Annotated in this window: 84 protein-coding genes, 10 tRNA genes and 10 pseudogenes (2 of these 104 cut by a window edge); 54 read left to right on the plus strand and 50 right to left on the minus strand. The window is 61.9% G+C overall.

All coding sequences use genetic code 11. From position 1 onward, the window contains the following. From ACPDZI_RS11300 to cmoM, 6 genes are all read right to left on the minus strand, one after another. A protein-coding gene (locus ACPDZI_RS11300) for a putative quinol monooxygenase (protein WP_241416188.1) crosses the window boundary here: on the minus strand, positions 1–283 show its 5' portion. Its footprint begins 38 nt before the window's first position; only the first 283 of its 321 coding nucleotides appear in the window; its start codon is at positions 281–283; the stop codon falls past the left edge of the window. A 133-nt stretch (positions 284–416) separates the two neighbouring features. Then, the gene (locus tag ACPDZI_RS11305; RefSeq protein ID WP_438833133.1) at positions 417–815 is read right to left on the minus strand and encodes a septal ring lytic transglycosylase RlpA family protein; all 399 of its coding nucleotides are present in this window, start codon (positions 813–815) and stop codon (positions 417–419) included. 171 nt (positions 816–986) lie between these two features. Further along, positions 987–5414 (minus strand): chromosome partition protein MukB, encoded by a 4428-nt coding sequence (mukB, locus tag ACPDZI_RS11310; RefSeq protein ID WP_438833134.1) that lies wholly within the window; start codon positions 5412–5414, stop codon positions 987–989. Between the two features lie 27 nt (positions 5415–5441). Beyond that, positions 5442–6179, minus strand: a complete 738-nt coding sequence (gene mukE / locus ACPDZI_RS11315; RefSeq protein ID WP_011706220.1) for a chromosome partition protein MukE — start codon at positions 6177–6179, stop codon at positions 5442–5444. Next, the gene (gene mukF, locus ACPDZI_RS11320) at positions 6160–7479 is read right to left on the minus strand and encodes a chromosome partition protein MukF (protein WP_017410171.1); all 1320 of its coding nucleotides are present in this window, start codon (positions 7477–7479) and stop codon (positions 6160–6162) included. The genes mukE and mukF overlap by 20 nt, the downstream gene beginning before the upstream one ends. A gap of 77 nt (positions 7480–7556) precedes the next feature. Continuing rightward, positions 7557–8333, minus strand: coding sequence for a tRNA uridine 5-oxyacetic acid(34) methyltransferase CmoM (cmoM, locus tag ACPDZI_RS11325; RefSeq protein WP_029303111.1), 777 nt, complete (start codon positions 8331–8333; stop codon positions 7557–7559). A gap of 299 nt (positions 8334–8632) precedes the next feature. Here cmoM and elyC point away from each other — a divergent pair, with 299 nt between their 5' ends. From elyC to ACPDZI_RS11345, 4 genes are all read left to right on the plus strand, one after another. Then, on the plus strand, positions 8633–9403 hold the full coding sequence (elyC, locus tag ACPDZI_RS11330; RefSeq protein ID WP_194760483.1) for an envelope biogenesis factor ElyC: 771 nt from the start codon (positions 8633–8635) through the stop codon (positions 9401–9403). Between the two features lie 135 nt (positions 9404–9538). Next, positions 9539–10294, plus strand: a complete 756-nt coding sequence (gene tpiA / locus ACPDZI_RS11335; RefSeq protein ID WP_011706224.1) for a triose-phosphate isomerase — start codon at positions 9539–9541, stop codon at positions 10292–10294. 147 nt (positions 10295–10441) lie between these two features. Next, entirely contained in the window at positions 10442–11413 is a 972-nt protein-coding gene (pfkA, locus tag ACPDZI_RS11340) for a 6-phosphofructokinase (RefSeq protein ID WP_011706225.1), read from the plus strand. 1178 nt (positions 11414–12591) lie between these two features. After that, the gene (locus ACPDZI_RS11345; protein WP_043122694.1) at positions 12592–13848 is read left to right on the plus strand and encodes a M20 family metallo-hydrolase; all 1257 of its coding nucleotides are present in this window, start codon (positions 12592–12594) and stop codon (positions 13846–13848) included. Between the two features lie 81 nt (positions 13849–13929). Here ACPDZI_RS11345 and yjjG read toward each other — a convergent pair. The 11 genes and pseudogenes from yjjG to ACPDZI_RS11400 form a co-directional block, all read right to left on the minus strand. Next, positions 13930–14609 (minus strand): annotated as a pseudogene (yjjG, locus tag ACPDZI_RS11350) (pyrimidine 5'-nucleotidase). 8 nt (positions 14610–14617) lie between these two features. Continuing rightward, entirely contained in the window at positions 14618–16114 is a 1497-nt protein-coding gene (locus ACPDZI_RS11355; protein WP_408755002.1) for a M17 family metallopeptidase, read from the minus strand. Between the two features lie 172 nt (positions 16115–16286). Then, positions 16287–16363, minus strand: a tRNA-Met gene (locus ACPDZI_RS11360). Between the two features lie 96 nt (positions 16364–16459). Continuing rightward, positions 16460–16536 (minus strand) — tRNA-Met (locus ACPDZI_RS11365). 96 nt (positions 16537–16632) lie between these two features. Continuing rightward, positions 16633–16709, minus strand: a tRNA-Met gene (locus ACPDZI_RS11370). Positions 16710–16805: 96 nt separating this feature from the next. After that, positions 16806–16882: transfer RNA gene (locus ACPDZI_RS11375), tRNA-Met, on the minus strand. Positions 16883–16978: 96 nt separating this feature from the next. Continuing rightward, positions 16979–17055 (minus strand) — tRNA-Met (locus ACPDZI_RS11380). A 96-nt stretch (positions 17056–17151) separates the two neighbouring features. Then, positions 17152–17228 (minus strand) — tRNA-Met (locus tag ACPDZI_RS11385). 96 nt (positions 17229–17324) lie between these two features. Next, positions 17325–17401: transfer RNA gene (locus ACPDZI_RS11390), tRNA-Met, on the minus strand. A gap of 96 nt (positions 17402–17497) precedes the next feature. Continuing rightward, positions 17498–17574, minus strand: a tRNA-Met gene (locus tag ACPDZI_RS11395). Between the two features lie 92 nt (positions 17575–17666). Next, positions 17667–17743, minus strand: a tRNA-Met gene (locus tag ACPDZI_RS11400). 196 nt (positions 17744–17939) lie between these two features. Between ACPDZI_RS11400 and glgX the strand changes: the two genes are divergently transcribed. After that, positions 17940–20003 carry a glycogen debranching protein GlgX gene (glgX, locus tag ACPDZI_RS11405; protein ID WP_438833135.1) on the plus strand — a complete coding sequence of 688 codons (2064 nt, stop codon included), beginning with the start codon at positions 17940–17942 and terminating at the stop codon, positions 20001–20003. A gap of 69 nt (positions 20004–20072) precedes the next feature. Here glgX and ACPDZI_RS11410 read toward each other — a convergent pair whose 3' ends face one another. The 4 genes and pseudogenes from ACPDZI_RS11410 to ACPDZI_RS11425 form a co-directional block, all read right to left on the minus strand. Next, complete coding sequence (locus tag ACPDZI_RS11410; protein WP_438833136.1) at positions 20073–20792, minus strand: hypothetical protein; 720 nt, start codon at positions 20790–20792, stop codon at positions 20073–20075. A 209-nt stretch (positions 20793–21001) separates the two neighbouring features. After that, a pseudogene (locus ACPDZI_RS11415) lies at positions 21002–22638 on the minus strand (ATP-dependent endonuclease). 77 nt (positions 22639–22715) lie between these two features. After that, the gene (locus tag ACPDZI_RS11420; RefSeq protein WP_254902163.1) at positions 22716–22838 is read right to left on the minus strand and encodes a hypothetical protein; all 123 of its coding nucleotides are present in this window, start codon (positions 22836–22838) and stop codon (positions 22716–22718) included. 61 nt (positions 22839–22899) lie between these two features. Beyond that, on the minus strand, positions 22900–23787 hold the full coding sequence (locus tag ACPDZI_RS11425) for a helix-turn-helix domain-containing protein (RefSeq protein WP_438833137.1): 888 nt from the start codon (positions 23785–23787) through the stop codon (positions 22900–22902). A gap of 172 nt (positions 23788–23959) precedes the next feature. Between ACPDZI_RS11425 and ACPDZI_RS11430 the strand changes: the two genes are divergently transcribed. Together ACPDZI_RS11430 and ACPDZI_RS11435 are read left to right on the plus strand one after the other, a co-directional pair. After that, positions 23960–24871 (plus strand): DMT family transporter, encoded by a 912-nt coding sequence (locus tag ACPDZI_RS11430; protein ID WP_438833138.1) that lies wholly within the window; start codon positions 23960–23962, stop codon positions 24869–24871. 57 nt (positions 24872–24928) lie between these two features. Next, positions 24929–25783, plus strand: a complete 855-nt coding sequence (locus ACPDZI_RS11435) for a LysR family transcriptional regulator (protein WP_438833139.1) — start codon at positions 24929–24931, stop codon at positions 25781–25783. Between the two features lie 82 nt (positions 25784–25865). Here the strand turns inward: ACPDZI_RS11435 and ACPDZI_RS11440 are convergent, their stop codons facing one another. Together ACPDZI_RS11440 and ACPDZI_RS11445 are read right to left on the minus strand one after the other, a co-directional pair. Beyond that, positions 25866–26645: a TSUP family transporter gene (locus tag ACPDZI_RS11440; protein WP_011706235.1), complete on the minus strand. Its 780-nt coding sequence runs from the start codon at positions 26643–26645 to the stop codon at positions 25866–25868. A gap of 206 nt (positions 26646–26851) precedes the next feature. Continuing rightward, the gene (locus ACPDZI_RS11445) at positions 26852–27613 is read right to left on the minus strand and encodes a tRNA-uridine aminocarboxypropyltransferase (RefSeq protein ID WP_252450771.1); all 762 of its coding nucleotides are present in this window, start codon (positions 27611–27613) and stop codon (positions 26852–26854) included. Positions 27614–27779: 166 nt separating this feature from the next. Between ACPDZI_RS11445 and ACPDZI_RS11450 the strand changes: the two genes are divergently transcribed. Beyond that, entirely contained in the window at positions 27780–28193 is a 414-nt protein-coding gene (locus ACPDZI_RS11450; RefSeq protein WP_270800827.1) for a VOC family protein, read from the plus strand. A gap of 78 nt (positions 28194–28271) precedes the next feature. Here ACPDZI_RS11450 and ACPDZI_RS11455 read toward each other — a convergent pair whose 3' ends face one another. Next, on the minus strand, positions 28272–29261 hold the full coding sequence (locus ACPDZI_RS11455; protein WP_017409536.1) for a D-alanine--D-alanine ligase: 990 nt from the start codon (positions 29259–29261) through the stop codon (positions 28272–28274). Positions 29262–29461: 200 nt separating this feature from the next. After that, positions 29462–30070, minus strand: coding sequence for a 2OG-Fe(II) oxygenase (locus ACPDZI_RS11460; RefSeq protein ID WP_016350596.1), 609 nt, complete (start codon positions 30068–30070; stop codon positions 29462–29464). Between the two features lie 287 nt (positions 30071–30357). Between ACPDZI_RS11460 and ACPDZI_RS11465 the strand changes: the two genes are divergently transcribed. After that, positions 30358–30834, plus strand: coding sequence for a glutathione peroxidase (locus tag ACPDZI_RS11465; RefSeq protein WP_103826822.1), 477 nt, complete (start codon positions 30358–30360; stop codon positions 30832–30834). Positions 30835–30993: 159 nt separating this feature from the next. Next, entirely contained in the window at positions 30994–32379 is a 1386-nt protein-coding gene (locus tag ACPDZI_RS11470) for a DEAD/DEAH box helicase (RefSeq protein WP_029301011.1), read from the plus strand. Positions 32380–32442: 63 nt separating this feature from the next. Here the strand turns inward: ACPDZI_RS11470 and ACPDZI_RS11475 are convergent, their stop codons facing one another. The 4 genes from ACPDZI_RS11475 to ACPDZI_RS11490 all read right to left on the minus strand — a co-directional run bounded on the left by ACPDZI_RS11475 (position 32443) and on the right by ACPDZI_RS11490 (position 34752). Continuing rightward, positions 32443–32880, minus strand: a complete 438-nt coding sequence (locus ACPDZI_RS11475; RefSeq protein ID WP_270826270.1) for an acetyltransferase — start codon at positions 32878–32880, stop codon at positions 32443–32445. 7 nt (positions 32881–32887) lie between these two features. Continuing rightward, a complete protein-coding gene (locus ACPDZI_RS11480) occupies positions 32888–33346 on the minus strand; it encodes a GNAT family N-acetyltransferase (protein WP_438833140.1) in 459 nt (152 codons plus the stop codon). Positions 33347–33412: 66 nt separating this feature from the next. Further along, positions 33413–33745: a YnfA family protein gene (locus ACPDZI_RS11485; RefSeq protein WP_011706244.1), complete on the minus strand. Its 333-nt coding sequence runs from the start codon at positions 33743–33745 to the stop codon at positions 33413–33415. Between the two features lie 161 nt (positions 33746–33906). Further along, positions 33907–34752 carry a DUF5718 family protein gene (locus ACPDZI_RS11490; protein WP_438833141.1) on the minus strand — a complete coding sequence of 282 codons (846 nt, stop codon included), beginning with the start codon at positions 34750–34752 and terminating at the stop codon, positions 33907–33909. Positions 34753–35108: 356 nt separating this feature from the next. Here ACPDZI_RS11490 and cyaB point away from each other — a divergent pair, with 356 nt between their 5' ends. From cyaB to ACPDZI_RS11515, 5 genes are all read left to right on the plus strand, one after another. Beyond that, the gene (gene cyaB / locus ACPDZI_RS11495; protein WP_270826273.1) at positions 35109–35681 is read left to right on the plus strand and encodes a class IV adenylate cyclase; all 573 of its coding nucleotides are present in this window, start codon (positions 35109–35111) and stop codon (positions 35679–35681) included. Then, complete coding sequence (locus ACPDZI_RS11500; RefSeq protein WP_190284239.1) at positions 35678–36070, plus strand: NUDIX hydrolase; 393 nt, start codon at positions 35678–35680, stop codon at positions 36068–36070. The genes cyaB and ACPDZI_RS11500 overlap by 4 nt, the downstream gene beginning before the upstream one ends. Positions 36071–36239: 169 nt before the next feature. Next, positions 36240–36746: a GNAT family N-acetyltransferase gene (locus ACPDZI_RS11505; protein ID WP_041217453.1), complete on the plus strand. Its 507-nt coding sequence runs from the start codon at positions 36240–36242 to the stop codon at positions 36744–36746. 267 nt (positions 36747–37013) lie between these two features. After that, positions 37014–38132 (plus strand): glycerol dehydrogenase, encoded by a 1119-nt coding sequence (locus tag ACPDZI_RS11510; RefSeq protein ID WP_270826274.1) that lies wholly within the window; start codon positions 37014–37016, stop codon positions 38130–38132. A gap of 116 nt (positions 38133–38248) precedes the next feature. Further along, complete coding sequence (locus tag ACPDZI_RS11515; RefSeq protein WP_438833142.1) at positions 38249–38581, plus strand: antibiotic biosynthesis monooxygenase family protein; 333 nt, start codon at positions 38249–38251, stop codon at positions 38579–38581. A gap of 175 nt (positions 38582–38756) precedes the next feature. On the opposite strand, the gene pdxY is transcribed toward ACPDZI_RS11515, so the two are convergent. The 3 genes from pdxY to ACPDZI_RS11530 form a co-directional block, all read right to left on the minus strand. Next, entirely contained in the window at positions 38757–39620 is an 864-nt protein-coding gene (gene pdxY, locus ACPDZI_RS11520) for a pyridoxal kinase PdxY (RefSeq protein ID WP_438833143.1), read from the minus strand. 463 nt (positions 39621–40083) lie between these two features. Next, positions 40084–40839, minus strand: coding sequence for a DUF429 domain-containing protein (locus ACPDZI_RS11525; protein WP_341670881.1), 756 nt, complete (start codon positions 40837–40839; stop codon positions 40084–40086). 78 nt (positions 40840–40917) lie between these two features. Continuing rightward, positions 40918–41484 carry a VC2662 family protein gene (locus tag ACPDZI_RS11530; RefSeq protein WP_268031049.1) on the minus strand — a complete coding sequence of 189 codons (567 nt, stop codon included), beginning with the start codon at positions 41482–41484 and terminating at the stop codon, positions 40918–40920. A 318-nt stretch (positions 41485–41802) separates the two neighbouring features. Here ACPDZI_RS11530 and ACPDZI_RS11535 point away from each other — a divergent pair, with 318 nt between their 5' ends. The 4 genes and pseudogenes from ACPDZI_RS11535 to ybcJ all read left to right on the plus strand — a co-directional run bounded on the left by ACPDZI_RS11535 (position 41803) and on the right by ybcJ (position 44854). Next, positions 41803–42153: a phasin family protein gene (locus ACPDZI_RS11535; protein ID WP_438833144.1), complete on the plus strand. Its 351-nt coding sequence runs from the start codon at positions 41803–41805 to the stop codon at positions 42151–42153. 93 nt (positions 42154–42246) lie between these two features. Further along, positions 42247–44030: pseudogene (locus tag ACPDZI_RS11540) on the plus strand (class I poly(R)-hydroxyalkanoic acid synthase). Further along, positions 44027–44431 (plus strand): MaoC family dehydratase, encoded by a 405-nt coding sequence (locus ACPDZI_RS11545; RefSeq protein ID WP_146061762.1) that lies wholly within the window; start codon positions 44027–44029, stop codon positions 44429–44431. Before ACPDZI_RS11540 ends, ACPDZI_RS11545 begins: the two are co-directional and overlap by 4 nt. Before the next feature lie 189 nt (positions 44432–44620). Continuing rightward, complete coding sequence (gene ybcJ, locus ACPDZI_RS11550; protein WP_194759638.1) at positions 44621–44854, plus strand: ribosome-associated protein YbcJ; 234 nt, start codon at positions 44621–44623, stop codon at positions 44852–44854. 38 nt (positions 44855–44892) lie between these two features. On the opposite strand, the gene ACPDZI_RS11555 is transcribed toward ybcJ, so the two are convergent. The 4 genes and pseudogenes from ACPDZI_RS11555 to ACPDZI_RS11570 all read right to left on the minus strand — a co-directional run bounded on the left by ACPDZI_RS11555 (position 44893) and on the right by ACPDZI_RS11570 (position 52055). Next, positions 44893–45366: a DUF4442 domain-containing protein gene (locus tag ACPDZI_RS11555; RefSeq protein ID WP_438833145.1), complete on the minus strand. Its 474-nt coding sequence runs from the start codon at positions 45364–45366 to the stop codon at positions 44893–44895. Between the two features lie 149 nt (positions 45367–45515). Beyond that, positions 45516–47266 (minus strand): annotated as a pseudogene (locus ACPDZI_RS11560) (ABC transporter transmembrane domain-containing protein). Positions 47267–47375: 109 nt separating this feature from the next. Continuing rightward, entirely contained in the window at positions 47376–49112 is a 1737-nt protein-coding gene (locus ACPDZI_RS11565; protein WP_438833146.1) for an ABC transporter transmembrane domain-containing protein, read from the minus strand. Positions 49113–49253: 141 nt separating this feature from the next. Then, positions 49254–52055 (minus strand): response regulator, encoded by a 2802-nt coding sequence (locus tag ACPDZI_RS11570; protein WP_168965302.1) that lies wholly within the window; start codon positions 52053–52055, stop codon positions 49254–49256. Between the two features lie 154 nt (positions 52056–52209). Between ACPDZI_RS11570 and trxC the strand changes: the two genes are divergently transcribed. Beyond that, the gene (gene trxC / locus ACPDZI_RS11575) at positions 52210–52638 is read left to right on the plus strand and encodes a thioredoxin TrxC (protein WP_438833147.1); all 429 of its coding nucleotides are present in this window, start codon (positions 52210–52212) and stop codon (positions 52636–52638) included. Positions 52639–52803: 165 nt separating this feature from the next. Further along, positions 52804–54192: an SLC13 family permease gene (locus ACPDZI_RS11580; RefSeq protein WP_076360861.1), complete on the plus strand. Its 1389-nt coding sequence runs from the start codon at positions 52804–52806 to the stop codon at positions 54190–54192. 240 nt (positions 54193–54432) lie between these two features. On the opposite strand, the pseudogene ACPDZI_RS11585 reads toward ACPDZI_RS11580, so the two are convergent. Beyond that, positions 54433–56906, minus strand: a pseudogene (locus ACPDZI_RS11585) (glycogen/starch/alpha-glucan phosphorylase). 385 nt (positions 56907–57291) lie between these two features. Then, positions 57292–57489: a DUF4250 domain-containing protein gene (locus tag ACPDZI_RS11590; protein WP_005300391.1), complete on the minus strand. Its 198-nt coding sequence runs from the start codon at positions 57487–57489 to the stop codon at positions 57292–57294. A 233-nt stretch (positions 57490–57722) separates the two neighbouring features. Between ACPDZI_RS11590 and ACPDZI_RS11595 the strand changes: the two genes are divergently transcribed. After that, positions 57723–58211 (plus strand): cell division inhibitor, encoded by a 489-nt coding sequence (locus ACPDZI_RS11595; RefSeq protein ID WP_438833148.1) that lies wholly within the window; start codon positions 57723–57725, stop codon positions 58209–58211. 501 nt (positions 58212–58712) lie between these two features. Here the strand turns inward: ACPDZI_RS11595 and ACPDZI_RS11600 are convergent. After that, entirely contained in the window at positions 58713–60236 is a 1524-nt protein-coding gene (locus ACPDZI_RS11600) for a fumarate hydratase (RefSeq protein ID WP_438833149.1), read from the minus strand. 296 nt (positions 60237–60532) lie between these two features. Between ACPDZI_RS11600 and pabB the strand changes: the two genes are divergently transcribed. The 3 genes from pabB to ACPDZI_RS11615 all read left to right on the plus strand — a co-directional run bounded on the left by pabB (position 60533) and on the right by ACPDZI_RS11615 (position 63947). Beyond that, a complete protein-coding gene (gene pabB / locus ACPDZI_RS11605; protein WP_438834569.1) occupies positions 60533–61819 on the plus strand; it encodes an aminodeoxychorismate synthase component I in 1287 nt (428 codons plus the stop codon). A gap of 47 nt (positions 61820–61866) precedes the next feature. Beyond that, positions 61867–62433 (plus strand): CoA pyrophosphatase, encoded by a 567-nt coding sequence (locus tag ACPDZI_RS11610; protein ID WP_438833150.1) that lies wholly within the window; start codon positions 61867–61869, stop codon positions 62431–62433. A 215-nt stretch (positions 62434–62648) separates the two neighbouring features. Further along, positions 62649–63947 (plus strand): serine/threonine transporter, encoded by a 1299-nt coding sequence (locus ACPDZI_RS11615; protein ID WP_438833151.1) that lies wholly within the window; start codon positions 62649–62651, stop codon positions 63945–63947. Between the two features lie 415 nt (positions 63948–64362). On the opposite strand, the gene sstT is transcribed toward ACPDZI_RS11615, so the two are convergent. Continuing rightward, the gene (gene sstT / locus ACPDZI_RS11620) at positions 64363–65613 is read right to left on the minus strand and encodes a serine/threonine transporter SstT (protein ID WP_106552688.1); all 1251 of its coding nucleotides are present in this window, start codon (positions 65611–65613) and stop codon (positions 64363–64365) included. Between the two features lie 337 nt (positions 65614–65950). Between sstT and ACPDZI_RS11625 the strand changes: the two are divergent. The 4 genes and pseudogenes from ACPDZI_RS11625 (at position 65951) to ACPDZI_RS11640 (ending at position 73191) form a co-directional block, all read left to right on the plus strand. After that, a pseudogene (locus ACPDZI_RS11625) lies at positions 65951–67880 on the plus strand (RecQ family ATP-dependent DNA helicase). Between the two features lie 565 nt (positions 67881–68445). Continuing rightward, complete coding sequence (locus ACPDZI_RS11630) at positions 68446–70368, plus strand: PrkA family serine protein kinase (RefSeq protein WP_011706273.1); 1923 nt, start codon at positions 68446–68448, stop codon at positions 70366–70368. Between the two features lie 23 nt (positions 70369–70391). Further along, positions 70392–71663, plus strand: a complete 1272-nt coding sequence (locus tag ACPDZI_RS11635) for a YeaH/YhbH family protein (protein WP_016350566.1) — start codon at positions 70392–70394, stop codon at positions 71661–71663. A 10-nt stretch (positions 71664–71673) separates the two neighbouring features. Further along, positions 71674–73191, plus strand: a complete 1518-nt coding sequence (locus ACPDZI_RS11640) for a SpoVR family protein (protein ID WP_011706275.1) — start codon at positions 71674–71676, stop codon at positions 73189–73191. A gap of 64 nt (positions 73192–73255) precedes the next feature. On the opposite strand, the gene fadR is transcribed toward ACPDZI_RS11640, so the two are convergent. Further along, positions 73256–73969, minus strand: a complete 714-nt coding sequence (gene fadR, locus ACPDZI_RS11645; RefSeq protein ID WP_016350565.1) for a fatty acid metabolism transcriptional regulator FadR — start codon at positions 73967–73969, stop codon at positions 73256–73258. A 333-nt stretch (positions 73970–74302) separates the two neighbouring features. On the opposite strand from fadR, the gene nhaB reads away from it, so the two are divergent. Then, positions 74303–75883, plus strand: coding sequence for a sodium/proton antiporter NhaB (gene nhaB / locus ACPDZI_RS11650; protein WP_029301037.1), 1581 nt, complete (start codon positions 74303–74305; stop codon positions 75881–75883). Positions 75884–75968: 85 nt separating this feature from the next. Next, the gene (gene dsbB / locus ACPDZI_RS11655; protein WP_438833152.1) at positions 75969–76490 is read left to right on the plus strand and encodes a disulfide bond formation protein DsbB; all 522 of its coding nucleotides are present in this window, start codon (positions 75969–75971) and stop codon (positions 76488–76490) included. Positions 76491–76578: 88 nt separating this feature from the next. Here the strand turns inward: dsbB and ACPDZI_RS11660 are convergent, their stop codons facing one another. From ACPDZI_RS11660 to uvrB, 3 genes are all read right to left on the minus strand, one after another. Beyond that, on the minus strand, positions 76579–77232 hold the full coding sequence (locus ACPDZI_RS11660) for a DedA family protein (protein ID WP_011706279.1): 654 nt from the start codon (positions 77230–77232) through the stop codon (positions 76579–76581). 179 nt (positions 77233–77411) lie between these two features. Beyond that, positions 77412–77681, minus strand: a complete 270-nt coding sequence (locus ACPDZI_RS11665) for a YkvA family protein (RefSeq protein WP_076360870.1) — start codon at positions 77679–77681, stop codon at positions 77412–77414. Next, a complete protein-coding gene (uvrB, locus tag ACPDZI_RS11670) occupies positions 77678–79690 on the minus strand; it encodes an excinuclease ABC subunit UvrB (protein WP_438833153.1) in 2013 nt (670 codons plus the stop codon). The genes ACPDZI_RS11665 and uvrB overlap by 4 nt, the downstream gene beginning before the upstream one ends. 135 nt (positions 79691–79825) lie before the next feature. Here uvrB and ACPDZI_RS11675 point away from each other — a divergent pair. The 6 genes from ACPDZI_RS11675 to ACPDZI_RS11700 all read left to right on the plus strand — a co-directional run bounded on the left by ACPDZI_RS11675 (position 79826) and on the right by ACPDZI_RS11700 (position 87346). Then, a tRNA-Asn gene (locus ACPDZI_RS11675) sits at positions 79826–79901 on the plus strand. Positions 79902–80675: 774 nt separating this feature from the next. Then, the gene (locus tag ACPDZI_RS11680; protein WP_011706282.1) at positions 80676–82361 is read left to right on the plus strand and encodes an aspartate:alanine antiporter; all 1686 of its coding nucleotides are present in this window, start codon (positions 80676–80678) and stop codon (positions 82359–82361) included. 212 nt (positions 82362–82573) lie between these two features. Further along, a complete protein-coding gene (locus tag ACPDZI_RS11685; RefSeq protein WP_438833154.1) occupies positions 82574–84106 on the plus strand; it encodes a transglycosylase SLT domain-containing protein in 1533 nt (510 codons plus the stop codon). Positions 84107–84334: 228 nt separating this feature from the next. Next, positions 84335–85300, plus strand: coding sequence for a tripartite tricarboxylate transporter substrate binding protein (locus ACPDZI_RS11690; RefSeq protein WP_438833155.1), 966 nt, complete (start codon positions 84335–84337; stop codon positions 85298–85300). Positions 85301–85342: 42 nt separating this feature from the next. Continuing rightward, entirely contained in the window at positions 85343–85804 is a 462-nt protein-coding gene (locus tag ACPDZI_RS11695) for a tripartite tricarboxylate transporter TctB family protein (RefSeq protein ID WP_076360873.1), read from the plus strand. A gap of 9 nt (positions 85805–85813) precedes the next feature. After that, on the plus strand, positions 85814–87346 hold the full coding sequence (locus tag ACPDZI_RS11700) for a tripartite tricarboxylate transporter permease (RefSeq protein ID WP_438833156.1): 1533 nt from the start codon (positions 85814–85816) through the stop codon (positions 87344–87346). A 78-nt stretch (positions 87347–87424) separates the two neighbouring features. Here the strand turns inward: ACPDZI_RS11700 and ACPDZI_RS11705 are convergent, their stop codons facing one another. The 4 genes and pseudogenes from ACPDZI_RS11705 to ACPDZI_RS11720 form a co-directional block, all read right to left on the minus strand. Beyond that, on the minus strand, positions 87425–88090 hold the full coding sequence (locus tag ACPDZI_RS11705; protein WP_017409571.1) for a response regulator: 666 nt from the start codon (positions 88088–88090) through the stop codon (positions 87425–87427). Next, positions 88091–89673 (minus strand): annotated as a pseudogene (locus ACPDZI_RS11710) (ATP-binding protein). It abuts the gene before it with no gap. Next, a pseudogene (locus tag ACPDZI_RS11715) lies at positions 89670–90882 on the minus strand (ROK family protein). The pseudogenes ACPDZI_RS11710 and ACPDZI_RS11715 overlap by 4 nt, the downstream one beginning before the upstream one ends. Before the next feature lie 131 nt (positions 90883–91013). Continuing rightward, positions 91014–92681, minus strand: a complete 1668-nt coding sequence (locus ACPDZI_RS11720; protein WP_187268548.1) for a methyl-accepting chemotaxis protein — start codon at positions 92679–92681, stop codon at positions 91014–91016. A gap of 131 nt (positions 92682–92812) precedes the next feature. On the opposite strand from ACPDZI_RS11720, the gene ACPDZI_RS11725 reads away from it, so the two are divergent. The 13 genes and pseudogenes from ACPDZI_RS11725 to pbpG all read left to right on the plus strand — a co-directional run bounded on the left by ACPDZI_RS11725 (position 92813) and on the right by pbpG (position 108081). Further along, complete coding sequence (locus ACPDZI_RS11725; protein ID WP_438833157.1) at positions 92813–93268, plus strand: YchJ family protein; 456 nt, start codon at positions 92813–92815, stop codon at positions 93266–93268. A 193-nt stretch (positions 93269–93461) separates the two neighbouring features. Next, positions 93462–95141 carry an anaerobic glycerol-3-phosphate dehydrogenase subunit A gene (glpA, locus tag ACPDZI_RS11730; RefSeq protein ID WP_438833158.1) on the plus strand — a complete coding sequence of 560 codons (1680 nt, stop codon included), beginning with the start codon at positions 93462–93464 and terminating at the stop codon, positions 95139–95141. After that, complete coding sequence (gene glpB / locus ACPDZI_RS11735) at positions 95131–96411, plus strand: glycerol-3-phosphate dehydrogenase subunit GlpB (RefSeq protein ID WP_011706292.1); 1281 nt, start codon at positions 95131–95133, stop codon at positions 96409–96411. The genes glpA and glpB overlap by 11 nt, the downstream gene beginning before the upstream one ends. A gap of 51 nt (positions 96412–96462) precedes the next feature. Continuing rightward, positions 96463–97665, plus strand: a complete 1203-nt coding sequence (gene glpC, locus ACPDZI_RS11740) for an anaerobic glycerol-3-phosphate dehydrogenase subunit GlpC (RefSeq protein ID WP_438833159.1) — start codon at positions 96463–96465, stop codon at positions 97663–97665. Positions 97666–98270: 605 nt separating this feature from the next. Next, a pseudogene (gene nrfA / locus ACPDZI_RS11745) lies at positions 98271–99717 on the plus strand (ammonia-forming nitrite reductase cytochrome c552 subunit). Positions 99718–99768: 51 nt separating this feature from the next. Beyond that, on the plus strand, positions 99769–100383 hold the full coding sequence (nrfB, locus tag ACPDZI_RS11750; protein WP_139707263.1) for a cytochrome c nitrite reductase pentaheme subunit: 615 nt from the start codon (positions 99769–99771) through the stop codon (positions 100381–100383). Continuing rightward, positions 100380–101072 carry a cytochrome c nitrite reductase Fe-S protein gene (gene nrfC, locus ACPDZI_RS11755; RefSeq protein ID WP_016350544.1) on the plus strand — a complete coding sequence of 231 codons (693 nt, stop codon included), beginning with the start codon at positions 100380–100382 and terminating at the stop codon, positions 101070–101072. The genes nrfB and nrfC overlap by 4 nt, the downstream gene beginning before the upstream one ends. A gap of 87 nt (positions 101073–101159) precedes the next feature. After that, on the plus strand, positions 101160–102113 hold the full coding sequence (nrfD, locus tag ACPDZI_RS11760) for a cytochrome c nitrite reductase subunit NrfD (protein WP_017409582.1): 954 nt from the start codon (positions 101160–101162) through the stop codon (positions 102111–102113). A gap of 307 nt (positions 102114–102420) precedes the next feature. Next, positions 102421–104382 (plus strand): heme lyase NrfEFG subunit NrfE, encoded by a 1962-nt coding sequence (gene nrfE / locus ACPDZI_RS11765; protein ID WP_438833160.1) that lies wholly within the window; start codon positions 102421–102423, stop codon positions 104380–104382. Further along, positions 104379–104978, plus strand: coding sequence for a DsbE family thiol:disulfide interchange protein (locus ACPDZI_RS11770; protein WP_438833161.1), 600 nt, complete (start codon positions 104379–104381; stop codon positions 104976–104978). The genes nrfE and ACPDZI_RS11770 overlap by 4 nt, the downstream gene beginning before the upstream one ends. Next, a pseudogene (gene nrfF, locus ACPDZI_RS11775) lies at positions 104975–106166 on the plus strand (heme lyase NrfEFG subunit NrfF). Before ACPDZI_RS11770 ends, nrfF begins: the two are co-directional and overlap by 4 nt. A 136-nt stretch (positions 106167–106302) precedes the next feature. After that, on the plus strand, positions 106303–106758 hold the full coding sequence (locus ACPDZI_RS11780) for an NUDIX hydrolase (protein WP_201886234.1): 456 nt from the start codon (positions 106303–106305) through the stop codon (positions 106756–106758). Between the two features lie 402 nt (positions 106759–107160). After that, a complete protein-coding gene (gene pbpG / locus ACPDZI_RS11785) occupies positions 107161–108081 on the plus strand; it encodes a D-alanyl-D-alanine endopeptidase (protein WP_005300287.1) in 921 nt (306 codons plus the stop codon). 107 nt (positions 108082–108188) lie between these two features. Here pbpG and ACPDZI_RS11790 read toward each other — a convergent pair whose 3' ends face one another. Next, entirely contained in the window at positions 108189–109574 is a 1386-nt protein-coding gene (locus tag ACPDZI_RS11790) for a tryptophanase (protein WP_438833162.1), read from the minus strand. Between the two features lie 470 nt (positions 109575–110044). On the opposite strand from ACPDZI_RS11790, the gene ACPDZI_RS11795 reads away from it, so the two are divergent. The 3 genes from ACPDZI_RS11795 to ACPDZI_RS11805 all read left to right on the plus strand — a co-directional run bounded on the left by ACPDZI_RS11795 (position 110045) and on the right by ACPDZI_RS11805 (position 113134). After that, the gene (locus ACPDZI_RS11795; RefSeq protein WP_146061788.1) at positions 110045–110209 is read left to right on the plus strand and encodes a DUF2256 domain-containing protein; all 165 of its coding nucleotides are present in this window, start codon (positions 110045–110047) and stop codon (positions 110207–110209) included. Then, positions 110209–111729, plus strand: a complete 1521-nt coding sequence (locus tag ACPDZI_RS11800) for a cryptochrome/photolyase family protein (protein ID WP_438833163.1) — start codon at positions 110209–110211, stop codon at positions 111727–111729. Before ACPDZI_RS11795 ends, ACPDZI_RS11800 begins: the two co-directional genes overlap by 1 nt. A gap of 151 nt (positions 111730–111880) precedes the next feature. After that, the gene (locus ACPDZI_RS11805; RefSeq protein ID WP_011705831.1) at positions 111881–113134 is read left to right on the plus strand and encodes a D-amino acid dehydrogenase; all 1254 of its coding nucleotides are present in this window, start codon (positions 111881–111883) and stop codon (positions 113132–113134) included. Positions 113135–113245: 111 nt separating this feature from the next. On the opposite strand, the gene ACPDZI_RS11810 is transcribed toward ACPDZI_RS11805, so the two are convergent. Continuing rightward, complete coding sequence (locus ACPDZI_RS11810) at positions 113246–113938, minus strand: TetR/AcrR family transcriptional regulator (protein WP_203091581.1); 693 nt, start codon at positions 113936–113938, stop codon at positions 113246–113248. A 166-nt stretch (positions 113939–114104) separates the two neighbouring features. On the opposite strand from ACPDZI_RS11810, the gene ACPDZI_RS11815 reads away from it, so the two are divergent. Further along, positions 114105–115343, plus strand: partial view of an amidohydrolase gene (locus ACPDZI_RS11815; RefSeq protein WP_438833164.1) — the 5' portion only. 696 nt of this gene lie beyond the right edge of the window; 1239 of the gene's 1935 nt are visible here — the first part of the coding sequence; its start codon is at positions 114105–114107; the stop codon falls past the right edge of the window.

The raw sequence follows: 115343 nt of genomic DNA on the forward strand, positions 1-115343 counted from the left end.
GCGGCTCTGCCAGCAGCGCCTTAGCCTCTGCGGCAAAGGCCTGGAAATAGTCAGTCTGGCAGTGACTGTCCAGCGCGGCCTGATTGATGAACGCCTCACGCATGTAGAAGGTGCCCGGCTCGTCCTGCAATTCAAACAGCACGTAATCCAGGTTGCCCGGCTCACGCCGCGTCGGCGCAATGAGCTTGAGCAGCTCGCGGCGCAGCGGCTCTCTCATGCCGGCGCGGGCTTTCAGCACGGCGATGGATACCAGTTTCTCTTCACTCATCTTGGTCTGCTCCATTTTCTCAAGGGTAAACAAAGGGGCCCAAAACCGGGCGCGGCCTTCGCGTCGAGCAGCAGTGTAAGAGGGCGGCCTGACAGGATATAGCCGGGCAGGATGGACACTCTGTTCAAGCCACTGAACGAATCAGCGCCTAGAGCACCTCTATCTTCACCTTGATAAGCCCGGCGCGAGGATTGCCGATGGCGCTGAAGGCCGCTTTGGAAAGGTCGATGATGCGCCCGCGCGGGAAATTACCCCTGTCGTTGACCCTGACCACCACGCTCTTGCCGTTGGCGAGGTTGGTGACCCGCACCATGGCACCGAAAGGCAACTCCATGTGGGCGGCGGTGTTGGCATGACGCTGATAAGGCTCACCGCTGGCGGTGCGCTTGTTGTGGTAGCGATCGGCGTAGTAGGAGGCGAGCCCCGTCTCGCTATAGCCGCGCCAGCTGCCGCCATGGCTCTCGTCATAGCGACTGCTGCAGGCGGCCAGCAGCACGGTGAGCGACAGCAGCAGCCCCTTTCGCCAAAATTGCCCCTTTTCAACCATGTGCCTTGTCCTTGCTCCCCTGCGGGGTTGTCGATGCCAATGAAGCGGTAGCGGGCGTGAGCGAACCGGCGTGGTGCCAGCCTGCCATGGCCGCGCCGCTACTTTGCCACAGTTTCCAAACAAAACGGGAGGCCAAGCCTCCCGTTTTCATACCTTATCCGTCAGCCTCTGTCAGGCGATGAGCTTGTCGTCGGCGAAGCCAAAACCGCGCAGGCCCACTACATGCACATGCTCGTGCTTGCCCTGTACCTTGCGGATGAGCTTGTAGGTGGTGCCCTTCTCGGGGCTGATGTTCTCGGGCGCGGCAATAAGCAGCTGCATGTCCTGGCGCTCGCACAGCTCGAACAGGGTGGCGATGGATTTGCCATCCAGACGGGCCGCTTCGTCGAGGAACAACAGGCGGCAGGGGGCGATGTCCTTGCCGCGCAGCCGGCGGGACTCCTCCTCCCAGCTGATCAGCACCATCAAGAGGATGGCCTGACCGGTACCGATCGCCTCGCCGGTGGAGAGCGCGCCGCTCTCGGCACGCAGCCAGCCATCGGCCCCGCGCTGCACCTCGATCTCCAGCTCCAGATAGTTGCGATAGTCGAGCAGCACGTCGCCCATCACCTGATAGCTGCGATCCCCCTGCTCTACTTGCGGGTTCAGGCGCTGGAACAGCTTGGCCATCGCCTCGGAGAAGCTGAGCTCCTTGTCGGCGAACAGATCGTTGTGCATGGCGGTTTGATCGGCCAGCGCCGTCAGCAGACGGGTGTGGGCCTCGCGGATATTGACGTTGAGGCGCACCCCGCGCACCAGACCGAAGGCGATGTTCTGCAAGCCCTGGTTGAGCACCCGGATGCGGTTTTGCTCGCGGCGGATGATGTTGGTGATCTTGGCCGCCACCTCGTGAGAGGAGAGCGACAGATGGGTTTCCCGCTGCTTGAGCTCGTCAGCCAGACGGGCCAGCTCGATCTCCATCTCCTCGATCGCCTCAACCGGATCATCGGAGCGGATGATGTCGTTGCGGATGCGATCCTTGAGGTAACGGTAGACCTGCACATAGAAGGCGACTTTCTGCTCGGTGCTGCGGTTGCCCTCGGAGAGACGCAGCGCATCGCGCAGGGCCTCATCGTGTGCCACCGCCACCCGCAGGGCGCCGAGGGCCTTGTCCGACATGGAGCGCAGCTCGTCGCTGTCAAGATAAGCCAGCTCGCGCTTGTTGAGGCGCTTCTCGACATCGGTCTCCCGCGCCAGCCGCACCACCCGCGACCAGCTCGCTTTGTGACCCACCAGGGATTTACGGGCGCTGTAGTAATCCTTGCCTTCGAGCTTGAGACGACCACCGAGGGATTCAATCTCGCGCTTGGTCACCTGCAACTGGGCCTCGGCGCTGGTGCGACGGGAACGGGTGCGGATCAGCAGCTCTTCAATCTCTTTCTTGTGGGCGCGCGCCTTCTCTTCCATATCGTCGGAGAGGGTCAGCCCCATGGCCGCCAGCTCCTGCTCGAACTCGGTCAGGGTCTGGCGCTTAGCCTCGACGCTGGAGTTGAGGGCGGTGCGCAGCTGCAACGCCTCGGTGTGGCGCTGGGCAATCTGCTTGTGCTGCTCGCCAGCGGTGCGGGCCGCCAGCTCGGCCGCCTTGAGCTTCTCTTTGAGTCGCTCGCTCATCTCGGAGGCCTTGCCCAGCAGGTCTTGTGCATCCTGATAGGCAAAGTGCGGCAGGCGGGCCACCAGCTGATCGAGGGCGTAGCAACGGCGCTTCTGCTCGGCCAGCAAGTCGCTCACCTCATCATAGGCAGCCTGCAGTGCGGCCAGATCCTGCGGATCCTGACGCAGTACCTGCACCTGGATCTCCAGCTTCTCGAGCGCCTTGCCGTGTTTGGCGATAAAGGCTTCGGCCTGTTTCAGCGCTTCCACATCGGCGTGAGCCGCCTCGAGGCGGGCCGCCAGATCAGTCTCGGCAAACAGGTGGGCAAAGGGCAGCATCCCCTGCACCAGCTGGATATGGCGGGTCAGCTGGGCGGCCGCCGCTTTGGCATCACTCAGCTGCTTGTCGCACTCGCCGATGGCTCCTTGCAGCGCGCGCAGCTCGGCCTGCTTGGCCTGCACTTCGGCTTCGGGGTCGGGGCGGAAGGCGATATCCAGATGCTGACCGATAAAGTCGCGGAAGTGACCGTAGAGACGGTGATACTTCTGCTGCTCGAAGGCCGCCTTGGCGTAACCCTCGATGAGCCCTTCGCGCTCAAGGTCGAGCTGCTCGATGCGTTTTTCCCGGGCAGCGCGACCAAACAGCGGCAGCTCAGGGTAGCGGGAGAAGCGCACCTGACGCTTGCTGGTGCGCACCAGCACGGCATCGCCCAGCTCGTCCGCTTCCACCAGATCCTCGTCAAAGGAGTCGGGGTTGCCCTGAATCAGGTAGATATCTTCGGGGCAATCTTCCAGCTTTTTCAGCCGCTCGATGGCACCCTCAAGGTCAAGCACCACCAAAGCGCTGCGAGCCGGGCCGTAGAGCGCCGAGTAGTAAGGGGCATCGTCGATGGAGATGTCGTCGTAGACGTCGGAGAGCAGCACGCCCCCCACTTGCTCGGCGATGCGGGCAAGACGGGGATCCGCCTCGCCTGCCCCCAGCTGCAGGTTGCGAATTTGCAGCTCCAGCGCCTGTTTCTGCGCCGCGATGCGGTTGCTCTCCTGCTCGAACTCGCGCTCCTTGTCGAGCACTGTCTGCATACCGGCCGAAAGCTCTTCGGCGGTGGCGAGCTGCAAGCCGCTCTGCTCGCGCAGCTGCTCGAGCTTCTCGAACGATTTCAACCAGCGCGGAGCCAGCTTGGTGAGATCGCTGATATCGCGACCCAGCTGGGTGCCCTGATGCTCAAGGCTGGCGCGGCGCTGGTTCACCTCCGCCTGTTGCTCGGAGAGCTCCTCCTGACGAGTGCGTTGGGCTTCGAGGAAGATCTCCAGCTCATCGCTGCTGGCAATCAGCTGGCCAGAGGCCTGCTGCAGCTCGTCACGCAACTTGAAGAGATTCTTCTGGCTTTCACTCTCTTTCTCGAGGCGAGCCAGCGCAGCGCGCAGCCCCTGTCCCTGGGCAATGCGAGCCTTGTCTTCGATGTGACGCTTGAGCAGCGCCTGCGCGGTGGGCCAGGCGGCCTCGCGCACTGTCTCGGGGGCGATGCTCAAAAGCAGCGCCAGCGCCGCTTCGTGCTCGGCCACCGCCGCCTTGGCCAGCGCCAGCTGCTGCTCGGCCCCCAGCACCCGGCTGGTGAGGCTCTGCTCGGCTGCGCGGAACTGGTGCAGGGTGTCGCTCGCCTGTTCGGCGATCAGCCCCGGCAGCTCGCACTGCTCGCGGGCAGCCTCCAGCGCCTGCACCGCCTGACGGTACTGGATGGCGCGGGTCTGCTGGATATCGAGCGCCTGCTGGTAGTCGGCCAGCTGGGTCTTGAGGCTGTCTACCTCGGCCTGCGCCAGCTCCTTGCGCTCTTCCACCTCCAGCAGCTGGCCGTGGATCTCCTCCACCACCGCCTGCTGCTGCTCGAGTTTGTCAGAGAGATCCGCCAGATCGGCGCGGTACATCTCGATCTTCTTCTGCAAGCTGACGGCCGCCATCACCTTGGCCAGATGTTCGGCGGCGGACTCCAGCTCGTCGGTCAGCAGCTTCTCGCGGTTGGTGAGCTGCTCCACCTCGTCGGCCAGATAGATGGCGCGCTGCTTCTCCTCGGCCAGCAGGCGACGCTTGCCTGCCAGCTCCTGGCGGGCCTTGAGGGCCAGCTCGGAGAGGCGATTCTTCTCGGCGGCGTTGCGCACATAGTCGGCCGCCACATAGTGGGTGGTCTCGGTAATGAGGTTCTTGAACAGATCCCGCTGACCCTGCGTCTCCTTGATCGCTTCCAGGGTGCGGCGGTTCTCGTAGATGGCCGCCTCCATGTCCTGGAACGCCTTGCGCACCCCGGAGTTCTCCGGCAGCAGGTATTCACGCAAGGAGCGGCTGATGGACGAAGAGATGCCGCCGTAGAGGGAGGCTTCGATCAGGCGATAGAACTTGCCGCGATCCTTTTGATCACGCAGCTTCTTCGGGGTGATGCCGAACTCGAACATGAAGTTGTGATAGTCGGTCACCGTATTGAACTTGGCGACCTTGAGCGCCCCCAGCTCGGCGGCGGCTCCTTTCAGATCGGCGAAGGCACGTACCCGCCCCTTGCCGTCATCGAGCTTCTCCAGCAACAGATCGGTGGGTTGCAACTGCTCGGGCACATCCACCAGCGCGAACGGGGTGATGTTGACCTTGTTGTCGCGGTTGGCCACCTGCTCCAGGTGAACGCCGACCCAGATCCGCTGCTCGCGGCTGTTCATCACTTCCAGAAGTGAATAGCAGTGGCCGCGCTGCAGCTTGCCGTAGAGCCCCTTGTCGCGGGACGCGCTGGAGGAGCCCGCTTCCGTGGTGTTACGGAAGTGAAGCAGGGACTGGTCGGGAATGAGCGCCGCGATAAAGGCCGCCATGGTGGTGGACTTGCCCGCGCCGTTGCCGCCGGACAGGGTAGTGACCAGCTGGTCGAGATCGAAGGTGCGGGCGAAGAAGCCGTTCCAGTTGACCATGGTCAGGGATTTGAATTTGCCTCTCACGACTTTGCCTCCATCTGGGCCTTGGATTTAACGCTGCAGGTCATCTTCCACCTCCAGTTCAAGCTGCTCTTCATCGAGATCCGCCTCGATATCCTCAAACAGCGAATCGCTGCTCGGCATCTCGTCGTCGTGGAAGATGGCTTCCCCTTCCTGGATCATCCGCAGCTGAACGGCGCGCGGATCTTCGTCAGAACGCACGTCGGCGGCAAAGCGGAACACCGACTCGTTGACCCGGAATTTGTCGCTGTTGCCAAGGGCGGTGATCATGCCAAGGCGGCGCAGGCGGCGCATGGAGGTACGGATCTTCTCCAAGAGCTTTTTCTTGTCCAGATCGGTGCCGCCGGAGCGGCTGTTGACCATCCGCAGCAGCTGCTTTTCATCGGCCAGGCTCAGCACCTCTTCCTGCAGTTCGCCCATGGCGAACACCCCTTCCGAGGCGAGCCTGTCCGGACTCAGGTAGAGGTAACAGAGTACCTTGCCCACCAGCATGTCGAGCTCGGAGAGGACGGTGGTGCCAATGTCGGCGCTCGGGCGCGGGCGCAGATAGAAGAAACCTTCCGGCGCCTTGATCAGTTCCACCTGATAGCGGCCGTAGAAGATCTCCAGCTCCTGATGGTACTCCACCAGCGCCGAGTGCTGTTCGAACTCGTCGGCACTGATGTGGCGGCCGGAGCGCAAGGCGGTGTCAATGCGCGGAAACAAGGGGTTGGCAATCGCCTCTGCGAGCCGCAGCGGCAAGGGAAACTCAGTATTGATCAATGACATAGGCCTGAACCTTGGATCCAGCTTGGTTAATGGGTTTCCATGCGGGCTGACGATGCAGCTGGTGCTCGCCGCTGGCATGGCCCAGGCGCACGGCCTGGTCGATCAGAAGACGCGCCACGTCGAAGTGGGCATGGGCCGGGTAGTCCAGCAGGTACTCGCGCAGCACATCGGCGAGATCCAGCTGCTGGCCCTGCTCCGGGTAGCGGGCCAGGTAGCGCTCGATGCGCTCGGCCAGCTCCTGGTTGATGTCCACCATCTCCATGTACTCCATCTCGAGGGGCACCTCGCCGGTCACCTCCTCGTCGTGGATGGCGATGGTTTCGTCGCGCAGCTCCAGCAGGCGCGGCTCTTCGGCCACTCGCAGCAACCAGTTGTGCTGCTCGAAATTGCGGATGGAGTCGCGCAGCCGCTGGCTGAAGGCGCGGTTCTTGTCCATGTCGATGGCGTTGCGGATGAACTTGTGGACGTGCCTGTCATAGCGGGCCCACAGCTCGATGCATTGCTGGCCCCAGCTGGTGATGACATCCAGCCGCCCCTGCAGGGCGTGAGTCAGCTCCTCGACGTGGAACAGATCCTCGCGCCCCTGCGCCGCTTCCTGGATGTTCAGCAGGCCCGCCTGCAGGCGGTGGCCGGCGGCGTCCAGGGTATCTTGCAGCTCGCGCAGGGTCTGGCCGGTCTCGTGCAGCAGTTTTTCGCAGCTGTGGATGGCATCGACCCAGTTCTGGGTCAGCAGGGCCGCAATTTCGTTTTTGACCTGATTCTGCTGCTCGTCCATGGCGCGCTGGGTGAGATCGATGCGCCCCAGCGTCTCTTCCAGCGAGAAGGTGAGCCGTGGCAGCACCTCGGCATCCCACTGCTCGCGGGTATTGGTCTCGAGCGCCGCCTTGCGGGCGGTGTCGAGCTCGGCCGCCAGGTGTTCGAGCAGGATGGAGAGCTTGATGGAGTCAACCTGGCGCTGATCCATGAAGAAATCGACGATGCTCATGCCAAGGCGCGACAGGCGATAGAGGCTCTCCCCCGCCACCATGTCGGTGTTGAAGCGCGACAGCAGCTGCTGGCGAATGAGATCGTTGATGGCGTTGTTGGCGCGACCGGTGAGGGTCTCGTCCATCTGGCCGAAGGCGTTGCTGACGTAACCAAAGGCATCGTGCAGCGCCGCTTCCGACAGATCCGATTCATCTTCGGACAGCGTCTTGATTGCAATCAGAAAGGCCAGCCGATCGGTGGGCAGGTTCAACGCCAACCCCTCCTGCCTGACCCATCCCACCATTTCGGGCAGGGTACGGGATGTACTCATCATGATGTTGTCATCTCGTTGTTGTATTGGGCGCAAAGCCTTGCGCGCGGCTACATCCGGTAGCATCAAAAAAGGGGGCCTCAGCCGGTGGGTTTTTGCGCCATCACGTGGATATAGCGCCCCAGGGAGATAAACGGCTCTTGCCGGCAATATTGCAGCTCCATGGCCAGCAGATCATCGAACTTTTCCCGCTGATCCTGCTTGTGGCGCATGTAGTCGTGGATCACCCGCACCCCGGTCTTGCCGATGATCTTGAGCCCGCCCCGGCCAATCCAGTCGTAGACCTGCTCCGGCAGTTGGGGATTGGTGGGGGTCAGCGCAGTCTGGCGCTTCTTGTTGAGCCCCTGGCGCACGTAGTCAAAATTGCCCACCACCAGGCTCTGGAACAGCAGACCGTGACGGTTGTAAAAAAGCAGCGACAGTATGCCCCCGGCATTGACGAAAGGGAACAGACCGAGCAAGGTCTGGCGCGGCTCGGCGAGCCACTCCAGCACCGCGTGACAGAGCACCAGATCGAAGGTGCCGGTCACGTGTGCTTTAAGATCCTGAATGGGGCAATGGATGAGACGAATTCTGTCTTCAAGCCCCTTCTCGGCGATCTGGCTGCGCGCCAGCGCCAGCATTTCAGCCGACAGATCGCACAGCTCCACCTGATGGCCCATGGCCGCCAGCTTCTGGGCGAAATAGCCAAAGCCGCCCCCCGCATCCAGTATGCGCAGCGGCCGGTTGCCAAGGCGGGCCAGGCAGGCTTCGATGTCGCTCCACACCACTGTGGTGCGGATGCGCCCCTTGGTGGAGTCATAAATGTTGCGGGCGAACTTGTCGGCGCGCCCGTCAAAACTCTGATCTTGCTTCAAGACGAACTCAACTCTGTGGCCACGGGAAACGGGCCTGACGAAAAAGAGGGTATTCTGTCACATCCCGAATTTGCTGAAAACTCAAGGCGCAGCTCCCTCCCCCAGGTGATGGAAAAAACATCGTTTGGCGCCCACTTTGCCCCCGTTTCGCGCTTTTCGAGGTTGTGCGGGCAGGCACTGCACAACCTGTGTGCCTGGATGGCGCCATGCAGCCTTGGGAAGAGGCGCCTATACAAGGGCGCCAAAATCCTTAATAATTTTTTAATTCATTGTTATATAAGGAATAACAAGTGGACGCCCTGTTTGACCTCAAAAAGTGGCTGGGCCAGCTGCTGATGCCGCTCCCCTTCTCCCTCAGCCTGCTGCTGCTGGCGCTTTTGCTGCTCTGGTTCACCCGTTTCCAAAAGACCGGCAAGCTGCTGGCGACCCTCTCGCTGCTGCTGGTCACCCTGATGGGGATGCGCCCGGTGAGCTACGAGCTGGCCCGCGGCCTGGAGCAGACCTTCCCTCCCTTCGAAGTTAGCCAGCATCCGGACATCGAGGCCATCGTGGTGCTCGGTAACGGCCATGTCAGCGACCCGGCGGTGCCCGAGCGATCCTGGCAGAACAATATTGCACTGGCCCGCACCCTGGAGGGAGTACGGCTGGCCCAGGCTTATCCGCAGGCGGAGCTGATTTTTTCAGGCTATGTATCGGGAGATCCCCTGTCGAACGCCGAGGTCAACGCCCGCATGGCGGTGAGTCTCGGCATTCCCCGCTTGCGGATGACGTTGTTTGAAAACAACAAAGACACCCACGACGAGGCGGTCAGCATCAGCCGTCATCTCAAGGGCAAGCGGGTGGCATTGGTGAGCTCGGCAACCCATCTGCCGCGGGCCATGGCGCTCTATCAGGGTCAGGGACTGAACGCCGTGCCCGCTCCCACCGACTACACCGCCAAGCAGAGTCAGGTGGCCCAACCCCTCTACAGCTACCTGCCAAAAGGGCGTTATCTGATGTATTCCGAAGCTGCCATTCACGAATGGATTGGGGTATGGTGGGCCCGTTTGCGGGGGCAGGTTAACGATTGAGCAATCGAGCCTTTCATTCCTGATTTGGATCAGGAAAGCGAAAAAAAATTACGTCATTTGCCGCCGGGTCAGCTATCTTGGGCTCGGTTCAATTCATATAATGTCGCGCAATCAAATGCCTAGGAGATATACAAGATGAGACAGCACCTGGTAATGGGTAACTGGAAACTGAACGGCACCAAAGCTTCCGTCGAAGCTCTGATCAAAGGACTGACCCCGGCTGCTGCCGCTCATCCTTCTGTGCAAGTCGCCGTCTGCCCGCCGGTTATCTTTTTGGGTCTGGTTGAGCAACTGACCGCCGGCAGCAAGATTGCCTACGGAGCCCAGAACGCCGACGTTCACGAGTCCGGCGCCTTCACCGGCGAAAACGCTCCGTCCATGCTCAAAGCCTTCGGTTGCACCTACTCCCTGGTCGGCCACAGCGAGCGTCGTACCCTGCACGCAGAGACCGACGACGTGGTTGCTGCCAAGTACGAAGCCATCCAGAAAGGCGGTCTGATCCCCGTGCTGTGCATCGGTGAGACTCTGGCTCAGTTCGAAGCCGGCACCACCAACTCCGTGGTCGAAACCCAGCTCAAAGCCGTGATCGACCGTTGCGGTATCGCCTCCTTCGAGAACGCCGTCGTGGCTTACGAGCCGGTATGGGCCATCGGTACCGGCAAGACTGCCACCCCGGAAATCGCTCAGGCCGTTCACGCTCACATCCGTCAGTACCTGGCCGGCTTCGACGCCGCCGTGGCTGCCAAGGTACAGATCCTGTACGGTGGTTCCGTCACCGGTGCCACCGCTGCCGACCTGTTCGGTCAGCCGGACATCGACGGCGGCCTGGTGGGTGGTGCGTCCCTGAAAGTGGACGACTTCTCCCAGATCATCGCTGGCGCGGCCAAGTAATCGGCTGCCATGGAGGGGGCGCTTGCCCCCTCCTGCATATCGCTTTTCCTATGGCAGCCGCCGCATCCCATAGGAAAGCCGATATAGTAAAAGTGGCTTGTCTCATTCAACCATTTCGTATTCGACAACTCAGATCCAGAGGCACTCATGACCAAACAAATCAAACGTATTGGTGTTTTGACCAGTGGTGGTGACGCACCGGGTATGAACGCAGCCATCCGCGCCGTAGTGCGCGCCGGTCTGCATCATGGCCTGGAAGTCTACGGCATCTATGATGGCTACCTCGGTCTGCACCAGGACCGTATCGTCAAGCTGGAGCGTCACAGCGTCTCCGACGTGGTCAACCGTGGTGGTACCTTCCTCGGTTCCGCCCGTTTCCCCGCCTTCAAAGATCCGAAAGTACGCGCCGAAGCGATCGAAAATCTGAAAAAGCACGGCATCGACGCCCTGGTGGTGATCGGTGGTGACGGCTCCTACATGGGTGCCAAGAAGCTGACCGAAGAGGGTTTCCCCTGCATCGGCCTGCCGGGCACCATCGACAACGACATCGCCGGTACCGACTTCACCATCGGCTTTGATACCGCGCTGAACGTGGTGGTAGACGCCATCGACCGTCTGCGCGATACCTGCAGCTCCCACCATCGCATCTCCGTGGTCGAGATCATGGGCCGTCACTGTGGTGATCTGGCCATGTCCGCCGCCGTTGCCGGCGGTGCCGAGTACGTGATCGTGCCGGAAGTGGCGTTCGACAAGGACAAGCTGCTGCAACAGATCAAGGAAGGCGAAGCCAAGGGCAAGAAGCACGCCATCATCACCATCTGTGAGCACGTCACCGACGTGAACGCCCTGGCCAAGGATATCGAAGCCCTGACCGGCCGCGAAACCCGCGCCACCATCCTGGGCCACATCCAGCGTGGCGGCACCCCCACCGCGCGTGACCGCATCATGTCCAGCCGCATGGGCGCCTACGCCGTCGAGCAGCTGCTGGCCGGCCACGGTGGCCGCTGCGTCGGCATCCAGCGCAACGAGATGGTGCACCACGACATCATCGACTGCATCGAGAACCTCAAGCGCCCGTTCGATCAGGAGCTCTACGATCTCTCCACCACCCTGTTCTAAGCCCCGCTTTCAGGTTGCTGTGACAAAAGCCCTCCACTGGAGGGCTTTTTCATTGGGCTATGACGCCACCTCGTTACAACCATCCTTACGCTCATCACAGCTTTTCCTCTATTTATCGCCAGCTCATCACCCCCTTCTTCGGGGCTCCTTGACCCGTTAACCGATTCAAGTGGCATTGCGTCGGTTCAGGGCTGAAACAAGGCGGTACACGGCCCTCTGCAGCCCGGATTCTGCCAAGAACAGCACCACCTCTCTGCATACTCTTCTTGTCCTGCACCTTGGCGTTGCCGACAGCAGGTGTTCCATCGGACCGCCAACATGCCTGAAAAAGATCCGAACAGAGACGAAAAGTGGGCCGACAGAGCACCATCAGCAGAGGGAATTTTGCAAAAAAACAGGAAGAGACATGTCAGAAGGTGGCGTCACGACAGGGAAAAACCGTTCGACTACGACAAAAACATGTTGGAGACGGAAAATGACGCTGACAGCAGCCCAAACCATGGCAGGGTCATCACTCTCCTCTAAAAACCGTCATTTTTTGCCGACATAATTTTAAAAAAACAAAAAAGCCTCATATAAAACCCATTATCTGCATCGTAATGAAATTAACTAATGCATTGTTTTAATTGATATAACTAAATATTCAACTTCTCTCCATCGAACAGAATGACCATCGAGATGATAAAGTGAGCTTAAAATTGCAAAAATGAAGCTTTCGATGACCACAAGCCACATCTCAACCAATAAATGCAGTTTGCTATTGTTTTACCGCACAATTGTGGTATCTTGGTTCCATCAACAGTCAGCCAAGGGAGACAAAAATATGAAAGAGTTTGTGGTTACTGCAGTTTTTACTGTGTTTTTCACTCTGGTTGCCGTCTCTCTGCCGTCACTGTCACAGCTTTGAGGCGGTTAGTTGCCCACTCAATGACCCTGATGGGCAACGACAGGCATCGCCACGCTGGTTAATTCACCGCTTAATGTCATTTTTTTGTAGTTCATCGAAAACAACGACAAATACGGCCATTAGCACGACCAAGCGAACATAATTGCAGCTGCCTGCCAGAGGCAGCCTGTAAACAGGGGGAGCCAGTGGCTCCCCCTGTTGCGTCTGTGGGATTTACTCTTACCCCCCTGCCCGTCACAATGTCCGCTGGATTCGCCATGCAGGAATTACCATGACACAAGATGCGCTAAGCCATTGGCGTCGTGATCTTCATCGTCTGCCCGAAGCGGCCTGGTGTGAATTTCGTACCAGCTCCCTCATCGCCCACCACCTCAGTGAACTCGGTTTCTCCATCATGCTGGGCGACAAGCTGCTGGCCAGCAACCTCATCATGGGACGCAACATCGACGTGCAGGCCCAGAAGGAGCGAGCCCTGCGCCAGGGTGCCCATCCGGACTGGCTGGGCAGGATCGAAGAGATAACGGGCGTAATGGGGCTGTGGGACAGCGGTCGTCCGGGCCCGACACTGGCCTTTCGCTTCGACATCGATGCGGTAGAGGTCGAAGAGAGCCAGGATGAGCTGCATCCCCCCAGCCAGGAGGGGTGGCACTCGCGCAACGCCGGCTGGATGCACGCCTGCGCCCATGACGGCCATACCGCCATCGGGCTGGTACTGGCCGAGCGGATCGCCGCCCTCGCCGATCGGTTGAATGGCCGCATCAAGCTCTTCTTCCAGCCAGCCGAAGAGGGCTGTCGCGGCGGCAAGGCACTGGCCGCCGGAGGTCAACTCGACGACGTGGATGCCCTGCTGGCGCTGCACATCGGCATTCATGCCAACAGCGGCGAGCTGGTGGTCAATCCCACCGAGTTTCTCTGCTCCACCAAGTTCGACGTGGAATTCATGGGGCGTGCCGCCCACGCGGGGCTTGAGCCCAACGCCGGCAGCAATGCGCTGGCGGCGGCCTGCATGGCCACCACAGCCATGCTCGGCATCGCCCGCCACCGCGATGGCATGACCCGCATCAACGTGGGCCAGCTCCATGGCGGCAGCGGCCGCAACGTGATCCCGGGTCACGCCCTGTTGCAGGGGGAGACCCGGGGCGCCACGCCGGCCCTCAACGACTACATGTTCAGCCAGGTGCAGCAGATGGTGGAAGGGGCTGCGATGATGCAGGGCGCCACCTACCTCATTCGCAAGCAGGGTGAAGCCATCGGCATCGACAACAGTCCGGCCCTGCTCGAAGAGATCATTCCGCTCGCCCAGGCGCTCAAGCTGGAAACCATCCATACCCGCCGTTTCGGCGCCAGCGAGGATGCGGGCTTTCTCATCGAGCGAGTGCAGCGAAGCGGTGGCGAGGCGGCCTACCTGATCCTGGGGGCCAATCTGGCGGCACCCCATCATCACCCGGAGTTCGACTTCGACGAGGCCGTGCTTGCCCCAGGTGTAGCACTGCTGGAGTCCTGGTTGCTGGCCCGCCTCGGCCGCTAGCAAACAGCCGGAAACAAACAAGGCAGCCCGCGGGCTGCCTTGTTTGTTTCACCCCTTGTCTGGCAAGGGGGTCTGTTGCACCTACTGTCCCAGCACGATAGCCGAGAGGTGGGCGAAGTGGTGGATCTCGTGGGTCGCCTCACACGGACCATCCTGGCGAGCCGGGTTGTACCAGCAAGTTGCCAGCCCCTGCGCCGCAGCGCCGGCGATATCGGTCTTGGGGTTGTCTCCCACCATCAGCACCCGCGCCGGATCCGGGCGCTGCATCAACTCGAGGGCATGCTGGAAAATGGCCGCCGCCGGCTTGGTCACCTGTACCTCGTCCGAGATCACCAACGGCTCGAACCACTCGTTCCAGCCCAGCTTGTCGAGGCGCCGCGCTGCGGAAGGCTGAAACCGTTGGTGATGATCCCCATCTTCACCTTGCTCTTCAACGCCTGCAGCGTCTCTACCACCCCCTCCAGCGGCATGCTCAGGGCGATGATCTGCTGCAGGAAGGTGTCATTCATCGCCATCGGCGCCACGTCCACCTGTTCAGCAAACAGGGAGAAACGGGTCTGCTGCAGGTGGGCGGCATCGATCTCGCCGGAGTTGTACTGCTGCCAGAGCCGGTGGTTGAGGGCGTGATACTCCGCCATCTTGGGCGGGGTCGGCGTCACGCCGTAAATGTGCAGCGTCTGTTCCAGCGCCTTGGCGACCGGGAAATCGAGCAGTGTTTCGTCCAGATCGAACAACACCCAGTCATAACTTGGTACTTTCACGGGATCCCTTACTGTTCTGGTTGATCAAATTCATTGCGCCGCCCCAGTGGGCCGGCCAGCAGATCCAGTGTCAATCTGACCCCGAATCCGGTCACCTCGCTGCTGACCACGCCATTGCCGCCCTTGTTGCGAAAACCGCTCAAGTCGAGATGCAGCCAGGGGGTCTGGGCAGGCACGAAGCGGCTGAGGAAGCGGGCCGCATCGATGTGATCCGGCGACGAACCCGGCGCACACTGTAACAGATCGGCCCACTCGCTATCGAGGTTGTCGTCGTAGTCCTCATCCAGCGGGAAGGGCCAGATCCGCTCGCCGCTGCGCTGGCCAAGATTGATAAGCTCCCCCAACCACTGGGGGCGGTTGGTGAAGGCGCCGCTGTAACGGCTGCCGAGCGCCCGCTTGCAGGCCCCGGTCAGGGTGGCATAGTCGATCAGCAGATCCGGGTTGTCCTGCACCGCCATGCAGAGGGTATCCGCCAGCACCATGCGCCCCTCGGCATCGGTGTCCACCACTTCGATGGTGGTGCCGTTGAGGGCGGTCACCACCTCCCCCGGCCGGTAGGCGAGCGGGCCTATGTGGTTCTCGGCAATGGCGAGCCAGCAGTGCACCTCATAGGGCAACCTGGCGCGACTGATGGCGTGGAGCGTCCCCAGCGCCACCGCGCTGCCCCCCATGTCCAGGTGCATGCCATACATGCTGCCGGAGATCTTGAGGTTGTAGCCGCCCGAATCGTGGCAAATCCCCTTGCCCACCAGTGCCAGCCGCCGCACCGCATTGGGCGGGCAGTAGCTCAGCTTGACCATAGCGGCCTGGTTGTCTTCCGAGCCGCGCGCCACCGCGATGAAAGCGCCAGCCCCCCGCTCGGCGAGCTGGGCCTGATCGTACTCATGCCACTGCCACCCCTCGCGCTGGGCGAGCTGGCGTACCCACTCCCGGTAGCTGCGGGCGGTCAGATCGGAGGCCGGCGACACCGCCAGATGGCGCGCCATACCGTTGCCTTCCGCCTCGGCATAGATCCGCGCCAGATCCAGCACGCAATTGGGGGACACCGAAATCTGCTGATAACGCCAGGGATCTTCGCTGCGATGCTTGTGACTGGGCAGCGGCACGTTGGCTGCCAGCAAAGTGGCCAGTACCAGTTCGGCCAACAGCGTGGTATCGGCCTCGTCAAAGCCTTCCAGGTGCAGCCCCAACCGCTCGATCTTGAGCCCGGCCAGCGGCGCAACCCAGCCGCGCACCTGTTTGTAGAGGGCATGATCGCGCGCGGGGTGTGCCGGCAGAAAGATCAGCAGTTGCAGGGTATTGTGCAGCACCAGGCTGTAGGGCGCCTTCTGCCCCAGTGCGATCTGGGCGCCGACGGCGGCAAACTCGGGCAGGGCCAGCAGGCTTTCGCGCCGATCTTCGGCGCAGATCAGCAGATTGGCGGCCAGGCCGTTGGTGAGGACGGCAGCGAGGCCGGCGTCGTGAATGTCGATCTGCGGCGGCAGATAGGTAAATGGTTGCATCATTGGGCAAGGCCCTCGTCCATGAAGAGATACCAGAGATGATACCCAACAAAGCGGGGTCACAGCCAGATTTGCACTTGAAAATCAATATCAAGCGTGAAGGCAGCACAAAGCAGAACGACCGCGAAGGCGGCTGGATGACAAGCTGAGGATTAGCGTAATAGAGATAGGAAGTTGGTTGCGGGGGCCGGATTTGAACCGACGACCTTCGGGTTATGAGCCCGACGAGCTACCGAGCTGCTCCACCCCGCGTCCGAATTGTACTGCCACCACAAGAGACAGAGCAGTTGTCCCTTGCTGTCTTCGTTTCCACCGCGGGCACTAGCGCTCGCCATGGATACAAATAGTTGGTTGCGGGGGCCGGATTTGAACCGACGACCTTCGGGTTATGAGCCCGACGAGCTACCGAGCTGCTCCACCCCGCGTCCGAATTGTACTGCCACCACAAGAGACAGAGCAGTTGCCCCTTGCTGTCTTCGTCTCCACCGCGGGCACTAGCGCTCGCCATGGATACAAATAGTTGGTTGCGGGGGCCGGATTTGAACCGACGACCTTCGGGTTATGAGCCCGACGAGCTACCGAGCTGCTCCACCCCGCGTCCGAATTGTACTGCCACCACAAGAGACAGAGCAGTTGCCTCTTGCTGTCTTCGTCTCCACCGCGGGCACTAGCGCTCGCCATGGATACAAATAGTTGGTTGCGGGGGCCGGATTTGAACCGACGACCTTCGGGTTATGAGCCCGACGAGCTACCGAGCTGCTCCACCCCGCGTCCGAATTGTACTGCCACCACAAGAGACAGAGCAGTTGTCCCTTGCTGTCTTCGTTTCCACCGCGGGCACTAGCGCTCGCCATGGATACAAATAGTTGGTTGCGGGGGCCGGATTTGAACCGACGACCTTCGGGTTATGAGCCCGACGAGCTACCGAGCTGCTCCACCCCGCGTCCGAATTGTACTGCCACCACAAGAGACAGAGCAGTTGCCCCTTGCTGTCTTCGTCTCCACCGCGGGCACTAGCGCTCGCCATGGATACAAATAGTTGGTTGCGGGGGCCGGATTTGAACCGACGACCTTCGGGTTATGAGCCCGACGAGCTACCGAGCTGCTCCACCCCGCGTCCGAATTGTACTGCCACCACAAGAGACAGAGCAGTTGCCTCTTGCTCTCTTCGTCTCCACCGCAGCGCGATGCGCTTGCCATGGATACAAATAGTTGGTTGCGGGGGCCGGATTTGAACCGACGACCTTCGGGTTATGAGCCCGACGAGCTACCGAGCTGCTCCACCCCGCGTCCGAATTGTACTGCCACCACAAGAGACAGAGCAGTTGCCCCTTGCTGTCTTCGTCTCCACCGCAGCGTGATGCGCTTGCCATGAACACAAATAGTTGGTTGCGGGGGCCGGATTTGAACCGACGACCTTCGGGTTATGAGCCCGACGAGCTACCGAGCTGCTCCACCCCGCGTCCGTATTTTTTCGTTCAGGCTGAGCAGTAGCCTGTTCGAATTCTCTTGTTTATCAAGCTGTTGTAAGGCAATCCTGATACAAGAACTCAGATGGTTGCGGGGGCCAGATTTGAACTGACGACCTTCGGGTTATGAGCCCGACGAGCTACCGGGCTGCTCCACCCCGCGTCTGAGGTCGCCAATAATAGGCGCCGGCGCTCAGATTGCAAGTAAATATCCTAAAAAAACTTCATTCGAAGATTAAACCGGCACAAATCGCAGGAATTTGCAACAGAGCGCCGATTTTTCAGACAAGCAGGTTTGGGGCCAGCTTGGCGCACTACACTCAGATGGTTTGTAACTCCTCGTTTTGGGTAGGTTTATCATGCGCATCTCCGCCGGTCATTGCCGTCAATTGGGGGCCACCCCCGAGCACGATGGCGTCAACTTCGCCATCTGGGCTCGCCTCGCCAGCCGGGTCGAACTGCTGCTGTTCGCCAGTGCCGACGATACCACCCCTGAGGTGATCCCTTTGTCACCCCGTCTCAATCGCACTGCCTACTACTGGCACATCCATATAGAGGGCATCGAGCTCGGTCAACGCTATGCCTATCGCATCCAGGGCCCCTGGCGTCCCTACTACGGCACCCGCTTCGATGCGGACAAGGTGCTGCTGGACCCTTATGGCCGCAGCATCGAGCTGGGTGCCAACTACGATCGCTGGGCGGCGGCCCGCCCCGGCAGCAACCTGGCGGAGTGTGCCAAGAACCGGGTGGTGGACACCCGCCACTACGACTGGGAGGGGGACAAGCTGCCCGCCCACTCCCTCTCCCGCTCGGTGATCTACGAGCTGCATCTGGGGGGCTTTACCAAGTCGCCGAGTTCAGGGGTCGACCCCGCCCTGCGCGGCACCTACCTCGGCCTCATCGAGAAGATCCCCTACCTGCAATCCCTCGGCGTCACCGCGGTCGAGCTGCTGCCGGTGTTCCAGTTCGATCCCCAGGACTCCCCCAGGGGGCTCTCCAACTACTGGGGTTACAGCCCCATGTCGTTCTTTGCCCCCCACGCCCAGTACGCCAGCGGCGAGGATCCCCTCACCGAGTTTCGCGACATGGTCAAGGCACTGCACCGGGCCAACATCGAGGTGATCCTGGACGTGGTCTACAACCACACCGCCGAGGGGGGCGACGATGGCCCCACCTTCTCGTTTCGCGGCATCGACAACGAGGCCTACTACATCCTCGACGCCAATCAGAAGGACACCAACTATTCGGGCTGCGGCAACACCTTCAACGGCGCCCACCCGGTGGTGCTGCGCATGATCATGGACAGCCTCCACTTCTGGCGCCAGGAGATGCACGTGGACGGCTTTCGTTTCGACCTGGCGGCCATTCTGTCGCGGGACGAGTCGGGCCAGCCCCAGGCCAATGCGCCGACCCTGCGCACCATCGATACCGATCCTCGCATCGCCGACATCAAGCTCATTGCCGAGGCCTGGGATGCGGGGGGCCTCTATCAGGTGGGCAGCCTGGCCGGCGCCCGCTGGCGCGAGTGGAACGGCCAGTTCAGAGACGACGTGCGCCGCTTTCTGCGCGGGGATGACAATGCGGTGATGCCCTTCGTGGAGCGGCTGTGCGGCAGCCCGGACATCTACCACTACCATCACGCCGATCCGGAGAAGAGCATCAACTTCGTCACCTGCCACGACGGCTTCACCCTGTGGGACTGGGCCGGCTACAACGGCAAGCACAACGACGCCAATGGCGAGCAGAACCGGGACGGCTGCGATCACAACTTCAGCTGGAATCATGGTGAGGAGGGGCCGAGCGAGGATCCCCAGATCAACGCCCTGCGGCTGCGACAGGCCAAGAACATGATGGTGGCCACCCTGCTCTCGGTGGGCTCCCCCATGCTGCTGATGGGGGACGAGGTGCTGCGCACCCAGCACGGCAACAACAACGGCTACTGCCAGGACAACGACACCTGCTGGATGCAGTGGCAGCCCGATGCCATGGGCCAGGAGATGTTCCGCTTCATGAAGGAGCTGATCCAGTATCGCAAGCACCTGTTCCAGCGCCCGGAGCAGGAGAGCATGCCGCTGTCGCTGACCGAGATCCTGCGCCACAGCGAGATCTGCTGGCACGGGGTCAACGCCGCCCAGCCAGACTTCAGCCCTCACTCCCACGCCATCGCCATGTCAGCCCTGTCGAGCGAAACCCGGCTGGCCCTCTACGTGCTGTTCAACGCCTACTGGGAGCCGCTCACCTTCAATCTGCCAAGCCCCCCCAAAGGGGTCGGTGGCTACTGGCGCCGGATCCTGGACACCGCCCTGCCCTCGCCCGAGGACATCAGCACCTTCGGTATGCCGCTGGAGGGGCTGACCCGGGAGTACCTGGCCCAACCGCGCAGCAGTTGCCTCTTCATCTGCGGCGCCGACGACTTTTACTAGGGGCTGCTTGCGGCCAGCAAAAAGCCCACCCCGGGCAACCGGGGTGGGCTTTTTCATGACGCCAGTCTGTCAGGCCAGCTGGTGTAGCACGTTGGTCGCCGCAAGCTGGGCGATGATGAGACCGCACAGGGCGGTGGAGACCACAACCGGAGCCGTCTCCTGCTGGCGATAGAGCGGGCTGAACCAGAGCAGCAAGGCCGCGATCAGCAGGGCAGCCTGGGTCAGTACAGCGGGGATCAGGGCATCGAGACCGGCACTGCTTCCCTGCCAGCCCACCAGCACCGCCAGCCAGAGCAGACTCAGGATGGCGGCCACCAGCCCGGCCAGCGGCAACAGGGTATTGAACGCCTGCAGGCGGTGACGGGCCCGCAGCAGCATCAAATGGGCGAAGGCCGCCCCCAGCAATACCATCTGCAGCAGGCCGCCAAGCCAGCCCTGGATCTGCAGCAAGCCGATGCCATAGACCAGCAGCGGCATGGCTGGCAGCCAGAACAGCGTGGCGGGAATGGCGCGCTTGCCCTCCAGCCTGGATTGGGCCAGCGACAGCACCACCCCCAGGATCAGGGCGGCAGCTCCACTCCAGATCAGCCAGTCGGCCGCCTTGGCCTCCACCGCCAGCATCAGGGAGAGGCCGGTGATCACCCAGACCGAGAAGAGCTGGGTGATGATCCGCGAGCGCTGGCCCGGGCAGAGATCACCGCGCCAGAGCACCAGGCCCAGAGCGATGAGGGCCCCCAGCGCCATCAGGCCGGTCAGGGGAAAGAGCCAAAAAGGGAGTTGGACAAACATGACGCCTCCAGCAGCAAGGATTCAGAACGCGCCGATGGGCGCCGGATGAAGGGGCCGAGTATACCCAAAGCCGCCGCCATCCCCAATCCCTGCCGGGAGCACGGCCGTCATTGACCACTAGCGATCAGACATCGGCAACGGGAGCCGGCCGCCTTGCCAGCCAAGAATGCCGGGCCCTCGCCATCCGCTGCGGCCCGAGCTGGCAGCGGTCAGCCCTGGCCGCGGGCCAGCGCCACCACCCGGGCGAACATCTGACGCAGCACCGGCGGGATGTGCTCGCCGCCGAGCCGCTCCGCCTCCTCCACCACCGCCAGCGCCATGCCCGGCTTGCTGCGGTGGTGAATCGCCTTGTTGATGATGCGCCCGGCGTTGAGGGTCGAGCGCCCCCCACACCGGCTTCACGCCGGAACACCGCCTCGAAGCCGTTGTGATAGAGGTAGTGCTCTATGTCCGCCGCCGGCAACTGGGTCAAGCGATCCCGCTCCCGTTCGCCCTTGAGCAGGGAGCGGGCCGAAGTGGCGTACTTGACCCCCGCCTCGTCGCCGTCGGTGAGCAGATGCCACTCGATGCCGAAATCTCGCGCCACCTTGATGAGCGGAGACTGGCCGCACTGGGCGAACTCGATGATCCGCACCCCCTCCGCTCGCAGGCTGTAGCCGCAGATCTGGGCGAGTTCGGAGAGCAGCCAGATCTCGGTCTCCCCCTCCACCAGCAACCAGCAGCGGGCAAACATCGACATGGGGCGGTTGATGCGCACATGGAAGGCAATCTTGCGCAGATCGTCGCTGCTGTAGCGCTCGCCCCCCAGCTGATGGCAGACGATGTCCTGCTGGCGGCGCACCAGCCGGCGGATCTGGTTGAGAGGCAGCGAAGATAGCAGGTCCCCCGAATTGGTGGTGAGCAGCTTCTGCCCCGGCAACTGCTCCAGCAGCCCCCAGGCCAGCGCCAGCATGGTGGGGTGCAGACGGCTCTCCGGGTCTTCCAGGATCATGATGGGGCGCGCGCCCTGCTCCAGCTCCCGGTTGCCCCGTGCCTGCAGCAGGGTGGCCGCCATGCCCGCCATCGCCAGCTGCAGCGCCCGGTTGTCGGCATTGCGCAGCAGCGCCTGCAGATTGCCGGGGTTGCGCAGGGTCATGGGGCGATTGACGATCTCCCGCTGGCTGCGCGGCTTGTTCTTGATGGGGGCCAGCGCATTGAAGTAGTGATCCATCAGCTGGCGCACCGCCTGCAGCGCCTCCTTGAGCTCGGGCTCGCCGATGCGCTGGGGCTCGTCGATCAGCTTGTCGGCCAGCTCGCTCAGCCGGTGCTCGGAGAGATCCCCCCACTGCAGGGTCTCCACCCCGTTGCGGGCGGTGCGGGCATCCCGCAGCCGGAACACCGGGTTCATGGTGATGAGCAGGCAGACCAGCTCATGGGCATCGTCGATGGGCAGGCTCTTACCGATGCCGTCGAGAAAGTCGTGGGTGGTGGTGACGCTGCCGTCGCTCTGCAGTTCGGCGCTGGCGCGGTAGTGAATGCGGTGAAACTTGTCCTTGTGCTTGACCCAGGCCGCGCCAAGTCTAGCCAGCCGACGGGAGTGCAGGCACATCTGGGGCCTGTGCTCGCTGAAGGTGAGCACCAGTTGCAGGTGGCGAGCCGGCTCGAGTTCGGGATCTTCGGGCTGGTGGAAATCATCGCTGCTGAACTGATAGGGCTCGGCATCCTGACCCAAAAGACACCAGAGGGCGCGCAGCAGGCTGGACTTGCCCCAGGCGTTTTCGCCGATGAGCACTGTGGTGTTGTCCAGCCCGAGCGAGAGGCGATTTATTCCGCGAAAACCTTTGACTTCAATGCGTTCCAGAAACATGCGGCCATATCCAGTCCATCCTGATGGCGCAATAGTGGCAAAGTTGTCGGGAAAATCCTATCGGGTCGTGGCGATTTTCAGCGGGAACTGTGAGGAACGAGCGGTTCAGGCGGGGTCGGCATGCCAAGGCGGCCCTGAGGGGCATTCCAGTGGCTGAACCAGAGGTGGCGGGTGCGGGTCTGACGTTTGCGATGATTCAAGGGCAACTCCTGTGCAGGTTGAAGGAACGAGGCTCCTCCTCGTTGCCAACCAATCTGCCGCCTATCTGTGACAGGAGGATGACAGCTGGCTGCGCCACTGGCCTGGCGTCAGACCAAACGCCTCCCGGAAGCGGTTGCCAAGGTGGGCCTGGGACGAGAAGCCGCACTGGATGGCGATGCTGGCCAGGGAGTCGGCGCCGGCCAGCAGCTGCTTGGCCCGCTTGAGCCGCAGCCCCAGCAGGTAGCGATGGGGCGGGCAGCCGAGGCTCTGGCCGAACATGCGGGCGAAGTGGTATTCGCTCAGGCCCGCCTCCTGCGCCAGCTCGGCCAGGGTGACGGGCTCGGCCAGATGGGCCAGCAGGTACTCCTGCACCCGCCGGATCACCGCCGGCGCCAGGCCGCCACGCACCTCGGGCAGAGGCGGCGCCTCCCGGGTGTGGTGGCGATAGGCGTGCAACATCAGCATCCAGGCGCCGTGGGAGAGCGCCATCCGGTCCACCTGGTGCTGCCAGTCCAGCTGCATCAGCTGGCCCTGCACCAGGGTGGCGGCCTTGGGATCGTCGATGAAGGTCTTGTCTTCCAGCAGCAGGTGGCGCCCCTCCTTGTCGCACACATCTTCGGCGATGCGGGTCAGGTGGGCCGGGGTGAAGTAGAGGTGGAAGAAGCGAAACTCCTCGCGCACCAGCCACTCGGATCTGTGGTGATCCGGCATGATGCACACCTTGCCGGTGCCGCCGTGGCCGCCCGGGCCGTCCAGCCGCTCGGTCTGCTCGCCCCCTTGCAGGTAGACGCTCAGGGTATGGTGGCCCGGCTTGTGGTAGCGGGTCTGATCGTAACAGTTGCGCCAGCTGGCAACGCCAAGGCCGGGCTCCAGCCAGCAGGCGTTCTCCAGTCGCGCGCCCGTGCTGACCAGTGCATCGAATACTCCCGCCGGCTTAGTCTGCAGCACCCGCTCTGTTCCTCTTCTCTTGTTGTTTGCCTGATGGCCCTTGTGCGCCATCTTAACGCGGCGCGGCGGCAAAGGCTGCGGCTGCCCGCAAAAAACCGCAAGATGGTGTAAGCCCGCCGCCACCGCCCGCTGCATGCTGATCCCATGTCGTTGTCATCTCACCGGATACCCCATGAATCTGATGCTCTATCTTGCCACCGTCCTTATCTGGGGCAGCACCTGGATCGCCATCGCCTGGCAGCTCGGCCCCATTCCCATCGAGGTCTCGGTGCTCTATCGCTTCGCCCTGGCGGCGCTGGCGCTGTTTGCCCTGCTCACCGCCAGCGGCCGTTTCCCGCACCTGCCCTGGGCGGGTCAGCGTTATGCCGCCCTGCTCGGCGGCCTGCTCTTTTCTACCAACTTCCTCTGCTTCTATCACGCCACCCTCTGTATTCCGAGCGGCCTGTCGGCGGTGATCTTCGCCAGTGCCAGCATCTTCAACGGCCTCAACCTCTGGCTGTTCGAGGGGAAGAGACCCGGCCTGCGCTGGCTGCAAGGATCCTTGCTGGGACTCCTCGGCACCCTCTTGCTGTTCTGGCCGGTGCTGGCGGATGCGCAACTGGGTGCAAACGGCTGGAAGGGGTTGCTGCTCGCCTGTGGCGGCACCCTCTGCTTCTCGCTCGGCAACCTGGTCTCGGCCCGCGGCCAGCGCCAGGGCTACCATGTGCTGCAACTGGTGCCCTGGGGCATGGTCTACGGGGTGGTGTTGCTGCTGGGCTGGGTCACCCTGCTCGGCCAGCAGCTGGTGATCCCGACCGACGGTCACTACCTGGCGGCCATGGTCTATCTCGCCCTGTTCGGTTCGGTCATCGCCTTCACGGCCTACCTCACCCTGGTGGGGCGGATCGGCGCCAGCAAGGCCTCCTACGCCACCGTCTTGTTCCCTCTGGTGGCGCTGACGCTATCCACCTTCTACGAAGGGTTCGTCTGGCAGCCGGTGTCGGTGGTGGGGGTCATGATCAGCCTGCTTGGCAACCTGGTGATCTTCGCACCGCCCCTGCGGGAGTGGCGCCTGCGCCCCGTCAGGACAGCGAAGGATGCTTGATCCCAACCCCGCCAGCCCCTAAGGTAACGCCTTCCTACGAAGATGACGGGAGGCGACATGTTACTGGAAGGGCTGGAGACACTCTGCCTGCTGGCCAGCGAAGGCACCATGGCCAAGGTGGCCAGCCGGCTCTATATCAGCCAGTCGGCGGTGAGCAAGCGCATCGCCCAGCTGGAGCAGCGCCTCGGCAAGAAACTGGTCGAGCCGGACGGACGCCAGATAAGGCTCACCCCCCAGGCACAAGAGCTGCTGGCCAGAGTCGCTCCCAGCCTCGCCGAGATGAAGGGGGTGCTGGCCGACAGCCAGACCCTCACCGACCTGACTCCCCTACCCGTTGCCTGCTCCGAGACCCTGCTGGCGGGCTACCTCGCCCGTTTCATGCACGACTACCTGCGACAAGATCCCCACCTTGCCCTCTCCACCCACCACACTCCGGTCATTCTGGCGCGGGTGCGCAGCGGCGATGCCCTGCTCGGCATCTGCGCCGGGCGCCTGCCCCCCGGCCACGGCCTGGAGGCCAGGCTGCTGCTGGAGGAGCCCTTCTATCTGGTGGAGGGCGATCAGCGCGAGGGGAAAAACGCCGATCAAGGGCTGCGCCAGATCCTCACCATGGATCTGGACAACCCCTCCAACCGCTACCTGCGCGAACCGCTGGCGGCCCTTGGCCTGACCCCCGCCATGGAGCTCGACTCCTACCTGGCACTGATCGAGCTGGCCAAGGCCGGGATCGGCCCTGTGCTGCTGCCGGCCGGCCTGCTGGCGCTGGTCGGCGCACAGGGGACCCAGGCTCGCCCCCTCGCCGGGCTCGCCCGCCCGCTACACCTGGTCTATCGGCCAAACAGCCTCAAGCGTGCGCGCATCGCCCAGCTGGTGCAGGCCCTGCAAGCCCACTTCCAGCCGCTGGCCGGCTGAACGCCACAACACAAGGGGCCCGATCTTGCGGATCGGGCCCCTTGTGTTGACAGCCGTGACTGCCGCTGTCGGCGAAAAACGCTTACCCCAGCCAGGCAAACAGCTCGGGGTACTGGCTCCACACCAGCTTGGCGGACATCAGCAAGGAGACGGTCACCAGCAGCGGCTTGATCAGCTTGACCCCTTGCTTGAGCACCATTTTCGAGCCGAAACGGGCGCCAATGAACTGGCCCAGCGCCATGCAGAAGCCGACGCTCCACACCACCTTGCCTCCCAGCGCGAAAAACAGCAGCGAGGCGATGTTGGAGGTGAAGTTGAGCAGCTTGGTGTGAGCGGTAGCCCGCGCCATGCCAAAGCCCGCCAGCGCCACGAAACCGATGGCAAAAAACGATCCTGTGCCCGGCCCGAAGAAGCCGTCATAGAAGCCCACCCCACCGCCCACCAGCAGGGCGAACGCCATGGGAGCGAGGCGGCGGGAGCTCTCGGCATCGCTCACCCGGGGAGAGAAGAAGAAGTAACAGGCGAAGGCCATCAGCAGGAAGGGCAGCAACCGCTCCAGGATGGCGGCGTCGATGGTCTGCACCGCCAGGGTGCCGAGCGCCGCGCCGATAAAGGTGCAGATCACCGCCGGCCAGATGATGTGCCACTCCAGCAGCCCCTTGCGGGCATAGAACCAGGTGGCGGAGAAGGAGCCAAAACTGCTCTGCAGCTTGTTGGTACCGAGCACCAGCGCCGGCGGCATGCCGGTGGCGAGCAGGGCGGGCACCGTCAGCAGGCCGCCCCCACCGGCAATGGCATCGATAAAGCCGGCCACCAGGGCCACGCCAAACAGGGCAAGCAGGGTAAACAGTTCCAATTCCATCCATAGCCTCACAACATTGACGGGGCCGGCAAGGGCCCGCACGGCACAGGCTCGCCATGAGCCTGATGAACAACGCTGGTCGCTATCCTAATGGGGCTTGGCTCATGAAGCTAACGAAACAGTGGCAGGCAATTGATTCCTGATTTTCATCAATGCCCCCCCTGTGAAGCGGCTGGCAAGCATGCCGACCCCCTCACCCACCTTGTTCAGGCAGCATCGGGCGCGCAGGTTGCCTCATTGCCCTTGATGTCGGCCAGTGCCTGCTGCAGGTGAGCTTCATCCTCGCCGGGGGCCCGGCTGACCCGGCCTGCCATGTAGCGGCTGCTGAAGAGATTGAACCAGAGCTGCAGTGCCTGTCCCGCCGCCAGCTCGCCGGCCACCTCCAGCACGCAGGCCGCCACCTCGGCGGTGCACAGGTGCTCGTCGCAGTGGGCTACCCGCATGCCATAAGTGGAGAGCGCATCGGGCTTGATGGAGAGCACCGGCAAGCCGTCCAGATAGGGGCTCTTGTTGAACATCTTGCGCGCCTCGGGCCAGGTGCCGTCCAGCAGGATGAACAGCGGCTTCTTGCCAGGGAGCGGGGTCACCACCGAGGTGAGCCGGGCCGGCGCCTTCTCGCAGGCGGGAAACACCACATAGGGCTGCCAGGCGGGATCCGCCAGCAGGGCCAGCAGCTCGGGATGTGGCTTGGTGCGCGACCAGAGAAACGCCCAGGTGGTATCCGGCAGCACATCGGCGATGAGACGGCCGGTGTTGGAGGGCTTCATCGGCTCGCTGTCGTACATCAGCAGGCAGAAGCCGGCCTCGGCCTTGAGCTCGGGGCGCCATTCGCAGGCACACCAGTCGTGGCGCAGCTGACAGGCTTCGCAGCGCGGCACGCTGCCGCCACGGGCGAGAAAGGGTCGGGTCGAGACGCTCTTGCGCCAGATGCGCAGGCGATTGACGGCGTGATCGGGAATTGGCTTCATGGAACGCGGCTCTGGCGATGCCTGTGGCAGGACAAAAAGGGGGCAGATTGTAACGAGCCGTCCACCGCGCAGCAAGGCCCCCCATCCGGGGCAAGCCGGGAGGCCACGCCTCTCTATACTTGGTCGTCAACCCATGCACCCACGCATGGGACACAGGAGGACGACGATGGCAGAACAAGATATTGCCCGCGAGCACGCTCTGGCCGAAGGCACTACCTTCACCTGGCACGAGCTCTATCTGCCCGATGCCGAGGCCGGGATCCGTTTCTACACCGAGGTGCTCGGCTGGGAGAGCCAGACCATGGCGATGGAAGGCGGCGACTACCCCATGCTGGTTGCCAATGGCAGGCCGATCGCCGGCGTGCAGGCCACCCGGGGCAATCCCGAGATGGCCGGCGTACCACCCCACTGGGCAACCTATATCGCGGTGGATGACGTCGATACCAGGGTGCTCAGGGTCAACCAGCACGGTGGCAGCGTGGTGGTGCCCGCCATGAATATCCCGGGGGTCGGGCGCATGGCCCTGATTGCAGATCCACAAGGGGCGCACATCTGGCTGTTCACCCCTGACCCCATGTGACATCGCCTACCGCAACAACGACAGAGGGGCCCGCAGGCCCCTCTTCATCATTCAGCTAGCCCTGCTCGGGCGCCGGCCTCAGACCGCCTTGCGCAGGATCTGCTCAAGGTAATCGGCGAAGCGGTGACCGTGATGCTCCAGCAGTTTCGGGAACATGGAGATGGAGGTCATGCCCGGGAAGGTGTTGATTTCGTTCAGCAGGATCTCGCCCTCTTCGGTCAGGAAGAAGTCGATGCGCGACAGGTGGGTCAGTTTGAGCTGACGGAACGCCTTGAGCGCGTACTCGTGAATGGCGTCAGCCTGCGCCTGGGTCAGCCCCTCGGCACGCAGTGCGGTCTCGGTGTGACTGGCGCTGCTGTACTTCTCTTCATAGGTGTAGAACTTGTCCTGCGGCACGCAGATCTCGCCCGGGTAGGTGGCCACCAGCTCGTCACCGTACTGGTAAACAGCCACTTCCAGCTCGCGCGGCTTGACCGCTTTTTCGATCAGGACCTGCTCGGAGTAACCGAAAGCATCGGCAATGCCCTTCACCAGATCCGCTTCGTTGCTGGCGGAGTAGCAGCCGACGGAAGAGCCCTGGGAGGCCGCCTTGATGAAGACCTTGCCCCACTTGGCCAGCGCGGCTTTCGCCTCGTTCAGCGCCGCGTCGTTCTGCTCGGTCAGGAACAGATAAGGGGTGTTGGGGATGCCGATGGCGGAGAGCCACAGCTTGGTGCTGATCTTGTTGAAGCAGATCTTGCTCGCCTCGGCGTCGCAGCCCAGATAAGGCAGGCCCGCCAGCTCGAGGAAGGATTGCAGGTCACCGGTCTCGCCAGGGTAGCCGTGGATGCAGGGCACCACGTAGTCCACCGGACGGGCCACGCTGTCAAACGACAGCAGCTTGTCCAGCCCCAGCTTGCATTCGCGGCCGTCGGCGCTGAGCCAGCGGTCGGCAAACATCTCGACCCGGGTCACGTCGACCCCAGGCAAAAGACCGAGCTGTTGCTCGAGAAAATTTGCGCTTCGCAGAGAGACTTCGTGCTCGGAGCCACCGCCGCCACACAGCAGCAAGACATGCATGTTCTTCATTAGATGTGATCCCTTGGGAAAAGCGGCTTCGCCATCACCATTTAAAACCCAACCGCATTAAAACCGGACGAAGCCAGATACGAAGATAAGTGCGGGCCAGTGTAGCAAGGGAGATCGAGCCTTGTCAGCCGATGGGAGCCCCATCCGCCGACAACGGCCATAAAAATTCCCGCCTGTGTCAGAAATTGGATGAAAAGAGCTCAGCGCGGCGGATCGAGCCGGCCGTTGCCGCTGCCGTTGACCCGAAACCAGCCGGCGATGCTGTAGCGCTCCTGGTTGGCGGGCAACACCTCGTGGGGGAACTCTTCGGATAAAAACAGCACCAGTCGCCCGCCTCGGGGCGAGACATCCATCAAAAACTGCTCGTCGTCATCGTACATCCGCAGCACCCCGCCCGCCTGGGGTTGCCAGTCGTTGTTGAGGTAGAACACCGAGGTGAGGCGGCGGTTGGAGCGCCCGGCGAAGGCATCGCGATGGGTGGCATAGAAGTCACCGCTGCGATAGCGGGCAAAGTGGGCCTCGTAGTCGAACAGCCCCAGCATCAGCATCCGGTTGGCGGCCAGCCGCAGTGCCTCCATGCGGGCCAGATAGTCGGCCACCGGCGCACCGAGGGAGGGTTCTAGCCAGTGGATCTGATCCCGGCGAATGGCGCGGTTGTCCTGGTGCAGGGCATCGCGGCCGATCCCCGCCGGCCGCCACGCATCCGGCAGACACGCCTTGAGGGCATCCACCTCGGCGGCGGTTAAAAAATCATCCACTATCACCCATCCCCGGGTGTAAATGGCATCCATGACGGCTTGATAGTCCAAGATTGACTCGCAACAAGTGGAGAGAGGGCGCTTTTTAGCGACTTCCAGGGCAAGACACAAACCGGTTTGCTTATCCTCAGAAGTCCCACCATCAATACGCTATCCGGGCGCACAAGGCCCCCATTATCTGGTCGCCCTCGCCAACCAGTGATCCGGCGCACTCAAATGGCCTCAGTCCGCGCCAGATCTTGCATGGTAAAGGGGAAAGCGGCGCTTGCTCCGCGCCGTCGCGCCCGTTACCGTGGAGCGATACGCCCTGAATGGGCCCCATGCAACAGGAGTGCTTCATGTCATTGCCCGACCTTATCCTGCAACGCCTTGACGGTACCGAACTGTCCTTGTCCACCCTGCAAGGCCAGGTCGTGCTGGTGGTCAACGTCGCCAGCCGCTGCGGTTTTACCCCCCAATACACCGGACTGGAGGCGCTCTATCAGGAGCTGGGCCCCGAGGGATTGATGATCCTGGGCTTCCCCTGCGATCAGTTTGGCCACCAGGAGCCGGGAGATGCAGAGGAGATCGCCCGCTTCTGCTCCCTCGACTATCCGGTCAGCTTCCCCATCATGGCCAAGTGCGAGGTCAATGGCGAACAGGCCCACCCCTTCTATCAATGGCTCAAGAAGGAGCAACCGGGTCTGCTGGGGCTGGAGAACGTCAAGTGGAACTTCACCAAGTTCCTGATCGACCGGGACGGCAAGGTAGTGGCCCGCTTTGCCCCCACCAGCAAACCCGAGAGCCTGCGAGACGATATCCAGGCCCTGCTCTGAGGCCGCTGCACGCGGCGGCCGGACAACGCGACACGGCTGCTGCGTGCAGGGCGCGCATCTGCTATATTACGCCCCCGTTATCATTTCCATCTTGTGGCGGGTGCCAGCGCACCTGCCATCCGCTGAGCCCAAGGCTCACCAGAGGAGTCTCTCTCGAACATGTCATTCAACGAACTGGGTCTGTCTCCGCACATCCTGCGGGCCGTCAAGGAGCTGGGTTACGAACAGCCAACCCCCATCCAGCAACAAGCCATCCCCGCCATTCTGGCCGGACAGGATGTGCTCGGCGGCGCCCAGACAGGCACAGGCAAAACGGCCGGTTTCACCCTGCCCATGCTGCAGCGCCTGCTGGCCAACCATGGCCGTGGCCGCCGTCAGGTGCGGGCCTTGGTGCTGACCCCGACCCGCGAACTGGCTGCCCAGGTGGGTGAGAGCATCATCAAATATGCCCACCACCTGCCGTTTCGCACCCTGATCGCCTACGGCGGCGTCAGCATCAAGCCCAATCTGGATGCCATCAAGCTCGGCATCGACATCCTGGTGGCCACTCCGGGCCGTCTGCTGGATCTGCTGACCCAGGGGGCGCTGACCCTGTCCGAGCTGGAAGTGCTGGTGCTGGACGAAGCGGATCGCATGCTCGACATGGGCTTCATCGTCGACATTCGCCGCATCATGAAGGCGCTGCCGGCCGAACGGCAGACCCTGCTGTTCTCCGCCACCTTCTCAAGCGAGATCAAGGCGCTGGCGGATGATCTGCTCAACGACCCCACCCTGATCGAGGTGGATCCCAGCAACACCGCTGCCGAGCAGGTGACCCAGCGCATCATCCAGGTCGACCGGGAACGTCGCCGCGAGCTACTCTCCCACATGATCGGCCGCGGCAACTGGCAGCGGGTGCTGGTGTTCGTGCGCACCAAGCAGATTGCCGATCGCCTGGCCCAGCAGATGCAAAAAGACGGGCTCGATACCGTCGCCATCCACGGCGACAAGAGCCAGGGTGCCCGCAACCGGGCGCTGGCGGATTTTCGGGAAGGCAAGGTGCGGGTGCTGGTGGCAACCGACATCGCCGCTCGCGGCCTCGACATCGATCAGCTGCCCCACGTGATCAACTTCGAGCTGCCCCAGATGGCGGAGGATTACATCCACCGCATCGGCCGCACCGGCCGCGCCGGTCGTGGCGGCGAGGCCATCTCGCTGGTGAGCCAGGACGAGCTGGGCCAGCTCAAGGGGATAGAGGCGCTGATCGGCCAATCCCTCTCGGTGGAGATCCTGGAAGGGTATGAGCCCAGCGGCAAACCGAGCCGGCAGACCCTGCCGGGCAGCAAGCCGGTACAAAACCCGCCGCGCGCCCGTGGCGCCGCCAATGCCAAGGGCGGCAACGGCAAATCCGCCGCAGGCAAGAGCAAGGCGAAGAGCGATGGCGGCAAGAAGCCTGCCCCAGCCCGCAAGCGGGAAGTGGTGGGCGAAGATATCGGCTTTACCCCCATGCGCCGCCTGCCCAAAGCCCAGCGCGACGACTATCAGGACAACTCCAACGAGGAGTAACAGGCCGTCCTGATCCCGTCATAACAAAAAACCGCCCGAGGGCGGTTTTTTACTGGGCCGGTGTCACTGGCCTGTCAGTGTCATATGCAGCAACGGATAGGGCTTGCCCTGCCCGTCCAGTGGCGAGCGGCCCACCACCTCGAAGCCCAGGTGGCGATAAAAGCCGAGTGCCTGTTCATTCTGCTCGTTGACGTCCACCCGGGTCGCCCCCAGCCGGGCGATGGCATCGGCCACCAGCAGGCGACCCACCCCGCCCCCGCGCAGCGCCGGGTCGACAAACAGCATCTCGATGTTGCCCTCGTGCACCCCGCAAAAGCCGGCGATACCCTGGTCGTTGCGGGCGCAGGTGAGGGTCACGGCGTCAAAGTAGTGTTCCAGAATGAGCTCGCGCAGGGTGGCGATCTCCTCATCCGGCAGAAAATGATGGGTAGCGCGCACCGACGCCTCCCACAGTGCGATCAGGGCCTGATAATCCCCGCGCGATGGCTGTTCCAGTCTCATATCGTACTCACTCAATAGATTGATTGTTTGGAGCCTGCCCGGCCGGCGCCATGGCGTCGACCTGCTTGAGGACAAACCCCTTCTCGATGCAGGCCTTGAAGCCGAGCGACGCATAGAGCCGGTGGGCTGCCTCGCGCCCCTCCCCCGACAGCAGCATCACCTTGTAGCAATCCTGCTGCCAGGCGAGCGCAAGGGCATGGGTCAGCAACTGCCGGCTGATGCCCCGGCGCCGAAACGCAGAGGCCGTCACCACGTGCTCCACCATGCCAAACGGCCGGCCGCCGTTGGTCAGGGTCGCTATCACGCCGAGCTGGCAGGTGGCCGCCAGCTGGCCATCCACCTCCGCCACCAGCAGGTGGAGATGGGGCTGCGCCAGCAAGGCCGTCAGCGCCGTACGGGCAGCATCCGGCGCAAGTGCAGGGTCATGGGGGCGCAATTCCCGATAGAGCGCCAGCAGACCGGCCATGTCCTACAGGGTACAAGCCCTGATGAGCGTCATCCCTCTTCTCCTTGAGCTGCGGGCGATGCGGCTTCACGCCTCGCGGGGGGCAAACATGATGATGGCCATGCCGCACAGGGCCACCAGCGACCCCACCAGATCCCACAGGCTGGGCCGGATGCCGTCCACCAGCCAGAGCCAGAGGATGGCCACGAAGATGTAGACGCCGCCGTAAGCGGCATAGACGCGCCCGGCCGCGGTCGGATGCAGCGACAGGAGCCAGGCGAACAGCATCAGGCTCAACCCCGCCGGCAGCAGCAGCCAGACGCTGCGCCCCTGGGTCAGCCAGAGATAGGGCAGATAACAGCCCAGGATCTCGGCCAGCGCCGTCACCAGAAACAACCCCATGGTTTTCAACTCGCCCATCGGCTACCCCATTATTCAACAACGTGTTCGGCAAAAAGAGCAATGGTAAGCCAAATGGCCGGACCGGGTAAGCGGGATCAGGCAACAAACGCGAGGGGGAGGGATAGCGGATGCAATACGCAGCCGGCCTTCCCCCGCCAGCACGGGGGAAGGCCAGGTCATCAGCGAGTCTTGACCGCCTGCAGCAGCACCGACATGTCCGGCCCGAACTGACGGGTGCGAATAGCCTCGCGGATCGTCGCCTCGTCATAGCGGCTGGCCGGATAGAGCAGCACGCAGGCGGTGTCGCCGGGCTTGAGGAAGTGGGTCTCGCCAAACGGGGTATAGCGGGTGGCGCCGATGCTGATGAGGGCATGGGCCGGGCGCCCGGCCTGGGCCAGCAGCCCCTGGATGTGCTCGGCCGGCCCCTCGTCCTGCTGATGGTTGAACTTGTCGATGGCCCACGTCAGCAGCTGGCCGTGGAAGTAGCTGTAATCCACCGCCGCGCTGTCAACCCCGTAGGGGTACAGCTCGCCATCCCGCTCCAGATAGCAGGCGATGCGGTAGTCATCGAGTTCGCAGCCGGCGGCGAAATGGGAAAGGGGCAGCAACGTGGGGGCCAGCCCCTTGCTCTCTTCGCCCCAGTTCTTCTTCTCGCTGATCTTTTTGGCGTTGGGACGACGGATGGAGCAGTCGTTGTAGGCACCAAAGGCGCGCGGATGGATGGCCACCACCTGCTCCCCCGCGTACTCCAGCTCGCACCAGAGCGCCACTTCCGGCTCTACCTGCACCTTCTCATCGCCGCTCACCGCCGCTTCCGGCAAGAAGATGGCGTCGCCGCTCAAGGGGAAGACCCCGAGCTGGCCGGGGTGGCCCGGCACGTAGAAGGGGAACAGCGCCTTGGGGGCGCTGGTGTCGCGCACCACCACCGCCACGAAATCCGAGGCCTCGCCGGCCTGCTCCAGATGACCTGCGAAATTGCCCGCCACCCCGAGTCCGATAAACTTGCTCTCTGCTGTCACTTGCATCTTCTCACCTGCCTCTTGCCAAAGCGAAGGCAGCGGCCCGGCACGGGGCGGCTGCCGCAAACGTGGCGAGGATTAAAACACAGGGATCTGCCCTCGCCCAGCCTGCACGCCCCATCCTGTGCGCCAGCGCGAACTTTTGCCAGCCGCTCGGCGAGCTTGTGAACAACCGCCATGCCCGAACTGGCTCGACCGTGTGCAGCGCCTGCCCTTGATCAGGGCGACAGGCTGCGCATTGATCAACCATGGGTACCGGAAACAGATCGTTTCCACATCCTGCCGCCTTGCCTCTTGGGCCAGCCCGCCAACTTTGCTAGGCTGCCCGCCATGCCAATCCGCACACTCAAGGATGCCTGCCGATGTCAGCACAGCACTTTCAGGGCCGCTTCGAGGTCGAGTTCAAATACAGGCTCGGCGATGTCGAGGCCTTCACCACAGCCCTCGCCGCCCTCAATCCCGAGGTGATGCTGGAGCGCAACCAGGAGCAGGACACCTACTTCGACACGCCGGACCGCAGCCTGAGCGCAGCGGGCAAGAGCCTGCTGATCCGTACCATGCAGCCCTCCGGCATCCGGCTCTGGATCGTGAAGGGGCCCGAACCCGATCGCTGCGAGGCGGTCAACATCACCGACGCCGACAAGGCCATCAGCATGCTGCACACCCTGGGCTACCAGCCGATACTGACCCTTCGCAAAGTACGCAGCATCTATTTCGTCGGCCCCTTCCACGTCACCCTGGATCACCTGGCAGGACTCGGCGACTTTGCCGAACTGGCCATCATGACCGATGACGAAACCTTGCTGCCAGATTATCGCCGGCAACTGCTGTCCATGGCAGCCCAGCTTGGGCTGAACCCCGAATGGCTGGAGAGCCGTTCCTATCGCACCCTGTGTGAACAAGCCACCACCCCATCACCAGAGAGACGTTCATGATCGACAAACTCGCCTGGCTGACCTTCAAGGATCAGCAACTGCTCTGTGCCCGCTCCCACGGCAAGCAGATCTACTACATTCCCGGCGGCAAGCGCGAAGCGGGAGAGAGCGACGAGGCGGCGCTGATGCGCGAAATCGAGGAGGAGCTGGCCGTGGCCCTCAAGCCCGACACCCTGGCGTTTGCCTGCGAGTTCAGTGCTCAGGCCGACGGCAAGCCGCAGGGGGTCAACGTCAAGCTGCGCTGCTACACCGGCGAGGCTGACGGCACTCCCGTCGCCTCGGCGGAGATCGCCGAGCTGCGCTGGCTCGACAGCCGCCATATGGCCGAGATCTCTCCGGTTTCCCGGCTGCTGTTTGCCTGGCTGGTCGAACAGAAGCTCATCCGCTGAGGGAAACCCGCCTGGAGGGCGTGATCGGGCGCACCCGGCGAGCGACAACGACTTGAAATTGGCGGCAGAAACGGCGAGTCTAGCCAGTCATCCTGCCGCCGGTCCCGTTGGCGGCAGGCGCCGCGGCAGACCGGGCCGACGGCGTGAACTTCGTTGACAAGGACTCCTGATGGACATAGTTGAGGTTGATACCACCCAGGGCATCAAACCTGCCCTCATCACTTTGCTGCAAGACAGCGTCGCCAGCGGCGCGTCGGTGGGCTTTCTGCCGCCGCTGACCGAAGAGCAGGGGCTCGTCTATTGGCAGGGCATAGAGACGGAGCTGGCCGCGGGCAGCCGCCGGCTCTGGGTCGCCTTCCTTCAGCACCAGCTGGTCGGTGCCCTCCAGCTCTCGCTGTGCACCAAGGCCAATGGCCGTCACCGCGCCGAGGTGGAAAAACTCATGGTGCACAGTCTCCACCGTGGCAAGGGTGTCGGCCGTGCCCTGATGGCCAGCATGGAACAAGGGGCCAAAGAGGCCGGTCGCAGCCTGCTGGTGCTCGACACCCGGGTGGGCGATGCCGCCTCCCGCCTCTATCGCCAGCTCGGCTACCAGGAGGCGGGCCAGATCCCCGCCTTTGCCCGCAGTGCCGACGGCACCCTGGCAGCCACCCTCTTCTTCTACAAGCAGCTCTGAGCCGCGCACCGCCTCCGCTTCGCACACCTCTACCCTGCTCGTCCCTACTTTGTAGCCACAGTGCGCCCTCCCCATGGAGGGCGCGTTGCGTTACCCCTTCAGCTTTCAGAAAACCATCAAAGCAGCGCCAGGATTAATTTTGAATCTGCTATAGCCCCATTTGCATACAATTGTTCCTTCACCTCACGCCAGACGAGGCGTATGGTGTGGCAGGAAGACCCGTTTGCATACCAAACGGATGCTGCTCACTGCCTTGAGGAATACTGCATGCCTATCCTGCCTCGTACCGTCACCTCCCCCAAAAAGTTCATCATCGGCCACGATCTGCTGCCCCAACTCCATGATCACGTAAAAGATTTCGGCGACAACGCCCTGCTCATCAGCGACGAGTTCATTCTGGAGCGAGTGCGGGAAGAGGCGCTGGCCGGCCTGCTGCAGGCAGGTCTGAAGGGAGCGGTCGAGAAGTTCAACTACGAATGCACCGACATCGAGATCCGCCGCCTGTGCGATCTGGCCGAGCAACAGGGAGCCAACGTCATCGTCGGCATCGGCGGCGGCAAGACCCTGGATGTCGCCAAGGCGGTGGCCTTCTACCTGCGCCGCCCCGTGGTGCTGTTTCCCACCATCGCCTCCACCGATGCCCCCTGCACCGCCCTCGCGGTGATCTACAACCCGGCGGGTGAGTTCGAGCGCTATCTGTTCCTGCCCCAGAACCCGGACGTGGTGATCGCCGACACCGCCATCATAGCGGCGGCCCCCGCCCGCTTCTTTGCCGCCGGCGTGGGTGATGCGCTCGCCACCTACTTCGAGGCCCGTGCCTGTTACCGGGCGGACGGCATCAATCTGGTGGGCAAGCGCCCCTCCCGCACCGGCCTCGGGCTGGCCCGGCTCTGCTACGAGCTGCTGGGAGAGAACATCGAGCTGGCGATGGACGCGGTGCGCCACCATGTCACCACCCCGGCGCTGGAGCAGACCATCGAGGCCACCATCTATCTGAGCGGCGTGGGCGCCGAAGCGGGCGGCCTGGCGGCGGCCCATGCGGTCAACAACGGCATGTCGGTGGTGGCGGATCTGCACCGGGCCCAGCACGGCGAGAAGGTGGTGTTTGGCCTGCTCACCCAGCTGGTACTCGAGCGCGCGCCCCAGGCCGAGCTGGACGAGGTGATGCGCATCATTCAGCTGGCCGGCCTGCCCATGACCCTGCAGGAGATGGGGCTGAGCCGTTTCGTGGAGAGCGAGTGGCGCCAGGTGGCCAAGCTTGCCTGCGATCCCCTCGATACCATGGGCAACATGCCGATGAGCGTCAGCGAGCAGGATGTCTACCACGCCATGATCGCGGCCAATGCCATGGCCGAGCGCTACCGGGCCCGTCACCCACGCGCCTGATCGGCACTCAAGCAAAGCCGTGATCACACCGACAAGGCCGGCCCCTGCGGCCGGCCTTGTCATTCCCTGCCCAACCTGCTGCAATGGCCCCTTTATCCTTGGGACAAGGAGTCACCATGATATTGGAAGTCGCCCATCTGCAGCTCATCCCCGGTCAGGCTGCCGCCTTCGAACTGGCATTCTCCCAGGCCCAGCGCATCATCAGCACCATGCAGGGCTACGGCGGACACCAGCTTCAGCGCTCGCTGACCGATCCCCACCGCTATCTGCTGCTGGTCAACTGGCAGCACCTCGAAGATCACACCCAGGGCTTTCGTGGCTCACCCCAGTACCAGCAGTGGAAGGCCCTGCTCCATCATTTCTACGATCCCTTCCCCACGGTCGAGCACTACCAGCAGGTCACATTCGATGAGGCAGAGCAGCGGGAACAGAATAACGGCCTGATCTGAACCGGATGCCCGGTGTCAGGGCCAAGGTGACGGCTGAGGCGACATTGCCCCACTCGGTGTGCAACCAGATAAGCGGCGCAGGGGTGGACTGTTAACTAAGAGATGGGGAAAGATGATCAGGGGGCCAAGCTGAACGCGGATCATCCGCGCCCAGACTTGGCCCCCGATGGGAAGATCAGGCCAGCCGTTCGGCCCGCGCCTTGATCAGGGGGGCGGCAAAGGCCTCCTGGGCCGCGATCAGCTGCAACTCATAGGCATCGGCCTGCCAGGTGTGCAGCAGTACCGTATCCACCGCCGCGTTGGTGCGCTCGAATGCGCTGACGGCATCGTAACCCGCCTGCAGATTGGCCAGCATCAGCGCGCTGATGAGATCCCCCACCCCCACCGGCTGGTGGGCAAACTCGTAGAGCGGGCGGTCGATCAGATAATCCCCCTCGGGGGTGGCCAGCAGCATCTCGAAACGGCCCGGCTCGCGAGCGGCACGTCCAAGATGCTTGACCAGCACCATCTTCACCCCGCGTGCCAGCAGCTGATGGGCGGCGGCCCGCGTCTGCGCCAAATCCGTCAGATGGACGTCGCACAGGGTCTCCAGCTCCAGCAGATTGGGGGCCATGATGTCGGCCGCCGGCAGCGCCTGCTCGGTCAAGAAACGGGTCACCCCAGGGGCGACGATGCACCCTTTCTCCGGGTGGCCCATCACGGGATCGCAAAAATAGATGGCGGCAGGATTGGCGGCCTTGACCGCGGCCACCACCGCCAGGATCTCGTCCCCCTGCTCCGCCGAGCCCAGATAACCGCTCAGCACGGCGTCGCAGTGGGCCAGCACCTCGATATTCGAGAGCCCCTCACACAGGGCGCTGATATGCCCTGCGGGCATCGCCATGCCCTGCCAACCGGCCGCATATTGGGTGTGGTTGGAGAACTGCACCGTGTTGATTGGCCATACCTCCATACCGAGACGGCGCATGGGAAACACGGCGGCGCTGTTGCCGGCACAGCCGAACACCACGTGGGACTGGATAGAGAGAATGCGTTTCATCGACATCACCGCAGAGAAGAGTCAGGGGAAAGGCGCAATATATCGGATGAAGATATTGATCTTCCACCCTTGATCAGCACAAACCCTTATTTGGTCGGCAAAATCCTCGATGACGCTGGTTGCCATTGCCATCACCGGCCCCCTCTACACTGACATGCCGCAGCTTGCAACCGCGAGCATGGCCGACATGGCTTGATAAGGTGGTACAAAACTCTTGTTTGATGGCATATGAGATTAACAAGTGAGCTTTTTGTGCGTAGAGCCATTTGATGACGAGTAAACCGGCAGATACCTGCGGCAGCCCCGGCCATCGGCCATCGGCCATCGGCCATCAAGGCAGCAAGGCAGCAAGGCAGCAAGGCAGCAAGGCAATGTAGTGGAAGGAGGCAACGGCGTCGGTGCAAGTGAAGGTATAACCAGCCGGCCAAAGGACAGATCGGGCTGGTCGGCCCGATCCGGTTTATCAAGGGCGAGCGAAGTGGTAGACCCAACCCTCGTCCAAAGCCATCTCCGCGGGCGGCGCCACCAGTGCCGGCAACAGGGAAACGCTCCCCTTGGCGGCATATTGCAGCGCCATCAGGGCGCAGATGGCAGCATCGTAGCGATCGGTCCCCGCCGTCACATCGTCCGGCAGATGCGCCAGCAGCTCGGCACGCACCGTCGATGCCTTGCCCCCCACTTTGGCAAGAGCGGGATAGACCTCCAGCACGGCGCGATCGGCCTGCGGTTGCTGCTTGGGCACCAGTTGCAAGTCGGCCAGTCGGGGCAGCATGGCGAGCGCCAGGGTCGCGTTGTTGCCGAGCCTGTCGAAGGTGGCCGAGAGCGGCTTCTTGCCATATTGCCGGTGCAGCCAGCGCTCGCAGTCCCGATAGGCATAAGGGTTGTCTATCTCGCGCTGGGGCACGGCGCACTCGGTCGCCCTCCCCGCCAGCAGCTCGCCCAAGGCGCGAGGAAACGCCAGCGGTGCGTCGATCCCGAGCGCCAACTGCGGGCAGGCCAGCACCTGCAGCAGGTGGATCTCGTCGTGCAGCGCCGGGCGCAACAAGGCATCCAGATCCGGCGCAACCCGTGAGCTCAGTCGAAACAGGGGCGATACCCCAAACCAGTGCAGCCGCTGTTCACGCGCCTGCCACCCCACCACGGCCACCGCCTGGGCACTGCCCTGCCAGCCTCTTACGTCCCAGCCGATGCCGATGGCATCCATGTGTTCCATTGTCATGCCAGTGTCACCTCTGCACGCTATCAATGCAGCACAGGGTAATGGCTGGAGCCCCTAAAGCAAGGTTGGCGGCGCGGCTTAGAAGGATTTCTTGAAATTGATCAGTGGCAAGATGGGGAAAACCCCGTTCTCAGCGTAGTTGGCGAGGCCAATCTGCAGGCCGTCCAGATGCTTGGTGGCGTTGATGAAGCCCAGCTGGAAGGTGGTGCGCTCGGCATAGTTGACGAAGCCGACGTTGGCCAGGGCATTGCCCTTGGCGATGTTGACGGCACCCCAGTTGAGGCCCTGTACATTGTTGGTCAGGTTGACGAAGCCAAGGTTGACGCCCTTGTCCTGCCCCTCGTGCCAGTTGACCGCGTTGATCGCCACCCCGCCGAACTGGTGGCGTACCCGGCCGGCGCCGAGGAAGATGCCAAGCTGCAGACCGGTGAATTGATCCACGTCGGAAAGGGCGAAGACAGGCAGATCGATCCCCTTCACCTGACCGGTGCGCCCATAGAAAACAGAGGCTCTGGCCCCCTCGACCTGATGGGACGCGGGCAGATTGACGCCGGGCAAAGAGAGCTGAACAGGGGTACTGGCGTGGGCAACGCCGCCACCAAAGGTCGCAGCCCCCAGGGCAAGCAGCAGGCGAGCAGGTTTCATCGATGCATTCCTCAAGACTCAGGGAGTGGCGTCAGCCTACCAGCCCCGCGGCCTGGGAACGAGACCAAACGGACGTGGCTGCGTCACCCCTCGTCTGAGTCGGGCCAATCAAACTGGACAGACCAGAATCAATGTTTAGCCCAAAATTAACATTTATATTATTTACATCAAGCCTCATTTGGTAACACAATGCCTAAACGTGCGTTTGAACAGAGCAAACGACACGTGACGACTTAAGGATGTAGTCGAACGGATGTAACCGAAGAATGGGCCCATCGGCTCTTTTGCAATACCTTCTGCCAACCACGGAGACACGCGATGAATATGGACGTAATCAAGACCTTTACCGAGCAGATGCAAGGCTTTGCCGCCCCCCTCACCCGTTACAACCAGCTGCTGGCCAGCAACATCGAGCAGCTGACCCGGCTGCAACTGGCGTCCGCCAACGCCTATGCCGAGCTGGGGCTGAACCAGCTGCAGGCCGCTGGCAAGGTGCAGGATGCCCAGAGCCTGGCGGCCCTCGGCACCGTCCAGCTGGAGACCGCCAGCCAGCTCTCCCGCCAGATGCTGGAGGACATCCAGAAGCTCAATACCCTCGGCCAGCAGTTCAAGGACGACCTCGACGCCCTGGCTGCTGACGGCATCAAAAAGAGCACGGGCAAGGCCTGATATCCCCCTGGCTGCCCGCGACGGGCAGCCACATCTCCCCATGCTCCGTCACGACAGGCTCGCCCTGCGCCGGGGATGGGTGAAGGAGAGAACATGAGCCAATCATCTTACGGCCCGCTGTTCGAGGCCCTGGCCCACTACAACGACAAGCTGCTGGACATGGCCAAGGCGCAGACCGAGCGCACGGCCCAAGCCCTGCTGCAGACCAATCTCGACGACCTCGGCCAGGTGCTGGAGCAGGGTAGCCAGCAGCCCTGGCAACTGATCAATGCCCAGATGAACTGGTGGCAGGATCAGCTCAAGCTGATGCAGCACACCCTGCTCAAAAGCGCAGGCCAGCAGAGCGAACCGCTCATCGCCCCGGAGCGCAGCGATCGCCGCTTCAAGGCCGACGCCTGGAGCGAGCAGCCCATTTATGACTACCTCAAACAATCCTATCTGCTGACCGCCAAGCACCTGCTGGCTTCGGTGGATGCCCTCGAGGGGGTGCCCCAGAAGAGCCGGGAGCGGCTGCGTTTCTTTACCCGTCAGTACATCAACGCCATGGCCCCCAGCAACTTTCTGGCCACCAACCCGGAGCTGCTCAAGCTGACCCTGGAGTCTGACGGCCAGAATCTGGTGCGCGGGCTGGCGCTGCTGGCCGAAGATCTCGAGCGCAGCGCCGATCAGCTCAACATCCGGCTGACCGACGAGTCCGCCTTCGAGCTCGGCCGGGATCTGGCGCTGACGCCGGGCCGGGTAGTCCAGCGCACCGAGCTGCATGAGCTCATTCAGTACAGCCCGACCACGGAAACGGTAGCCAGGACCCCGGTGTTGATCGTGCCGCCCTTCATCAACAAGTACTACATCCTGGACATGCGGCCCCAGAACTCCCTGGTGGCCTGGCTGGTCGCCCAGGGTCAGACGGTGTTCATGATCTCCTGGCGCAACCCGGGTCCGGCCCAGGCCGACATCGATATCGACGACTACGTGGTAGACGGGGTCATCGCCGCGCTGGATGGTGTGGAGGCGGCCACCGGCGAGCGCGAAGTGCACGGCATCGGTTACTGCATCGGCGGTACCGCCCTCTCCCTGGCCATGGGCTGGCTGGCCGCCAGGCGCCAGAAGCAGCGGGTTCGCTCCGCCACCCTGTTCACCACCCTGCTCGACTTCTCCCAACCGGGGGAACTTGGCATCTTTATCCACGAGCCCATCATTGCGGCGCTGGAAGCCCAGAACGAGGCCAAGGGCATCATGGACGGGCGCCAGCTGGCGGTCTCCTTCAGCCTGCTGCGGGAGAACAGCCTCTACTGGAATTACTACATCGACAGCTACCTCAAGGGGCAGAGTCCGGTGGCGTTCGATCTGCTGCACTGGAACAGCGACAGCACCAACGTGGCAGGCAAGACCCACAGCAGCCTGCTGCGCCGGCTCTATCTGGAGAACCAGCTGGTGAAGGGAGAGCTCAAGATCCGCCACACCCGCATCGATCTCGGCAAGGTGAAGACCCCGGTGCTGCTGGTCTCGGCCATGGACGATCACATCGCCCTCTGGCAAGGGACCTGGCAGGGCATGAAGCTGTTCGGTGGCGAGCAGCACTTCATCCTGGCTGAATCGGGCCACATCGCCGGCATCGTCAATCCGCCGGACGCCAACAAGTACGGCTTCTGGCAGAACGACGCCGAGGCCACCAGCCCCGAGGCGTGGCTCGCCGGCGCAAGCCATACCCCAGGCTCCTGGTGGCCGAAGATGGCAGCCTTCATCCAGAGCCGGGAAGAGGATCCCGCCCCCTTCCCGCTCGCATCCCGAGCGAAGGGCTGGAAGCGGCGCCCGGCAGCTACGTCAAGGTTCGGCTCAACCCGGTCTTTGCACAGACCCCCGAGGAGGAGCCCGCATGAGCACACTCCCCTTCGAGGTGGGCCAAAAGGCCAGCCTGACCAAGCGGTTCGGGGCAGCAGAGGTCGAGGTGTTTGCCGGGTTGTCGGAGGATTTCAATCCGCTGCACCTGGATCCCGCCTTCGCCGCCACCACGCCGTTCGAGCGCCCCATCGTGCACGGCATGCTGCTGGCCAGCCTCTTCTCGGGGCTGCTGGGCCAGCAGCTGCCGGGCAAGGGCACCGTCTACCTCGGTCAGAGCCTCGCCTTCAAGCAGCCGGTGTTTGTGGGGGATGAGGTGACGGCAGAGGTGGAGATCATCGCCCTGCGCAGCGACAAGCCCATCATCACCCTGGCCACCCGCATCCTGACGGCCACCGGCGCCATCGCCGTCAGCGGTGAAGCCGTGGTGAAGTTCGGCTGAAAAGGGTTTGCCCCATGATCTCAGTCAGCCCGGCCACAGCCGGGCTGACTGCTATGGTGTGTGCCCCAAAAATGGTCTTGCAAGCCACAATTGCCTGCAGACAAGTGCCCTTGCCCTTTCTTTGGCGGCCCGAACTGCCTAGAATAATCGCCCTGCTGTTTCAGCCATTCATCCACTAGAGGATTTTCCATGGAGACGTTTCTGCTCGAAGGCCACCCCTTCGTTGCCTTGTGCGACCTTATCAAACATCAGGGTTGGGCCGATTGTGGCGGTGCGGCCAAGGCGCTGGTCGCCGAAGGGCTGGTAGAGGTGGACGGTCAGGTCGAGACCCGCAAACGCTGCAAGATCGTGGCCGAGCAAGTAGTCAACTTCAACGGCATGAAAGTGGTCGTGAAAGCAGGCGTCAGCCCCGAGATCCTCTGATCTCGCTTGAATAAGGGCGCCGACGCGCCCTTTGGCATTCAGCTGGCCTTGATCGACAGGGTCAGCACGAAGCGCGCCATCGCCTCATCTCCGTTCAGTGACGGACAGGTGGCCACCACCTGGATGGGGCGGTTGATACGCTGACCGCTCGCCAGCGACTCGTCGATCATGGCGTCGATCTCCTCCCCAGCCGCGCAGTCAAACTGCACGTCCCCCTCGGGCCGTTTCAGAAACTCCCCCTGCACATCCTTGAAGGCGAAGTGTACCTTCTTGCGCCGCTGCCGCCCCTTCTCTATCACCAGCAGACCGCCCACCAGATCGGCGCCGGTGGCCAGCGCGCCGAAGTACATGCTGCCCAGGTGGTTGCGGGTGCGCCAGCCAAGCGGAATGCGAATGCGCAGCGCCTTGGCGCTCATCTCTTCGATGACGGGGGCACAAAATCCGATGACGGGGATGTAGCGCCAGGCAAAGAGCCGCAGCGCCAGGTTGGCCTTCAAACGTTGCAAATCCATATGCGAACTGATCCGACGAGTTGATGTAAACAGCATGTTGCCAGCATGGCTGGCGTTCGACAAGGACGCGGATCACGCTTGCCACCATTTCACCACCCAAAAAAGAGGGAACCGCACGGGTTCCCTCTGCTCATTCCTGTGGCGATCGATCAGGCTCGCTTCTCTTCGAGCCAGGCCCCTTGGCTCTGCATCTCGAACAACTGGGCATAATGGCCGCCCAGCGCCATCAGCTCGCCATGGGTACCCCGCTCGTTCACCTGACCGCGAGAGAGCAGCAGGATCTCGTCCGCATCGACGATGGTCGAGAGGCGGTGGGCGATGGCGATGGTGGTACGGCCGCGCCGTGCCGCCGCCAGCGCCGAAGAGAGGGCCAGCTCGGTCTGGGAGTCCACGCTGGCGGTCGCCTCGTCCAGAATGAGGATACGCGGATCCCCCACCAGGGCGCGGGCAAAGGAGAGCAGCTGGCGCTGGCCGGCGGAGAGGTTCTTGCCCCCTCCTCCATCAGGGTGTTCAAGCCCTCCGGCAGGCTCAGCACGAACTCGGCCAGCTGCACCTCGGTCAGCGCCTGCCAGAGGCGCGCCTCGTCGATGCCGTCGCGACCGAGCCGCAGGTTTTCCGCCAAGGTACCGACGAAGATAAAAGGATCTTGCTGGACCAGCCCGATGCTGCGGCGCACCGCCGAGAGCGACAGGCTCGCCATCGGATGATCATCGAAGCGAATGGTGCCCTGATCCAGCGGGTAGAAGCCCATCAGCAGGCTGATGATGGTGGACTTGCCGCTGCCGGTGTGACCCACCAGCGCCAGCATCTGGCCCGGTTTGGCGGTAAAGCTCACATCCCGCAGCACCTGTTGCTCGCCATCGTAGGAGAAACTCACCCGCTCGAAGCTCACCTGCCCCTGGAGCGGCCGCATCTCGCCCTCGGTGCTCTCGCGCGCTTCATCGAGCAGGGCAAAGACCCGCTCCCCGGCCACCATGGCCTGCTGCAACTGGTTGAGCTGGTTGGTCATCTCGATAAGCGGCTCGATCATCCGCCCCAGATAGCTGATGAAGGCGTAGAGCACCCCCACCTGGATGGCGCCATCCGCACTCAGCCCCTCACGGGCAAACAGCGCCAACAGGCCGATCAGCACCATCATGTAGAAGAGATCGATGAGCGGGCGCAGCAGGATGCCGTTGATCTTCAGGCTCTTGAGCCGCGCCGCCCAGTGCTGCTGATTCACCTCGGCAAAGGCGTTGGCGAAATGGCGCTCCTGCACCATGGCCTGAATGACCGGCATCCCCTGCAGCGACTCGTTGAGACGGCTGTTGATGTCGGAGAGCAGGCTGCGGGTCGCCCGCACCACAGGCACGCTCAGTTTCTGATAAAGCCACATTACTCCGCCCACTGCCGGCAACAGACAGGCGCACACCAGCATCAGCCGCAGATCCAGCAGCGCCATGGAGATGAGGATGCCGCACAGCAGCACCACCTTCTGCACCAACAGCCCGATCACCTGTACATAGAGGTTCATGATCGCCTCGGTGTCGTTGGTGATGCGCGAGATGAGCGAGCCGGAGCGATGCTGGTCAAAGTAACGGGCCGGCAGCCGGATGGCGGTGGCAAACACCTGCTCGCGCAGCCGCTGCACCACCGCCTGGGCGATGCGGTTGAAGCGCAGGGACTGCAGGTAGAAACCGGCCGCAGACAATACCTGCAAGCCGAGATAGCCGGCTGCGATGGCCGCGATGGCGGGCCACACCAGCTGGCGCGGCGCCAGATAGTCATCGATGAACAGCTTGATGAGCAAGGGACCGGCCACTTCGGCGCCGGTGGCCAACAGCAGGCAGATCCCCGCCTGAATGAGCCAGCGCGGATAACGGGCGCAGTACCCGAGCAGTCGTTTGATGGTCGGGTTCACAGGCGCTCCTCCACGTCTTGTTTCAGCCGCTGATGATGAGACTCCAGGCCGACATACCAGCACTCAGGCTCTGCGCCATACCGAGTGAAGGCACTCTTGATGAGTGGACTCACAGGCTCTCCTCCACGTCTTGCTCGAGACGCTGGTAACGCACCATGTCGGCATACCAGCCGTTGTAGGCCATCAGGGCACCGTGGCGACCCCGCTCACTGACATGACCCTGATCCAGCACCAGGATCTCGTCGGCCTGCTCCACCGCCGTCATCCGGTGGCTGACCAGGATCAGGGTACGCTTGTGGGCCTTGAGAGCGTGCAGGATCTGCTGCTCGGTGTGGGCATCCACCGCCGAGAGGGCATCGTCTAGCACCAGGATGGGCGCCTCCAGCAACAGGGCACGGGCGATGGCGAGCCGCTGTTTCTGGCCGCCGGAGAGGGTCACCCCCTTCTCCCCCACTTTGGTCTCATAGCCTTTGGGGAAACGGTTGATGTCGTCGTGCACGCAGGCGATACGCGCCACCTGCTCAATCTCCTCCCGGCTGGCATCGGGACGGCCGAGGGCGATGTTGGCGGCAATGGTGGTGGAGAAAAGAAACGGCTCCTGCGGCACATAGGCAAACTGGCCGCGCAGCTCACCCAGCGCCAATTGCGAGATGGGCACCTCCCCCATGCGGATCTCCCCCGTAGTGGGGTTGGCCAGTCGCATCAACAGCTTGAGCAGGGAACTCTTGCCCGCGCCAGTGCGCCCGACGATCCCCAGCATGCCGCCGGCTTGCAGGGTGAAATCCACATTGCGCAGCAGAGTGCGCTGCTCGAGCTGGTAGCTGAGCGCCGCGGCGCGCAGCGGAAAGGCCGAGGCCAGCGCCACCGGCTGGGCCGGCTCTTCGATGTCGCTACGCTCGCCGAGCAGGCTTTCGATCCGTGAATAGGCGGCGCTGCCACGCTCGATGATGTTGAACAACCAGGCGATGGCGAACATGGGCCAGATCAGCTGACCGAGGTACATGGTGAAGCTGGTGAGCTCCCCCAGGGTCAACTCATCACGCAGCACCAGAGCGCTGCCGCCGGCCACCGCCAGAAAGTAGGAGCAGCCGATGCACAGGTAAATCACGGGATCGAACTTGGCATCGATGCGGGCCACCGCCATGTTGCAGGCGCCCGCCTCCCGGGTCAGCTCGGCAAAACCGCGATCTTCGAGCGACTCTACCGCATAGGACTTGAGCACCCGCACGCCGGATAGCGCCTCCTGGGTCTTGTTGTTGAGCCGCGAGAAGGCACCCTGCGCCGCCTTGAACTCCTTGTAGATCTGGGTGCCGAAGCGGTTCATGAAGAACGCCATCACCGGCAACGGCAACAGGGAGAGCAGAGTCAGCTGCCAGGAGTACTGGCTGCACATGATGGAGAGCACCAGCACCCCGACGATGATGGAGTCCACCAGGGTCAACACCCCTTCCCCGGCGGTCATCTCCACCGCCTGGATGTCGTTGGTGGCGTGGGCCATCAGATCGCCGGTTCGGTGGCGCTGATAAAAGTCCGGGCTCATGCGGGTGAAGTGGCTGAACAGCCGGTTGCGCAGCACATAGGCGAGCCGATAGGAGGCGCCAAACAGCATGACCCGCCACACGTAGCGCAGCAGATAGATGAGCAAGCCAAGGCCAAACAGCCCGGCCAGATAGCCCGTCAGGGTTGCACTATCAAGGGATCCTTTGGCGATGCCATCCACCACCCAGCCCACCACCTTGGGCGGGATCACGGTCAACAGGGCCACCATCATCAACAGGGAGATGGCGATCAGGTAACGCCGCCACTGCTCCTTGAAGAACCAGCCCAGCCTTGCAAATACGCTCACGTAGATATCCTTTGTCGCGACCGGCCCAGAGCCGGCGCCCATCACGGGGAAACTCAATGCAATCGCCCCCGGCTGGGGGCGATACGAGGGGGTCATGATAGCCTGAAGCAAGCGGCTTGAGAATTATTGCTATTTCACCTGCTACAACAAGCGATCATCACGCTGTCCGAAGCCTGCGTACGGTGTTTCATGCTGCTCCCCGGTGAGCAGGAAGTGGGACACCTCCTCCCGGGTCAGACTGAACACCTGTTGCAACTGCTCCAGATCCTGCTCGGTCAGCTCCTCCTGCTGGCGCAACCGCCACTCCAGCTCACCGGCCATGATCTGCAGACGGGAGGCGGAAATATTGGCGGAGACCCCCTTGAGGGTATGCAGCAACCGGCAGGCGATATCGGGCTGCTGACGACGCAGGGCGGAGCGGATCTCCCACAGGTCATCCTTGTGCTCCGACATGAACAGCTTGAACAGGATCTGCAGTGCCTCCTTGTCCTGCTCCAGCCGCCTGAGAGCATCCTCCAGATCCAGCACTCCCATCAGGTCGGGCGGTTTCACCTCGAGCGGCACCCGCCGCTCGCCGCTGGCGCTCTTCACCCACTGCAGCAGGTTGTTGTAGAGATCGAGCTTGCTGACCGGCTTGGTGACATAGCCGTTCATGCCGACCCCGAGGCAACGTTCCCTGTCCCCCGGCATGGCGCTGGCAGTCAGGGCGATGATGGGGACATCGTGCTTGTCGACCATCTTGCGGATCTGGCGAGTGGCATCCAGCCCGTCCAGTACCGGCATCTGCAAGTCCATCAGAATCACGTCGAAGGGCTGCTCGGCCACCCGCTCGACCGCCTCCCGGCCGTTGCCCACCACAGTCACCAGAGCATCGACTCGGCGCAGGTATTCGATGATGAGCTGCTGGTTGACCCGGTTGTCCTCGGCCAGCAGTACCCGGATACCTTGCAGCAGCTCGCGAAAATGCTGCTGATCCCCCTGCGCCTCGGCCTGGCGGAACTGCTGATCGTGGGAGCTGCCGTTGAGCAGCTCGTCCACCTTGGCCAGCAGGGCATTTTCGGTCATCGGCTTGGGCAGGAAGTGGGTCAATCCCATGCTCTCCATCCGCCCATGCAGTCCCTCCTTGGCCCAGGCACTGGTCATCAGGATCGGCAAACGGCGCCACTGGCTGTGCTGATACATCTCGAGCGCCAGATCCAGCCCGTCTTCCTGCCCCATGCGCCAGTCCAGAATGGCCAGCCGGATATTCTGTCCCTCTTCCCGCAGCACCTGACGAGCCCGGGAGAGGCTGTTGACCGCCATCACCCTGGCACCGGCCCGGCCCAGGATATCCTTGGCCAGGTCCAGCACCAGCTCGTTGTCATCCATCACCAGCACCAGCGGCTGATGCTCGAAGAAGACCCGCCGCCCGGAGACGCCGTAGACAGCCTTGGTCATGGGGATCTCGAACTGGAAGACCGAGCCCGTTCCCGGCTTGCTCTGTACCGTGATCCGGCCCCCCATCAGTTCGACCAGACGCTGGGAGATGTTGAGACCCAGGCCGGAGCCGCCGTATTTGCGGGTATTGCCTGCCTCCAGTTGGGTGAAAGGCTGGAACAGCTGGGCCTGTTTCTCCTCGGCGATGCCGATGCCGGTGTCACGCACGCTGAAACGCACCTGCATGGGGTGCTGGTTGACCAGGGTGATGGCCACTTCCACCTCGCCCCGCTCGGTAAACTTGATGGCGTTGTTGACCAGATTGACCAGCACCTGGCCGAGGCGCAGCGGATCGCCGCGCAGAAAATCCGGCACGGCTGGCGACTTGTTGATAATGACCTCGACCTGCTTGCGCTCGGCCAGGTCGGCAAACATGCCAGCCAGCGAGTCGATCTGCTCGCTCAGATCGAAGTCGATCTCCTCCAGGGTCAGCTTGCCGGACTCCACCTTGGTCAGATCCAGAATGTCGTTGATGAGCAGCAGCAGGGTATCCGATGAGGATTTGATCTTGCTGAGATAATCCCGCTGCTGCTGATCCAGCTCAGTCTGCAATGCCAGCGAGCTGAACCCGATGATGGCGTTCATGGGGGTGCGGATCTCGTGGCTCATGTTGGCCAGAAAATCGCTCTTGGCCTGGGCCAGCAAGCCGGTCTGGCGCGACAGCTCGCTCAGCTTCTGGTTGCGCCGCCACAGGGTCACCGCCACCAGTCCGAAACAGAGCATGGCCCCCCCCAATACCATCAGATAGAAGCGGCTCTTGAGGGAGGAGGCCTGCTCCATCTTGCTCTGCTTCCAGAGTGACAGCCCCTCCAGTTCGTGCATGTCGATCACCTGGTTGCGCAGCACGTGGTACTCCACCACCTGATGGCTGACATCCTCGCTCAGCTGGGCCAGTCCCGCCACTTCGGGATTGGAAGGATAGGCCGTCTTGAGGCGTCGCTGCAGGGCCTGCAGCCGCAGCTGCTCGCCCTTGTCCCAGCTGCGTTTGAGGTAGTGACTGAGCTGGGCCAGCTCGGTCAGGTCGATGGCAAGCGGAGAGTCTGCCGGCAAGGTGGCTAGCAAGCCGTTGAGCTGCTTTTGAAAAGGCTGCTCTATGTACTCGATCGCCATCTCCATGGAATAAAGCTTGGCCAAGTCGAGCAAATAGCTGTCGATGTCGTGCAACAGGGATTGGGAGTGGGGATTATCGGCAGAGTCGGGATCGTTGCGCACCTGGCGCACAAAACTGTCGAGGTTGCTCGACAACTGGTTAAGACGTTGCTGTACGTTGCCGTCGTTGGCTTTCTCGCGGCCAAGCAGATAGACGGTGTCGGTATTGACCCGGTTGAGGATCAACTCTGCCGCAACGCTGAGTTCGGAGGCCTTCTGCTGCTGGCTGAGCAGCTGCCAGCAATAGCCGGAAAACCCCAGCAGCGATACGATGATCAGGCTAAGCACAACACGATTGACCCGTGTCACATTATTCATCCCGTCTCGATTCTCATGTCATGGCCACGTATCCACCGACATCATGTCGACACAGGATCACTGGCTGTGAAAGATAACTGGCGACTATGTTACCGTTACTCTGCCCTGTCAGTGCAATAAGATGTTGCAGGGCTTATGTATACAGGAATCAATTATGTCATTTATCACTACCTATTGTAGCTATTGCTTCACCAGGAACCGCCTGCCTGAAGAAAAAGTGGATTCAAACGCGAAATGCGGCCGCTGCAAGAGCGGGCTGTTCACCACCAGCCCGGTCAACGGCCAGGAGCAGCAGTTCGATACCCTGATCCAGTCTGACATCCCGGTCGTGGTCGACTTCTGGGCCAGCTGGTGCGGGCCATGCCTTCAATTTTCACCTGTTTTTCAACAAGTTGCCAGTGAACTTGAACCAAGGCTCCGTTTCGTCAAGGTCGATACCGAGCAACAAGCCGCCATTGCGGCCCGTTACGCCATTCGCAGCATTCCCACCCTGATGGTCTTCAAGCAGGGCAAGATGGTGGCACAGCGCAGTGGCTCCCTTCCTCCCAGTCTGTTCAAGGAGTGGTTGCACAGCTTCATCTAAGCCACAAATGATACCGATATGTTTAATTTGTGTTTATTTAATGTTTTCGCTTGCCTTGACTCTGTGAGTCCCGGCATGCTTTGACCAGTTCCCCCTGTTTCGAACGGGGGGATGAATGTAATCTCGGCAACACAACAACAACCATAAATTAACCGAGAGAACAATATGCACACATCTGCAGTACCCTCCACTACCCCATCACGCTGGCTGGACATCAAATCCGGGATCGTCATCCTGGATGTGTTGCTGCTCTGTGCCATGCTGGCCTGGCTCCCCTTTGACCCCAACGTCAACAAGGGGCTGGGGATCCTGGTCTTCATCGCCATCCTCTGGCTGACTGAAGCAGTCAACATCACCATCACGGCCCTCTCCATCCCGGTACTTGCCACCCTGCTCGGTGTCTTTGACATGAGCAAGTCCCTGACGGACTTCGCCAACCCGGTACTGTTTCTGTTCTTCGGCGGCTTTGCACTGGCCGCTGCACTCTCCAAACAGGGGCTGGATACCCAGATCGCCGCCAAGGTGATGCAGCTTGCCAGAGGCCATCTCGGCTGGGCCGCCATCGTGCTCTTCACCATCACGGCCGCCCTCTCCATGTGGATCAGCAACACCGCCACCGCCGCCATGATGATGCCGCTGGCCCTCGGCATGCTGAAAGGTATCGATGCCCACAAGGAGCGCCGTACCCTGGTCTTCGTCCTGCTGGGAGTCGCCTACAGCGCCAGCATCGGCGGCATCGGCACCCTGGTCGGCAGCCCGCCCAACGCCATCGCAGCTGCCCAGATGGGGCTGGGTTTCACCGACTGGATGAAGTTCGGCATCCCGGTGGTACTCATCTTCATGCCGGTGGGCATCGGCCTGCTTTATATGGTGACCCGTCCCAACCTCTCCCATCAGGTCAGCACCGAGAAGGTCACCATCCAGTGGACCGGTCAACGCAAGATCACCCTGCTCATCTTCCTGACCACAGTACTGCTGTGGATCGGCTCCCAGCCCATCGCCAAGGCACTGGGAGGCATTCCCCAGTTCGATACCCTGATCGCCATGGGCGCCATCGTGGCCATTGCCATCAGCCGGGTGGCCAGCTGGGATGACATCAACCAGAACACCGACTGGGGCGTGCTGATGCTGTTTGGTGGCGGCCTCACCTTAAGCGCCATCCTGAAGCAGACCGGGGCCAACGCCTTCCTGGCGGAGCACCTCTCCAACGGTCTGGCCACCATGCCGATCTTTATCATCCTGCTCTGTCTGGCCGCGTTCGTGGTATTCCTGACCGAGCTGGTCTCCAACACCGCTACTGCCGCCCTGCTGGTACCGCTGTTTGCCGGGGTAGCCCAGGCGCTGGGGGTATCGCCCATCGTCGTCTCCGTGCTGATCGCCGTCGGCGCCTCCTGCGCCTTCATGCTGCCGGTGGCCACCCCGCCCAACGCCATCGTGTTCGCCAGCGGCCATATCAAACAGCGTGAGATGATGCGGGCCGGCCTGGTGCTGAACCTGGTCTTCACCGTCATTCTGACCCTGCTCGCCTACTTCATGGGCGACATACTGCACTGATATGCCGAGTACCAAGAGGCCCCTGACGGGGCCTTTTTATTGCATCTTCTGCATGCAATCTCGACAAGCCCCCCTCTCACCCGTGCATCGCCACTGTTCTCAGCTAAAAGAGCCGTATTGTGAAGGTTCTGGTTTGACGTTTCCCGCTTGTGCTCTCTTTTCCTCAATCCCCATCACCAACACCGCCCACCCAAAATAAAAAACCCCCGCATGGCGGGGGTTTGCTGGTTTACCGTCAGGTCAGCCGATGCTGCAGGGTTTCAATCGCCAGATGCGATCCACATAGTCCTGGATGGAGCGATCGGAGTTGAATTTGCCCATAGTGGCCGAGTTGATGATGGCCTTCTTCGCCCACAGAGCCGGATCCCGATACCAGGTATCGATCAGCTTGTGGGCTTCCGAGTAGGAGGCGAAATCGGCCAGGGTCAGGTAGGGATCCCCCCTTCCAGCAAGGAACGCTTGATGGAGGAGAGCTCGCCCGGACGACCCGGCGTGAAATAGTCGGTATCAAACCAGTCCAGCACGGCCTTGAGCTCGGAGTTGGCATAGTAGAAGTCATACGGGTTGTAGCCGCGCCCCTTCAATGCCTTCACTTCGTCAACGTTCAGACCGAAGATGGCGCAGTTCTCGGCTCCCGCCTCTTCGGCGATCTCGATATTGGCGCCGTCCAGCGTGCCGATGGTGATGGCACCGTTGAGCGCCATCTTCATGTTGCCGGTACCGGAGGCTTCATAGCCGGCGGTGGAGATCTGCTCGGAGACATCCGCCGCCGGGATCAGCTTCTCGGCCAGGCTCACGCGGTAGTTCGGCATGAACACCACTTTCAGCTTGCCCTGGATGCGGGCATCGTTGTTGACCCGCTCCGCCAGCTTGTTGATGGCGTAGATGATGTCTTTGGCCAGCTTGTAACCAGGCGCCGCCTTGGAGCCGAAGATGAACACCCGCGGGTGCATGTCATAGTCGGGGTTGGCCAGCAGGCGACGGTAGAGCGCCATGATATGGATGAGGTTCAGCTGTTGACGCTTGTACTCGTGCAGACGCTTGATCTGCACGTCGAAGATCGCCTCCGAACTCACCTCGATGCCGGTTTCGGCCTTGATCACCTTGACCAGCTTCTCCTTGTTGTGGCGCTTGATGGTCATGAACTGCTGCTGGAATGCCGTGTCGTCGGCAAATTTGACCACGCTGCGCAGCTTGTCGAGCTGCAGCGGCCACTCTTTGCCCACCACCTCGTTGTAAAGCTCGGCCAGTTCCGGGTTGCAGGCCAGCAGCCAGCGACGCGGGGTCACCCCGTTGGTGACATTGCACATCTTCTGGGGCCACAGCTCGGCATACTCGGGGAAGAGATCTTCCTTCACCAGTTTGGAGTGGATCTCGGCCACACCGTTGACCTTGGAGGAGCCAATGACGCACAGGTTGCCCATGCGCACCTTGCGCACATCACCCTCTTCGATGATGGAGAGCTTGGCCTTGATGGCATCGTTACCCGGCCACTTGGGCTCCACCAGCTCGCTCAGGAAGCGAGCGTTGATCTCGTAAATCACCTCAAGATGACGGGGCAGCACCTTCTCGAACAGACTGACCGACCACTTCTCCAGCGCTTCCGGCAGCAGGGTGTGGTTGGTGTAGGAGAAGACCTGATAGCTGATGGCCCAGGCCGCGTCCCAGGTCAGCCCCTCTTCGTCCACCAGCACCCGCATCAGTTCGGGGATGGCCACGGTGGGGTGGGTATCGTTGAGCTGGATGGCAATCTGGGCGGCAAAGTTGCTGAAGTCGGCGCCATGCACCCGCTTGTAGCGACGCATGATGTCCTTGATGGAGCAGGCACAGAAAAAGTACTGCTGGATCAGACGCAGCTCTTTGCCCGCATCGGTCTCATCGTTCGGATAGAGCACCTTGGAGATGGTCTCGGCCTGGGCTTTCTCCGCCTGGGAGTCGATATAACCGCCGGCGTTGAACACGTCCCAGTCAAAGAACTCGGAGGCGCGGGATTCCCACAGGCGCAGGATGTTGACGGTATGACCGCCAAAGCCGACCACCGGGATATCCCAAGGCACCCCTTTGATCTTGCGGCCAGCGTGCCACACCTTCTTGAGGCCACCGTTGTCACCAAAGACGGTCTCGACATAGCCATAGAGCGGGATCTCCTGCACGGATTCCGGGCGGCAGATCTCCCAGGGGTTGCCATATTCACGCCAGGAGTCGGGGCGCTCAATCTGGCGACCATCCTGAATTTCCTGACGGAACAGGCCGTGCTCGTAGTGGATACCATAACCGACCGCCGGGTAGTTCAGGGTCGCCAGGGAATCGATGAAGCAGGCGGCCAGACGGCCCAGACCGCCGTTGCCGAGCGCCATGTCGGGCTCTTGTTCACACAGATCGGTCAGCTCCAGACCGAGTTCACCCAGCGCCTCTTCGCAAACTTTGTACAGGGAGAGGTTGTGCAGGTTGTTGGAGGTCAAACGCCCCATCAGAAATTCAGCAGAGAGATAGTGAATCGCACGAGTATCTTTCTTGAAGTGAGTCTGTTGAGTACGGGTCAGGCGCTCGTACACCTGTTCGTTGACGGCGGCTGCGGTCGCTTTCCACCACGCTTCTGGCGAGGCTTTCTGTTCGCTTGTACCCAAGGTAGAACGCAGGTGACGCACGATACTCGCCTTGAGCTGATCTTTATCCAGTTGGAGATCCTGGTCTGTCTTCTTCTTGGTAGCCATAAACCATTTCCTTCGTTACAGAATAATAAATTGTTATCCCATCAGGGACCGGCGCTGTTGTTATCTCAGAATATGTTCCGGCGTGGGCATACTAGCTAAAGCCGCTGGTTTAAAAGTTAACGCAAGTCACACTTTAACGCATAAAAATGACAGTTCAAGCTTGAAAACCCTTTCCTAAAACCTGCCATTATGAATCTTTAATTTCATTTAAAATCATACAGTTAATATCTTCATGAAAATATAAATACGTGAATAGGTTTTCAATGATTGCCAAGTGCTGAAAATCCTTGAAAATAACCGAAAATTCAGCGCACATTGAAAACGATTTCAATGTGCGCTGTTCATGAGAAACAAAGGCCAAGGCTGTTCGGTTGATTTCTGCGGGTCAACCATGGGCCTTGAACTGGTTGCTCATGGGGTCATAGTGATAGCCTATCTGCAATAAGCGGGTAGCCAGCTGATCCTCCGTCATGTCGTAGTAGGCCAACAACTCTTCCAGCCCGTCACACTCCAGCCGCAGCTTCTCATTGATGATCCCGAGCAGGATATTGGCATCCAGTCGTTGCAAGGTGCTGACGTCCATCTCATCTCTCCTCTGTGCAAGACATACTGTATAACCATGGGCGTCCCCTCCTGCTTTGTCCATAGGCTAAAAAACACCCACCGCCAACATAAAATAAATAACCTTTACAATCAACAACATAGACTAAACCACTGCCAATTCGATCACATTTTAGAGCACAAATGGCTTGTCACTGGCTTCAACAGTAACTACTGTATGCACATACAGCATGGTTATTCATACAGGACAAACATATGAGCCAGCCCATGAGTCAGCACCCGATCACCACCTCAGCCGGTATGAGCAATCCCTGGCCCACCCGGCATCAAGGCAACATGGATGATGAGCGTTATAGCGCAACGATTGCCCATGAAGCTCCACTGCTTGATGAACTGGTGAGACTGAGCCATGGCGATACCGGCTGGATCCTGTTGATCGCGCCACCCGGTCTGCCGGTAGCCAAGCAGCTGCAGGCACAAGGGATCAATCCCGCCAGAGTATTGGTGGTGCATAGCCCCAAGATCAAAAACTGGCAGCGGACGCTGGAACAGAGTCTGGGCAACGGCCGCTGCGCCGCCGTGCTGACCTGGCTGCCGGAGCAGGTCATGCTGGATCGCGCCAAGTTGAGCAAGTTGGGACAACGCTGCGGGGTTCTGACCCGTTTCTTCGAGCCGGCCACATCCTCTCCTGTCCACAGTGGTTCACTGGTCTATGGCGGGCAGGACGTCTATCTCAACCACTGACAGGTGCCAAGAGTGTGAGGAGGAGTCTTGTAGTATGAGCTGGAGAGTTGAACGGGCTTTTCGGTTGGCGCTCAATCACTGAGTGACAAGAGCCTTGCAACCATCAGACAACAGCGGCAAGTGCCTGCCGACAGACGGAAGTGGAAGCCGGCATTGCAAGCAAGGTACAGAGCCCCTCGCACCGAGCACAGTTAGCAGTTAGCAGTTAGCAGTTAGCAGTTAGCAGTTAGCAGTTAGCAGTTAGCAGTTAGCAGTTAGCAGTTAGCAGTTAGCAGTTAGCAGTTAGCAGTTAGCAGTTAGCAGTTAGCAGTTGGCACTCATGCGACTGCACGCAGACCAAAAGAGAAGGCGACCCTGGGGTCGCCTTCGTTCTGTCTGTTAGACGGTAGCTGTATGACGGTGATATCCACGGCGGTCACACGCCGCGTCTCTTCACGCTTCACGCTGAGCCTCGAGAAAAGTCTCAAGACCGCGAGTGAACAGCCATCAAACCGCTTTCGCTCACGCCAGTTTGCTGTCGAGCTCGGCAATCTTCGCAGACCAGTAAGCCGGGCCTGTTTCATGGATATTGTTGCCCTGAGAGTCCACCGCCACGGTCACCGGCATGTCTTCCACCTCGAACTCATAGATGGCTTCCATACCCAGATCGGCAAAGGCCACTACCCGCGCCTTCTTGATGGCCTTGGCCACCAGATAGGCGGCGCCGCCGACGGCCATCAGATAGACAGCCTGGTGCTGCTTGATGCTCTCGACCGTCTTGGGGCCTCGCTCGGATTTGCCGATCATGCCGATGAGGCCAGTCTCACCTAGCATCATGTCGGTGAACTTGTCCATCCGGGTGGAGGTGGTCGGGCCGGCCGGGCCGACCACTTCATCACGCACGGCATCGACCGGGCCAACGTAGTAGATGAAACGGTTGGTGAAGTCGACCCCTTCCGGCAGCCCCTCGCCTTTTTTCAGCATGTCGGCAATGCGTTTGTGAGCGGCATCGCGACCGGTCAGGATCTTGCCGGAGAGCAGCACGGTATCCCCGCTCTTCCAGCTAGCAAGCTCTGCCTTGGTGATGCCGTCGACATTGACACGGCGTACGTTGCCGCCAGCCGAGCGGGTGATCTCCGGCCAATCTTCCAGCTTCGGCGGAGTCAGCTCGGCCGGGCCGGAGCCATCCAGTTCGAAGTGCACGTGTCGGGTCGCCGCGCAGTTGGGGATCATCACCACCGGCTTGGAGGCGGCGTGGGTCGGCGCAGATTTCACCTTCACATCCAGCACGGTAGTGAGACCGCCGAGCCCCTGGGCACCGATGCCCAGCTTGTTGACCTTGTCGTAGAGCTCGACCCGCAACTTCTCTTCGGTGGTATCCGGGCCACGGGTGATCAGCTCCTGGATGTCGATATGCTCCATCAGGGCTTCTTTGGCCAGTACAGCCGCCTTCTCGGCAGTACCGCCGATGCCGATCCCCAACATGCCGGGTGGACACCAGCCGGCCCCCATGGTCGGCACGGTTTTGAGTACCCACTCCACCACGTCGTCGGAGGGGTTGAGCATCACCATCTTGGACTTGTTCTCGGAGCCGCCGCCCTTGGCCGCGATGCTCACTTCCACCTTGTCACCCGGGATCATGTCGATATGCACCACGGCCGGGGCATTGTCCTTGGTGTTCTTGCGACTGCCGGCGGGATCGGCCAACACGGAGGCGCGCAGCGGGTTGTCCGGATTGGTGTAGGCACGGCGGGTGCCCTCATCCACCATCTCCTGCACCGTCATGTCGCTGTCCCACTGCACCTGCATGCCGATCTTGACGAAGCAGGTGACGATGCCGGTATCCTGACACAAAGGGCGATGCCCTTCGGCGGACATGCGGGAGTTGATCAGGATCTGGGCCAGGGCGTCCTTGGCGGCCGGGTTGATTTCGCGGTCATAGGCTGCCTTGGCGGCCTGCACAAAATCGAGGGGGTGGTAGTAGGAGATGTACTGCAGGGCGTCGGCGATGGAATCGATAAAATCCTGTTTTTTAATGATGCTCATATCATCCTCACTGGTCCTTGTCTCCGGCTCGATGCAGAGCAAGGGCTTCCATATGAGCCGTGCTTCGGTGGGGTGGTGCCAGGCGGCTTGCCTGTCGGCCCGATAAGACAACGGCGTGTTTTTTCTAAAAATTCCGGCGGCTATGATACGCTTGCCACCCCCGTACCGGCTAGGGAGCAGGCTGTAAACTGTTGCCTGTGTAACAAAAAATGAAACCAACGCTGCATATCCACCATTTTGATCACCAGACGGCACTCCATGCCCTGTTCGCACGCCTTCATCATCTGCCCTGGGCCATGTTGCTGGAATCCGCCGGCCCGCTGGGAGCAGACAACCGCTTTGACATCATCACCGCCGATCCGCTGGCCACTTTGCAGACCGAGGGGACGCTGACCCGCATCGCGCAGGGTGATCAGCACGAATCCCATGAAGATGATCCGTTGACGCTGCTGTCCCAACGCCAACACGCCCTGCTGGGAGAGGTCATCAATCAGGCGGCGCCCCTGCCCTTCATCGGCGGTGCACTCGGCCTGTTTGGCTATGATCTGGGCCGCCGTTTCGAGCGTTTGCCGTGCCTGGCCGCCCGTGACGTGACCATCCCGGACATGGCGGTCGGCATCTATGACTGGGCCCTGCTGCGGGACGTGGCAACGGGCCAGTGGCAGCTGGTGCACTGGGGCGATGAGGCCGGCCTTGCCCGCCGCCTGCAGTGGCTCAAGGCGCAGCAGGCAACCGCCACTGAGCCCTTTGCCTTGCAGGGAAGATGGCAGAGCAACATGAGCCGCGCGCAATACGGTGACAAGTTTGCCAAGGTCCAGGCCTATCTGGCCGCCGGGGACTGCTATCAGATCAACCTGACCCAGCGCTTCAGCGCGCCCTATCGGGGCGACGAGTGGCAGGCTTATCAGGCGCTGTCCCAAGCCAACCGCGCCCCCTTCTCGGCTTTCCTGCGCTTGCCGCAGGGCGCCATATTGAGCCTTTCCCCCGAGCGTTTCCTGCTGCTCGATCAGCGCCATATCGAGACCAAGCCCATCAAGGGCACCCGCCCGCGACTGTCCGACCCGGAGCAAGATCAGGCCAGTGCCCTGGAGCTGGCTGGCGCCGACAAGGACAGATCGGAGAATCTGATGATCGTGGATCTGCTGCGCAACGACATCGGCCGGGTGAGTCGACCCGGCTCGGTCAGCGTACCCAGTCTGTTTGCGGTAGAGTCCTTTCCGGCGGTGCATCACCTGGTGTCTACCATCCACGGCGAACTGGACGCCCAGTGGCAGGCGGTGGACCTGCTGCGCGCCTGTTTCCCCGGCGGTTCCATCACCGGTGCCCCCAAGATCCGGGCCATGGAGATCATCGAAGAGCTGGAGCCCCAGCGGCGCAACGCCTACTGCGGCAGCATCGGCTATCTGAGCCAGCACGGCCGGATGGATACCAGCATCTGCATCCGCACCCTGATCGCCGCACAGGGCCAGCTCCACTGCTGGGCCGGTGGCGGCGTCATTGCCGACTCCGAGGTGGACGACGAATATCAGGAAACCTATGACAAGGTGGCCCGCATTCTGCCGCTGCTGGACACACTGCGTTGAAAACCTGACAAAATGGATCACAGCAACTGGAGCGAAGAAGAATCGAGATGGACCGTGCCGAACTGCTGACCCGCTTTTTATTGCAACGCCCCGCCCCCGCCCACCGGCTGACGGTGGCCGGGCTCAAGCCCGCCGCCGTGCTGCTGCCGCTGGTCGAGCGGGCCGACGGCCTGCAACTGCTGCTGACCCGGCGCAGTCCGCACCTGCGCCACCACGCAGGGCAAATAAGCTTCCCTGGCGGCAGGCAGGATCCGGACGACCGGGATTTGATCCACACGGCGCTGCGGGAAACTCAGGAAGAGCTCGGCATAGTCCCTGCCCAGATAGAGGTGCTGGGTACCCTCACCCCCCTCAACACCGTCTCCCAATACGACGTGCTGCCGGTGCTGGGGCTGGTCACGGCCGACTATCAGCTGACCCTGAGCCGGGACGAGGTCGACCAGGCTTTCGAAGTGCCGCTCAACCACCTGCTGGATCCACGCCACCATATCGCGCTCACCATTCCCAGAACCGATCATTTGCACACCATCTATTGGATCCCCTGGCAGCACCACTTCATCTGGGGCGCCACCGCCAGCATGATCCGCCAACTCTATCGGCAACTTTCCATATAACATTTTGCCTACAAAAGGTTGTGCAACATTCGCGCATTAACATTAAACTAACGTAGGTTTTTATAAAAAATAATTGATTAATTCTTCTTTCGATCACATTTCCACAAAAGAATGCGGGTTTGAGCCCCATAAAGGTGAATTTGATCAACATTTTTGATTAAAAAAACCGTATCCTTGCGCCGATTCAATAAAAACCACAATCCGGGGTGAGACACATGTCTAATACTGTCACCGGCGCACAGGACGTTGCGACCTCACAGGAGCAAGGAACCCGCTCCATCCAATCGCGTGGTTGGACCAAACAAGACACCAGCTGGGTGATCAGCCTGTTCGGCACCGCCGTCGGCGCAGGCATTCTGTTTTTGCCCATCAACGCCGGCATGGGTGGCTTCTGGCCACTGGTGGTGATGGCGCTGCTGGTTGGGCCCATGACCTACCTGGCCCACCGCGGCCTCGCCCGCTTCGTACTCTCCTCCAGCAGACCCGATGCCGACATCACGGAAGTGGTGGAAGAGCACTTCGGCGTGGGTGCCGGCAAGTTGATCACCCTGCTCTACTTCTTCGCCATCTACCCCATCGTGCTGATCTACGGGGTGGGCATCACCAACACGGTTGAGAGCTTCATGGTCAACCAGTTGCAAATGGCGGCCCCCCCGCGCTGGATCCTCTCCATCGTGCTGATCATGGGCATGATGTCGGTAATGCTGGCCGGTGAAAAACTGATGCTGAAGGTGACCGAGTTCCTGGTCTACCCACTCATCGCCATCCTGGTGGGGATCTCCTTCTACCTGATCCCGGACTGGACCGGCGCGGCCCTCTCCCAGATGCCGTCCGGCAAGGACTTTGCCATCACCCTGTGGCTGACCATTCCGGTGCTGGTGTTCTCCTTCAACCACAGCCCGGCCATCTCCAGCTTCTCGCTGGCCCAGCGCCGCGATCATGGCGAACATGCGGTCGAGAAGTCTGACGCCATCCTCAAGCGCACCGCCACCATCCTGCTCGGTTTCGTGATGTTCTTCGTCTTCTCCTGCGTCATGAGCCTGACCCCGGCGCAGCTGGCAGAAGCCAAGTCCCAGAACATCGCCGTGCTCTCCTACCTGGCCAACCAGCACGCCAGCCCCATCATCTCCTACTTCGGTCCGCTGGTGGCGTTCGTGGCCATCGTCTCTTCCTTCTTCGGTCACTACCTGGGTGCCCGCGAAGGCCTGAAGGGGATGATCGTCCAGAACCTGCGCAAGTCCGGCAAGGAGCCGAACCACAAGAAGGTCGAAATGTTCATCATCGCCTTCTTCATCCTGACCCTGTGGGGCACCGCGGTGATCAACCCCTCCATCCTCGGCATGATCGAGTCGATGGGCGGCCCCATCATCGCCGCCATCCTGTTCATCATGCCGATGTACGCCATCAAACGCGTACCGGCCATGGCGAAGTATCAGGGCCATATCAGCAACGTCTTCGTGGCTGTGATGGGGATGACGGCCATCTCCGCCATCCTCTACCAACTGCTCGGCTGACACTCGGCCATGCCAGCAAACATGCCAGCCGGGTAACCGGCTGGCATTTTTTATGGTGCCAACAGCAGCGGATGCTGGCTCTCCAGCAGGCGAGCATGCACAGGCATGTTGGCCGACGAACCACTCGCCAAACACCGGCCCTGCTCCCCATCCCGACGATTCCCCCCTTTCTCTCGTCATCCTCCCTCGAACGCAACCGATAATGGCTGGCCCGTAGCACGGGCAGCTTATACAAGCCGGTGCCACAACGCCTGCCTGGCAGGGCGTTCATCCGGGCTTTTGATACTCCCGCTGTATCCACTTCAGCCTGCTCTCCTCATCTCACGAAGATGCGGACCAGACCAGCCCCCAAACCACCAGACAATAAAAAACGCCCTCGAATGAGGGCGTTTTCAGTGCTGTGAAGGCTGTGCTATCAGGCTTCGCTGTTGGGCACCGGCGAGGCATCCAGCAGGGTTTCATCTTCGGCCATGCAGGCCGCAGCGGTGAACAGCACGTCGGTGGAGCTGTTGAGAGCCGTTTCTGCGGAGTCTTGCAGTACCCCGATGATGAAGCCCACGGCTACCACCTGCATGGCGATGTCGTTGCTGATACCAAACAGGCTGCACGCCAGCGGGATCAGCAGCAGGGAGCCGCCGGCCACGCCGGATGCGCCGCAGGCGCTGATGGTGGCGACCACGGAGAGCAGAATGGCGGTGGCCAGATCCACTTCCATCCCCAGGGTGTGTACCGCCGCCATGGAGAGCACTGTGATGGTGATGGCGGCACCGGCCATGTTGATGGTGGCACCCAACGGGATGGAGACCGCATAGGTGTCTTCCGGCAGACGCAGTTTTTCACACAGTGTCATGTTGACCGGGATGTTGGCGGCAGAGCTGCGGGTAAAGAAGGCGGTCACGCCGCTCTCTTTCAGGCAGGTCAGCACCAGCGGATAGGGGTTGCGCTTGATCTTCCAGAACACAATCAGCGGGTTGACCACGAAGGCGATGAACAGCATGCAGCCGATCAGTACCATCAGCAGGTGGGCATAGCCGAACAGGGCGTCAAAGCCTGTTTCCGCCAGGGTGGAGGCAACCAGACCCAGAATGCCGAGCGGCGCGCAGCGGATCACTGCTTTCACGATGGTGGAGACGCCATGGGACAGGTCGGTGATCACCGCCTTGGTCCCCTCACTGGCGTGGCGCATGGCGATGCCAAGGCCGATGGCCCAGGCCAGAATGCCGATGTAGTTGGCATCCAGCAGCGCCTTGACCGGGTTGGTCACCACGTTGAACAGCAGGGTCTGCAGTACCTCGGTGATGCCGCCCGGCGGGGTGATCTCGGCACTGTTGGCCACCAGATGCAGGTTGGAGGGGAACAGGAAGCTGGCCACGACGGCGACCGCAGCAGCCAGGAAGGTACCCAGCAGATAGAGCAGCAGGATCGGTTTCATGTTGGTCTTCTGGCCCTGCTTGTGGCCGATGATCGCTGCCATGACCAGTACAAAGACCAGCAGCGGAGCGACCGCCTTCAGAGCGCCGACGAACAGGCTGCCGAGCAGACCCGCTGTTTTGGCCCATTCCGGCATGAACATGGCAAGGAGGATACCGAAGACCAGACCGACCAGGATCTGGCTAACCAGGCTGGTACTGTTGACCAGTCTTACGAGGGGGTGTTGTTGTGTCATCAAATAGTCCCTGAGCACCGAAGTGCGTGAATCATTAGTCCTGTTGGCAACCGCTACGCCAGGCGACACCCATGTCACGGCTGGCGTCATCTGTCCCGGCAAGCTTTCTGTTGAGCCTGTCCGGTAACACACGGGGTTGCGGACAAGGAATATCCCATCTGCAACCGCTTTTTTCCATATAATCACTGAAAAATATCCGGTTTACCTCACAAAAAAACCACAACAATGCGATAACACAATATCAACAACATTCAAATGGATGCCGTTTTCCCTCTCTTGGCCATCCAGACACTCCCCGGCGGTGGTATCATGACGGTTTTTGCGCTGGAGCCCTGCCATGATCTCATCCCTGTTGACCCGTCACTTCGGCTTCGATCGGTTAAGACCGGGACAGGAGGCGGTGATCAGCCGATTACTGGCCGGCCAGAGTGCCGCCGCCATCTTCCCCACCGGCTCCGGCAAGTCCCTCTGTTATCAGTTGCCAGCGCTTGCCCTGCCCCATCTGACCCTGGTGATTTCGCCGCTGATCGCGCTGATGCACGATCAGCTCGCCTTCCTTCGCAGCAAGGGGATCGCCGCCGCCACCCTCGACTCGAGCCTGACGCCGGAGGAGAGCCGCCGGGTAATGCAGCAGGCCAGCGATGGCCAGCTCAAGATCCTGATGATTTCGGTAGAGCGGCTCAAGAACGAGCGCTTTCGCCGCTTCATCCAGCAGGTACCGCTGTCGATGCTGGTGGTGGACGAAGCCCATTGCATTTCGGAGTGGGGCCACAACTTTCGCCCCGACTATCTCAAGCTGCCGGATTACCGCCGTGAATTGCAGATCCCGCAGGTATTGCTGCTGACGGCCACCGCCACCCCGGCGGTCATGGCCGACATGCAGGCCAAATTCGAGCTCGAGGATGAAGGACTCATCGTCACCGGCTTTTATCGAGCCAACCTGGACTTGGCCGTGGTACCGCTGCCTGACGCGGCTCGCGATGGCTGGCTGCATGCCGAGCTGACTCGTGACCCCGCCGCACCGACCATCATCTATGTCACCCTGCAGCACACCGCAGAGCAGTGCGCCGCCCGCTTGCAGCAAGCCGGGATCAGGACACGCGCCTATCACGCCGGGCTCGATGCCACCCTGCGCAGCCAGATCCAGCACGACTTCATGGCCGGCAAACTGGACTGCATCGTGGCGACCATTGCCTTCGGCATGGGGATCGACAAGGCCGACATTCGCCGGGTGATCCATTACGATCTGCCCAAATCCATCGAAAACTACAGTCAGGAGATAGGCCGCGCCGGGCCGGGATGGTCTGCCTTCCCGCTGCATGGTACTGGCCAATCGCAGCCAGTTGCCGGTGCTGGAAAACTTCGTCTATGGCGACACCCCGGACAGAGCGGCCATTGTCACCTTGCTCGAGATCCTGCAGCAAACCGGCAGTGAGTGGGAATTTGGCTTGCTGCGCCTCTCCAACGAAACCAATATCCGCCAGCTGCCGCTCAAGACCCTGTTGGTCTACCTGGAAATGGCGGGCATCATTACACCGGCCTACAGCTATTTTGCCGAGTACCGCTTCAAGTTCGTGCTGGACAAGGCCGATATCCTGGCCCGTTTCAATCCGGCGCGACGCCAGTTTCTGGAGCAAGTGTTCGCCAGTGCCCCGCAGGCGCGCAGCTGGTGCACCATGGACTTCGAGGCGCTCTGGCAGGGCTATCAGGGAGAGCGGTCGCGAGCCGCTGCCGCGCTGGATTATTTGCAGCAGCAAGGCTGGATCGAGCTGGAAAGCAAGCAGATGACCGAGGTTTATCGGGTACTGCAACAAGATCTGGACATAGCACTGCTGGCCGATCAGCTGCACGGACTGTTTGAAAAGAAAGAGCAAAGCGAGCTGGCGCGTCTGCAGGCATTGCTGGGTTTCTTTACCTCCAGCAGTTGCCTGAGCCATGAGCTGGCCCGCTACTTTGCTGATCAGGCAGCGCCCACCCATTGCGGGCACTGCTCGGTCTGTCGGGGAGAGGTGGCACAGCTTCCCTCCTTACCCAGCCGGACACTTCCCAATGAACAGGGGCTCAGAGCCTGGTGCGATCCACTGGTAGCCCTGTGTCATAGCCGGGATCCCCGCATCCTGACGCGTTTCCTGTGCGGCATCACCACCCCGCTCACCACCCGGCTCAAGGCCAGAAGCCTGGCTGGATTCGGCCAGCTGGCATCCCACCCCTTTGCCGATGTGCTGGCAGCCGTATCCCACATTTATGCCGCTCGCCAAGAGGAATAAGCGGCCTAAACATCCGGTGGAGCCCAAAAAAATAAGACCCTCGCATCTGCGAGGGTCAAGCCAACGGAAACGTGCTTAAACAGAGCTTTGTATCAGCAACCAACCACTCTCTTGCTAAAGCGCTGACTGCCTGACACAGGGCCAATCTAGAGCAGTCACAATGTAGCGTCAATGTAAAAATTAGAGCTAAAACACCAAACAAAACACTTTCCGCGCACGTAAACGTAACGCCCATTCTTCCAGACTACGCCCTGCCCCTTGCCCCGTCTGTGCTGCAGCCAGTCACCCAGATAAACGCGATGCCATTTCCATTTTCTGGCAAACATTTATTTTTTATGTCTTTGACATTTACCTCACTATCGTGGCAAAAATAATTTAACAGTCAGTAACATAGGTGTGTCACTGATTGCGCCTTCCCGCATTGGGTCGGGAAGTACCCTTGCAAATTTAAACCAATAGTTGGTGATGGATTACTGGGGGCTGTTGACTAGGCTTAATGAGGTAAACAGAACAAAAGTAGTGATCCACTCTTTTCAGGGTAAGCGACTATAACGAGGGCAAAGTTATGGGCATCTTCGAGCATTATCAACAGCGATATGAGAAAGCCAGGGAAGAGGAATACACCATCCAGGAATTTCTGGATATGTGTAAGCAGGACAAATCCTGCTACGCCTCCGCCGCCGAGCGTTTGCTGGTCGCCATCGGCGAACCGGAAATGATCGACACCTCGGTCAATCCCAGACTCAGTCGCCTTTTCTCCAACCGCGTCGTGGCACGCTATCCCGCCTTCAAAGATTTCTACGGCATGGAAGAGGCCATCGAACAGATTGTCTCCTATCTCAAACACTCAGCTCAGGGCCTGGAAGAGAAGAAGCAGATCCTCTATCTGCTGGGGCCGGTTGGCGGTGGTAAATCCTCGCTGGCAGAGAAGCTCAAATCCCTGATGCAGAAGGTGCCTGTCTATCGCATCAAGGGGTCACCGGTCAACGACCACCCCTTCTGCCTGTTCGATATCGAAGAAGATGGCGAAATTCTGGAGAAGGAGTACGGCATTCCGCGCCGTTATCTGCGCCCCATCATGTCCCCTTGGGTCGCCAAACGACTGCACGAGTTTGGTGGCGACATCACCAAATTCAAGGTGGAGAAGGTCAATCCCTCCATCCTCGACCAGATCGCCATCGCCAAGACCGAACCGGGTGATGACAACAACCAGGACATCTCCTCGCTGGTCGGCAAGGTGGATATCCGCATGCTGGAGCACTTTGCCCAGGATGATGCCGACGCTTACTCCTACTCGGGCGCGCTGTGCAAGGCCAACCAGGGGATCATGGAGTTCGTCGAGATGTTCAAGGCGCCCATCAAGGTGCTGCACCCGCTGCTGACCGCCACCCAGGAGGGCAACTACAACGGTACGGAAGGGCTCTCCGCCCTGCCCTTCGATGGTATCCTGCTGGCCCACTCCAACGAATCCGAGTGGCAGCAGTTCCGCAACAACAAGAATAACGAAGCCTTCCTCGACCGGGTCTACATCGTCAAGGTGCCTTACTGCCTGCGCGTGTCGGAAGAGGTGAAGATCTACGAGAAGCTGCTGGTCAACAGCGAGCTGACCGATGCCAAGTGCGCCCCAGGCACCCTTGAACTGCTGGGCCAGTTCTCCGTGCTGTCGCGCCTCAAGGAGCCGGAAAACTCCAGCCTCTACTCCAAGATGAGGGTCTATGATGGCGAGAGCCTCAAAGACACAGATCCAAAAGCGAAGAGCTATCAGGAATATCGCGACTACGCCGGCGTGGATGAAGGGATGAATGGCCTGTCGACCCGCTTTGCGTTCAAGATCCTCTCCCGCGTCTTCAACTTCGACCACGCGGAAGTGGCAGCCAACCCGGTACACCTCTTCTATGTGCTGGAGCAACAGATCGAACGCGAGCAGTTCCCGCAAGAGCTGCATGATCGCTACCTCGAGTTCATCAAGGGCTATCTGACCCCGCGCTATGTAGAGTTCATCGGCAAGGAGATCCAAACCGCCTACCTCGAGTCCTACTCCGAGTACGGTCAGAACATCTTCGACCGCTACGTCACCTACGCCGACTTCTGGATCCAGGATCAGGAGTACCGTGACCCCGAGACCGGCCAGCTGTTTGACCGCGCGTCGCTCAACAGCGAGCTGGAGAAGATTGAGAAACCCGCCGGGATCAGCAACCCGAAAGATTTCCGCAACGAAATCGTCAACTTCGTGCTGCGTGCCCGGGCCAACAATGCAGGCCGTAACCCCAACTGGACCAGTTACGAGAAGCTGCGCACCGTGATCGAGAAGAAAATGTTCTCCAACACGGAAGAGCTGCTGCCGGTTATCTCCTTCAACAGCAAAACCTCGGCCGAGGAGCAGAAGAAGCACGATAACTTTGTCGAACGGATGATGGAGAAAGGCTACACCCGCAAACAGGTGCGACTGCTCTCCGAATGGTATCTCAGGGTACGCAAGTCATCCTGACCCTGACTGTTCAAGGGGGAGTTATGGCGCATTTTATCGACCGCAGGCTCAACGGCAAAAACAAAAGCGCTGTCAATCGGCAGCGCTTCATCCGCCGTTACAAGAAGCAGATAAAACAAGCGGTCTCTGATGCTGTCTCCAAGCGCAGCATTCAGGACGTAGACACAGGCGAGAGCATCAGCATTCCGACCAAGGATATCGGCGAGCCCCATTTTCATCAGGGGCAAGGCGGTAAACGGGAGATGGTGCATCCCGGTAACGATCAATTCGTCTCCGGCGACAAGATTGACCGCCCCAAAGGAGGGGGCGGTGGACAGGGTTCCGGCGAGGGGCAGGCATCCAATCAGGGGGAAGGAGCCGATGATTTCGTGTTCCAGATCTCCAAGGATGAGTATCTCGATCTGCTGTTTGAGGATCTGGAGCTGCCCAGGCTGCAGAAAACCCAGCTCAATCAGTTGATGGAAGTCAAAACTTACCGTGCGGGCTACACCTCAAACGGGGTGCCCGCCAACATCAACGTGGTGCGTTCACTGCAAAATTCGCTGGCCCGTCGGATGGCGCTGCAGGCCGGCAAGAAGCGCCAGCTACATGAGCTGGAAGATAGGCTAGCCCTGCTGGCGGCAGATCCCAACGAACATTTTGCCGAAATAGCCCAGCTCGAGAAGGAGATCAGGGAGTTGAAAAGACGGATCGACGCGGTCCCTTTCATCGACACCTTCGACCTCAAGTTCAACAACTTCGTCAAGCGCCCCGTCCCCTCCAGCCAGGCGGTGATGTTCTGCCTGATGGACGTGTCAGGCTCCATGGATCAGGCCACCAAGGAGATGGCCAAGCGCTTCTACATCCTGCTCTATCTGTTCTTGAGCCGGACCTACAAAAACGTCGAGGTGGTCTATATCCGCCACCATACCCAGGCCAAGGAGGTGGACGAGCATGAGTTCTTCTACTCCCAGGAAACCGGCGGCACCATCGTCTCCAGCGCCCTCAAGATGATGAACGACATCATCAACGAGCGCTACCCTGCCCATCAGTGGAACATCTATGCGGCGCAAGCCTCGGATGGTGACAACTGGGCCGACGACTCGCCTCAATGCCGGGAGATCCTAGCGCGGGACATCATGCCGCGAGTGCGGTACTACTCCTATATCGAGATCACCACCCGTGCCCACCAGACGTTGTGGCACGAATATGAATCGGTCGCCAGCGAGTTCCCCCACTTCGCGATGGAGCACATTCGCAAGGTAGAGGATATCTATCCGGTATTCCGGGAGCTGTTCAAGAAGCAAGCGGCGTGAGGGAGGTCATATGGTAGAAACCGCAAGAAAAGTCGCACCGCTGGACGATGGCCCGGACTGGAACTTCGACCTGCTGGACATTTACCATCAGGAGATAGCTCGGGTCGCCAAGTTCTATCGACTGGATACCTACCCCAACCAGATCGAGGTGATCACGGCAGAGCAGATGATGGATGCCTACTCCAGCGTCGGCATGCCCATCGGTTATCAGCACTGGTCATTCGGCAAGCGCTTTATTCACACCGAGCGCAACTACAAACGTGGCCAGATGGGGCTGGCCTACGAGATCGTCATCAATTCGGATCCCTGCATCGCCTATCTGATGGAGGAGAACACCATGCCGATGCAGGCACTGGTGATGGCCCACGCCTGTTACGGCCACAACTCCTTCTTCAAGAACAACTACCTGTTCAAGACCTGGACCGATGCCTCCTCCATCATCGACTATCTGCTGTTCGCCAAGAACTACATCACCGAGTGTGAAGAGAAACACGGCATCGATGCGGTGGAAAAGCTGCTCGATTCCTGCCATGCCTTGATGAACTTTGGGGTGGATCGCTACAAGCGGCCCCAGAAGATCTCGCTGGCCGAAGAGAAGCGGCGCCAGAAGGCGCGGGAAGACTATCTGCAGACCCAGGTCAACGAGCTGTGGCGAACCCTGCCCAAGCAGCACAAAGCCTCCGGGGTGGAAGACAGACGCTACCCGGCTGAACCACAGGAGAACATTCTTTACTTCATCGAAAAGAATGCCCCTCTGTTGGAACCCTGGCAGCGCGAGATAGTGCGCATCGTGCGCAAGATCAGCCAGTACTTCTATCCGCAAAAGCAGACCCAGGTGATGAACGAAGGGTGGGCCACATTCTGGCACTACACCATCCTCAATCACCTCTATGACGAGGGCAAGATCAGCGATCGCTTCATGATTGAGGTGCTGCACAGCCATACCAACGTGGTCTACCAGCCCCCCTACAACAGCCGCTACTACTCGGGGATCAACCCCTACGCCCTCGGCTTTGCCATGTTTACCGATCTGCGCCGCATCTGCGAGAACCCGACCGAGGAGGACAGATACTGGTTCCCCGATTACGCCGGCAGCAACTGGGTCGATACACTGCATTTCGCCATGCAGAACTTCAAGGATGAGAGCTTCATCAGCCAGTTCCTCAGCCCCAAGGTGATGCGCGACATGAAGCTGTTCGCCATTGATGACGACGATCTGAAGAACTACCTCAAGGTCTCGGCCATCCATAATGACGAGGGATACCGCCAGGTGCGCAATACCCTGTCGGCCCAATACAACCTGAGCAACCTGGAGCCCAACATTCAGGTATTCAACGTGGCGGTGAAGGGCGATCGCTCGCTGACGCTGCGCTATGTACCGCACAACCGGATCCCGCTGGGTGACTCTCGTCACGAGGTGCTCAAACATCTGCACCAGTTGTGGGGGTTCGATGTGGTGCTCGAACAGGATAATGGTGAACTGCCAGCCGATATCATCGGGCGTTGCCCGGAGAAAAAACCGGCTTGAGCAAGCAGCCATCCACCATAAAAAAACGCGCCATTTGGCGCGTTTTTCTTGCATCAGAATACCATCAGTTGTCGCACAGATTGCTCGGCATGTCCTGACGCAGACGGGTCCACAACTTGCCTGACTCGATGCCGTACTGGCGTACCGTCATGAACACGGCTTCGTGATTCTTGGTCTCGGCCAGGTTCAGCAAGGTCTTGTAGTAGGCATCGGCTGCTTCACGGGCCTGCTTGTCGGAGAAGTAGTAACGGCCAACCCGGCTATACAGCCCCTTGAAGCCGTTGAGGATCAGGGCATAAATCGGGTTGCCGGAGGCAAAGGAGAGCTGGTGGTGCAGGCGATAATCAAACTCGGCATAGGCCTCCGGGGAGTTCTCTACCGCGTCGGCACCGCGCAGGATCTCGGCGGCTTGCTCTGGATTGTTGCGGATCGCGCCACGAATGAAGATGGTGCAGATGTTGGTGCGCGCCGACAGCAGCTGGGCCACCAGATCCGGCACCTTGTCCTGATCCAGCCTGGCCAGGGTCTCCAGAATGTTGAGTCCAGAGGTCTCCCAGAAATTGTTCACCTTGGTCGGTTTGCCATGCTGAATGGTGAGCCAGCCATCACGGGCCAGACGCTGCAGCACTTCACGCAAGGTGGTTCGAGTCACGCCAATCAGCTCGGACAGCTCACGCTCGGCCGGCAAGATGGATCCTGGAGGAAAGCGATTGTTCCAGATGGACTCGATGATATATTCCTCGGCAAACCCTGCAGGGCTCTGCGCTTTTATGACCATGTAGTGACTCTGTTGTAGTACGTAAAAAGGCTCACGAATAATAGCAAAGCAGGGAGGGCTGGCAAGCAGAAGGTCGGTCCTCTGCTCACATAAGCAGGTCATTTTGTTAAAAATATGTATTGATTCCTGCAATGGGTGTCAGCCAACCCCATTGATTGACGATAAAACGGCCAATCTCGTGGGCAAGGCCGACTATGTTATTTATAGTTAATGCACTTTTTGATTAAAATCATGAGGAATCAATCTGATAAGGGACAACATCCGGATGTTCTGGTCGAGCCTGTCTTGACTGCATAGACGCAGATACCAACCACAACACAGAGACCCACTATTATGCCAATCAGCTTAGGGCAAGCTTTTGCCAGGAACTTTCTGGGCAATGCGCCCCTGTGGTACAAGGCCGCTATTCTTCTATTCCTGCTGATCAACCCGATCGCCTTTTACCTAGATCCCTTCATCGCCGGCTGGCTGCTGGTCGTCGAGTTCATCTTCACGCTGGCCATGGCGCTCAAGTGCTATCCGCTGCAACCCGGTGGCCTGCTGGCCATCGAAGCCGTGTTGATCGGCATGACCTCAGCCGAGCAGGTCAAGCATGAGCTGGTGGCCAATATCGAGGTACTGCTGCTGCTGGTCTTCATGGTGGCCGGCATCTATTTCATGAAGCAGCTGCTGCTCTATGTGTTTACCAAGCTGCTGATCCGGATCCACTCCAAGACCCTGCTTTCATTGGCATTTTGTCTGGTCTCCGCCTTCCTGTCAGCCTTCCTCGACGCCCTCACCGTGATCGCCGTGGTGATCAGCGTCGCCACCGGTTTCTACGCCATCTATCACAAGGTCTCCTCCGGCAAGGAGTTCGGCAACCCGCACGATCACACCGATGATGATGCCGTCAACGAACTCAATCGCCAACATCTGGATGACTTTCGCGCCTTCCTGCGCAGCCTGATGATGCATGCCGCCATCGGTACCGCCCTCGGCGGTGTCTGCACTCTGGTGGGAGAACCGCAAAACCTGATCATCGGTGAACAGGCGGGCTGGAACTTCGGCGAGTTTGCCATTCGCATGTCTCCGGTCACGGTGCCGGTATTTATCTGCGGCCTGCTCACCTGCATTTTGGTCGAGAAGTGCCGCTGGTTCGGCTACGGCGCCAAGCTGCCGGACGCAGTACGCCGCATCATGGAGGATTACAACCGCTATGAAGAGGCCGGACGTACCCCCCAGGACAAGGCCAAGCTCATCGTGCAAGCAGCGATCGCCCTCTGGCTGATCCTGGGGCTGGCCATGCACCTGGCCGCGGTGGGCCTCATCGGCCTGTCGGTCATCGTGCTGGCCACCTCGCTCACCGGCATCACCGAAGAGCACTCCCTCGGCAAGGCATTCCAGGAGGCGCTGCCCTTTACCGCCCTGCTGGCCGTCTTCTTCAGCGTGGTCGCCGTCATCATCGATCAGCAACTGTTCAAGCCGGTGATCCAGTGGGTGCTGGCCGCCGAGCCGGACGCCCAGCTTGCGCTCTTCTATCTGGCCAACGGCCTGCTCTCCATGGTCAGTGACAACGTCTTCGTCGGTACCGTCTACATCAACGAGGTGAAGACGGCACTGCTCAACAACGCCATCAGCCGCGAACAGTTTGAGCTGCTGGCCGTGGCCATCAACACCGGGACCAACCTGCCGTCGGTGGCCACTCCCAATGGCCAGGCCGCCTTCCTGTTCATGCTGACCTCGGCACTGGCCCCCCTGCTTCGCCTCTCCTACGGACGCATGGTGTGGATGGCACTGCCCTATACCCTGGTGCTGGGGCTGGTGGGTTTCTTCTCGGTAGAGATGCTGCTCGGGCCCCTCACCGACTGGTTCTATCAGGCTGGCTGGCTGGTGCTCGACAACGTCACGCCGGCGGTGCTGCCCGCCCTGCATTGATTCCATAAGGGCCCATGCGGGCCCTTTCTTTTTGGCCCCTGCTCTGCTCTAATTCAGCCACTGTTTTTTCTGTGAGATCAACCAGATGATCGAGTTTTTGCGCCGTATTGCCGCCCATCGCCTGGCCTGGAGTCTGCTTGTAGCTTCTGCCCTGTTCCTCGAGTTGAGCGCCCTCTTCTTCCAGCATGTGCTGGGCCTGCATCCCTGCGTCATGTGCGTCTATGAGCGGATCGCCACGCTGGGAGTCCTCACCGCAGGGCTGCTCGGCATGGTAGCACCGCAGAAATGGTACGTGCGTTGGAGCGCTCTGCTGCTGTGGGGCTCCAGTGCCTTCTGGGGCCTGAAACTGGCGCTCAAGCATGTGGATTATCAGGTCAATCCCTCCCCCTTCAACGTCTGCGAAGGCTTTGTCGACTTCCCGAGCTGGGCGCCGCTGGATCAGTGGATCCCCTGGATGTTCTATCCGGATGGCGATTGCAGCGAGGTCACCTGGCAGTTCCTGAGCTTCTCCATGCCTCAGTGGCTGGTGGCCATCTTTGCCGCCTACCTGCTGGTGTTCTTCGTGGTAGCCATCGGCAATCTGGTCAAGGGGCGCTGCTGCAGCTAAGCCCGATAGCAGTACAAAAAAAGAAGGGAGCCACTGGCTCCCTTCTTTTTTTATGTCATTCGGCTTCATCAGCCAGGCAGCAGGGTGCTCAGGAAGCCGCCTTGCTGGCATTCATTCTGGCCTTCACCATGCCGATCACCATGGGCAGCAGTGAAATGCCGATGATGCCGAAGATGAGCAGGGTAAAGTTCTGACGCACCACCGGCAGATTGCCGAAGAAGTGGCCCGCATAGACGAATGAAAGGACCCACAACAGACCGCCCACCAGATTGAACGCCAGGAAGCGCGGGTAAGTCATGGCACCCATGCCCGCAACGAAGGGTGCGAAGGTGCGCACGATGGGCAGGAAGCGGGTGATGATGATGGTTTTGCCGCCATGCTTGGCGTAGAAGGCATGGGTCTTGTCCAGGTAATCCCGCCGGAAGATTTTGGAGTCAGGATTGCGGAACAGCTGCTCGCCGAAGAAGTGACCTATGGTGTAGTTCACCACGTTGCCGAGCACCGCGGCGATGATCAGCACGGCGGCCAGGGTATGCACATCCAGCACGCTGCCCACGGTGAGCGCACCGGCGGCGAACAGCAGGGAGTCACCCGGCAGGAAGGGGGTCACCACCAGTCCGGTCTCGCAGAAGATTATGAGAAACAGGATGGCGTAAACCCAGATGCCGTAGTTTTCAAACAGCTCTTTCAAATGCACGTCAACGTGCAGAATAAAGTCGATTGCAAAGAGGATCAGATCCATTTTTCCATACTCGTAAAGTGAACGGCGTGGAGTCTACGCCAATGCCAGTCGGCCCACAATCGCTGGGCCGGCCTCTTTTTAAGCCCGCAACCCCCTCAGCCAAATGAAACCGTTTTTCCTGCTGCATCGCCCGCCCAGGCTTATTCATCAAGCGGGAAAATGGTGGCAGAGACAGTAACTTACAGCTTTACCTCCAGCTCGTGGCGCACCTGCGGCGGCAGGCAACGCTCCCAACCCCACAGCAGAATAAGCAGCAGGGTCGCATCGTCGAGCCAGCCAACGAATGGCACCACATCGGGGATGAGATCCAGCGGGCTGATGCCGTAGAGCAGGACCAGGATCACCAGCCCCCTGGCCCACCAGGGGGTATCGGGGTGACGAAAACCCCGATAGAGGCGGCGCAGACGCCGCCAGATCAGCCAGCGTCGGGCACCCGGCAAGGCACTCAACTCTCGATCAACTCGTTGCGCAGCCGCTGGATCTGGTCTCGCAGCGCAGCCGCCTGCTCGAACTCCAGATCCCGTGCATGCTGGAACATCTGCTCTTCCATCCGCTTGATCTCCTTGCTGATCTCGCTGGCGGAACGAGCATGGTACTCCCCTTGTGGCTCGGCGGCCTTGCGGCTGCCCCGCCCGCTCTTGCCTGCACTGCGACTGCCTCCCATGTCCATCACATCTCCCACCGACTTGTTGAGCCCCGTCGGGGTGATGCCATGTCCGAGGTTGTGAGCATGCTGCAGGGCGCGGCGCCGCTCGGTCTCTTCGATCGCCACCTGCATGGAATTAGTGATGGTATCCCCGTAGAGAATGACCTTGCCGTTGAGGTTGCGCGCCGCCCGGCCAATGGTCTGGATAAGGGAGCGGGTGGAACGCAGGAAACCCTCTTTATCCGCATCCAGGATCGCCACCAACGAGACCTCCGGCATATCGAGCCCCTCCCGCAACAGGTTGATCCCCACCAGCACGTCGAACTTGCCGAGGCGCAGATCGCGAATGATCTCCACCCGCTCGACGGTGTCGATGTCCGAGTGCAGATAACGCACCCGCACCTCGTGATCCGCCAGGTATTCGGTCAGATCTTCCGCCATCCGCTTGGTGAGGGTGGTGACCAGCACCCGCTCCTCCACCGCCACCCGCTTGCGGATCTCGGAGAGCAGGTCGTCCACCTGGGTGGTGACCGGCCGTACCTCGATCTCGGGGTCGAGCAGGCCGGTGGGGCGCACCACCTGCTGCACCACATCGCCGCCGGACTTCTCCAGCTCGTAGGGGCCGGGGGTGGCCGAGACAAACACCGTCTGCGGCATCAGCGCCTCGAACTCGTCGAACTTGAGCGGCCGGTTGTCGAGCGCCGAGGGGAGCCGGAAGCCGTACTCCACCAGGGTCTCCTTGCGGGATCTGTCCCCTTTGAACATGGCGCCGATCTGCGGCACCGTGACGTGGGATTCGTCGATGATGAGCAGGCCATCCCCCGGCAGATAGTCAAACAGGGTGGGCGGCGGCTCGCCGGGCGCACGGCCGGAGAGGTAGCGGCTGTAGTTTTCGATGCCGGAGCAGTAGCCCAGCTCCTGCATCATCTCGATGTCGAACTGGGTACGCTGGCTGATGCGCTGCTCCTCCACCAGCTTGCCCAGCGACAACAGCTGCTCACGGCGGCTCTTGAGCTCCTCCTTGATGTGCTCGATGGCCCCCAAAATGGTCTCGCGCGGGGTGGCATAGTGGGTCTTGGGATAGATGGTGTAGCGCACCACCGTCTGCTCGATGGCGCCGGTCAGCGGATCGAACAGAGAGAGGCGCTCCACTTCCTCGTCAAACAGCTCCACCCGCAGGGCCAGCTTGTCCGATTCGGCGGGGTAGATGTCGATCACCTCCCCCCGCACCCGGAAGGTGCCGCGCTGGAAGGCCATGTCGTTGCGGGTGTACTGCAGCTCCGCGAGGCGGCGCAGGATATCCCGCTGATTGATCAGGTCCCCCACTTTCAGGTGCAGCATCATGCTGAGGTAGGCTTGCGGGTCTCCCAGACCATAGATGGCCGACACCGAGGCGACGATCACCACGTCACGGCGCTCCAGCAGTGCCTTGGTGGCCGACAGCCGCATCTGCTCGATGTGATCGTTGATTGAGGCATCCTTCTCGATGAAGGTGTCAGTGGTCGGCACATAGGCTTCGGGCTGGTAGTAGTCGTAGTAGGAGACGAAATACTCCACCGAGTTGTCGGGGAAGAACTCCTTCATCTCGCCATAGAGCTGGGCCGCCAGGGTCTTGTTGGGAGCCAGGATCATGGTGGGGCGATTGAGGGTGGCGATGACGTTGGCCATGGTGAAGGTCTTGCCCGAGCCGGTCACCCCGAGCAGGGTCTGATGGGCAAGGCCGGATTCGATGCCATCGAGCAGCTGGGCGATGGCCCTTGGCTGATCCCCGGCGGGTTGAAACTGGCTGGCCAGCTGGAATAACTTGCTCATGACGACTCCCGGCAAAAAAACGCAAGAGCAGAAGTGTACTCCGAGATGGGGTAGGCTGGGTATCCACTCTGCCGGAAGAAGCGGCTATTGACCTCGAAATACGACCTCTGTATGATGCTCCTCCTTGCCTGATGTTCCCCCGTAGTTCAGTCGGTAGAACGGCGGACTGTTAATCCGTATGTCACTGGTTCAAGTCCAGTCGGGGGAGCCAATCTCCTCACCATCTCGGTGCAAGTTATCCACTTTAGTGCTTTCCTCTGCCAATTTTAATGCACAAGCCGCATCCCGCGGTGACACCTCCCTTTTGATTCCACATCCGCCACGGCAGCGTTTTGTTCTGCCGCGCCTAACTATTTGATTTTTATAGAAACAATTTATCTCAGGTATTTTTTGAACAGTCCTTGCAGCCCAGTATTGGCGCGGGATACAGCCTGATCACCAAGTTTCATAAACAGGGTTATCCACAGATTCTGTGGGTAAGTAGAGCAAAGCCAATGACGGCCTAGGCTGGCAGGCTATTGCCAGCGACGGGCGATGTTTTTCCCTGCCGACCTGATTTTCTGCTGTTTTTGAGCGCCCACCTGAATGGGTTGCCATCGCCGCCGACAGATGCCTTTTGCAGATATCTTTTCGCCATCCCGCACAACATGGGTCACTCCCTCTCGACATCCACCGATCGGCTCACGGACTCATGCCCCCCCTTCAGTCAGATGTGCTGAAAAACCAGGAAACCGCCCAGCCAAACAGCAGAGAATAAATTTTCAAGCAGAGCGGAAAGACGAGGATCACAGATAGCAGGAATCACTAATTGACAGCGGTGCTGACAGAGGGAAATAGAGGTCATCACCAGACCCGCCCCGCAGTTTCCCTCACACAGGCGGGTCGCATGGCGGGTTAGTGCCGATTAATCCTCCTTTGACGCTTCTTTATTGGTGAGGGATCCGGCACAATATCGGCCCCACTTTTTTCCTCGGTTTTTCCGGGCATGACCATAGATTTTGTGACACTGCTACATCAAAGCGACTCCCTGCTGCTGTTCGTGGTACTGGCCTTCGGCCTGCTGCTCGGTAAAGTCAGGTTCGGCAACTTCCAGATCGGCAACACCATCGGCGTGCTGTTTACCGCCCTGCTGTTCGGCCAGATGGGTTTTGAATTCACCGCCACCACGGAGAACGTCGGCTTCATGCTGTTCATCTTCTGCGTGGGGATAGAAGCGGGGCCGCACTTCTTCAGCGTCTTCCTGCGTGACGGCATCCACTACATCACCCTCACCCTGGTGATCCTGCTGACCGCCCTCTTCCTCACCGTGGGGCTGGCCAAGTTCTTCAACCTGGGGCCGGGCATGGCGGCCGGCATATTGGCCGGCTCGCTCACCTCGACCCCGGCGCTGGTGGGCGCACAGGATGCCCTGCGCAGCGGCCTGCTCAACCTGCCCCATCAGACCGACATGCAGTCGGTGCTCGACAACATGGGCATCGGCTATGCACTCACCTATCTGGTGGGCCTGGTCGGCCTGATGCTGGTGGTGCGCTACCTGCCTTCGCTGGCACGGCTCGACCTCAACACCGAGGCGCAGAAGATCGCCCGAGAGCGCGGCCTCTCCGACAACGAGAGCCGCAAGACCTACCTGCCCATCATCCGTGCCTACCGGGTCGGCCCAGAGCTGGCGGCCTGGATTGGCGGCCGCACCCTGCGCGAGACCGGCATCTACCCTCATACCGGCTGCTACGTGGAGCGGATCCGCCGCAACGGTATCCTGGCGAGCCCGGATGGCGACGCCGTCATCCAGGAAGGAGACGAGATCGCCCTGGTGGGTTACCCCGAGAGTCACGAGAAGCTCGACGTCAACTACCGCAACGGCAAGGAGGTGTTCGACCGCAACCTGCTTGACCTGCAGATCGTCACCGAAGAGATAGTGGTGAAAAACGATGCGGTGGTGGGTCGCCATCTGGTGGAGCTCAACCTCACCGAGAAGGGCTGCTTCCTCAACCGGGTGGTGCGCTCCCAGATCGAGATGCCGTTCGATCGCAACATCATGCTGCAAAAGGGCGACGTACTACAGATCAGCGGCGAGAAGCAGCGAGTCAAGCTGCTGGCCAACAAAATTGGCTTCATAAGCATCCACAGCCAGACCACGGATCTGGTGGCCTTCACCACCTTCTTCGTGCTGGGGCTGCTGATAGGCTCCGTCTCCCTGGTATTTGGCCAGCTCGAATTTGGGCTGGGCAACGCCGTCGGCCTGCTGCTGGCGGGGATCCTGATGGGCTACCTGCGCGCCAACCACCCCACGGTCGGTTACGTGCCGCCGGGCGCCCTGCGTCTGGCCAAGGATCTCGGTCTGGCGGTATTCATGGTGAGCACCGGCCTCAAAGCCGGCGGCGGCATTCTGGATCACCTGAGCCAGGTCGGTGCCGTGGTGCTCTTCTCCGGCATGCTGGTGACCACCCTGCCGGTGCTGGTGGGTTACCTGTTCGGGGTCTGGGTGCTGAAGATGAACCCGGCCCTGCTGCTCGGCGCCATCACGGGGGCCCGCACCTGCGCCCCGGCCATGGACGTGGTGAACGAGGCGGCCAATAGCTCCATCCCGGCGCTCGGCTATGCCGGCACCTATGCGGTGGCCAACGTCATGCTGACCCTGGCGGGCTCCTTCATCATCGGCTTCTGGTTCTAGCACCGACGATCTCGCACCAAGTACACCAACTCAAGGGGGCCGTTATGGATCCCCTTTTCGTTCATGCCTCTCTCCTTTTCGCCTAAGCCCCATCGCCTCGCCCCCGCCGGATAGGGCCTTTCGTGCTATGTGCCCCTCACCGACCAAACCCAATGAGCTAAAGCGCCCGCCCCATGCCGCTTACACTCAATGAAACGCACGAGGGCATCGTCATGATACGGTTATGGATCCTTCTTGGCTGGCTGCTGTGCGGCCCACTGCAGGCCGCCACCGCAGCGCAAACCTCCCCCGCAGAGGCGGCCGACTCCGAGCCGGCCGCCCTGGCCTTCAGCAGCGACCAGCTGGCCCAGCCCCTGCTTGGCGATCTCGATGCCATGCTGGCACGGCGCACCATCCGGGTGCTCACCACCTACAACAAGACCGGCTATTTCATCTACAAGGGGGTGCAGCGGGGCGTCACCTACGACGCCTTCATCGAGGTGGAGAAGCGGCTCAACGAGCAGTTGCGCAAGCAAAAGAGCCTCAAGCGCCATCTCAAGCTGCACCTGGTCTTCATCCCGGTAGCGCGCGAGGCCCTGCTGGAAGCCCTCATCGCGGGCAAGGGCGACATCGCCGCCGCCAACCTCACCATCACCGAGCGGCGCAAACTGCAGGGGGTGCTCTTTACCGACCCTCTGCTGCAGAACGTGCGGGAGTTGCTCATCTCGGGGCCGGCCTCCCCCAAGGTGGAGAGCGCCACCGATCTGGCCGGCCAACGGGTCTATGTGCGCCCCTCCTCCAGCTACTTCGAGAGCCTCACGGCCTACAACCAGGCGCGCAAGGCGGCGGGAGAGCCGCTTGTCGACATCCAGCCGGCCCCGGAGGCGCTGGAGGATGAAGATCTGGTGGAGATGGTCAATGCCGGCCTGCTGCCCTTCATCGTCATGGACGAACACAAGGCCCGGTTCTGGCAGAAGATCTTCCCCGCCATCCGCATCCATGAGCAGCCAGTGTTCCGGCAAGGGGGGGTCATCGCCTGGGCGGTGCGCAAGGAGAGCCCGCAACTGCTGGCCATGCTCAATGAACAGATAGCCGCCCTGCGCGGCAAACACAGCAGCGACGCCATCCTGGCCCGCTATCTCAAGCAGAACAAGTTCGTCAAGAGCGCCGCCGCCGATGCCGAGCGCCAGAAGTTTCTGCAGGTGGTGGATCTGTTTCGCGAATATGGCGAGAAATACGAGGTGGACTGGCTGCTGATGGCGGCCCAGGGCTATCAGGAGTCGGCCCTCAATCACAAGGCGCGCAGCCACGTCGGCGCCATCGGCATCATGCAGATCATGCCCGCCACCGGCAAGGGGCTCAAAGTGGGCGACATCCGCCAGCTCGAGCCCAACATCCACGGCGGCGTCAAATACATGCGCTGGATGATCGACCACTACTATGCAGACGAGCCCATGACACCCCTCGACAAGGCACTCTTCTCGTTCGCCTCCTACAACGCCGGCCCCGCCCGGGCGGCACGGCTGCGCACCGAGGCCAAGAAGCGGGGGCTGGATCCCAACGTCTGGTTTCACAACGTCGAGTACGTGGCGGCGGAGAAGATTGGGCCCGAAACCGTCACCTACGTCGGCAACATCTACAAGTACTACATCGCCTACAAGCTGGTGATGGAGCAGTTGCAGCGCAGGCAACAGGCGGCCGAGGCCATCAAGCAGCAGGGCCCCGGTAGCGACCAGGTCTCCGCCGCGTCCGCATCACAGGGATAAGCCAACCCGTCATCCGCGAGGCACCCCCGTCTGACGGGGAGCCTCGCGCCTTTTCAGCCGTCACCGCAGTATTCCGGCCCCCTTCAGCCCCGCCATAGCCCAGCCTCGCCCCATCGTGACCAGAATGAACACAATGACCACAACAGCCTTAATAGCCATTACGGTCAGATTGTTTGCCGACCAATCACGATTAATTAACCTTCCTGCAACAATCACAAGGAGAACACCATGTTGCAAGGAACCCTCAAACGCACGTTGCTCTGCTGCCTGCTGGGCGCCAGCCTCGGCGCCCAGGCCAAGATCGACGAAATCCACTTCCTCATTCCGGGCGGCGCCGGCGGCGGCTGGGACAACACCGCCCGCGGCACCGGCGAGGCGCTGACCAAATCCGGCCTCATCACCACCGCCTCCTACCAGAACATCTCGGCCGGTGGCGGTGCCAAGGCCATCGCTCACCTGATCGAGACCTCGGCCCAGTCCGACAAGACCCTGATGGTCAACTCCACCCCCATCATCGTCAAATCCCTCTCCAAGGAGCTGCCGCAATCGTTCCGGGATCTCACCCCGGTAGCCGCCATCATCGCCGACTACCAGGCGCTGGCCGTGCCGCTGGACTCCCCCTATCAGAGCTGGCCCCAGCTGCTGGCCGCCTATCAGGAGAACCCCGCCAAGGTGAAGATTGCCGGCGGTTCCGCCCGTGGCAGCCTGGATCATCTGGTGGCCGCCATGACCTTCAAGAATGCCGGGGCTGATGCCGGCAAGCTGCGCTACGTGGCCTATGACGCCGGCGGCAGCGCCATGGCGGCGGTGCTGGCAGGAGAAACCCAGGTGCTCTCCACCGGCTTTGGCGAGGCGATGGAGGCGGTCAAGTCGGGCCAGATACGGATCCTCGGCATGACGGCCCCGACCCGGATGCCGGATGCGAGCGAGGTGCCCACCTTCAGCGAGCAGGGCAACCCCACGGTATTTGCCAACTGGCGCGGCTATTTCGCCTCCCCCACCGTCAGCGCCGAAAAATCCGCCGAATTCGCCGCCCTGCTCAAGCAGATGTATGACAAGCCGGAGTGGGAAACGGTCCGCGCCCGCAACAACTGGACCAATCTCTATCAGGCCGGCCCCGAGTTCACCGCCTTTCTGATCCAGCAGGAGCAGCAGATCGGCGGCCTGATGCGCGAACTCGGCTTCATCAAATAATTCCACTGTCGGCGGGCCTGGCCCACCCATCGGAGTCATCCCATGCATTTGACCAAGGAGCGACTCGGGGGGCTGCTGTTTTTGCTGCTCTCCCTCGCCTACGGCTATCACGCCACCCAGATCCCCGGCTACCCCGGGGACGAATATGAACCCTTTACCGCCAGCACCCTGCCCTATGCCCTGGCCGGCGCCGGCGCCCTGCTCTCCCTGCTGCTGATCTGCTTTCCGGGCGGCGAGCGGCTGCAACGGGAGAGCGGCAACTGGCGGCTGGTGTTCGCCCTGCTGCTGCTGATGCTGGCCTACGGCCTGGCCCTTGGCTGGCTCGGCTTTCTGGTCGCTACCACCCTGTTTCTCATCAGCGGGATCCGGCTGATGGGCGAGCAGAGCCTCGCCTTCGCCTGCAAGGTGAGCCTGCCGTTCACCCTCATCTTCTGGGCCCTACTCACCAAGGGGCTCAACGTCTACCTCGAGCCGGGCCGGCTGTTCACCCAGTTGCTGGGATAAGGAGAACTCATGTTAGACGGCATTCTGCAAGGACTGGGCACCGCCATGATGCCCATCAACATCTTCATGGTGATCGTCGGCTGTTTCGTCGGCACCTTCATCGGCATGCTGCCGGGCCTTGGGCCCGTCACCGCCATCGCCCTGATGATCCCCATCACCTACGGGCTGGATCCCGCCTCCGGCATCATTTTGATGGCCGGGGTCTATTACGGCTCCATGTTCGGCGGCTCCACCTCCTCCATCCTGATCAACACCCCGGGCTGCTCCGCCAGCATGATCACCGCCATCGACGGCTATCCGCTGGCCTGCAAGGGGCAGGCGGGCAAGGCGCTGGCCATCGCAGCCTACGCCTCCTTCACCGGCGGCACCCTGTCTGCCATCTTCCTGATGGTGGCGGCGCCGCTGCTGGCCAATGTCTCCCTCTCGTTCCAGTCGGCGGACTACTTCGCCCTCATGGTGCTGGGGCTCTCGGCGGTGGCGGCCTTTGCCGGCAAGGGCCAGGTGCTCAAGGCGCTGATCATGGCGCTGTTCGGCATCATGCTCTCCACCGTCGGCATCGACCGCAGCGTCGGGGTGGACAGATTCACCTTCGGCCTGCCGGACTTGCGCGACGGCTTCTCCTTCCTGCTGCTGGCCATGGCCACCTTCGCCCTGGCGGAGATCCTGATGACGGTGCTGCGCCCGGGCAAGGACACCAGCAAGGAGGAAGCACGCAAGATCCAGCAGCTCGGCTCTCTCAAACTGAGCAGGGACGAGGTCAAAGAGATAGCGCCCCCCATCGCCCGCTCCTCGGTGATGGGTTTTCTCATCGGCGTACTGCCGGGGGCCGGTGCCACCATCGCCTCCTTCATGGCCTATGGCGCCGAGCGCAACTTCGCCAGCAAGCGCAGGCAGGAGGAGTTCGGCAAGGGCAGCCTGACCGGTATTGCCGCCCCGGAGGCGGCCAACAACGCCGCCTCCAGCGGGGCTTTCGTGCCGCTGCTGACTCTGGGGATCCCGGGCTCCGGCACCACGGCGCTGATGCTGGGGGCCCTCATTGCCTACGGCATCCAGCCGGGCCCGCGCCTGTTCATGGAGCACCCGGACGTGTTCTGGTCGGTGATCATCTCCATGTATCTGGGCAACGTGGTGCTCTTGATCCTCAACCTGCCGCTCATCCCTTATCTTGCCAAGATCCTGCAGGTGCCACGCCCCGTGCTCATCCCCATGGTGCTGCTGTTTTCGCTGATCGGGGTCTATCTGGTCTCCTTCAACACCATGGACATCTATGTGATGGCGCTGGTGGCGCTGATCGCCATCGGCCTGCGCCTGCTGGACTTCCCCATGGCGCCAATGCTGCTCGGCTTCATTCTGGGGGGCATGCTGGAGGACAACCTGCGCCGGGCCCTGGTGATCAACGACGGCTCCCTGAGCTTCCTGTGGGAGCGCCCCATCACCCTCGCCTTCACCCTGGTCACTCTGGTGATGCTGCTGTTACCGGTGTGGCAGTGGTGGCAGGCGCGCCGCACACCGGCAGCTACACTGCAATCCGAACCGAGCTGAGTTGACGGATCTCACACAGCAAAAGAGCGCCGACAGGCGCTCTTTTTATTGGCAAGACGAGATGGGTGGCTATCCCGCTCAGGGCTGGCGATAACGTCGCTCCGGCCGGCCCACGGTGCCGTACTCCAGCTCCGGGCTCGCCAGCTGCTGGCCCACCAGAAACTCCAGATAGCGGCGCGCCGTGGTGCGGCTCACCCCGACCCGGCCGCCGATCTCCTCGGCGCTGGCCCCCTGTGACCCCAGCGCCGCCAGCACCCGCTGCAGGGTGAGCCCGTCGATCCCCTTGGGCAGGCCGCCCGCTGCCACCTGCTGCAACGGCGTCCCCAGCAGGGCGTCCACCGCCTGCTGGTCGATGTCGGCCAGCGCCGCCAGGGCGGCGCGGCTTTGGCAATATTTGTCGAGGGTATCGCGCAGCCGCTCAAACACCACGGGCTTGAGGATGAAATCCACCACCCCGAGCCGCATCGCCTCCTGCAGAGCGCCGGCCTCCCGCGCCGCAGTCAGCAGTATCACGTCGAGGGAAGCTCCCGCCTGGCGCAGCTCCCGCAGCAGGGCAAAGCCCTCGCCATCGGGCAGCCAGACGTCCAGCAGTACCAGATCGGGCTTGAGGATCTCTATCTGCTCTCTGGCATCGAACAGGGTGAGCGCCACCCCCAGCACCTCGAACCCCGCCAGCCGCTGCACGAAGCGGCGGTGGATCTCGGCAATGGCCGGGTCATCCTCGACGATCAGGATCTTGATCACTCACACCTCCTTGGGAATGTAACAGACGACGCAACTCCCCTGCGTCGTGGCTTCGATGGTGATCTGCCCCTGCAGGGCATCCAGGGTCTTGCGAACCAGCGCGAGGCCGATGCCGTGATCCGGCTCCGCCTTGCTGCTGACTCCCCGCTCGAACAGGCGATCCGCCAGCGCGGGATCGATCCCCCCGCCCCGTCTTCCACCTCCAGGATCAGATCCTGGCCGAGATCGCTCAGCGCCACCCTCACCGGCTGGTAGGGGGCGCCGTGGCGACGGGTCGCCTCGAAGGCATTGTCGATGAGATTGCCCAGTACCGTCACCAGCTGGGAGCCGCTGACGCGAAGGGGAATGTCGTGCAGGCGGGAATCCGGGTCCACCTCCAGCACCAGCCCCAGCTCGTGAGCCCTGTGGTATTTGCCGAGCAGCAGGCCGGCCACCTTGGGCTTGGCGATGGCACTCATCAGGAAGCTCAGCAGGCTCTGCTCGGTGGCTGCCTCCCGCCCGATGAAGGCGAGCGCCTCGCGGGTGGCCCCGAGCTCGATGAGCCCGGCGATGGTGCCGAGCTGGTTATGGTGTTCGTGGGTCTGCACCCGCAGCAGATCGCTGTAGGCCTGCACCTGAGAGAGCTGGGCGCTCAGTTCGGCCAGCTCGTCCTTGCGCCGAAAGCTCGACACCGCGCCGATCAGCTTGCCATCGCGCACCAGCGGCAGCCGGTTGACGATGAGGGACTGGCCGTTGAGCACTATCTCCTCGTCAAACTGGGGACGCGGATCCTGAATGAGGGAGAGCATGCGACTCTCCGGCAGCAGCCGGGTGACGGGCTGGCCGATGGCGGCCCGGGCCGTCTGCTCGTCAAGGCGCAGCAAGCGGATGCCATTGGGATTGAGGGAGGTGAGCCGGCCCTGCTCGTCGATGGTGAGGATTCCCTCGCGCACGCTGCGCAGGGTGCAGTCGAGTTCGGCATAGAGGCGGCCGATCTGCTCGGGCTCAAAGCCAAGGATGGCACGTTTGTAACGGCGGGCCAGCCAGGCGGCGGCCAGGCTGTTGAGCAGCACGATGAGCAGGGTCATGGCAAGGCCGAAGCGCAGAAAACCCTGCAGGTCCGCCTCGATATCCCGCACCAGATAACCGACCGAGACCACCCCGATGATCTGGCCGAGCTCATCGCGGATGGGGCTCTTGCCGCGCACCGAGACCCCAAGGGACCCTTGCGCGCGGGAGATGTAGGCCTCCCCCTGCAGCGCCCGCCTCGGATCATCCCCCATCATGGGTTGGCCGATGCGATCCGCATTGGGGTGCACCAGCCGGCGCGCGTCTTTATCGCCGATGACGATGTAGCTGGCACCGACCTCGGCACGGATCCGCTCCACCAGCACATTGAGACGGGCAGTATCGGCCCGCTTCACCCCGGCCAGCACGCCCGGCTCGCGGGCCACCAGCCGCGCCACGTCGAGGGCTTGATCCCCCACCTCGCGGTAGCGCTGCTCGGACACATAGTAGTAACTGGCCCCGCTCAGCAGCACCAGCTGCAGCAGACTGACCAGACAGAGCATGAGGAGGATGCGTCCTTGCAACCCCAGCTTCATGCCTCCTTGTCGCCTCGCAACAAGTCGAGCAGCAGGCTGCCGTCGCGCAGAGCCTTGTGCACCTGCACCGAGGTGGGCTTGGTGGGGTCTTCGTAGAAGTGGGTGGATTCAATCTGCAGCCGCACCAGGTATTCGGGCCGGCAATTGGCTTGCCAGCGACTGGTGCAGCATGGGGAACAGCAGCCGATCGGCGCGGGTGATTTCGCCCCCCAGCAGCAGCTTGCCCGGATTGAGCAGGCAGATGAGGTTGGAGAGTACCCGGGAGAGCCGCCCCGCCGCCTGATGGAGGATGTCCTGGCAGAGGCTGTTGCCCGCCAGCGCCAGCTCGCACAGCTCGCGGATGGTGACGCTCTCGGGCAGATCGTACTCCTGCATCCGCTCGCGCAGATCCCGGTACTGGGCTTCGAGCGCCTGATTGGTCACTAGCGTGCAGGCACAGCCAAAGCCACCGCAGTAACAGCGCTGACCGTAGGGTTCGAGCTGCAGGTGGCTGAGATCGCCGAGCAGGGCCGACTCGCTCTCGATGAGCTGGCCGTTGACCACCATGCCGACCCCGATGTCGTTGTGCACAAACACCAGTACCGCATCGGCGCAGTTCCTGGCGGCCCCCCACTCACGTTCGGCCTGGATCCAGGTGCGCACGTCGCCGCTGACCAGCACGGGTACCGCGAAGGCCTCCTGCAGGGTGGGACCGAGCGGCCAGTTGCGCAGATCGTAGAAGGGAAAGTGCTTGACCATGCCGGAGTGGCGCTCCACCTGCCCCGGCAGGCAGAGGGCGATGCAGGCGAGGCGCAGCGCCTTCTTGGGCAAGAAGCCCTCGATGGCCCGCACCAGACTGGCCAGCAGGTCGGCGCGCTCCCCTTCGCTGAAGACATGGCGATGACGGGCGAGCGAGCGGCCGGCCAGATCGAACAGCGCCATGTCCACATAGCCGCGGCCAAGACGCATGGAGAGAAACTGGAAGCGGCGCTCGTTGATACGCAGCAGGGTCTGGCGGCGACCGCGCCCCACCGAGCTCTCGCCACAGGTGACCACCAGACCGCCGTCGAGCAGCTCGCGGGTGATCTTGGTGATGCTGGCAGGCGAGAGGCCGGTCAAGCGGGAGAGATCGGTACGGGACAGCTCCTTGTGCTCCTCCAGGCTGGCATAGACCAGGCCATAGTTGAGCTGACGGATCAAATCGATACTGCCTTTCACGATCTCATTCATAGGGTACGGGGCAAGTGCTGACACAGAGGGGGGCAATTTTCACATATTATTGGTCAATCCCCAAATAAAGTGCGGCCTGAACCGGGGTTCAGGCCGCATCTTGTGAGGGACATCCCCCTCTTGTCATCCCATCAGTAGCGGAACTGGGAGACCAGCTTGCGCAGTTTGTCGCCGGTGCTGGCGAGATCGCGGGTGGTGCTGTTGGACTCGACCGCCGCGTCGGTCAGCTCGCTGACGATCTGCTGAATGGCCACCAAGTTCTTGTTGATCTCCTCGGAGACCGCGTGCTGCTCCTCGGCGGCGGTGGCTATCTGGATGTTCATGTCGTTGATGGTGCTGACTGCCATCACCATGCTGTCGAGGGAAGTGGCGATGTGGCTCGCCTCCTGCACCGTCTCCTGGCTGCGCTCTTCGCTCGCCTGCATCACGTCCACCGCCTGCTTCACCCCGCCCTGCAGGCGTTGCAGCATCTCGTTGATCTCCTTGGTGCTCTGCTGGGTGCGACCGGCGAGCGAACGGACTTCGTCCGCCACCACCGCAAAGCCGCGCCCCTGCTCGCCGGCCCGGGCCGCCTCGATGGCGGCGTTGAGCGCCAGCAGGTTGGTCTGCTCGGCAATACCGCGAATGACCTCCACCACGGATCCTATCTTGGCGGTCTCCTGCGCCAGCTGCTCGATGACCCCGGAGGCGGTGTGCACCTCGCCCACCAGCCGGTTGATGCTGTTGATGGCGGTGCCCACCACGCCGCGAGCGGCATCGGATTCGCGCGCCGCATCGCTGGTGGCGGTCGCCGCGTTGGAGGCGCTGGCCGCCACTTCCTGGGCGGTGGAGCTCATCTCGGTCACCGCGGTGACCACCTGATCGGTCTCTCGGCTGTGACCGTGCATCTGATGGTCATAGTGCTCGCTCAGGTGGTGCAGCTTCTCCACCGCGCTGAACAGATGATTGCTGGTCTCCCCCACCTGACTCACCACCGACTGGATCCGCGTCACGAAGCGATTGAAGGCGGTGGCCAGCTGACCAATCTCGTCATGGCTCTGCACCTTGAGGCGCTGGGTCAGATCCCCCTCCCCGTCGGCGATGTCGTTGAGGGCCGAGACCGCATCCGCCAGCGGCCGGGTGACCCGGTTGCCGATCACCACGGTGGCAGCCAGGGTCACCCCCAGGATCACCAGGATCAGCAGCACGCTGCTCTGCAGCGAGTCACGCATGTTGCTCTCACGCTCGGTGCGCAGCGCCGCCAGCTCGTGGTCGATGTCATCGATATAAAAGCCGGTGCCGATGACCCACTGGTATTTGTCGAGCACCAGGTTGAAGGAGAGCTTGGGCGCATCCCGGCCGATGGAGGGCTTGGCGGTCCAGTATTCGGAGAAGCCATCTCCCTGACGCGCCGCCTTGACGATCTCCTGGATCAGCAGCTTGCCCTTGGCATCCTTGTCCTGCCAGCGGTTCTTGCCTTCCATCTCGGGACGGGGCGGGAGCAGTATGGTGTTGCCCTGAAAGTCGTAGACGAAGAAGTAGCCGTCACTGCTGTAGCGCAGCGGCCGCAGCAGCTCGGTCACCTGCTTGCGCACCGCCGGGCTGTCCGGCTGGTTGTAGACGGCATCGATGGCAGTCTTGGCCAGCATCAGGTAGCTGCTGAGCAACGCCTTGCGCTCCTTGATGGCATTTTCTCGCGCCACCACCAGATCGGCTTCCAGGTCACTCTTTGAAATCATGTAGTTGCTGAGATTGACCACCAGGGCCATCAGGAGCACGGGGACGGCTCCCAACAACAGAATTTTCTGCTTTAGCGTCATCTTTCACATCCTTGCAGCTATTTTTATGGGCGTTCCGTTCCTACCAGACCAGTATAGGATGCTGGTCGACGGGGACCCGCTTTCGCTACAATCCCCGCCCTCCATATCTATCGACTCTGATGGCCAGACACATGAACAAATGTCCTTGCGGTTCAACTCTTTCTCTCGAATTGTGCTGTGGATCACTGCATCGGGGAGACGCTGCCCAGACCCCGGAGCAGCTGATGCGCTCACGCTACAGCGCCTTCGTGCTGGGATTGGGGGAGTACCTGGTGCACAGCTGGCACCCTGACTATCTGGGGGATCTGACTGCGGAGCAGCTCGCCCAGACCGACACTCAATGGGATGGGCTCGAGATCATCGCCAGCCAGGGCGGCCCCGATGACACCCTCGGCATGGTGGAGTTCAAGGCCTGGTTCATGGAGGGTGAGGAGCGCCACTGCCTGCATGAGCGCTCCCGCTTCGTGCGCCATCAGGAGCGCTGGGTCTACACCGACGGCGAGCAGGATCCGGCGCCGCTGCGGGTGGGTCGCAACGACACCTGCCCCTGTGGCAGCGGCAAGAAGTTCAAGAAGTGCTGCGGCTGAGCGCCGTGACTCGTGTCGACAGAGGGGGCCCGGCGGCCCCCTCTGCTGTTGCTGGAGTGTGACAACAATCACAATTTGCTCATTAACACCCCTGATCTTGAGCGTTTGCGAACATTAACTTGGTCCATATCAAACATTTTCACCCAGAGACAGGCCACACTGGCACCATCTGGAAGAGATGAGACGGGCAAGAATGAAAAGAATAACCACACAAGTCGTCATCATAGGGGGTGGCGCCACCGGAGCCGGCATCATGCGCGATTGCGCACTGCGCGGCATCGACTGCATCCTGCTTGAGCGGGACGACATCGCCGCCGGCACCACGGGCCGCAACCACGGCCTGCTCCACTCCGGCGCCCGCTACGCGGTGACGGATCAGGAGTCCGCCCGCGAGTGCATTCAGGAGAACCGCATCCTCAAGCGGATCGCCAGCCACTGCGTCGAGGACACCGGCGGCCTCTTCATTACCCTGCCGGAAGATGACATCAATTTTCAAAATACCTTCATGGACGCCTGCGCCCTGGCGGGCATTGACGCCCGCCAGCTGGATCCCGCCGATGCGCTGCGCCTCGAACCCAACGTCAACCCGGCGCTGATCGGCGCCATCCAGGTGCCGGATGGCACGGTCGATCCGTTCCGTCTGGCTGCCGCCAACGTGCTGGACGCGAAAGAGCACGGCGCCCGCATCTTCACCCACAGCAAGGTGCTGGGGCTTTTGCGCACCCAGGATCGAGTGCACGGGGTCAAGGCCATCAACACCCGCACCGGCGAAGCGTTCGAGGTGGAGTGCCAAGAGGTGATCAACGCCGCCGGCATCTGGGGCCAGCAGATCTGCGAATACGCCGATCTCGGCATCCGCATGTTCCCGGCCAAGGGCTCCCTGCTCATCATGGATTACCGTATCAACCAGCTGGTGCTCAACCGCGCACGCAAACCGGCGGACGCGGACATCCTGGTGCCGGGCGATACCATCTCCCTCATCGGCACCACGTCGAGTCGCATCGATTACCACAAGATTGACCAGCTCACCGTCGAGCCCGAAGAGGTGGAGGTGCTGCTGCGCGAGGGGATCAAGCTCGCCCCCATCATGGCTCGCACCCGTCTGCTGCGCGCCTACGCTGGCGTTCGCCCGCTGGTGGCGGTGGATGGCGACGAGTCGGGCCGCAACATCAGCCGCGGCATAGTGCTGCTGGATCACGCCGAACGTGACGGCCTCAAGGGGTTCAACACCATCACCGGCGGCAAGCTGATGACCTACCGGCTGATGGCCGAATGGGCCACCGATCTGCTGGCCAAGAAGCTGGGCAACAACAAGCCCTGCCGCACCGCCGAACTGAGCCTGCCCGGCTCGCGGGATCCGGAGAAGGTCTCCGCCCCCGGCCTCTCGGTGCCTGCCGAAGGCTCGGCCCAGTACCGCCATGGCGAGCGGGTCATCGCCTTCTTCCGCGACAATCCCAAGGCCAACGCCCTCATCTGCGAGTGCGAAATGGTCACCGCAGGTGAAATCGAATACGCCCTGCGCGAGCTGGATGTGGACAACCTGGTGGATCTGCGCCGCCGCACCCGCCTCGGTATGGGCCCCTGTCAGGGGGAGCTGTGCGCCTATCGTGCCGCCGGCCTGATGCAGGAGTATGGCAAGGCCGACGGCCGCCAGGCCTGCGTCATGCTGCGCCAGTTCCTGGAGGAGCGCTACAAGGGCACCCGGCCGGTGCTGTGGGGCGATGCCCTGCGCGAAGCCGAATTTACCTACTGGATCTACGAGGGGCTGTTCGGCCTTGGCGAGTGGACGGCCCCCCACCTGGTGGCCGAGCCGCCCTTCCCGCTCGATACCAGCACCGCAAATCCCACCAAGGAGCGCAGCCATGAAATTTGACAGCATCGTGATCGGCGGCGGCATGGCGGGCCTCTCGGCGGCCCTGCGCCTGGCCGAGGCCGGCCAGAAGACCCTGCTGATGGCCTCCGGCCAGAGCGCCCTGCACTTCTCCTCCGGTTCGGTCGATCTGCTGGAGAGCGAGGGGGATCCCCGCGCCGCCCTGCCCGCCTTCATGGCCGCCAACCCCGAGCATCCCTACAACAAGGTGGGGCTGACCCATATCGCGGCGAGCCTCGATGATCTGCAGCGCCACTGCGCCGCGCAGGGATTGCCGCTGTTTCGCCAGGAGCGCAACCACCAGCGGCTGACCCCCATCGGCACCCTCAAAGCCACCTGGCTCTCCCCCGACACCTGCGCCTGCGTGACCGATGCGCCGGCCCCCGACGCCATCCTGCTGGCCACTCTGGAGGGATTTCGCGACTTTCACCCCGAGCTCGCGGCTGCCAACCTGGCGACCCACACCCGCTTCGCCCACTGCCGCATCCTGACCGGGGAGCTCCGCCTGCCCCAGCTGGCCGAGTTCAGCCGCAATCCCCACGAGTTTCGCTCCGCCGACATCGCCCGCCTGTTCGACAAGCAGGGCAATGGCCAGCGTGACCTGCTGACGGATCTGGCCCGCGAGATCAGCCGCCTGGTGCAAGAGAGCGGTGAGCCACGCTGCCATCACCTGGTGCTGCCCGCCTGCCTGTCACTCGGGCTGGTCGGCCCGCGTCTGGCGGAGCTGGAGCAGCGCACCGGCTGCATCATCAAGGAGGTGGCCACCATGCCGCCGTCACTGATCGGCATGCGGATGCAGGAGGCGCTCAAGCGCCGCTTCATGGCCCTTGGCGGCACCTTCCTCACCAGCGAGCGGGTGCTGGGCGCCCGTTACGAGGGCGATCGGGTGATTGGCGTGCACAGCCAGAATGGCGACGATCAGCTGTTCGAGGCGGACCACTTCGTGCTCGCCTCCGGCAGCTTCTTCAGCCGCGGGCTGGAGTCGCGCCTGCGTGGCATTCGCGAGCCCATCTTCAACGCCGACGTACTGAGCCTGCCCGAGCGGGACGCCTGGGCCGGCCGTCGCCTGTTCGACCACCACCCCTTCATGGGCTTCGGGGTCAAGACCGACGACAAGCTCAGAGTGCTGCGTGGCGGCAAGCCGCTCACCAACCTCTACGGCGCCGGCAGCGTGCTGGCGCACTATGACCCCATTAAAGAAGGTTCCGGCTCAGGCGTGGCAGTTGCCACCGGCTGGCAGGCTGCCGGTCACATTTTGAGTTCAGCCCAATGATGATTTTGTCCCATATCCCGTGCCTTCACACCCAACGGGAGGAGAACTGACATGCTACTGGATCATGCCAACCAAACCTTCGATCAGTGCATTAAATGCACCGTCTGTACCGCTTACTGCCCGGTGGCCAAGGCCAACCCGGCCTACCCCGGCCCCAAGCAGGCGGGTCCGGATGGGGAGCGGCTGCGCATCAAGAGCCCCGAGCTCTTTGACAGCGCCCTCAAATACTGCACCAACTGCAAGCGCTGCGAAGTGGCCTGCCCGAGCGGGGTGCGCATCGGCGACATCATCGCCAAGGCCAAGCACCAGTACAGCGGCTTCAAACCGGGGATCCGCGAGTTCGTGCTCTCCCACACCGATCTGATGGGCAGCATGTCCACCCTGATGGCCCCGGTGGTCAACTTCACCACCGGCCTCAAGCCGATGAAGCTGGTGCTGGACAAGGCGCTGGGGGTCTCCTCCCACCGCGATCTGCCCAAATACTCCCAGGGCACCTTCCGCGGCTGGTACAAGAAACAGAAAGCGGGTCAGGCCCGCTTCGAGCGCCAAATCGCTTACTTCCACGGCTGCTACGTCAACTACAACCACCCGCAGCTCGGCAAGGAGCTGGTGCAGGTGCTCAACGCCATGAACATCGGCGTTCAACTGCTGGAGCGGGAGAAGTGCTGCGGCGTGCCGCTGATTGCCAACGGCTTCATGGACAAGGCCAAGCAGCAGGCGGCCTTCAACATCAAACAGCTGGAGAACACCCTGCTCGGCAACGAGATGCCGCTGCTGGCCACCTCCTCCACCTGCGGCTTCACCCTGCGCGACGAATATCCCCACCTGCTGGAGCAGGACAACCACAAGGTGCGCGATCGCATCTCGCTGGTGACCCGCTTCCTGTGGAACGAGTTCTACAAGGGCAACAAGCCGGCGATGAAGCCGCTCAATCTGCACATCGCCTACCACACCCCCTGCCACATGGAGAAGATGGGCGGCGTCATCTATACCCTCGAGCTGCTGCGCGCCATCCCCGGTGTCAAGGTGACCGTGCTGGACTCCCAGTGCTGCGGCATCGCCGGCACCTACGGCTTCAAGTCGGAGAACTACCAGACCAGTCAGGCCATTGGCGAGGGGCTGTTTGATCAGATAAACCGGCTCAAGCCCGATCTGGTCATCACCGACTGCGAAACCTGCAAGTGGCAGATCGAGATGAGCACGCCGTTCTGCTGTGAACACCCCATTCACCTGCTGGCCAAAGCCTTGGCCTGAGATGAGCACGTCCATATCCGCTTGCGAGCCCCCCATCCACCTGAGGGCCCGCTCGGCAAAAACCAGATAGAAAAAGAGCCGGCAAGTGCCGGCTCTTTTTATTGGTGCATCGCTCGAATGAGCCATGGTCCCCATGAGCAGCTCACTGATTGAATCCGGCAACCAACAGGATCCATTCCCTCCCCTTTAGCTCCGACACAACAGCATATTTATTCACATTGCTTTTCTTATCTCCAAATGGATAGAAGGCAAGCGATCTTAGTTGCATCCCCTTGCGGGACACGGGCTGGCGGGCCATGGCCGCCACGGTGCATGGTGCACCGCGTTAACAATGATGCAATAAGTTGAGTTTCCTCATAATTTAACCGGGATCTCATTTCCGCTTGTTGCCTGCTCCGACAATTGATCTAGCGCAATCCCGCTCCCGATAAATCATCATTCGTTTTACCCATTTGGTAATATCCAGCTCGAGCAATCGCATAAATACATGGGTTTTATTCACTAATAACAATTAATCGGCCTGCCTGCTCCTGCCTAGTGCGGGGGCTGATGCCCACATCCAGGATGGAACGGTCAGGCTTGGCAATGAGATCGATTTGGGAGTGATGATCGTGAGTTCACACAACAGACAGACCAGGCTGGGCCTCGCCGCCCTGCTGCTTACCACCTGCCTTGGCACCAGCGGCTGGGCACAGGCGGCCGACGAGGCACAACCCAAGGGCAAGATCGAGGCGCGCAGCGAGCTGTTCGCCAAGGATCACGCCGATCAGTTCACCAGCTGGAAAGGCACCAGCGAGAGCAAGGAGCGCACCGACGCCCTGGCGGAAGATCCGCAGATGGTGGTGCTCTGGGCCGGCTACCCCTTCTCCAAGGATTACAACAAGCCGCGCGGCCACTTCTATGCCCTGACCGACGTGCGGGAAACCCTGCGTACCGGCGCCCCCAAGACCGCCGAAGACGGTCCGCTGCCCATGGCCTGCTGGAGCTGCAAAGGCCCGGACGTGGCTCGCGTCATCGACGAGAAGGGTGAGGATGGCTACTTCAAGGGGATGTGGGCAAAAGGCGGCCCCGAGATCGTCAACACCATCGGCTGCGCCGACTGCCACGATACCGCCTCGAAAGAGTTCAAGGAGGGGGAAACCCGCCCTGCACCTCTCCCGTCCCTATGCCGACCGTGCCATGACTGCCATCGGCAAGCCGTTCAAAGAGCAGGGGCGCTTCGATCAGCAGTCCCAGGTGTGCGGCCAGTGCCACGTGGAGTACTACTTCAGCGGCCCCACCAAGGCGGTGAAGTTCCCCTGGGACAAGGGCACCACTGTTGAGCAGATGGAGCAGTATTACGATGAAATAGGCTTTGCTGACTGGACCCATGCCCTCTCCAAGACCCCCATGCTCAAAGCCCAGCATCCCGAGTACGAGACCTGGCGCGCCGGCATTCACGGCCAGAACAACGTCGCCTGCGTCGACTGCCACATGCCCAAGGTGCAGAACGAGCAAGGCAAGGTCTACACCGATCACAAGGTAGGCAACCCCTTCGATCGCTTCGACCAGACCTGCCGCAACTGCCACACCCAGAGCAAGGAGATGCTGCAAGGGGTGGTCAAGCAGCGCAAGGATGCCGTCACCGAGATCAAGCTCAAAGTCGAGAAGCAACTGGTGCACGCCCACTTTGAAGCCAAGGCCGCCTGGGATGCCGGCGCCACCGAGGCCGAGATGAAGGACATTCTGCAGGACATCCGTCACGCCCAATGGCGCTGGGACTTCTCCATCGCCTCCCACGGGGTGCAGATGCACGCCCCGGAAGTGGCGCTGCGCATGCTGGGGACCGCCCTGGACAAGGCCGCCGATGCCCGCACCAAGCTGGCACGCCTGCTGGCCGCCAAGGGGATCAGCCACGAAATCGCCATTCCTGACATCTCCAGCAAGGAGAAGGCCCAGGCCGCTCTTGGTATGGACATGAAGCAGATGAACAGCGACAAGGCCCAGTTCCTCAAGACCACAGTCCCCGCCTGGGATGCCGAGGCCAAAGCGGCCGGACGGCTCGCACAATGACGAGGCATGCGGGCCCGCAGTGTCGGGCCAGCAGCCGGATGGAGGCTTCCTATGGGTGATTTAACAATGGATTTCTTACGACTGATGCTGATGGCAGCCATGCTGCTGACCAGCCTGCAGGGCCAGGCCGCCGATGCGGCCGGCGCGCCTGCGGCCCTCCCTGCCACACCTGTCTCTGCTACACATGAGGTGGAGTTTTTGCGCAATCCCGATGCCGCCTGTACCGACTGCCACAAGGAGCAGGCATACGGCATGCACGGCAAACACGGCCAGGCGACCAACCCCAACAACCTGGCGCCGGTCACCTGCACCAACTGCCATGGTCAGCCCTCCCCCAAACACAGGGAAGGGGTCAAGGATGTGATGCGCTTTAGCGACAGCTTCAAGGACAAACAGAGTACCGAGAGCTACCCCATCGCCGAGCAGAACGGGGTCTGCATGAGCTGTCACGAGCCCAAACCGCTGCGCGAGGCGCTCTGGGCCCACGACGTGCACGCCACCAAGCTCACCTGCACCAGCTGCCACCAGCTGCACCCGGCCAAGGAGCCCATGGTGGCTATTCCGGAGAAGTCCCGCATCAAGCTCTGCGTCGACTGCCACAGCAAGCAGCATGAGGCCGTCAAGGCGGCCAAGGCGAACACCACCTCGGGCAAGGAGGCACAATGAGCTGCTCTCGCCGTCACTTCATGGCGGGGATGAGCGCAGGAGCCCTCATCATGATGACGGGGGCTGCTCGTGCCAACACCCGCTCTCTTGCCACCACCCTCGCCCACAGCCAGACCATCGACGGGGTCCGCTACGGCATGATCCACGACGAGACGGCCTGCATCGGCTGTACCGCCTGCATGGATGCCTGCCGGGAGGTGAATCAGGTGCCAGAGGGGGTCTCGCGCCTCGAGATCATCCGCTCCGGCCCCATCGGCACCTTCCCTGATGCCGAGTACCACTTCTTTCGCAAGTCCTGCCAACACTGCGACAACGCCCCCTGCGTGCACGTCTGCCCGACCGGTGCCTCCCATATCCGCAAAGAGGATGGCATCGTCGACGTCAACCCGGATCTCTGCGTCGGCTGCATGTACTGTCTGGCCGCCTGTCCCTATCAGGTGCGCTTCATCAACCCTGTGACCAAGGTGGCGGACAAGTGCGACTTTTGCCGCAAGACCAACCTGGCGGCGGGCAAGGAGCCGGCATGCGTGGAATCCTGCCCTACCAAGGCGCTGGTGTTCGGCAATCTGGATGACCCGGACAGCCCCATCGCCAAACGGCTGGTGAAGGAGACCACCTATCGCTACAAGCAGGCACTCGGCACCTCGCCCAAGATGTACCGCGTGCCCAAAGGGGAGATAAAGTCATGACGATGCAAGAGGCGTTTCACTTCCCTTCCCTCGTGTGGGGATTTGTCCGATCGCCATCTACCGCAGTAACAGAAGGAGGAATGGATCATGTTGCATGACGCATTTCACTTCTCCTCGCTGGTGTGGGACTGGCCCATCGCCATCTATCTCTTTCTGCTCGGCATCTCCGCCGGGGCCACCACCCTCTCGGTGCTGCTGCGCCGCAAGGGGGCCGGCAGCGAGAGCGGCATCATCAAGGCGACCGCCATTCTGGCGCCGGTGAGCGTGGTGCTGGGGTTACTGATCCTCATCTTCCACCTGGCCCGCCCCTGGACCTTCTGGAAGCTGATGTTCCACTATCAGTTCGACTCCGTGATGTCGATGGGGGTCATGCTGTTCCAGGTCTACATGGCGGTGCTGTTCGCCTGGCTGGCGGTGGTGTTTCGCTCCGAGATCGAGACCTTGCGCCGTCACCTGCTGCAAGAGAAGTTCGCCTTTGTGGATGATCTCATCGCTTGGCTTGCCCGCATCGAGCGGCTGCTGGCGCCGCTCTTGTTGCTGCTTGCCGTGCTCTTGGGGGCCTACACCGGCTTTCTGCTCTCCGCGCTCAAGACCTATCCGCTCTTGAACAACCCGGTGCTGCCGGTGCTGTTCCTCATCTCCGGCGTCAGCTCCGGCATCGCCTCCACCATCTTGCTGGCGGTCACCCTGTTCAAGGAGAACCATCACAGCCAGGGGGTGAGCTTTGTCCACCGCTTCGAGCGGCCGGTGCTGGCGGTGGAGGTGCTGCTGCTGGTCTGCTTCTTTACCGGCCTCTACTTCGGTGGCGGCCAGAAGGAGGCAGCCATGTGGGCCGCCATCGGCAGCGGCTTCTGGGCTCAGGTATTCTGGCTCGGGGTGGTGGGCATCGGTATGCTGCTGCCCCAGTTGCTGGCCCTGCTGGCCCCGGCGCCACTGCGGGCCAAAAACGGCTATCTGGTACTGGTCTGCAGCCTGACCCTGGTGGGGATCCTGCTGCTGCGCTACTTCGTGCTTTATGCCGGCCAGATGACGGTAGTTTAAAAACCGGTTCACGCTCCTGTTGCGAGGCCGTGATCAAGGCTCATGTGCTGCTCGGAATCCTCATGTATTAACATACACTCCGGTTCCTGCGCTGCTCTTTACCTTGCTGACGACCTCTCACGACGGATCGTGAATCGGTTATTGAAAGCTGGGGATAAGCGCCAGCCGCCCTTCGGGTGACTGGCGCTTATTTGTTGCGATGAGTTGTTGCGATTGGTTGTTGCCAGAAATGTGGATGTTATCCCCCAGCGCCGGTACGGTGCAGACGCTGCGGCATAACATAGACGAATGATTGACTGGAGGTTGTGTGCTGGCGGAGCTCGGCTATCTCTCACTGTTGCTGGCGACCGGGCTCGCCCTGCTGCAAGGGCTGCTGCCCTGGCTGGGGCTGCGGCTCGCCTCACGGCCGCTGCTGGGCTGCGCAACACCGCTGGCCCTCCTGGTCGCACTCCTGCTGTTGGCCGCCCTGCTGCTGCTCGCCAGCTGTTTTGGCCAGGATGACTTCACCCTGGTCTATGTGGCCCAGCACGCCAACAGCGCCCTGCCGCTGGGCTTCAAGCTGGCGGCTGTGTGGGGCGGTCACGAGGGCTCCATGCTGTTCTTCGTCTTTGCGCTGGGGCTGTGGGGCGCGCTGGTGGCTCTTTGCTCCAGGCGGGTCGATCCGCTGATCACAACCCGGGTATTGGCCATCATGGGGCTGATCGTCGGGCTGTTCGGCCTCTATACCCTGATCTTCTCCAGCCCGTTCGACCGCCAGTTCCCGGGGCCGCTGGAGGGGCGCGATCTCAACCCTATGCTGCAGGACATCGGCCTCATCATCCACCCACCCCTGCTCTATCTCGGTTACGTCGGCTTTGCGGTCAACTTCGCCTTCGCCATGGCGGCGCTGCACTCGGGTCGGCTCGATGGCGCCGTGGCCCACTGGAGCCGCCCCTGGGCGCTCGGCTCCTGGGTCTTTCTCACCGCCGGCATCGTGCTGGGCTCCTGGTGGGCCTATTACGAGCTCGGTTGGGGTGGCTGGTGGTTCTGGGATCCGGTGGAAAATGCCTCTCTCTTGCCCTGGCTGCTCGGCACCGCCCTGCTGCATGCCCTGGTGGTGTGCGAGAAGCGTGGCGCTTACGGCCACGCCGTGCTGCTGCTCTCCATCTTTACCTTCTCCTTGAGCCTGCTCGGCACCTTCGTGGTGCGCTCCGGGGTGCTCACCTCGGTGCACGCCTTTGCAGTCGACCCCAGCCGCGGCCTCACCCTCCTGTTGCTGCTCGGCTTGCTGCTCACCTGTGCCCTCACCCTGTTTGCCCTGCGGGCCGACATTCGCGCTCCCTATGCCCGCTTTGGCTTGCTGTCAAAAGAGGGACTGCTCGGCGCCGCCATCCTGCTGCTCAGCGTGGCCTGCGCCAGCGTGCTGCTCGGCACCTTCTACCCCATGGTGTTCCAGTCGCTCCATCTGGGCTCGCTCTCGGTGGGCGCCCCCTATTTCAATACCATCTTCGTGCCGCTGGCCCTCTGCCTGATGGCGCTGATGACCCAGCTGCCGCGCCTGCGCTGGCAGCATCTGGCAACCCAGCGCCGCATCAAGGTGCTGCTCCAATGCCTGTTCGGCCTGCTGGGGGGCACTTTGCTGAGCCTCGCCTATCCCGAGCCGCTGCGAGGCGGCTGGCTGGGGCTCACGGCCAACGTGCTGAGCCTCTGGCTGATGGCCAGCCTGCTGCTCCCGCTCTTGCAACCGACATCGCGGCGCGAGCTCACCCTCAATCGGTTCGGCAGCCTGCTGGCCCACCTCGGGGTGGCGGTGTGCACCCTCGGCATTGCGCAGGTGAGTCACCACAGTCAGGAGGGGGGCGCCGTGCTCGCCGCAGGCCAGCCCTATCGGCTCGGCGCCTTCGAGTTTCGCTATGAGGGGAGCGAGCCGATCATCGGCCCCAACTACACCGCCGAGCGCATCACTCTCGGCGTGCACAAGGACGGTAAAGAGGTGGCCAGGCTCACCCCGGAGCGGCGCCACTACAGCGTGCGCACCATGAACATGAACGAGCCCGGCATCGCGTGGGGGCTGTTTGGCGATCTCTACGTGGTGCTTGGCGAAAAGATGGGACCCGGCGCCTATGCCATGCGGCTGCACTACAAGCCGCTGGTGCGCTGGATCTGGCTCGGCGGCCTGTTGATGATGGCGGGTGGCACCCTGCGCCTGCTCGCCCGCCGGCCGCTGCTGGCTAACCATCCTGCGCCAGCGACCGCCCCCTACCCTCGGCTTGAACAGGAGACCTTATGAACGCCCGTCTGCGCCTGTTCGTGCCGCTCGTGCTCACCCTGGGGCTCGGTGCTCTGCTCTGGCTCGGCCTTGGCAACAACCCCTACAGCCAGGATGAGGCCGTCGCCGGGCGCACCCTGCCTGCCTGGCAGAGTGACGATCTGCTTGGCGGCGCTCCCGTCCACACCGCGGCGCTCAAGGGGGAGCCCTTTGTCCTTAACATCTGGGCCAGCTGGTGCCCCAACTGCCGCGCCGAGCATCCGCTGCTGGGTGATCTGGCCAGCGCCGTGCCCCTCTATGGCCTCAACTATCGGGACAAGGGGGATGCCGCCCGCGCCTGGCTCACCGAGGCTGGCAACCCCTATCGCGCCGTGCTGGCCGACCCCGACGGCCGACTCGCCCTGGAGCTTGGCGTCTATGGCACGCCGGAGACCTATCTCTTCGCCGGCGACGGTACCCTGCTGACCCGCCATACCGGCCTGCTCACCCGGGAGATCTGGCAACGCCAGTTTGCCCCCCTGCTTGCAAAGGCCCGCAGCAACACCGCCAGCCAGCCCGAAGTGGAAAGAGAAGTGGAGAGAGAAGTAAAGAGACAAGTGCGGGAGAGCAAGCCATGAGCCGTCTCGGCCACGCCCTGATCGCGCCGCTCTTGCTGGCCTTGAGCCTCGGGGCCCTTGCCAGCGGGGTCGACACCTATGAGTTTCGCCACCCCGAGCGGCAGACCCGCGCTCAGGAGCTGGCCCGCGCCCTGCGCTGCCCCCAGTGCCAGAACCAGAACCTGGTGGAGTCCAACTCCCCCATCGCCCGGGATCTGCGGCTCGAGGTCTACCGCTGGGTGGACGAGGGGCAGTCTGATGAGCAGGTGATCGCCCGCATGACGGAGCGCTTCGGTGATTTCGTGCGCTACGATCCCCCCTTCAAGCGCAGCACGGCGCTGCTGTGGGGCGGCCCCGCCCTCTTACTGTTGCTGGCCCTCAATCGCCTGCGCAGGAGCCTGCATCGCCGGCAACCGGCGCGGGTGCCGCTTATCGGCGACAGAGCCGAGGGGGCGCTCGCCCACGACCCCAGGGCCGAGCTGAACCGGCTGATCATGGCCGAGCAGCAGGCGGGGCTTGCTCCCCACAGCCGCCTCTACCGGGAGCTGGAGCTGGCCCGCCTCGCCAACGCCACCCCACCTGCCGAGCAGGCCCTGCGCGATCGGCTGGCCAGAGATCGCACCGTCCGCCCGCAGCTTAGGCTGCGCTCATGGATACTGCTTGGAACCCTGTTGCTGGCGCTGATGGCCGGTATTTATGCCGGCACCGGCCGCTATCCGGCGTGGCTGGCTTATCAGTCGCGCCCCGATCCGCTGGCGGGATTGAGCCCGCGGGATCTGCAGGACAAGGAGCTGGGCGCCTTGCACCAGCGTCTGCAAGCCAACCCCGCCGATCTTGACGGCTGGGCGGCGCTCGGCCAGCTCTATCTCTATCGGGACGAGTACGCCAACGCCCTGCTCGCCTACCAGCGCCTCGCCCTGCAAGAGGGCTGCGCCAGCGCGGCGACCCAGGCCGCCCAGGCCACCGTGCTCTACTACCAGGCAGGCCAGCAGCTCACCCCGGAGGCGCTACACCTGATCGATAGCGCGCTCAAGCAGGACAAGGGCGAGGTGAGCGCCCTGATGCTGCTCGCCTCCGATCACTTCCTGCACGGGCCGCTACTCCCAGGCCATCGCCCTCTGGCAGCAATTGCTGGACGAGGAGCGCCCCCGCATCAACCGCGCCGCGCTGATCGAGGCGATCCAGACCGCCCGCATGATGGGAGGCTGACCGCACGTATGATAGGGGCTGAATGCCCCTGTCACGTTGGGCCCACACAAGCGCCACCGACAGGGAAATCACTTGCCAAGCTCCCGTCGGCGGCCGAACATAGGCGTCTATTGAACCTGTTTCTGGAGCCGCTCCCATGATCCCCATTCGCTGTCACGCCGTCTCCGGCGTCGCGCTCTCCACCGTCCGGGGCGAGGCCCGGTTGCTGATGATGAAACGGGTCAAGGGCGGCTTCTGGTGCCATGTGGCGGGCACGGTCGAGACAGGGGAAACCGGTTGGCAAACCATAGTGCGCGAATTTCGCGAGGAGACCGGCATCGTCGTGCACGAACTCTACAACGGCCAGTATCTGGAGCAGTTTTACGAGCACGCCACCAACACCGTCTGTCTGGTGCCGGTGTTCGTGGTCTACTGCCCGCCAACGCAGGCGGTGACCCTCAATCACGAGCACACCGAGTACCGCTGGTGCAGCCTGGCCGAGGCCAAGGCGCTGGCGGGCTTCCCCGGCCAGCAGGCACTCTATGATCACCTCTGGCACTACTTTGTCGAAAACAGCCCCTCGGCGCTGATGCGGGTGGCCATGACACCATAGCGGGTGCATGCCAAGAGCCCTGCCGTTATCCCCTTGATCTTGTGATGATCTACATCCGGCCATGGCGGCCATCAGCGCATGTTGTCGACCCTGATCAGGCCATTTTCAGCAAAGATGATCACCCAGAATGAGCGAGAGGAAGGAAACAAGCAGCAGAGAGAGGTAAAAGAGTGACTATCTAGCGGCCAGGGGCCGCCGCCAGCCGCGCACCTCGACCAGGTTCCCCACTCCTGCCCACCCTGTAATTACTCGTATGAAACCATCCGTAGCTGCCATTACCGTTATTTCAAGGTGCGCCATCCCATAAAATTGAAATATCGGGCCATTAGACGTTGTGAAGCGTCAATTACCGTCATATAACTTAGCCAAATATCCCTGTCAGCCGTACGGTAGCGTCAAATCATGATTACTCGCCCTTTTCTTACCCTGTTGCTCGGTGCCTTCCTTGTTCCCGTCAGCATGGAGAGCGCCCAGGCCAATCCGTTTTCAGCCCAGTCCCACTCCCCCAACAGCTTTCTGGAGCAGCGCAACGATCTGGCGCTGAGCTCCGCCGCCTTCGTGGTGGCCAACCCGCGCACCGGTGAAGTGCTGTCGGAACGCAACGCCAACCGGGTGATGCCGATAGCCTCCATCACCAAGCTGATGACGGCGCTGGTGGTGCTCGATGCCAACCAGCGGCTCTCCGAGATGCTGACCGTTACCATGGCCGACGTGGACAGACTCAAAGGCACCGGGTCGCGGCTGGCGGTGGGCTCGCGCCTGAGCCGGGCCGACATGCTGCATATCGCCCTGATGTCGTCGGAAAACCGCGCCGCGTCGGCGCTGGCCAGAAACTACCCGGGTGGCCAGCGCGCCTTCATCGAGGCGATGAACGCCAAGGCCCGCATGCTCGGCATGTGGAGCACCCAGTTCTCCGACAGTACCGGCCTCACCCCCCGCAACGTCTCCAGCGCCCACGATCTCGCCAAGCTGGTGGCGGCGGCATCCACCTATCCGCTTATTCGCCAGTACTCCTCCACCGAGGAGCGCATGGTGCGCAACGGCAAGCGCCAGCTGCACTACCTCAACTCCAACCGGCTGGTGCGCGAAGGGAGCTGGCCCATCTCCCTCTCCAAGACCGGCTACATCCGCGAGGCGGGTCGCTGCCTGGTGATGGCCACCCAGATCAACCGCGAGCCGGTGATCATGGTGCTGCTCAATGCCGACACTCCCAACGCCCGGGTGGCCGATGCCAAACGGATCAAATCCTGGCTGGAGACTTCCGGTCGCATGAGCCTGACCGCCCAGTCCAGCCCCCAGACCAAGCTGTTCAGCAGCCAGTAACACGCCCGGCGATCATCGTCAAAAAAGCCCCCGCATCCAGGTGCGGGGGCTTTTGTTGTTGAGCCTTGTGAACAAATCCGCTGGCTAGGGCGCCGAAGTGCTGGCGATCAGACCGGCTTGAGCCGTGCGGTGAAATGGCGCAGCAGTGGCGGCTCGTAGTCGAAGGTAAGCCCGCGAATGTCGCTGGCCCGCGCTTTCACTGCGATCAAGCAGTCGGCCACATAGTCCATGTGATCCCGGGTGTAGACCCGGCGCGGAATGGTGAGACGCAACAGCTCGAAGTCCGCCGCCTCCTGCTTGCCAGTGGCGGGATCGCGCCCCAGCAACAGGGAGCCTATCTCCACTCCGCGCACGCCCCCTTCCAGATAGAGTTCGCAAGCGAGCGCATGGGCGGGGAACTGCTCGGCCGGAATATGGGGCAGCAGCTTCTTGGCATCGACAAACACCGCATGACCGCCGGTGGGGGTCTGGATCGGGATGCCCGCCTCGGCCAGCCGCTCGCCGAGATAGGCCACTTGACTGATGCGATAGGTCAGATACTCCTCATCCATCCCCTCGCGTAGGCCGATGGCGAGCGCCGCCATGTCCCGCCCGGCAAGGCCGCCATAGGTGACAAACCCCTCCATCGCCACGCAGCGCACCTGCACCGCGCGAAACAGCTCGAGATCCTCTTTAAAGCAACAGAGCCCGCCGATATTGACCAGCCCGTCTTTTTTGGCGGACATGGTGAAGATGTCCCCCAGCGCAAACATCTGGCGCACGATCTCCTTGATGCTGCACTTGGCATAGGCCGGATCCCGCTCCTTGATAAACCAGGCGTTCTCGGCGAAGCGGGCGGCGTCGATCACCACCGGAATCTGGTGGCGACGGGCCAACTCGGATACCGCCTCCATATTGGCCATGGAGACCGGCTGGCCGCCCGCGCTGTTGCAGGTGACCGTGATGATGATGCCGGCCACGTTGGCGGCCCCCAGGGTTTCGATGGTGTCGGTCAGGCGAGGGAGATCAAAATCCCCCTTCCAGGCGTAGGGGGCCGTGGTGTCGAGGGCTTTCGGAGTGAGCAAATTGATGGCCCGCGCGCCGGCCAACTCCACGTGGGCCTTGGTGGTATCGAAGTGGTAGTTGGAGATGAAGACCGGCGCCTTGCCCTGGCAGCGCTTGACCAGCTCGGGGAAGAGGATCTGCTCGGCCCCGCGCCCCTGGTGGGTAGGCATCACATGCTGGTAGCCAAAGATCTCGCGCACCGCGCGCTCCAGCTCGACGAAGTTGCGGCTACCCGCATAGGCTTCATCCCCCATCATGATGCCGGCCCACTGACGATCGGACATGGCGCCGGTGCCGCTGTCGGTCAGCAGATCAATATAGACATCCTCGGCCAGCAGCAGGAAGGGGTTCCAGCCAGCGGCCTCGAGGGCGGTGCGGCGCTCGGCGCCAGTGGTCTGTTTGATGGGCTCGACCATCTTGATACGAAACGGCTCGGGTATACGACGCATATAAGACTCCTCACCGGCGCAAGGCCAGTGTGTTTGAAATTGGAATTGGCAAAGAGGCCGGGGCGATCAGGGTCGTCCGGCTGACAAATTCAAACGGCGGATGCCGCCAATCAGCGGTGAGGAAAGTCGAAGGTCAGAATGGGATCCCGGGTATACCAGTGGGCGAGCAGGCAGGCTGCCCGGGGCGTAGCTGTCATGATTGGCATCACTCCCCTCCATGTCGGTTGTAAACAGTCGGTGGCCAACAAGATCCATTGATGGGTGCTGCCAGCGGGCAGCCTCGCCACGTTAACGGCTGGTTAATTTGCAAACAAGGGACGCACTGACGGGCTGTGCGCCCGCTCACAAAGCGTCCATTCATCCGGCTCGATGCGGGTAACTGTGATCCCCCCAGCCCTCCGCTTCGTTAAGCTGTTATCCCGTTGACTTGACCCTGTTCATGCCGCCCCTTGCCAACCATCGGAAGTCCCATGCATCGCAAACCCCATCTGCCCGAGAAGATCTGCCCCGTCTGCCAGCGTCCCTTCAGCTGGCGGCGCAAGTGGGCACATAGTTGGGAGGCCGTGCGCTACTGCAGCGAACGCTGTCGCCACACTCGTCATAGCAGCCATCCACATAACGGGGAGCCAGTCTGATGGAGCTGCGCCTCGTGCTCGGCGATCAGCTGAATGCCGGTCACAGCTGGTTTCGCACACCGGATCCAGCGGTCTGCTATCTGATGGCGGAGCTGCGCCAGGAGACCGACTACTGTCGCCACCATCGCCAGAAGGTGCTGGCCTTCTTTGCCGCCATGCGCGTCTTCGCGGCGGCCCTTGGCAAGGCGGGCCACCGCGTCTGTTACCTGACCCTTGATGAGAGCGCCCGCTGGCCCGACTTGCCCAGCCTGCTGGCAGCCCAGATCGCGGCGCATCAGGCCGACAGCGTTGCCTGGCAGAGCCCGGACGAGTGGCGCCTCGCCAGCCAGTTGAAAAGCTGGGCTGCGGGCCTCGCCATCCCTGCCACCGAGGTGGAGAGCGAACATTTTCTCACCCCCCGCGATGGCTGGCAGCGCTATCCCCACAGCCGGATGGAGTTCTTCTACCGCGCCCTGCGAAAGCAATACAGGGTGCTGCTCGATGAGCGCGGCCAGCCCCTTGGTGGGCGCTGGAACTTTGATGACGAGAACCGCGCCAAATTGCCGGCGAGCCAGCCCATCCCGGCCCCCCTCACCTTTGCCAACGAGGTGAGCGACATCGATGCCATGCTGACCCGCCACGGGGTCAGCACCATCGGCGAGGCAGATGCCAGCAGACTGCCCTGGCCCATCAGCCGGCGTCAGAGCCGCGAGTTGCTGACCCATTTTCTGACCCACTGTCTGCCCCACTTTGGCCGCTATCAGGATGCCCTGAGTGAGCGGGGCTGGAGCCTGTTTCACAGCCGCCTGTCGTTTTCCCTCAACAGCAAGATGCTCCACCCGCTCGAGGTGATCCGCGCTGCCGAAGCGCACTGGCAGGCCAATCAGGGCACCATCACCCTGGCGCAAGTGGAGGGCTTTATCCGCCAGATCCTCGGCTGGCGCGAATTCGTGCGCGCCCTCTACTGGGACAAGATGCCCGACTATCAGCAGACCAATTTTCTGGGGGCCAAGCGGCCGCTGCCCGGTTTCTTCTGGAGCGGCGAAACCAAGATGGCCTGCGTGCATCACGCCATTGGCCAGTCTCTGAAGCACGCCTACGCCCACCACATCCAGCGGCTGATGGTGACCGGCAACTTTGCCCTGCTGGCGGGAATCGATCCTGACGAGGTGGATGCCTGGTATCTCGGCATCTATGTGGATGCCATCGAGTGGGTGGAGCTGCCCAACACCCGTGGCATGAGCCAGTTTGCCGACGGCGGTCTGATGGGCAGCAAACCCTACGCCAGCAGCGGCGCCTATCTCGAGCGAATGGGTCACTACTGCAAGGGATGCCACTATCAGGTCAAGGCCCGCCACGGCGACGGGAGTTGCCCGTTCAACAGCCTCTACTGGCACTTTTTGTGGCGCAACCGGGAGAAGCTTGGCTGCAACCCTCGTCTCGCCCTGCCCTATGCCAACTGGGATGGCCAGGCCGCCGAACAGCAGCACGCCATCCTAGGGACGGCGGAGCAGTACCTGATCCGGCTGGAGCAGCTCTGACTGCCACAGCTAATACCAACAAGTCCACACTTTTCAACATTGAAAACCAGTTAAATAAATGTAAATAGATATATATCCCAATTATATCTACACCAGTTGAATATCCTGTGGCGGCTGATTAAGGTGAGGGCCCCAGTCAAGGAGAGACAAGATGGACATAGTGGTACTCGGTGGTGGCGTGGTTGGCGTGACCAGCGCCTGGTATCTGGCCAAGGCGGGTCACAAGGTGACGCTGCTGGAGCGGCGTGACGGAGTGGCCCTTGAAACCAGCCACGCCAATGCCGGCCAGATCTCCCCCGGTTACGCGGCCCCCTGGGCGGCCCCCGGCATTCCCCTCAAGGCCGCCAAGTGGCTGCTGCAAAAGCATGCCCCCTTCACGGTGCGACCGACCTCGGATCCCTTCCAGCTGCGCTGGATGCTGAAGATGTTTGCCAACTGCACCCCGGCGGCCTATGCGGTCAACAAGGGGCGCATGGTGCGGCTGGCCGAATACAGCCGCGACTGCATGAAGCTGCTGCGCGACGAGCTGAGCATCGATTATGAAGGGCGCCAGCTCGGCACCCTGCAGCTGTTTCGCAGTCAGGCCCAGCTCGATGCCAGCAAGCGCGACATCGAGGTGCTGGAAGAGTACGGCGTGCCCTACCAGTCCCTCGATGCCGCTGGCTGTGAAGGGGCAGAACCGGCGCTGGCCCGGGTACGCGGCAAGATAGTGGGCGGCCTGCGCCTGCCGGGCGATGAGACCGGCGACTGCTTCCGCTTCACCAAGGCAATGGCTGCAGAAGCGCAGCGACTGGGGGTCAAGTTCGTGTTCAACTGCGCCATCGACGAGATCGAGCTGGCGCAGGGACGCGCCGTGGCGGTGCGGGCCGGCGAGCAGCGCTTCAAGGCCGACGCCATCGTCTGTGCCCTCGGCAGCTATGCCACAGGGTTCCTGCGCCCGCTCGGGCTCGATCTGCCCGTCTACCCGGTCAAGGGCTACTCCCTCACCCTGCCGATGATCAACGCCGAGGCCTCGCCGCGCAGTACCGTGCTGGACGAAACCTACAAGGTGGCCATCACCCGTTTCGATGAGCGGATCCGGGTTGGCGGCATGGCGGAGCTGTCGGGCTACAACCTGGCCCTCAACCCGAAACGGCATGACACCCTGGCCATGGTGGTCGGCGATCTCTTCCCCGAGGGGGGCGACATCAGCCGCGCCGACTTCTGGACCGGGCTGCGCCCCATGACGCCGGACGGCACCCCGCTGGTGGGCCCAAGCCCCATCCCCGGCCTCTGGCTCAACACCGGTCACGGCACCCTGGGCTGGACCATGGCGGCGGGCTCGGGTCAGCTGCTGTGCGATCTCATCAGCGGCAGCGACACCGCCATCAGCGACGAAGGGCTCACCCTGGCCCGCTACGGCTGAGACTTGTCCTCCGTCTCTTCCCGTTTCATCCCAAAGAGGGAGTGCCTGGCACTCCCTCTTGTTTTGACCCCAGTTTGTTTTGACCGCAGTTTGTTTTGACCCCAGCGCGGTTTATTCAGCCTCTGCCGCCGCGCCGCCCGGCATCAGGGCGGGCTGCGCCTGCCACACCCGGGCGGGATCCGGCTCGGCGATGGCGCTCGCCACCAGTTGCTGCAGCCAGTGGCGATGGAGCAGCCAGATGGGATCCCCCAGGCGCCCCTGCTCCTTGGCGCACTGCTTGACCACATCCGCCGTCCGGTAGAAGTAGCGGATCAGGGTGGTGAGCTCGGGCTCGGGCCAGCGGCAGCCAAAATGGCGCAGCCGCTCGTGCCAGAATGCCAGCTGGCCGCGCTCGTGCTCCTGCTCGAGCCCGTGCAGGGCCGGGATGAGATCCATCGCCTGCCACAGGGCCCCGTAGCCGACGAAGCGCTCATCCAGCGCATCCAGCGCCTGATCCAGCATGGCCAGGGTCTGCGGCCAGTCGTCGGCCTGCTGGCGGATCGCTGCCTGCGCCTCGCACACCGCCGCCAGCCAGTCCATCGCCAGCCGGCAGATGATCGCCTCCTTGTTGGGATAGAGGTGATAGAGCGACTTGATGCCCACCCCGGCGCGGGCGGCGATGGCATTGGTGTTGAGCGCCGCGAACCCCTGCTCCCGCAGCAGCGCCAGGGTGGCCTGCTCGATGCGGGTCGCCACCTCCTGACTGCGCTGCTGCCGCGGCTGACGCCGCATGCAGAGCCCCTCTGGCAATGCGTGTTCCGCCATTGCGTCTTTCCCTCCATGGTCACCGAGTCTCACCACTACATGATGAGACAGACTCAACACAAGTCAAAAAAAGTGCAGCAATCACTGGCATTTTCCGGCGCAGCTGCAATAAACAACTGTGCTCATATTTGCAGTAATCACTGCAATCATACAAGGAGAGCACGCAATGGATGGCAAACAACACAACCACCGCCGGGGGCTTGTCGCCCTGCTGATGACCATCCTGCTCGGCGGCTGCCAGCAGGACAACCGCTCGCAGGAACCGACCAGCACCCTCTACTTCAACGGCAAGATTTACACCCAGGACGGCCAGCGCAGCCTGGCCGAGGCCATGGTGGTCGAGGATGGCAAGTTCCGCTACGTCGGCTCGCGCCAGGGGGCCGAATCCTTCATGACCAACGCCACCCGCCAGGTGGATCTGCAGGGGCGCATGGTGCTGCCGGGGCTGCACGACAACCACATCCACCTGCTCGGCACCGTGGCCCTGCCCATGTGCGATCTGGATGGTCAGGCCGTCGATCTCGATCAGCTGGCTGCCAAGGTCAAGGCGTGCCTGCCCCGCTACGCCGGGCAACCGGGCGAGTGGCTGGTGGTCAATCAGTGGTCCCCCTACGACGGCAATACCCCGACCGCCAGCCATGCCACCCTGCTGGCCGCTCTGGATGCCGTGGCGCCGGACAACCCGGTGGTGCTGCTCGGGGCAGACGGTCATGCCAGTGCCTACAACTCACAGGCACTGGCCAGCGCCGAAGATCAGGATGGCAATCAGGTGGGCTTCAACCCCGCCACATTGGCGCCGGGCGGAGTGTTCGAGCGGTTCATTCCCTATGTGGACTTGACCAGCGGCGTCATCCGGGAGGGAGCCCGCAGCGCCATTCCGGTGCCGGACAGCGGGGTGCTGAGCGCCAGCGATGAGCGGGCCGCCGCCCAGTACGAGCAGATCCTGCCGGCCATTGCCACCTTGATGGCCTCGCGCGGCATCACCGGCGTGCAGGACGCCTGCGCCACCGACTTCATCCGCCAGCGCCTGCTCAGCATGCAGGCACGGGGGCTGCTGCAGATGCGCATCACCGCCGCCACCTGCTTTCACGAGGATGACTACAGCGGCAAGCTGGACATCGAGGGGCACCTGGCCAAGGCCACTCAGGTCAGAAGCGCCTTTGCCGGCAACCCGCTGATCAAGGCCGATGCGGTCAAGATCTTCCTCGACGGGGTGCTGGAGGGGGATCCCTTCACCGCACCGCCTTTCCTGCCCAACGCCGGCATGCTGGAAAACTACCAAAACCCCCATCTGGCGCTGGACCCGGACAGCGGCCGGGTCACCATCACCGCCGACAGCGAAGACGCCGGCAGCAACGGCATCGTCAACTACCGGGAGGCGGATCTGAAACGCTACGTCACCGCG

Origin of the sequence: Aeromonas oralensis (genome assembly GCF_049665575.1) — a bacterium.
In the GTDB taxonomy this organism is placed as follows: Bacteria; Pseudomonadota; Gammaproteobacteria; order Enterobacterales; family Aeromonadaceae; genus Aeromonas; species Aeromonas hydrophila.

What these genes read in the sequence shown, in the direction of transcription:
- ACPDZI_RS11305 (WP_438833133.1), bottom strand. Translation starts at nt 815, where the DNA reads ATGGTTGAAAAGGGGCAATTTTGGCGAAAGGGGCTGCTGCTGTCGCTC.
- mukE (WP_011706220.1), bottom strand. Translation starts at nt 6,179, where the DNA reads ATGTCATTGATCAATACTGAGTTTCCCTTGCCGCTGCGGCTCGCAGAG.
- mukF (WP_017410171.1), bottom strand. Translation starts at nt 7,479, where the DNA reads ATGATGAGTACATCCCGTACCCTGCCCGAAATGGTGGGATGGGTCAGG.
- tpiA (WP_011706224.1), top strand. Translation starts at nt 9,539, where the DNA reads ATGAGACAGCACCTGGTAATGGGTAACTGGAAACTGAACGGCACCAAA.
- pfkA (WP_011706225.1), top strand. Translation starts at nt 10,442, where the DNA reads ATGACCAAACAAATCAAACGTATTGGTGTTTTGACCAGTGGTGGTGAC.
- ACPDZI_RS11345 (WP_043122694.1), top strand. Translation starts at nt 12,592, where the DNA reads ATGACACAAGATGCGCTAAGCCATTGGCGTCGTGATCTTCATCGTCTG.
- ACPDZI_RS11355 (WP_408755002.1), bottom strand. Translation starts at nt 16,114, where the DNA reads ATGATGCAACCATTTACCTATCTGCCGCCGCAGATCGACATTCACGAC.
- glgX (WP_438833135.1), top strand. Translation starts at nt 17,940, where the DNA reads ATGCGCATCTCCGCCGGTCATTGCCGTCAATTGGGGGCCACCCCCGAG.
- ACPDZI_RS11410 (WP_438833136.1), bottom strand. Translation starts at nt 20,792, where the DNA reads ATGTTTGTCCAACTCCCTTTTTGGCTCTTTCCCCTGACCGGCCTGATG.
- ACPDZI_RS11430 (WP_438833138.1), top strand. Translation starts at nt 23,960, where the DNA reads ATGAATCTGATGCTCTATCTTGCCACCGTCCTTATCTGGGGCAGCACC.
- ACPDZI_RS11435 (WP_438833139.1), top strand. Translation starts at nt 24,929, where the DNA reads ATGTTACTGGAAGGGCTGGAGACACTCTGCCTGCTGGCCAGCGAAGGC.
- ACPDZI_RS11440 (WP_011706235.1), bottom strand. Translation starts at nt 26,645, where the DNA reads ATGGAATTGGAACTGTTTACCCTGCTTGCCCTGTTTGGCGTGGCCCTG.
- ACPDZI_RS11445 (WP_252450771.1), bottom strand. Translation starts at nt 27,613, where the DNA reads ATGAAGCCAATTCCCGATCACGCCGTCAATCGCCTGCGCATCTGGCGC.
- ACPDZI_RS11450 (WP_270800827.1), top strand. Translation starts at nt 27,780, where the DNA reads ATGGCAGAACAAGATATTGCCCGCGAGCACGCTCTGGCCGAAGGCACT.
- ACPDZI_RS11455 (WP_017409536.1), bottom strand. Translation starts at nt 29,261, where the DNA reads ATGAAGAACATGCATGTCTTGCTGCTGTGTGGCGGCGGTGGCTCCGAG.
- ACPDZI_RS11465 (WP_103826822.1), top strand. Translation starts at nt 30,358, where the DNA reads ATGTCATTGCCCGACCTTATCCTGCAACGCCTTGACGGTACCGAACTG.
- ACPDZI_RS11470 (WP_029301011.1), top strand. Translation starts at nt 30,994, where the DNA reads ATGTCATTCAACGAACTGGGTCTGTCTCCGCACATCCTGCGGGCCGTC.
- ACPDZI_RS11475 (WP_270826270.1), bottom strand. Translation starts at nt 32,880, where the DNA reads ATGAGACTGGAACAGCCATCGCGCGGGGATTATCAGGCCCTGATCGCA.
- ACPDZI_RS11480 (WP_438833140.1), bottom strand. Translation starts at nt 33,346, where the DNA reads ATGGCCGGTCTGCTGGCGCTCTATCGGGAATTGCGCCCCCATGACCCT.
- ACPDZI_RS11485 (WP_011706244.1), bottom strand. Translation starts at nt 33,745, where the DNA reads ATGGGCGAGTTGAAAACCATGGGGTTGTTTCTGGTGACGGCGCTGGCC.
- ACPDZI_RS11490 (WP_438833141.1), bottom strand. Translation starts at nt 34,752, where the DNA reads ATGCAAGTGACAGCAGAGAGCAAGTTTATCGGACTCGGGGTGGCGGGC.
- cyaB (WP_270826273.1), top strand. Translation starts at nt 35,109, where the DNA reads ATGTCAGCACAGCACTTTCAGGGCCGCTTCGAGGTCGAGTTCAAATAC.
- ACPDZI_RS11500 (WP_190284239.1), top strand. Translation starts at nt 35,678, where the DNA reads ATGATCGACAAACTCGCCTGGCTGACCTTCAAGGATCAGCAACTGCTC.
- ACPDZI_RS11505 (WP_041217453.1), top strand. Translation starts at nt 36,240, where the DNA reads ATGGACATAGTTGAGGTTGATACCACCCAGGGCATCAAACCTGCCCTC.
- ACPDZI_RS11510 (WP_270826274.1), top strand. Translation starts at nt 37,014, where the DNA reads ATGCCTATCCTGCCTCGTACCGTCACCTCCCCCAAAAAGTTCATCATC.
- ACPDZI_RS11515 (WP_438833142.1), top strand. Translation starts at nt 38,249, where the DNA reads ATGATATTGGAAGTCGCCCATCTGCAGCTCATCCCCGGTCAGGCTGCC.
- pdxY (WP_438833143.1), bottom strand. Translation starts at nt 39,620, where the DNA reads ATGAAACGCATTCTCTCTATCCAGTCCCACGTGGTGTTCGGCTGTGCC.
- ACPDZI_RS11525 (WP_341670881.1), bottom strand. Translation starts at nt 40,839, where the DNA reads ATGACAATGGAACACATGGATGCCATCGGCATCGGCTGGGACGTAAGA.
- ACPDZI_RS11530 (WP_268031049.1), bottom strand. Translation starts at nt 41,484, where the DNA reads ATGAAACCTGCTCGCCTGCTGCTTGCCCTGGGGGCTGCGACCTTTGGT.
- ACPDZI_RS11535 (WP_438833144.1), top strand. Translation starts at nt 41,803, where the DNA reads ATGAATATGGACGTAATCAAGACCTTTACCGAGCAGATGCAAGGCTTT.
- ACPDZI_RS11545 (WP_146061762.1), top strand. Translation starts at nt 44,027, where the DNA reads ATGAGCACACTCCCCTTCGAGGTGGGCCAAAAGGCCAGCCTGACCAAG.
- ybcJ (WP_194759638.1), top strand. Translation starts at nt 44,621, where the DNA reads ATGGAGACGTTTCTGCTCGAAGGCCACCCCTTCGTTGCCTTGTGCGAC.
- ACPDZI_RS11555 (WP_438833145.1), bottom strand. Translation starts at nt 45,366, where the DNA reads ATGGATTTGCAACGTTTGAAGGCCAACCTGGCGCTGCGGCTCTTTGCC.
- ACPDZI_RS11570 (WP_168965302.1), bottom strand. Translation starts at nt 52,055, where the DNA reads ATGAATAATGTGACACGGGTCAATCGTGTTGTGCTTAGCCTGATCATC.
- trxC (WP_438833147.1), top strand. Translation starts at nt 52,210, where the DNA reads ATGTCATTTATCACTACCTATTGTAGCTATTGCTTCACCAGGAACCGC.
- ACPDZI_RS11580 (WP_076360861.1), top strand. Translation starts at nt 52,804, where the DNA reads ATGCACACATCTGCAGTACCCTCCACTACCCCATCACGCTGGCTGGAC.
- ACPDZI_RS11590 (WP_005300391.1), bottom strand. Translation starts at nt 57,489, where the DNA reads ATGGACGTCAGCACCTTGCAACGACTGGATGCCAATATCCTGCTCGGG.
- ACPDZI_RS11595 (WP_438833148.1), top strand. Translation starts at nt 57,723, where the DNA reads ATGAGCCAGCCCATGAGTCAGCACCCGATCACCACCTCAGCCGGTATG.
- ACPDZI_RS11600 (WP_438833149.1), bottom strand. Translation starts at nt 60,236, where the DNA reads ATGAGCATCATTAAAAAACAGGATTTTATCGATTCCATCGCCGACGCC.
- pabB (WP_438834569.1), top strand. Translation starts at nt 60,533, where the DNA reads ATGTTGCTGGAATCCGCCGGCCCGCTGGGAGCAGACAACCGCTTTGAC.
- ACPDZI_RS11610 (WP_438833150.1), top strand. Translation starts at nt 61,867, where the DNA reads ATGGACCGTGCCGAACTGCTGACCCGCTTTTTATTGCAACGCCCCGCC.
- ACPDZI_RS11615 (WP_438833151.1), top strand. Translation starts at nt 62,649, where the DNA reads ATGTCTAATACTGTCACCGGCGCACAGGACGTTGCGACCTCACAGGAG.
- sstT (WP_106552688.1), bottom strand. Translation starts at nt 65,613, where the DNA reads ATGACACAACAACACCCCCTCGTAAGACTGGTCAACAGTACCAGCCTG.
- ACPDZI_RS11630 (WP_011706273.1), top strand. Translation starts at nt 68,446, where the DNA reads ATGGGCATCTTCGAGCATTATCAACAGCGATATGAGAAAGCCAGGGAA.
- ACPDZI_RS11635 (WP_016350566.1), top strand. Translation starts at nt 70,392, where the DNA reads ATGGCGCATTTTATCGACCGCAGGCTCAACGGCAAAAACAAAAGCGCT.
- ACPDZI_RS11640 (WP_011706275.1), top strand. Translation starts at nt 71,674, where the DNA reads ATGGTAGAAACCGCAAGAAAAGTCGCACCGCTGGACGATGGCCCGGAC.
- fadR (WP_016350565.1), bottom strand. Translation starts at nt 73,969, where the DNA reads ATGGTCATAAAAGCGCAGAGCCCTGCAGGGTTTGCCGAGGAATATATC.
- nhaB (WP_029301037.1), top strand. Translation starts at nt 74,303, where the DNA reads ATGCCAATCAGCTTAGGGCAAGCTTTTGCCAGGAACTTTCTGGGCAAT.
- dsbB (WP_438833152.1), top strand. Translation starts at nt 75,969, where the DNA reads ATGATCGAGTTTTTGCGCCGTATTGCCGCCCATCGCCTGGCCTGGAGT.
- ACPDZI_RS11660 (WP_011706279.1), bottom strand. Translation starts at nt 77,232, where the DNA reads ATGGATCTGATCCTCTTTGCAATCGACTTTATTCTGCACGTTGACGTG.
- uvrB (WP_438833153.1), bottom strand. Translation starts at nt 79,690, where the DNA reads ATGAGCAAGTTATTCCAGCTGGCCAGCCAGTTTCAACCCGCCGGGGAT.
- ACPDZI_RS11680 (WP_011706282.1), top strand. Translation starts at nt 80,676, where the DNA reads ATGACCATAGATTTTGTGACACTGCTACATCAAAGCGACTCCCTGCTG.
- ACPDZI_RS11685 (WP_438833154.1), top strand. Translation starts at nt 82,574, where the DNA reads ATGATACGGTTATGGATCCTTCTTGGCTGGCTGCTGTGCGGCCCACTG.
- ACPDZI_RS11690 (WP_438833155.1), top strand. Translation starts at nt 84,335, where the DNA reads ATGTTGCAAGGAACCCTCAAACGCACGTTGCTCTGCTGCCTGCTGGGC.
- ACPDZI_RS11695 (WP_076360873.1), top strand. Translation starts at nt 85,343, where the DNA reads ATGCATTTGACCAAGGAGCGACTCGGGGGGCTGCTGTTTTTGCTGCTC.
- ACPDZI_RS11700 (WP_438833156.1), top strand. Translation starts at nt 85,814, where the DNA reads ATGTTAGACGGCATTCTGCAAGGACTGGGCACCGCCATGATGCCCATC.
- ACPDZI_RS11720 (WP_187268548.1), bottom strand. Translation starts at nt 92,681, where the DNA reads ATGACGCTAAAGCAGAAAATTCTGTTGTTGGGAGCCGTCCCCGTGCTC.
- ACPDZI_RS11725 (WP_438833157.1), top strand. Translation starts at nt 92,813, where the DNA reads ATGAACAAATGTCCTTGCGGTTCAACTCTTTCTCTCGAATTGTGCTGT.
- glpA (WP_438833158.1), top strand. Translation starts at nt 93,462, where the DNA reads ATGAAAAGAATAACCACACAAGTCGTCATCATAGGGGGTGGCGCCACC.
- glpB (WP_011706292.1), top strand. Translation starts at nt 95,131, where the DNA reads ATGAAATTTGACAGCATCGTGATCGGCGGCGGCATGGCGGGCCTCTCG.
- glpC (WP_438833159.1), top strand. Translation starts at nt 96,463, where the DNA reads ATGCTACTGGATCATGCCAACCAAACCTTCGATCAGTGCATTAAATGC.
- nrfB (WP_139707263.1), top strand. Translation starts at nt 99,769, where the DNA reads ATGGGTGATTTAACAATGGATTTCTTACGACTGATGCTGATGGCAGCC.
- nrfC (WP_016350544.1), top strand. Translation starts at nt 100,380, where the DNA reads ATGAGCTGCTCTCGCCGTCACTTCATGGCGGGGATGAGCGCAGGAGCC.
- nrfD (WP_017409582.1), top strand. Translation starts at nt 101,160, where the DNA reads ATGTTGCATGACGCATTTCACTTCTCCTCGCTGGTGTGGGACTGGCCC.
- ACPDZI_RS11770 (WP_438833161.1), top strand. Translation starts at nt 104,379, where the DNA reads ATGAACGCCCGTCTGCGCCTGTTCGTGCCGCTCGTGCTCACCCTGGGG.
- ACPDZI_RS11780 (WP_201886234.1), top strand. Translation starts at nt 106,303, where the DNA reads ATGATCCCCATTCGCTGTCACGCCGTCTCCGGCGTCGCGCTCTCCACC.
- pbpG (WP_005300287.1), top strand. Translation starts at nt 107,161, where the DNA reads ATGATTACTCGCCCTTTTCTTACCCTGTTGCTCGGTGCCTTCCTTGTT.
- ACPDZI_RS11790 (WP_438833162.1), bottom strand. Translation starts at nt 109,574, where the DNA reads ATGCGTCGTATACCCGAGCCGTTTCGTATCAAGATGGTCGAGCCCATC.
- ACPDZI_RS11795 (WP_146061788.1), top strand. Translation starts at nt 110,045, where the DNA reads ATGCATCGCAAACCCCATCTGCCCGAGAAGATCTGCCCCGTCTGCCAG.
- ACPDZI_RS11800 (WP_438833163.1), top strand. Translation starts at nt 110,209, where the DNA reads ATGGAGCTGCGCCTCGTGCTCGGCGATCAGCTGAATGCCGGTCACAGC.
- ACPDZI_RS11805 (WP_011705831.1), top strand. Translation starts at nt 111,881, where the DNA reads ATGGACATAGTGGTACTCGGTGGTGGCGTGGTTGGCGTGACCAGCGCC.
- ACPDZI_RS11810 (WP_203091581.1), bottom strand. Translation starts at nt 113,938, where the DNA reads ATGGCGGAACACGCATTGCCAGAGGGGCTCTGCATGCGGCGTCAGCCG.